This is a genomic window from Apilactobacillus intestinapis (genome assembly GCF_049166695.1).
In the GTDB taxonomy this organism is placed as follows: domain Bacteria; phylum Bacillota; class Bacilli; order Lactobacillales; family Lactobacillaceae; genus Apilactobacillus; species Apilactobacillus kunkeei_C.
Genome location: NZ_JBMHFD010000001.1, coordinates 287,553 through 402,895, shown reverse-complemented (window position 1 = coordinate 402,895; position 115,343 = coordinate 287,553). Strand labels below are relative to the sequence as shown.

The window sequence follows — 115,343 nt, the reverse complement described above, 5'->3', positions numbered from 1 at the left end:
TTGCTGACTTAAGAAAAGATGGTACAATTTCATACTTAAGACCTGACGCAAAGGCCGAAGTAACTGTTGAATACGATGACAACAACAAACCTGTTGCTGTTGAAACTGTTGTTTTAAGTACTCAACATGATCCAGATGTTACTTTAGAACAAATTAGAAAAGATGTTATCGAACAAGTAATTAAGGCTGTTATTCCAGCCGAATTACTAAATGACAACACCAAATTCTTCATTAATCCTACTGGACGTTTCGTAATTGGTGGACCTCAAGGTGATGCCGGTTTAACTGGTAGAAAGATTATTGTTGATACTTACGGTGGAGCTGCTCACCACGGTGGTGGTGCATTCTCTGGTAAGGATGCTACTAAGGTTGATAGATCAGCAAGTTATGCTGCTAGATATATCGCTAAGAACATCATTGCTGCTAAGTTAGCTACTCGTATTGAAGTACAAGTTGCTTACGCTATCGGTGTTGCAAAGCCTGTTTCAATTTCTGTAAATACTTTTGGTACAGCTACCGTTTCAGAAAATGATCTAATTAAAGCAATTAGAGAAATTTTTGACTTAAGACCAGCTGGTATCATTAAGATGCTTGACTTAAAGCGTCCTATTTACAAGAAAACAGCCGCTTACGGTCACTTTGGTAGAACCGATATCGATTTACCTTGGGAACATACTGACAAGGTTGAAGAACTACAAAATTTCTTTAAATAATATATCTTAAAACGATAAAGACGATTTATTTGTAGAAAATTACTTATAAATCGTTTTTATTTTGATGGAGGAACAATGAGTATTAATACGCAAAAGAACAATGTTTTATTAGTTACCATATCATTGTTTATCGCTACATTTATGAGTGCCGTTGAAGGAACGATTGTATCAACTGCTATGCCCACAATTGTAGGGGATTTACATGGTGTCTCAATTATGAACTGGGTATTCTCAGTTTACTTACTTACCAACGCAATATCGACACCAATCTATGGGAAATTATCAGATCAATTTGGTAGAAAGAAGATATTTATCTTTGGAATTGGAATCTTCCTAATTGGATCAATTTTCTCTGGAATGTCTAATTCAATGACAACATTGATAATTTGGCGAGCAATTCAAGGTGTCGGTGCAGGGGTAATTATGCCATTATCCTACACAATTGTTGCTGATATCTATTCTGATGAGAATAGGGGTAAAATCTTAGGACTAAACGGTGCTATTTGGGGGATTGCATCAATCTTAGCTCCCTTAATTGGTGGATTTTTGGTTGATAGCCTTAGTTGGCACTGGATTTTCTTCTTAAACTTGCCACTTGGAGTCATCGCATTGATTATTTTTATCGTTAGTTTTCATGAAAAACACGTCGTGGTTAAACAATCAATTGATTACCTAGGAATGGTTTATCTATCACTATTATTATTGTCATTGATGTACATCATCCAATTGATCAGTGATTTATCAGATAACTGGCAACCCATCTCATATTGTATTTTCTTCTCAATATTATTGTTAATCTTATTCGTAAGAAAAGAACATTGTGCTGAAAATCCAATTATTCCAATGAAGTTATTGAAAAACAGAACGTTTGTTATTCAAAACATTATTGCCTTTCTAATCAGTGGTTTCTTGATGGGACTAGAAGTATATCTTCCAGTTTGGACACAAGGAATCTTTGGATACCCAGCAACACTTTCTGGATTAGCCATCACACCAACTTCAATCCTTTGGATCTTTGGTGCATTTGTATCCGGATGGTTATTATCTAGAATGAAGGCATTCTACGCTACAATGTTTGGTTTATTCTTTATTTTAGTTGCTGCCATTTGGGTTGTATTACTACCATTTACAGTTTCATTCGCCTGGTTCTTTGCCATCGCAGCAATTTGCGGAATTGGTTTTGGAATCACAATTACCAATGGAACAGTAATCTCACAAAACAGTGTTGAAAAATCAGACGTTGGTGTTGCGACATCATTCAATACACTATGTAGAATTTTTGGTCAAACATTGATTGTGGCCGTTTTAGGTATCGTGATGAATAGACAACTAACCATTGGAATTCTTCATACTGATGGTGCCAAAATGGATATGATTAATAAAATTGTTAATGTTAAAACTGCTCATTTAGTTCCTGCTAAATTAATGGAACCATTAAGAAACGTGATTTATGATTCACTACACAAAGTATTTTGGGTATGCTTGTTTATCGTTATCTTTGCGGTAATTGTAAACTTATATGATCGTATTTTAGCTAAAAAGTAAAATAAAAAATTCCAACTTTAATTAGTTGGAATTTTTTTGTATTGCCAATAGGATAGGTGGGCAATGAACCTGATTAATGAATTGATATTGCATGACTGAAAATGCTTTTTGGTCTAAACTTTGAGCATATTGAATTACGGCATCTTTTTCTTGTGGACCGCCATCATGGCCATAGTATAGAACTAAGACGACAATGCCATTTACTTCAAGTTTGTCTAGACATGACTTAATCGCTGTCAGGGTGGTATCTGGTTTTGTGATAATATCCTTGTTACTTCCTGGTAGATATCCAAGGTTAAAGATGGCAGCATTAATTGATCCATCGACTAGTTTTGCAATATTTTCATGACCGGTATTAAAAAGGGTGACGTTACTACTTAAATTTTTGTCATCTAATCTTTGTTTAGTGTAGTTAATTGCTTCTGCTTGCACATCGAAGCCATAAACTTTTCCGTTTTCACCAACTAACTGTGATAAAAACTCAGTATCATTTCCTTTTCCAACGGTTGCATCAACGACAGTGTCGCCGCTTTGCACCAATTGAGATAGTAGGGTATGACTGTATCTAACTGATGGTTGAATTTTCATTATTTAATTACTCCTTGATTAATAACTATCAATAATTCTAACACATTTGATAATTGTCCTTGATTTTAATTCTGTAGACTGGTATATTTAAAATAATTAAATTACCGAATAGAAATTGTTGATACGAGGTAGTAGATTGGCGTTGCTTTTCAGAAACTAAATGGCCGCTGTGAATTTAGACCAATGCTAATTGAACTAGTCGTAGAGATCTTGACTGAATCTCAGTAGGTTAAGACGTTTTCCGCGTTAAGGACTTGAGATGTATCTATATTTTATAGATAAACTTAGGTGGTACCGCGGAATTTTCGTCCTATAGGCTTTATAGCTTATAGGACTTTTTTATTCGATAACTGATTAAAGGAGGAATTTTTTATGGCTTATAATCACAAAGATGTTGAAAAGAAATGGCAAAAATATTGGGAAACCAATGAAACTTTTAAAACAACAAATGATGAAAACAAAGAAAATTACTATGCTCTAGATATGTTCCCATATCCTTCTGGTCAAGGACTTCACGTAGGACATCCTGAAGGATACACTGCAACTGATATCATGGCTAGATTTAAGAGAATGCAAGGAAAGAATGTATTACATCCAATTGGATTTGATGCATTCGGTTTACCTGCTGAACAATACGCATTAAAGACAGGTAACCATCCTGGTTCATTTACTCAAAAGAACATCGAACACTTTAGAGAACAAATTAAGTCATTAGGTTTCTCATACGACTGGGACAGAGAAGTTGATACTACTGATCCTAAGTACTACAAGTGGACTCAATGGATTTTTGAACAATTATACAAAAAAGGTTTAGCTTACGAAGACGAAATCGAAGTTAACTGGGCTCCCGACTTTATGGGTGGAACCGTTGTTGCTAACGAAGAAGTTATCGATGGTAAGACTGAACGTGGTGGATACCCAGTATACCGTGTTCCAATGAAGCAATGGGTATTAAAGATTACTGCATATGCTGATCGTTTAATCGATGACTTAGACGACTTAGACTGGCCAGAAAGCATTAAAGAAATGCAAAGAAACTGGATTGGTCGTTCAAAGGGTGCCAGCGTATTCTTTGGTGTTAAAGACCATGATGAAAAGATTGAAGTCTTCACAACTAGACCAGATACTTTATTCGGTGCTGGATACATCGTGTTAGCACCTGATCATGATTTAGTAGACAAGATTGCTACTGATGACAAGAAAGAAGCAATTGAAGCTTACCGTAAGGAAGTTGCTACTAAGTCTGATTTAGAACGTACTGATTTAAACAAAGACAAGTCTGGTGTATTTACCGGAGCTTACGGAATTAACCCAGTTAATGGTGAACAAATTCCAATTTGGATTGGTGACTACGTTCTTTCATCATACGGAACTGGTGCAATTATGGCTGTTCCAGCACATGATGACCGTGATTATGAATTTGCCAAGAAATTTGACCTTCCTATCAAACCAGTTATCGAAGGCGGCGACATTGAAAAAGAAGCTTACACTGGCGACGGTGTTCACATTAACTCAGACTTCTTAGATGGTATGAACAAAAAAGATGCCATTGACGCTATCGTAAAATGGTTGGAAGACAACAATGCAGGTCATGCTAAGACTAACTACCGTTTGAGAGACTGGATTTTCTCACGTCAAAGATACTGGGGTGAACCAATCCCAGTTATTCATTGGGAAGACGGTGAAACTGGTTTAGTACCAGAAGATGAACTTCCATTGGTATTACCAGAAACTGATAACATTGAACCATCAGGTACTGGTGAATCTCCATTAGCTAACATTGACGAATGGGTAAATGTTGTTGATGAAAATGGTCGTAAGGGTAAACGTGAAACTAACACCATGCCACAATGGGCTGGTAGTTCATGGTACTACTTAAGATACATTGATCCACACAACGATAAGATGATTGCTGACCCTGAATTATTAAAGAAATGGTTACCAGTTGACCTATACATTGGTGGTGCAGAACATGCCGTTCTTCACTTACTATATGCTCGTTTCTGGCATAAAGTTCTTTATGATTTAGGTGTTGTTCCTACCAAGGAACCATTCCACAAGTTAGTTAACCAAGGAATGATTTTAGGTACTAACCACGAAAAGATGTCTAAATCAAAGGGTAACGTTGTTAACCCTGACGATATCGTTGAAGAATACGGTGCAGATACATTGAGATTATACGAAATGTTCATGGGCCCATTAACTGAATCGAAGCCTTGGAGTACTGAAGGTATTAATGGTGCCAACAGATGGGTTAACCGTGTTTGGAGATTAATGATCGATGATGAAGACAGACTTCGTGACCGTATCACTACTGTAAACGATCATAAATTAGATAAGATTTACAACCAAACTGTTAAGAAGGTAACTGATGATTACGAAAACCTTCGTTTCAACGTTGCAATTTCAAGCATGATGGTATTTGTAAATGAATGCTACAAGCAAGATAGTTTATTCCTAGACTACATGGAAGGCTTCGTGAAGTTAGTTTCACCAATCATTCCACATATGGCTGAAGAACTATGGAGCAAGTTTGGTTATGACGACAGCATTACTTATGCTAAATGGCCAGAATACGATGAAAGTAAACTAGTTGATGATGAAGTACAAATCGTAGTTCAAGTTAACGGTAAGGTTAGAGCTCATATTAAGGTTGCCGCTGATGCATCTAAGGATGCTACTCAAGAAGCAGCTATGAGTGACGACAAGATTAAGGCAGATATTGAAGGAAAGACAGTTAGAAAGGTAATTGTTGTTCCTGGTAAGATTGTAAATATCGTTGCTAACTAAAGAAAAAGAGTGATAATTTAACGATTATCACTCTTTTTTTGTGTCTAATAGTGGTATCATGTTGATTACGAGTAAAATATTGATTAAAATGAACAAGTTAGAGAAATTTGAAAGTGGGAATGCGATATGCATGAACAAGATAAAAATATGAAAGACAATTTAGCTCAGGATAAGATGATTGAGGGATCCGCATGGATGACTGCGGGAAGCATCTTATCAAGAATATTAGGAGCAGTATACATAATTCCTTGGAGTATGATGCTTGGAACTTTGTATTTACAAGCAAATGCTTTATACGTTCAAGGATACAACGTTTATAGTTTGATTTTAATTATTTCAATTGCCGGAATCCCATCCGCAATTGCCAAACAGGTTGCTCATTATAATGCCTTAAATGAGTACGGTGTCAGTGTCAGGTTGTACAAACGAGGATTATTATTATCACTAATCACAGGGATTGTTTGTGCATTAATCCTATATATCGGAGCACCTGCATTTGATAACGGAAATCCTGATTTAATTCCGGTTATGAGATCATTATCATGGGCCGTATTAATCATTCCAACCATGAGTTTAACCCGTGGTTACTTCCAAGGATTCCAAGATATGGCACCTTCAGCTATTTCACAATTTGCCGAACAATTATTCCGTGTTATTTACATGTTGGTGGCTGTATTTTTCATTATTAAGGTGCTACACGGTAATTGGGTAACTGCTGTCTCTCAATCTACATTTGCTGCCTTTGTTGGATCAGTTGCCGGATTATTAGTTTTAGCCTGGTATTACTTAAAACGTCGTCGTTACTACCGTTCTTTGGTTAAAAATAGTAACAATGAAATTCATGTAAATGCCAATAAGTTGTACGTTGAAATCATCCAACAAGCCGTACCATTCGTTATTTTAGGTGCTGGAATTTCAATCTTCCAACTAATTGATCAATTTACATTCTTTAAGATTATGCATGTTGCCACAAATGCTTCCAATCAAGTTCTTAACCAGTTGTACGCAATTTTTGCTGGTAACGCCAACAAGCTAATCATGATTACCATCTCACTTGCTTCTGCAATGGCAATCACTGTTGTTCCTTTACTATCCGAAGCATACACAAAGGGTGATAAGAAGGAAATCAGCCACCAAATTTCAAGTGGTTTTGTATTGTTCTCATTCGTAATGATTCCAGCAGCGTTAGGGATGACCGCTGTTGCTGGTCCTTTGAACCGTTTGTTCTACGGAACTGGTAATGGGGCACTATCAGCTAATGTATTAGCATTCTCATCCATTATTTCAATCTTCTTTGGATTGTTCACCGTTGTGACTGCGATGATGCAAGGAATTTCTCAAAATAAGGTTGCCGTAAGATACTTTATTTACGGAATCATTGCTAAAGTTGTATCACAATTCCCAATGGTATTCTTCTTCAAGGAATTCGGTCCTTTAATTTCTTCCGCAATTGGATTTATGGTTGTAAACGGATTGATTATCAATTCATTGGATCGTCAGTTTAAGATTAGAAGTGATAAGATTCTAAACCAGATTAACTGGATTGTACTATTCTCACTTGTAACTTACCTTGTTGCGTTAGCATCTGTATATGCAGGCAACATGATTGTCGGCTTATTGATGAATCCATTCACTCGTGTTGGTAGTTTCATCGTTGTTTCAATTTCAACTTTATTAGGTGGAGTGGTATATGTTTACCTTGCACTTAAGAGTAGAATTGCCGATACAGTTATTGGTATCAAGGCCACATCAATTCGAAACAAATTGAATATTAAATAAAGCTGAAAGCATGGGTAATGAAGATGAAAAATAAAGATATATTTACGCATCCATTAATTGCAATCCTATTGGCAATAACCAGTGGTGGAATTGACGCCTATACCTTCATCGAACAAGGCGGGGTATTTGCCGGATTACAAACAGGTAACTCAATTTTGTTTGGGATTAGTTTAGCTAATCATGACTTTGATCAATCTTTGAAGTATATTTTCTCAATTATTTTCTTTGCGTTAGGAATTGTGATTATCAAGGTAATGCAAAGAAAACTGGACTCCATCAATACACGAAAAGTGATAATCATGTTTTATGAAATAGTGGTTATTATGATTGTTGGTTTACTAGTCAAGGATACCTCATCAGTTTTAATCGTGGGACTGTTATCGTTAGTATCAGCTGCCCAATTACAAGAATTCAAACTGCTAAATGGAAATCCATTTAATCCATTAATGATGACTGGAAACATTAGTAAAATCGCTAATAATGCATATTTAGCATTGGCTGATCATGATAAAAAGGCTAAATCACTATTGATTGATACCATCATGGTAATTACAAGTTTCATTTTAGGAACCTTCATCATGGGGATTGTCGATCATTACCTAAATGCTTACTCAGTACTAGTATTGATTATTCCATTATCATTGGTAATAATTTTTAACTTTATAAATCGCAAATAAAAAAAGACGGAATCGATTATGATTCTGTCTTTTTTTCGCTTGCTTTCATGAATTCGGGGATGTGTTCAATGATTTGGGTAGGAAGAACAACATATTGGTTCTCAGCTAATTTATCAGCGATTGCGCTGTGAGCATATACGGCAGATAAAACTGCATCAGTTGTATCTGAGAATTGTGCTACGAACCCGGCAACCATTCCGGCTAAAGTATCCCCCATACCACCAGTTGCTTGAGCAGGGGTACCACCAGGATTAATCCAGATATCATCATTATGATATATCTTGGTATGGTGTGACTTAACAACAACTGTAGCATTTAATTTCTTGACGGCTTTTTGATTGTTTTCATCGGTTTGGTCACTGATTTTAATGCCAGATAATCGTTGCCATTCCATTTGATGTGGTGTGAAAATAAGTTTTGCATCAGGAAGGTCAAGATTATGATTGGCAATAAGTGTGATGGCTGAACCATCAATAATTAATTTTTGTGTTGGCTGGATGTTATTAAAAACAGTTTTTAAGATAGTTAGACTGTTTTCATCAGTTCCTAGTCCTGGACCGATTAGGACAACATCGAATCCGTTAAGCATCGACTTAATACTGTCTAAATCATTAAAGTCTACAAACATTGCTTCAGGAATGTTGGTATGAAGACTAGAAAGATTGACTGGGTCCGTAAAAGTAGTTGTTAATCCTGCACCAGAATAGACACAGGCCTTTGAGGCCATGATAATAGCACCGCCAAAGTTATTGGTACCACCAATAATACCAACTCGTCCAAAAGTGCCTTTATGGCTATTATTTGGACGTTTAATAATAGTGTTATTAACGATGTCAGTTGAAATTTCTGTCATATTAATTCCTCCTAACGTTTTATCTTCAGTATATCACTAAAAAATTGGTACTTCATTGATGTGTTTTTATTAGATTATGCTAAAATATATGGAAAGGTAAAGGAGGATTTCAAAATGATTAATTGGGATAAATTAGCTCAAGACTACAAGGAAGATTATCTAAAGGATTTAGCTGACTTAATTTCTATCGATAGTGAAAGAAATGATAACGAGGCTACTGATGAATTTCCTTTAGGACCTGGTCCAGCTAAAGCATTAGTAAAGTACTTAGAAATTGGTAAACGCGACGGTTTCACTGTCAAGAACTTAGATAACCTAGTTGGTTACATAGAATACGGTAGTGGAGATAAGACATTTGCTATTTTAGCCCATGCTGATGTTATGCCAGCCGGTGAAGGATGGGACAGCAATCCATTTGAAATGATGATCAAAGACGGAAAAGTATTTGGTCGTGGTGCCTCCGACGACAAGGGACCTGGTTTGGCTGCATACTATGGTCTAAAGATGATGAAGGACCAAGGAATTGAACCTAACTGCAAGCTTCGATTCATTATTGGTACCGATGAAGAAAGTAACTGGACTGGAATGAAGCATTACTTCAAGTTAGAACCAGAACCTGACTTTGGATTCTCTCCAGATGCTCAATTCCCAGTTATTAATGGTGAAAAAGGTAATACAACATTTGAAACTACTTTTGGTACCAACCAAGAAGATTCAGCTGATTACTACTTAGCTAACTTCGATGCCGGTTTAAGAGAAAACATGGTACCAAGGGATGCTTTTGCTGATGTTAAGACTGCATTTAAAGATCAAATGGCAGAAGAATTCTCAACATTTATGCAAGATCGCAAACTAGACGGTGGTTCTGAAATCACTGAAGATGGAATCAAGTTACATTTAATTGGTAAGTCAGCACACGGAATGGAACCAAGAAACGGTGTTAATGGTGGAACATTCCTAGCTAACTTCTTACGTGGCTACGATTTCTCTGGTGATGCTAAGAACTTTATTAAGTTTGTTGCAGAATTCCTACACGGTGATTCTCGAGCAAACAGAATCGGTGCTAACTACACTGATGAAATCATGGGTGACTTAACAATGAACGTTGGTATCTTAAAGTTCAACCCAACTGATGGAGGTTTTGTTAACACTAACTTTAGATATCCTAAGGGCATTAGTGTTGAAACCATTGGAAAACACTTAAGCCAAGCTGCTAAGGTAATGGATGGAACTGTTAACAACACAGACGACATGGTTCCTCACTATGTTGATCCAAAAGACCCAATCGTAAACAAACTAATCAATGTTTACCGTGAACGCACTGGTAAGACTGAAGCCCAACCACAAGTAGTTGGTGGTGGTACTTACGGTCGTATGATGAAGAGAGGGGTAGCATTCGGTGCTGAATTCCCTTGGACTGTAAACACAATGCACCAAGCCAACGAATACCAAGTTGTAGACGACTTGATGTTAGCGATGGCAATTTATGGTCAATCAATCTTTGAACTAGGTACATTAGAAGATAACTAAACACAAAAAATCCCAAATCATTATGATTTGGGATTTTTTATTATCTGATTTTTTTAAGTTCTTCATCAATCATGTTTAAAACGATGTCGACGTTAGCATCTTCTGATAGGTCGTATTTTTGAAGGTCAATCTTCATCTTAGGACTCTTATCATATTCTTCATACCATTGTTTGTATGCTGACCACATGTGATAGTAATATTCTTTTAACTTAGGATCGTTATCGAATTGTTCGTAGTCACGGCCGCGCATTTTAATTCTGTGTAGAATGGTTTCAAAATCGGTTTCAGCATATACCATTAGGTCTGGAGCTTTTTTAGGAAGTTGATCTAATTCGCCCATCATTTTGTCCAGCAATTCTAGGTAAATTTTCAATTCCATGTCTGAAATGTTACCTTCAGCATTATTTTGTTTTGTGAAAAGGGCATCTTCATAGATTGATCTATCTAAGATGTTGTTATCGTCTGATAGCGCCTTCTTAATCATTGAAAAACGTTTGTTTAAAAAGTAAATTTGCAATAAGAATCCATATTGTTCTGGATTGTTATAGTACAAAGGCAAAACAGGATTTTCACCAACTGGTTCATAGAAGGCCTTAGTGCCTAAATGTTTTGCGATTTTACCGGTCAAAGTTGTCTTACCAACACCAATCATCCCTGCTGTAATTATCACCATATTAACTCCTCATTTTTTGAAATAGTAATAATATTTTATCATATTTTAAAACCGAACTTAATATCAAAAGAAAAAACCCGGGCATAAAAATACCTGGGTTTGTTGTTATTTGTTATTTTTTTGTTCTGAAAGTAAATCACGGATTTGACCTAATAGGATGTCAGTCTTGGTATCCTTAGGAGTAGTATCGCGTTTTGAAACTTTGTTGTAAGTTCTTACAATCAAGAATACAACGAAGGCAACAATCAAGAAGTTAATAACATCGTTGATGAAACTACCGACTCTGAAGTGAGCTGAACCCACTGAGAAGACGATTGATGATAAGTTCATTTGACCCATGAAAATTCCAATTAAAGGATTAATCAAGTTGGAAGTAAATGACTTAACGATGGTTGTGAATGCTGAACCAATGATTACACCAACGGCTAAATCTAAGACATTACCTTTAGAGATGAATGCTTTGAATTCTTTAAACAAATTGCAAACCTCCTTTCACTATGTAACTATATTTAATACTAACATAAAAAATTATAAAGAATTGCTTAAATCTGTATACTTGAGATATTTTTAGGAATATTATGAAATTACATAAGGGGTGATACGAGTGAATTATAGAAAAACAATTTTTGCGACACTAAGTGCCTCTGTTTTATTGGGAACAGCATTTAATTACAACTTTGATGCTCAAGCTAAAAAAACGGTACATAAGGTTAAGATTCATAAAAAGTCCAAAGCTAAATCTAGTTCAGCGACCTCAAACTTCGCGATTATTCTAAAAACAAGGAGTAGTAGTAAACTAGAAAATTATGTTTTGACCAAGCATAAGAAGTTCTTATCTACCAAACAGTTTGCCAATAGTTATGGACAAACCAATAGAACTGTCGCTGCAATTCAAAAGTATTTCAAAAAGTATCATATTAATACTACTAAGTACGCGGGTAACCTTGTTTTAAGAGGTTATGGTAGCAAGACTAACATTCAAAAAGCGCTTAAGTATAAGCAAGTGAGAGTGAAGGTCAACGGTAAGTTCGTCTACCGTCCAAACCATGAACCAAAGATGATGGGTAATCTTCAAAAGCATGTTAATGGATTCATGGGGCTAAGTAACTATGATCACGTTAATAGCAATGTGGCTAAGAAAACTAAGAGTAGCTCAATGAAGCGCAGCCCTAAGGACTTCATCAGTCGTTATGGTGCAACCTCATTAAAACAAGCTAATCGTGGTAGTAAACATGGAATTGGGATTATCTCATTCGGTGGCTTTAAGAATTCCGACATTACCAGATTTTGGAAGAAGGTAGGGATTCCTTCAAGCATTAAACGAGTTCACGTTTACAAGGATGCCTATGCCTCAATCAAGTCGCAAAGTGATGAAACTACAATGGATATCCAACAAGCTGGTGCAATTGCGCCTAAATCAAACATCAATGTTTATATTTCTCAACCAACCATCTCTGGAATGGTAGAGAGCTTCGCTAAAGCAATCAGTGCTAACAAGTCCGACAGTTTATCATTGAGTTGGGGAATTAGTGAAGCCGAACTACAACAAATGATGAATGAAGGGTTCATTTCTAAGAACTACAATTCAATTATGAATAGCTTGTTACTACAAGGTGCTGCGCAAGGGATTAGTATTTTTAATTCAACCGGTGACAATGGTGCCTATGATGGGATTGAAGGGGGAGTAACTGGATTAACAGTTGAATCTCCAGCTTCATCTCCATTCATTACAGCCGTTGGAGCAACCAGTGTGCCAATCAATTATACTGTCAACGGTCACAAGGTTAAGGTTGATAAGGAACGTGCATGGTCAAATGATTTCTTATATCCATACTTTAACCAATTGAAGCTATATAACAGTGATCAAAATAGTTTCCTAAGTACTTACTTTGCTGGAACCGGTGGTGGTTTCAGTAAGTTCAACCAAACACCTGCATACCAAAGTAATGTCAGTGGTGTAAATAGTTACAATGCTATTCAATACTGGAACATGGATAGTGGTTATGCAAAACAATACGCAAAGCCAACCCAAACTTCTGGAACTGCATCTGGTAGAAACCTACCGGACATTGTTGCTAACGGTGATCCTCAAACCGGATACACTGTGTTATATAACAACCAATGGTTTACCGATGGCGGGACAAGTATTGTAGCTCCTCAAGTTGCTGCGGTAAATTCTTTATACGCTACTAGAGCAAATCATCGTTTCGGATTATGGAATCCACAGTTGTATGCACTTGCTAACAATGGTAACTCACCATTTAATACATTAGATTCTGACAAAGATAATAGTAACTTGTACTATACCGGCCAACCCGGAAAGAAGTACAACCAATCTACTGGTTTGGGAACCGTTAACTACGGTAAGTTATATCAATTAATGAAATAGAAAAAGCCATCCTGATTAAGGATGGCTTTTTTAGTTAGTTATTAGTCTAGTGGTTCGTTGATTCTTTCTAACATTTCCTTAGCAATTAAGGCATGCTTTGAATACTTCTTTAATTGATGGGTAGTAATTTTAGTAGCTGTCATCTTTTCGAATGCGGCACTGTAATCAATAGCGACAGTGTCAGCTGGAATCTTAATTGGTTCTAAGATACGCTTTTTGAAAGCATCACAAGAATCTTCATAAGCCTTTTGTAATCTTTCAACAGTTTCATCATAGCTGTGAGAGATTAAAGACTTCGCGAAACGAAAATCCTTACGATTATATTTGTTACAAATGAACATTACTAAACCAATCATTTTATCTCTTTTTTCTTCTGCCATAATTTCATCTTCTTTCGATTAGATATCGTATCCATACTTTCATTATAGTATCAAAAAATTATTTTTCTCAAGAAAACAGATTATCTTTATAAAATCTTAATTATTAAACAAGATAAATGAAATTGAATCTTATAACTACTATAATTGTTACTACAAAGTGAATTCAGGAGGATTGAAATGCCAAATCAAGATTATATCGAGGTTCATAATGCTTTTCAAAACAACTTAAAGCACTTGGATATCAGCATCAAAAAGCATGCGATTACAGTTTTTACCGGATTATCTGGTGCCGGAAAGTCATCACTTGTTTTTGATACGATTGCTGCTAACTCTAGAAGAGAGTTAAACGAAACATTTCCTAGTTTCACCCAGCAATACCTACCAAAGTATGGAGCTCCACATGTAGGAAGAATCGACAATCTACCTGTTGCGATTGTGATTCAACAAAAGAAGGTCGGGAAAAATCCACGTTCAACACTTGCTACCTACACTGGAATCTATTCATTATTGAGATTATTATTTTCTAGAATTGGTAAACCTTGGGTTGGATACTCTGATACATTTTCATTCAACTTACCTCAAGGGATGTGTGATAAGTGTCAGGGGCTAGGTTACATTGATCACATCAATCCGGACAAGGTGATTGATTACGATAAGTCATTAAACGAAGGGGCAATTACATTCGTTAGTTTTGGTCCTGGAACATGGCGTTGGAAACGTTATGCTTACACCGGCTTATTCGATAACGACAAGAAGATTAAAGATTACTCTGAAAAGGAATTAAATGATTTATTATATGCACCGCAACATCATTTAACTGATGCGCCCAAAGAATGGAAAAAGTCCATTTTGTATGAAGGTGTCATTCCAAGAATTAAACGTTCAATTATTGAAAGTAAAGAAGGAGAACACCACAAGGAAGCCATTCAAGAAATCGTTACTAGAACGGCTTGTGATAAGTGTCATGGTACTAAGTTAAGACCAGAAGTTCTTACTTGTAAGATTAATGGATATAACATTGCCGATGTCTTACAAATGGACTTAAACCACGTTATTGAATTTCTAGATTCAATTGATGAAAAACTAACTGTCGATTTATTGAGAGAACTAACTACCAAGATTCAATCATTAATTGATTTAGGTCTAGGTTATTTAACATTGGACAGAAGTACTGACACATTATCCGGTGGGGAAACTCAAAGAATTAAGATTGCTAAGTACATGAATAGTTCGTTATCTGACATGGTTTACATCTTAGATGAACCAAGTGTTGGATTACATCCAGCGGATATTAAACTAATCAGTCATGCATTGAGAAAATTAAAGGATAAGGGAAACACTGTTTTAGTCGTTGAACATAATCCTGAACTAATTCCAATTGCCGACTACGTTGTCGAAATTGGACCTAAACCAGGTAAAGATGGTGGAAAGATTATGTTTAACGGTAAGTATTCCGACTTACTTAAGAGTGACACCATCACTGGTAAGTTATTACAAGAACCACTGGTATTTAAGCAGGCCAAGAATTTCAACGACACCTTAGATTTAAAGGATGTTAACATCCATAATCTAAAGCATGCCAATGTATCAATTCCATTAAACGCTCAAACCGTTATTTCAGGGGTTGCCGGATCTGGTAAGAGTTCATTAATCCAAGCGGTTAAGGATAAACTAAAAACTGGCTACATTGACTTAACTCAAGATGCAGTTGGAGTAAACATTCGATCAACACCAGCTACCTATCTATATATCCTAGATGATATTAGAAAACTATTTGGGGATGCTAACAAGGTTTCAAGACAACTATTTAGTTATAATGGAAAAGGTAAATGTCCATTATGTAAAGGTCGTGGAGTTCAAATTACTAACATGGCATTTATGGATCCAGTTGTTCAAACTTGTGAAAAATGTCATGGAAAACGTTACAGTGATGAGGCACTACAATACAAATTAAATGGTTTAGACATTGCCGAAGTATTGAATTTATCAATTAAAGAAGCGATTAAGTTCTTCAGTGACGTTGCAGAAATCCACGATAAGTTAGTTAATATGCAAAAGGTTGGTTTGGATTATCTTTCACTTGGCCAATCACTTGATACATTATCAGGTGGAGAAGTCCAAAGATTAAAACTAGCATTGCAACTAAACAAGACCGGTACCGTTTACTTGTTAGACGAACCAACTGCCGGTTTGCATATGAAAGATGTATCCATAATGACTAATTTATTCGATGAATTAGTCGCAAAGGGCAACACTCTAATCATTGTTGAACACAACTTATCTGTAATTAGTAAGTCAGATTGGATGATTGATGTAGGTCCTAAGGCTGGTCGTTACGGTGGTGAAATCCTATATTCAGGAACACCAAAAGACGCATTAAATGACGCTAAATCAGTCACAGGAAATGCAATGAAAGAGTATAACAATGCTCGTAAATAAAAGACGCGTATCAGCGTCTTTTTGTTTTATACAAATTTATAGCGGTTTTTAGACGATTTCACTGGACAGAAGTGTAGATATGATTATACTTAATAATATTAGTTTGTGTACTATATAAATTTGTATCATTGATTAAATTGCTATTTTTATGGCCTAAAATCTAAATATTTTGTTACAATAAAATAAGTACGATTAAAAAGTAACTAAAAATTATTAATACATTAAAAAAACAAAGGGGAATAAAACTTATGTGTGGATTTTGTGGATATGTAAATCATAAAGATGTGCCTAACGACACCATTGAAAAGATGGCTAATCGAATTAAGCATCGTGGCCCTGATGATGAAAAGTATTTCCAAGACGATAAGGTATCAATGGGATTCCGTCGTCTATCAATTATTGACTTAGCTCATGGTGGCCAACCACTATACAGTAAAGATAAGAAGAAAGTATTAACCTTTAACGGTGAAATTTACAACTACCAAGAAATTAGAGATGAATTAATTTCTGAAGGTTGGGAATTTGAAACTGATGTTGACTCAGAAGTTCTAATTCGTGGTTACGAAGCATGGGGTCCAAAACTATTGGATAAACTTCGTGGTATGTACGCATTCGTTATCTATGACAGTGCTAACAACGAAATCTTCGGTGCTCGTGATCATTTCGGAATCAAGCCACTATACTACTACGACGATGGCGACGCATTTATGTACGGTTCTGAATTAAAAGCATTCTTATCAAACCCTGCATTCAAGAAGGAATTAAACCTAAAGCTTCTACCAATTCACTTAAGTTTTGAATTTATTCCATCAGCAGAAACAATGTTCAAGAACGTTTACAAAGTAATGCCTGGTACTTACTTCATTCACCACATTGATGAAAAGAAGACTGAAACACACAGATATTACAAGTTCAACTACGATCACATTGATGAATCACAAACTGTTGAAGAAGATGCCAAGAAGATTGAAGCAATCGTTAAGGATTCTGTAAAGGCCCACATGATTGCTGACGTTGAAGTTGGTAGTTTCTTATCAAGTGGTGTTGACTCAAGTTACGTTTTAAACGAAGCTTCAAAATTAAAACCAATTAAGTCATTCTCACTTGGATTCAACGATTCTAAGTTTAGTGAATTATCATGGTCAACTGACTTTGCTCAACAAATCGGTCAAAAGAACACACCAATCAAGATTACTGGTGATGACTACTTTGATTTCTTACCAACTATGATGTACTACATGGATGAACCACTTTCAAATCCATCAGCTATTCAATTATTCTACTTAGCTCAAGGTACTAGTAAAGAAGTTAAGGTTGCTTTATCTGGTGAAGGTGCTGATGAATTCTTCGGTGGTTACAATACTTACCTAGAAGCAATTCCATTTGAAAGATACCAAAAATACGTTCCTGGATTTATCCGTAGTGCATTAGCTAAGATGGCTACTAAGATGCCTCGTTTCCACGGTCGTCGTTTCTTAATTCGTGGTGCTCAACCATTGAGTGAAAGATACTACCGTGTTAACTACGTATACAACTACGATGACAGAAACAAGTTATTAAAGGATCCATCATTGAACGTTGATTCAGGTGCTTACTCAAAATACATTTTTGATGAAGTAGCTGACAAAGACGAAATGACTCAAATGCAATACTTTGACATCAATGCTTGGTTACCATTTGATATTTTACAAAAGGCTGACCGTATGAGTATGGCTAACTCTCTTGAAGTTAGAACTCCATTGGTTGATAAGAAGGTTGCTGAGTTTGCTGCAACTATGCCAATTAAGACTCGTATCAACAAAGAAGGTACTAAGATTTCACTTCGTAAAGCAGCTGAACGTGCATTACCTGACAAGGTTGCTATGAAGGAAAAACTTGGTTTCCCATCACCAATCGCATCATGGATCAGAGAACCTAAGTTCCATGAAAGAATTGTGAGAGCATTTACTTCTGACGTTGCTGAAAAGTTCTTTAACACCGATGAATTGTTAAGAATTCTAAAGGAACATGATGAAGGTAAATCAAGCATGCAAAAGATTATGACACCTTACCTATTTATTCTATGGTATGAAGTATACTTCCCAGAAGATACAAACGCTGATACTATTAACAAGGTACAACTACAAGCATAATTTTTAAATCTTGATATAAGGAAGTAAAAACAATGGCTCTTGGAATTGATGAAATAAAAACAATATTAACTGAACATGGACTAATACAAGAAATTGTATCAGGTGAGGATGTTTCATTTGATGAAGTAACTTACGATTCCAGAAATGTTAAACCAAATACATTGTTCTTTTGTAAGGGTAATTTCAAGCCCGAATACTTAGCGATGGCTAAGGAAATGGGTGCGACTGGTTACGTTGCTGAACAAAAGTATGATGAAGGTAATGGCTTAACTCAAATCATTGTGAATAACGTGCAAAAGGCAATGTCTCTAGTAGGCGCTGCCTTTTACTGCTATCCTCAAAATGATTTGTTTGTTATTGCTTATACCGGGACTAAGGGGAAGACAACATCTTCTTACTTTGCTAAAAGTATTTTAGATAACACCAATAACAACAAAACAGCATTGATTTCTACAATTGATACTGTTGTTGGAAACGAACCATCACAACGCTTCAAGTCACATTTAACCACCCCTGAGTCATTAGATATTTTTAACTACATGAGACAAGCAGTGGATAATGGAATGACTAGTCTAGTGATGGAAGTTTCATCACAAGCATACAAAAAGTTAAGAGTCTACGGACTTCATTTTGATGTGGGTATTTTCTTAAATATTTCACCGGATCATATTGGTCCAAACGAACATCCAACATTTGCCGACTATCTACACTGCAAGGAACAATTAATGGTTAATTCCACACATTGTATTATTGATGCAGACACAGATTACATGTTAGATGTCTACGAAGCAGCTAAATCAACTACTGATCCAGACAAAATTTATCTATTCAGTAGGGATAAAAAAGAATTTGAAGACGTACAAATTGATTTCAATTTCTCAAGCATCTCAGACACAATCGACAGCAATGAAATTAGAGTAGTTGCTAATAGTGAAAAAGCTAAGAAAATGAATGTCGAAGATGACTACAAAATTGGAGTTGTGGGAGACTATAACGAAGCTAATGCAATGTCTGCGATTATCGCTTCTGCATTGGATAATGCTAGTGCACAAGACGCCAAAAAGGGATTGAAAGATGTGTTTGTTCCAGGGAGAATGGAATCATACAAATCTAAGCACAATGGTACAATTTACGTTGATTATGCCCATAACTACGCTAGCATGCATGCACTATTAGGATTTTTGAAGAGTAATAATCCTGATGGCAAGGTAATTGTTGTAGTGGGAAGTCCTGGTAATAAGGGACTAGATCGTAGAGAAGGTTTTGGAAAAGCATTAACTGAAAGTGCAGATATTGTATTTTTAACTTCTGATGACCCAGCCTTTGAAGATCCAAAAGACATTATTAACGAAATAGATTCTTACATTAATCATGATAAAGTTGACGTTCATATTGAACTAGACAGAAAAATGGCTATTAAAAAGGCTATTCACGCCGGTGATAATAATGCTATGATAGTAGTTGCTGGTAAAGGAAGAGATCCTTACCAAAAAATCAACGGCGTAGATACTCCATACGAAACAGATCCCGTCGTGGTACAAAATGTTTTGAGAGGGATAGATAATGAGTAATTTAGAATCTAATTTTACAGTTGTTCTATTAGGTAGTGATTTCAATGCTTATGGAATGGCTCGTTCATTATATGAAAAATACAGAAAACCCGTGAAGGCATACGCTGAACAAGCACTTGCACCTACACGTTTTACAAAAATTGTTGATTTAACTTTGATTGATGGCTTTAGCGAAGATCCAAAATGGATTGAATCAATGAAAGAACTTAAGAAGGAATATGCGTCACATGAAGAACCAGTTATCTTAATTGGTTGTGGCGATGGTTATGCTGAATTGATTTCAAAACATAAGGATGAATTAGAAGACGTCTTCGTTTGTCCATACGTTGATTATGACTTAATCAAGAAATTAAACAGTAAAGAAAACTTCTATAAGTTATGTGAAGAATATGATTTACCATATCCAAAGACAAAGATTATTTCTAAAAATGATTTTGAAAGTGATGAAAAGATTGAACAACCATTTGGTTATCCAGTCGCATTAAAGCCAACCAACAGTGTTGAATGGTTGGATGTTCACTTTGAAGGCAGAAAAAAAGCATTCATTATTGAATCACAAGATGAATTTGAAGATATAATTGAAAAGATTTATACCAATGGATATACTTCTGATTTGATTCTTCAAGACTTTATCCCCGGTGATGACAGTAACATGCGTACTTTAAATGCCTACGTCGACAAGAATCACAAAGTTAAGATGATGTGTTTAGGTCATCCATTATTGGAAGACCCATCACCAGCAGCTATTGGTAACTATGTAGCTATCTTGCCAGAATATAACGAAAAGCTATATTCAATGGTCCAAGGATTCCTAGAAAAGATTAACTATGTTGGTTACGCTAACTTTGATATGAAATACGATACTCGAGACAATACTTTCAAACTATTTGAAATTAACTTGAGACAAGGTAGAAGTAGTTTCTTCGTAAGTTTAAATGGTTACAATTTAGCTGATTGGGTTGTTAGAGATTACGCATTTGATGACTTATCAGATAAAGAAACTGTATACGCTAACGAAAACAAAGACAATCGTTACCTATGGTTAGGTGTTGGCGAACAAGTCTTCAAGAAATATGCTAAGGACAACGCAGACAAGGAATTCGCTCTTCAATTAATCAAGAAGGGCCAATACGGTACTACTTTCTGGTATAACCGTGACAAGAGCTTTAAGCGTTGGTTATTAGACGTTTGGATTAAGCATAACTACGCTAAGAATTTCAAACGTTACTTTAGCGAAAAATAGGGATGATAAAATGAGACATTTCTTTTCAATTATTGGTGGAATGGGAACAGAAGCTACCGAAAGTTACATTCATTTATTGAATCAACGAACACCAGCTAGTAATGATCAGGAATATTTAAATTATATCCTTGTAAATCATGCGACTGTCCCAGACAGAACCAATTACATTTTAGACAATACTAAACCAAACCCATTGATTCCATTAAAGGAAGATATTAAGCAACAATCACAATTAAATCCGGATTTCTTTGTGATTCCTTGTAACACTGCTCATTTCTTCTTTGATGAATTACAGTCAGCAACAAGCGTGCCAATTTTGCATATGCCAAAGGAAGCAGTTGCTGAAATTAGTAATGTGTATCCTAATGCTAAAAGAATTGGTTTGATTGCTACCAAGGGAACCATTTTTGATGGTATTTACGATACTGAAGTGCAAAACGCTGGTTATGAAATTATAAAACCAACTGAGCATATTCAAGAAGAAACAATGGATTTGATATACAAATATGTCAAAGAACAAAATAAAGTTAACAAAGAACTATATCATCACATCTTAGATGAAATGAAGAACGAGATGAATTGTGACGTAATCATCTTAGGTTGTACAGAATTATCTGTTGCCGAAGAACGTGCCTCAGATCATGACTACCCAGTGATTGATGCCCAATCAGTCTTAGTTGATCGTTCAATTGAATTAGCTTTAAAGAACAGAGAAAAAGACATCGAATAATTCGATGTCTTTTTTATATTACATTATAGATAGTGATGCCAATCAAAGCGATGATTACTATGATTAGGCCAATCACATTGAAATTAATAAGGTGATTTTGTTGTTTGTTTGTATAGTTTAATTCTGTTAGACCACCAAGTAGGACAGCTAACACATCAGCAATTATTGCGGTGTAGAAACGATGATCCGAAACTCGAATGGTGATAACGATTTGCGTAATCAGTATTAATATATATATTACTCGACTAGCAATTAACCATTGGATGACTCTCTTAACGGAGACCCTGGTGATACCAATTATGGTTACTGCTATATAAATAAATAACATTATTAGTGTTAAGCTAGCCCACATAATATCTCCTCCTGATAGGTATTTTATCATAAATAATCATAATAAAACTTGAATTAAAATATTAGAGTGATAGAATAACTACAACATTAAAGGAGGTATGCTTTATGACAAGAAAAATTGGTATTATTGGAGACGGTAGTGTGGGAGCTGCAGTAGCGCACCACATTGTTGTTTCTGGAATTGCAGATGATTTAGTCATAATTGATCACGATGAAGCAAAAGTTGAAGCTGATGCTTTAGACTTTAGGGATGCAATGTCTAACATTAAGGACCATACAAATATTGAAGTTAATAACTATGACAGTTTAGCCGATGCAGATGTTATTATTTCAGCAGTTGGACACATTGAATTAATTAGAGAAAATAAGGATAAAAATGATCGTTTTGCCGAATTAAACGCTAACGTAAAAGAAGTTAAAGATGTTGCAAAACACATTAAAGATTCTGGTTTTCATGGAATCATTATTGTAATTACTAATCCAAACGATGTTATTACTTCCTTATATCAACGTGAAACTGGACTTGCTAAAGAACGTGTTATCGGAACAGGGACACTTCTAGATTCAGCTCGAATGAAGAGGGCAGTTGCAGCAAAACTTAACATTGATCCTCGTTCAGTAATTGGTTACAACCTTGGTGAACACGGTAACTCTCAATTTACTGCATGGTCAACAGTCCAAGTTTTCGATAAAAGTATTTTTGATTACGCAAAGAAGTATAATATTGACTTAGATGAAATCGATAACGATGCTCGAGTCGGTGGATTTACAGTTTTCAACGGTAAGGGATACACTAACTTTGCTATTTCAGCATCAGCTGTTAAGTTAGCTGAGATTGTTTTACAAGATGCTAAAACAGAATTAGCTGTTTCAAACTACCGCGAAGAATATGGTACATACCTATCTTATCCAGCAATTGTCGGACGAAATGGAATTGAAAAACAAATTGATTTAGATCTTACTGAAAAGGAACAAAAACAACTTCAAGCATCAGCAGATTATATTAATCAAAAAACTCGCGAAATTACTGATTAATCAGTAATTAGGAGATATTAATATTTTCTCAAAAAATACCTTGATATTAATAACGCGTTTTGATATTATCAATATCGCGTTATTTTTTATTAAGGAGGCAAAAAGATGGCTGAACCAAAAGAATTACAAATTGGCGACCACGTTTCTGCACCTAGATTCGGTTATTTAAAACATGACTTTGCTGGAACAATTGAAAAAGTATACGAAAATTCAGTAATGGTCTTTATCGACGAACACCATGAAGAAGATGGCATCGTCGTTAATGAATATAATAAGCGTGCGGTTGTTAGCAAGAAAGTTGCTAAACCATCAAAGAAAAAAACAGCTTAACAAACTTACCAAAAATTGTAACGTGTGATATAATATTTTTTGTATCTGCGGGTATAGTTTAGTGGTAAAATATGAGCTTCCCAAGCTCAGGTCGCGGGTCCGATTCCCGTTACCCGCTTTGTCGTATAAACCGACAGATACTGTTCGATAATAAAAGACTAGTAGACATATTCCATTAACAAGCGACATCGGATTTGGTGAGAGCCGATGATTAGGGTATGTTGAATTCGCACTTTTTAGAATTATGATTAATTAAATAATAAAGCGGATATTTTATATCAAATAGAGTGGTACCGCGGGTTATTCCGTCTCTTACAATTACTAATATTGTAAGAGACTTTTTATATATTTATGGAGGTTTTGGATAATGGAAAACAAAGAATTAGTTGCTAATGCTCTATCTAAAGCATTGGACAACGAACTATCTGTAGAAGACATTCTACCAAAAATTGAGAGACCTAAAGATTCAAAAATGGGTGATTTAGCTTTCCCTACATTTATTTTAGCTAAAAAGTTTAGAAAGGCACCTCAACAAATCGCTGCTGACGTAGCAGAAAAGATTGATCAAAGTTCATTTGACCATGTTGAAGCTGCTGGACCATACGTTAACTTCTTCCTAGACAAGTCTAACTTCAGTGAAGACGTTCTATCAGCTGTTTTAGACCAAAAGGAAAACTATGGTCAAAACGAAGATGGTAAGGGTGGTAACGTAACCATCGATATGTCTTCACCAAATATTGCAAAGCCTATTTCAATGGGACACTTAAGATCTACTGTTATTGGTAATTCTGTTGCCGAAATCCTACGTAAAAATGGTTACAACCCAATTAAGGATAACCACTTGGGTGACTGGGGAACTCAATTTGGTAAGCTAATCACTGCATACCTAATGTGGGGTAACGAAGAAGACGTTAAAAAAGATCCTATCAATAACTTAGTTAAATACTACGTTAAGTTCCACAAGATTGATAAGGAACAACCTGAACTAGACGATGTTGCTAGAGACTGGTTCAGAAAACTTGAAAATGGTGACGAACAAGCTACTAAACTATGGAAATGGTTCAGAGAAGTTTCACTTGAAGCCTTTGGTGAAATCTATGACAAATTAGGTATTACTTTTGATACCTACAATGGTGAAGCTTTCTACAATGACAAGCTACAAGATGTTGTTGATTCACTACAAGAAAAGGGTCTATTAAGCAAGTCACAAGGTGCCACAATCGTTGATTTACAAAAATACGATTTAAACCCTGCATTAATCTTGAAGAGTGATGGTGCTTCACTATACATCACCAGAGATATCGCAACTGCTATTTACCGTGACCAAACTTACCACCCAGCTATGAACCTATACGTTGTTGGTTCAGAACAAACTTACTACTTCAAGCAATTGAAGGCTGTATTAATGGAAATGGGTGTTCCTTCAGCTAAGAACCTACACCACATCCCATTCGGGCTAATTACTGTAAATGGTAAGAAGCTATCAACTCGTTCAGGTCGTATCATCCTATTGGACGAAGTATTGAACGAATCAATCGCAATTGCCAAGAAGCAAATTGCTGAAAAGAACCCAGATCTTCCTAACAAGGAAGAAGTTGCTAAAGAAGTTGGTGTTGGTGCCATCGTCTTTGGTGATTTGAAGAATGAAAAGATTAACAACATTGACTTTAACTTAGAAGATCAATTACGTTTTGAAGGTGAAACTGGACCATACGTACAATACGCTCGTGCACGTGCCGAAAGTATTTTACGTAAAGCCGGTGACATTGACTTCTCAAGCGTTGACAAGAAGCTTAACGATGCAGAATCATGGAACGTTATTAAGTTACTAAATGACTTCCCAGCAAGAGTTAAGATGGCTTGTGACGAATTTGAACCTTCAGTTATTGCTAAGTACTCATTAAGACTTGCTAAGTCATTTAACAAGTACTATGCTCACACTAAGATTTTGGATGATGACGAACAAAGAGATGCTCGTTTAGCATTAGTTAAATCAGTATCAATCGTTCTTAAAGAATCACTAAGATTACTTGGTGTTAAGGCTCCAGACGAAATGTAATTAAAGAAAACAGGTTTAACAATTAGTTAAATCTGTTTTTTATTTTACCAATTAGGGTTAATTTGGGTTAAAATGGTATTAATATCATCATCAGTGAAGGAGTAATCATACTAGATGAAAAATGATAAAAAACCAAAAAGTGCTTTTAAAAAAATCTGGCACCGATACCAACTAACTCGTTGGATTATCGTCATATTTTTATTACTATTCCTTGTAATGAGTGCTTATTGCACATTTGTTGCGAAGACTACGCACGTTCAGGACTTGCAGTCATCTTTGGAACAATCTACAGTAATTTACGATGGTAATAATAAAAAGGCCGGTAAAATCTATTCACAAAAAGGAACCTACGTTGGATTTAAGGATATTTCACCAAATATTCCAAACGCAATCCTATCAACTGAAGATAGAAACTTCTACAATGAACACGGTTTTTCCGTTAAAGGATTTGGCCGTGCAATGCTATTAATGATTAAGAACAAGATTATGCGTCGTGACTACATTAGTGGTGGTGGAAGCACTCTTACTCAACAATTGGTAAAGAATGCATACTTAACCCAACAACAAACTTTCAGTCGAAAGTTAAAGGAATTATTCCTATCCATTCAAGTTGAAAATGTATACAGCAAGAATCAAATTTTAACGATGTACATGAACAACTCATATTTTGGCAATGGTGTCTACGGTGTTGAAGATGCATCAAGACGTTATTTTGGAATGAATGCTAAGGATTTACCCGTTCAAGATGCTGCTGTGATAGCAGGAATGCTAACTAATCCAAGTGCATATAATCCTGTTGATCATCCTAAGTTAGCCTTGGATAGAAGAAATGTTGTGTTACAATTGATGGCTGATAACAATAAGATTAGTCAATCAGAAGCAAACAAGTTAAAGAAGACACCAATCCAAGTCAAGAATACCTACCAATACAAGGATGGTTATAAGTACCCATATTACTTCGATGCTGTAATTGATGAAGCAATTAATAAGTATGGTTTATCCGAATCAGACATCATGAATAGAGGATACAAGATTTATACAACGCTAAATCAAGATCAACAAAACAGTATGCAAGATGATTTTGCTAACGATAGTAACTTCCCAAGCAACGCTTCTGATGGTACTAAGGTTCAAGCAGCCTCAATTGCTTTAGACCCAAGTACTGGTGGAGTTACTGCTGTGGTTGGTGGACGTGGCCAACACGTATTCCGTGGGTACAACCGTGCAACCCAAATTAAACGTCAACCGGGTTCAACCATTAAACCACTAGCTGTTTACACCCCTGCTTTGGAAAACGGTTATAACTACAATGACATGCTTCAAAATAAGAAGACATCATATGGTTCTAACAAGTACACACCGGAAAACTACAACAACGTATATACAGGAACTGTACCTATGTACACTGCGTTAGCGCAAAGTATGAATGCACCAGCTGTATGGTTACTTCATAAGATTGGTGTCGACAAGGGTTACGAATCAGTTAAGTCATTTGGTTTGCCTGTCCAAAAGAAGGATAAGAACCTTGCTTTAGCTTTAGGTGGATTATCATCAGGTGTATCTCCTCAACAAATGGCAGGAGCTTATACAGCGTTTGCCAATGAAGGTAACATGACTACACCTCATTACATTAGAAAGATTGTTGATTCTTCAGGTAATGTGATCGTTAATAATGAATCAGTAACTTCTAAGAAGGTAATGTCAAAAGATGTTGCTAATAAGATGACTAGTATGATGCTAGGTGTCTTTGATAACGGTACTGGTGCATCTGCTAAACCAAGTGGATACTCAATTGCCGGAAAGACTGGTAGTACTGAGGCTGATAATACAGGTGACTCAGATGCTACAAGAGATAAATGGATTATTGGATATACACCAAAAGTTGTTGTCGCAACTTGGGAAGGTTTCGATAATACCAATGCTGGACATCATTTGGAAAACCTAAGTGGAACCGGTGTAGGACCATTATTTAAGACCGAGTTACAACAAATTTTACCAACTACTGGTAATAACAACTTTAGTGTCAAAGATGCTGCTTACTTGGATTCACAAGAAAAGAAGGCCAATAGCTCTTCTGGTTCTAGTTTCTGGGACAGTGTTTCTGATGGTGCTAATCAAGTATCAAAGAGCCTTGGAAAAGGCTGGGACAATTTAAAGAAGAATGCAAGTAATTGGTGGAATGATGCCAAAAAATTTGTTGGAGACTAAATTGACCAATTAATATAAAACGTCGTATCATTATTATTAAGTGATACGACGTTTTTAGTTAAAGGAGTAGTTAATTTGAAATTTATTCATGCCGCTGATTTACATTTGGAGAGCCCATTTAAGGGTTTGAAGAATGATGAAACTCCAAATGGATTATGGAAACAAATATATGATTCTACCTTCAAATCTTTTGAAAGAATCGTAAACGATGCCATCGAATACGATGTCGATTTCGTATTATTGGCGGGTGACTTGTTTGATCGAGACAATCAAACCCCTAAGACTTATGATTTCTTTCAATCACAAATGCAAAAACTAAACGAACATAATATTGATGTATACATGATTTATGGAAATCATGATTATTTTGATATGCAAAAAGAATCAGTATCATTCCCAGATAACGTTCATGTGTTTGGTAATGATGTTGAAACTAAAACATTTACACTGGATGGTAAGAAAATTGCCATTACCGGTTTTAGTTATGCCAATAAATGGATTACAGATAAGAAAATTGATGAATATCCAGTGAAAAATGATGTAGACGTGCAAATAGGGATGCTACACGGTGGTTTGGAACAAACGGGGGATCATTATGCTCCATTCTCATTAGAAGACCTTATAAGCAAGAAATATGACTATTGGGCATTAGGCCATATTCATAAACGCCAACAATTAAACGAAAGCCCACTAGTATTTTATTCTGGTAACATTCAGGGAAGACATAAGAATGAACCGGGTGATAAAGGATACCTATTGGTTAATGATGAAAGTGGCAAACTGGAAGCAACATTCCATGCTACATCGTTAATCGATTGGTTGACACTTGATTTGAATATGGACTTTGTTGATGTTGAAAGTGCCAAAAATCACATCCTACAAGTTTTAATGGGCAATAAGTATGAAAATATGCAATTGATTAGTTTGAACCTTATCTTGAATAATCCAATTTCTGATGGTCAAAGACAGGACTTAGAATATCGAGTTACCAATGCGTTAAGTAAGGACTATGAACAATTAAATGCATGGATTTACGAAATTAATGTCAGATTGAGTGATGACCAAAAGATGTCATCAATCGACCAAGAAATTTGGGATGAAGCACAGGAAAAGGTGTTCTCTGAAGATGAAATCAGTTCCGTTTCTAAGTCCTTACGTAAGTACGATTTTATTGCACAACATTTGGATGAATCCAAAGAGGACTTAATGGAACAAACAAGAATGAAGCTACTAGGTGGAAAGGAGGATACGAATGAAGATTAATAAATTGGAAGTGCTAGGTTACGGTAAATGGCACGACGTATCCTTTGATTTTAATGATGACAACCTACAAATCATATTTGGTAACAATGAAGCAGGAAAAACCACTTTACTAAGCTTGATTGAAGGAATTTTATTTGGTTATGTTGACGGACGTGGAAGTGCATATGAACAATATATTCCACGTGATACTAAATCATATGGTGGGAAACTAACAATCACCACCGATGACAATCGTCATTTTATTCTAACTAGAATTGCCGGAACCCATGGTGGAGAGTTATCAATTTACGATATTGATAATGATATGCAAACCTCAAATGACATTTTAGAAAAAATCTTAGGACCAATTGATCGAGATACCTTTGAACAACTATTTTATTTTGGTGATTTAGATATTAAGCAAATTTCTAAGTTGAGTAAAAATGAATTAGTTAGTCGCATTCAAAAGGTTGGCTTTGTTGGAAGTGACCAATGGTTAGAATTAAGAGACAAGTTCGACAAAGAAGCAAAGGACTTATACGCACCAACCGGACGTAAGCCACCTTTGAATCAAAAGTTGAAAGAATACGATGATTTATTGGACAAGATTGCTGAAAGCAAGAATAGTTTAAATGATTACAACCAATTGATTAGTCAAAAGAATGCTTTAGAAGCATCCATGAATCAATCTAAGCAAAAGGTTAGTGAGTTGGAAAAGAAACTAAGTCAGTTAAATCATTTCAAACAAGTTTGGCCAGTCTATCAACAACTTTCATCTTTAAAGCAAGACAAATTTGAATTCAAAGATGGATTCTCCGATGACGATGTTAAACAGTTTAATGAATTAACCAATCAACTATTCTTAATCAATCAGCAAATCGATAGTATCGAAAAATCAATTAACCAATTAAACGCTTCAATGAACAATGATGATGATTTGAAGAAGTTCAATGATTACAAGACTGAAATTGATAAACTGGTTCAATCATTCTCCAAAGTGAATGAACAAATCAATCAATTAAGCGTTAGCCAATCAATGATAAACGAAATTAATCGCCAAGATAGTCAACAAGTTGTTGCTAGCAGGAATGACATCGTTGCAATTGAAGGCATTAAAAAACAATTAGAGGAACTTCAAACAAGAAAGCAAAAATCATCTAATAGTTTTTCTATCATGGGTTTAATTGGTGTAGTTATTGGAATCGCAATGCTTACCGTATTACCAGGAACATTAAAACTGGTCGGAATTATCGTTCTACTCTTGAGTGGTATTTATACCGGTTCCGTGAAGTTTAAGAAAAACGAGGATAGTAATTCCAATCAAAAACGGGACGCATTAAATAATCAATTAGTAGATTATGGTAATAAGTATTCCTTTAATGCCGAACATGTTGATGATTGGTTATCCGAACAAAAGTACTTAGCTCGTAAGTCTCAAGATACTAGTCAAAAGGCTAAGTATGAAGAAGAAATGAAACAATTAAAGGAAGGCCTAAAGGCATACTTTGCTGAATGGCAACGAGTATTTAGTGGCCTTAACGTTAATGATTCATTTGATAATCAACTTTCACAAATTCGTACTTATCTAAATAAGATGAATGAAGAAAATGCGATTAATTTAAGAAATAATAATCAATTGCAAAACTACCTACAACAAAAATCATCATTAATCGATAAACAAATCCAGTATAAGAAGGACTACTCTGAATTCTTAAATACTAGAAAAGTCGATGACGGTGACGAATTTAAAGAGATTGTAGAACAACAAAGAAATCATTCAATTAAATCGGCTCAACTACAAAACGTTAAGGATCAAATTACCGATGATGACGTAAAGGTTTTAGATACTTTTAATGACATAACTGAATTGGATAATCAATTGAATGCAGCGGATGCAGAAATGACTACTGAAAAGCAATCATTACTAAATGCATCCCAACAACTAGAAAGTATAAACATTCAGTTGAAACATGTTATTGCTGACGGAACCTACAACGAACTAGTGCAAAAACAAAGTAACCTAGAAGCAGAAATTAATGATATGGTTGATCAATGGATGAGCATGAAGTTAGCTAATTCATGGATTGATGAATCATTGAACATTGCGACTGCTGATAGAATTCCGTTGTTCGAATCTAAAGCAAAAGAATTCTTTGCAATCCTGACCGATAATAGATACACAGGAATTACTTACTACAAGAGCAAGTTAAAGGTAACTAGGGATGATAAGGTTCAATTTGATGCTGGAGAACTATCTAGAGGAACAATTGAACAACTATACCTAGCATTGATTCTGTCACTTTCTGTGGTATTCGGTAGGGACTATCGTTTACCATTAATCATCGATGATGGATTAACTGAGTTCGATCAACAACGAACAGGTAATGCAATCAAGCTATTAGATAATATCAGCGAATCAATGCAGGTGATTTATGTTACTTGTGATTCTGATATTTTAAAACTAGTTGATGATAAATCAGTACTAAACTTAAATGATTACTAAAAAAAGACTCCGGAAAATTCCGGAGTCTTTTTTATTTAACTATTATTTGCTGCTTGATGAGCTAGTTAAGTATGATGATAGGATGTTTTGTAAGTCCTTATCCTTAATTTCAACTCCACCATTCTTAAGAACCTTAGTTACAACGCTCTTTAGAGTAGTGCTGTCGCTTAACTTAGAAGTAGCAATTTGATCTTTTAGATCATTGATGTGGTCATTGTATGAACCCTTCTTAGGGTGGTTAACCATTTGGATGATTTGGTATCCGTATTGAGTCTTAACAGGTGTCTTAGTGTATTCACCGTTTGATAGCTTGTAAGCAGCTTTTCTAAATGCTGAATCGATGCTTGAGTCTGTGTTATCAAATGGAGTTACACGACCTGATTTATTCTTGTTTGAAGTGTCTTTTGAGTACTTCTTAGCAAGATCTGAGAACTTCTTACCATCCTTAAGTTCTGAGATAACTTTTTCAGCAGTCTTCTTGTCAGATACTAAAATTTCGTTAACAGTAACCTTTGGTTGGTAGCTCTTGAATTGTTTCTTTAGGTCAGCAGTTGAGTATGAAATGTTAGCTCTAACAGCCGCCTTTAGAAGTAGGTTAGATTTTAGTTGGTTCTTGAAACTAGTAGTAGTTAAACCTTGTTGTTCAAGTAAAGTTTCAAATTCTGAACCGTATTGACTCTTGTATTGGTTGTATTGAGCGTTTACTTCTGATGAAGAAACCTTGCTACCATATTCCTTGTTCAATACCTTGTCTAAAATCATTTGTTGTAGAACTTGTTTACCGTTTGAAGTGTTCTTCATGCTGCTGTAGTATTCGCTTTGGGTAATCTTACCACCGTTAGTAACGGCAACAGTCTTATCACCACAGGCAACTAATGAAACACTTAGTAATGCACCGGCAAGTCCAACTAGAACTTTTTTATTCATAATGTAATACACATCCATTTCTTTATTTTATCTATCATTAACTGATAGTTTTACGTTAACACATAGTAAATTCTATCACAAAAAAACTTAAGAAATTTTTAAATTTATTTGGTGATATTATTAATTCTTTGGTTAATTAAATCTACGTGTGGATTGATTTTGAATTGATATTCATCAATATCTCTTTGCATAGCTTCAATAGTGGGCTTTGACTTGCTAACTTCATCCTGTAACTTTGAGATGTTAGCAGTTAGCTTATTTTTTTGATCTAAAACGTTTGAAACGCCATTGATTTTATCCTTAGTAGATGAATAAACACTGTTGGCAAATTCTTTTGGATCACGTTTAGTAACAACAAGATAAGCGGCCAAACCAGCTGCAGATAATCCTAGTAGCTTTAGCATTGATTTAATCATGCTTATTCCTCCAATGAACTAATAATATTTGCTTTAATTTGTTCAAAAGCTTCTTCATTGTACTTATCTGAGTTGTCTTGAAAGCTCATAGAGAAGCCATCGTTTTCACTATATCTAGGAATAAGGTGGAAATGTGAATGGAACACAGATTGATATGCCAATTCACCGTTGTTATTTACGATGTTCATTCCTAAAATATCTGGAGCTGATTTTTGAATCGCTCTAGCAATCTTAGGAATTCTTGAAAATACTTGTTCAGCAAGTTTTTCATCATATTCGTAGATATTAGCAACATGTTTTTTTGGCACAACTAAAGTGTGACCAGGTGTAGCTTGTGAAATATCCAAGAATGCTTTCACATATTCATCTTCGTAAATAGTGTAGCTAGGAATTTCACCATCAATTATTTTGCAGAATACACAATCACTCATATTATTCTTCCTTTCTTTGATATTACTGTGATTATATACATATTAACATAAATTAAGCTTAAAGGAACTTGTGATATAATTGACGTTAATAAATTTCATAGGGGTGATATTCCGTGTCATTAAAAGTGGATAATTTAGTGGGTGGATACTCACGAATTCCAGTACTAAAAGATGTATCATTTGACGTAAAAGACGGCGAATTAGTCGGCTTAATCGGTCTAAATGGTGCAGGGAAGTCAACCACAATCAACCATGTCATTGGATTGTTAAGACCATTTTCTGGATCAATTAAGATTAATGGAATCGCAATGCAAGATGATATCGAAGAATATAAGAAACAAATTGCATATATTCCGGAATTTCCGGTTTTATATAAAGAACTAACTTTAAAAGAACATATTGAAACTACCATTAAGGCTTACGATCTAGACGAACAAGCTGCATGGGAAGATGCTAATAAGATGCTAAAGATGTTTAGACTAGAAAATAAACTTGAATGGTTCCCGGTCAATTTCTCAAAGGGGATGCGTCAAAAGGTGATGATTCTTTGTGCGTTTATCACAAATGCCAAATTATTTGTTATTGATGAACCGTTCTTAGGCTTGGACCCGGTTGCAGTAAATGACTTGCTTAACCTAATTGAAGAACAAAAGAAAAAGGGTAGCAGCATTTTAATGTCTACCCACGTATTAGATACAGCCGAAAGATTCTGTGATCGTTTTGTTTTGATTCACAATGGGCAAATCAGAACAGAAGGAAACATTCAAAAGCTACAGGATGAATTTGGTAGCAAAGATAGTTCCTTAAATGATATTTACTTGAAGCTTGCAAAGGAAGAAGCTAATGAATAGTCTTTTTAATCAGCGTTTGCAATCCCATTTCACGCAAATGTCTAAGTATTTAAGATATGTATTTAATGATTTCTTTGTGATTGCATTAATGTTTATCATCGGTGGAATTGGCTATCAATATGCGATGTTTATTAAACACCTTCAAGCAGGCCAATGGTGGGAAAAACTAGTCTTAGTAGTTCTTATATTAGTTGTTATTCAACTAAATAATTTGGTCACTTTTGTAAAAAGAGCCGACTTCGTCTTCTGGTTGCCAAAGGAAAAAGAATTTTTTGCTTTCCTACGTAGTGGCTTAAGATACTCGAAGTCACTGGCAGTCGTCGTCCAAATTGTGGCATGGTTTGTCATGATTCCATTTATTGAAAAATCAATGGTAAATACTAACATCGCTATAATTTCGATGTTTTTAGTAGTCATGGTCTTTTTAAAGATGATGATTTTAAACTTTCAAATGATCGATAACTACCATCACAATCGTAATATTTTGAATAAAAAAATATTCTACCGCGTGATTATTCCTTTGGTTATTGTTGCCTTAGCCGCTTATATTAATGTTTATGTAGGTGTGATAATTGGTATTGCGGTGTTGATTTTGTCGCATTTATTGGTTGCCAAATTAAAGCAACAAAGCATCGATTGGCAAGTAGTGATTGAAAAGACGGAAAGCCATGAAAACAGTCTTAATCGCTTCTTCAACATGTTTACCGATGTTGAAAACATGCAAGGCGCAGTTAAGAGACGCAGCTATCTCGATTCATTGTTCAAAATGTTCAATGATGACGTTTATTCAGTTCTATATTCAAGAGGAATAGTTAGAGATAAGGAAATCAGTGGTCTATTAACACGGGTTTCTGTCCTGGGAGCAATCATCATTGGGGCAATTAAACTAGACTGGATGGCTATTTTAATCGCATTGCTATTTATGTATTTGATTGTGTTTCAACTAATTCCATACTTTACTAACTTCGATGATAATGTTTTTACATCGTTGTACCCAATTACCTTTGATCAACAAGTAAAATCATTTACCAACGTGATTGGCAAGATAATGATTTTAGTGGTTATCGTATTGATGATTGGTTCCATCTTCATGTTTAATTTATTAGGGTCAATAATGTTATTATTGGCGTTAGTTATTGAATGGATTTTATTAATTAAAATATATGTACCAAAAAAAATAAAAAAAGCCAGTTCAAATTATTGATGTTGCTTGACGTAGCTATTAAAAAGCCAGTAAAATAGGTAGCAGAATAAAAATAGAACATTTGGCAGATTTAATTAGTCAAAACCTTGGTTTTGGCTATTTTTTATGAGGAGGATAATTCGTGAGAGTTAGAAATAAGCCATGGGCAGACGGTTATATCAAAGATAACCAAAAATATATTGTGACTGATCCTGAAAACTGGATTGGCAAATGGTCACAACGTTTTGAAAAAGAACAACCAATTCATATTGAAATTGGAACAGGGAAGGGTCAATTCATCGTTGAAATGGCCAAAAAACATCCTGAAGTTAACTTTTTAGGTATCGAAATCCAAAAGACAGTTATCGCAATTGCTTTGAAAAAAGTTGTTGAAGCTGATTTACCAAACCTACAATTGGTTCATACCGATGGTGCAGGTGTAGATACTTTCTTTGGTAAACATGAAATTGATACAGTTTACCTAAACTTCTCAGATCCATGGCCAAAGAAGCGTCATGCTAAGAGAAGACTTACTTCACCAACATTTTTAGATAGTTACAAGACAATTTTAAAGGAAGACGCTCCTGTCGTTTTCAAGACTGATAACCGTGGCTTATTTGAATACTCTGTAATTACTTTCAATAATTACGGAATGTACTTCGATTTATTATCACTTGATTTACACAATAGTGAATACATGGAAGATAATGTTGAAACTGAATATGAACATAAGTTTAGTAGTAAGGGTCCAATCTACAAGATTGTTGCTTACTTCAACAAAAAAGAAGACTAATTAATAGTCTTCTTGAAGTTCGTTAATCCATTTGAATTGATAGTTAGAATTAATTTCAAAGTATCGTTCAATTATTTCATCGTTTTCTAAAACGTTGATAGCACCAACGTAATCTTTATTGTTATTCTTTTTCATAACCCAGCTACCGTAAACTTTGCTTTTGTTTAAAGTATTTTTTGCATGAGTTATTTGTAGGTTAATTTTTTTAATATGTTTTTCTTGCTTAATCTTTTTAGCAACTAAAACACTAGTGCCGATAACTCCAATGGCAAGGGTTGAAACGATTGCATTTTTAGACTTAATGATATATCACATCCTTTTGTATAGGATACATTATATTACATTCAAATTTATAATCAAACTGCATCGAAAATAGCAAGAAATAAGTTATAATAAAGAAAAAATAATTGGAGTGAATAAACATGGAACAATTACCAACAATGAACTTAGATGAATTAAAGAAGACTGTTAGCGATGGCAAGTACATGCTATTCTTCTCAGCTGACTGGTGCCCAGATTGCTCATTTATCAAGCCAGCAATGCCAGAAATTGAAGCAGAATACCCAGATTACAAATTTATCGCAGTTGATCGTGACCAAAACATTGATTTAGCTGCTGATTTAGCAATCTTTGGTATTCCAAGCTTTGTTGCATTCGAAAACGGTGAAGAAATTGGCCGTTACGTAAACAAAGACAGAAAAACAAAGAAACAAGTAGAAGAATTTATCGATTCTCTATAATAATTAATATGTGGAAGGTAAGATTTAATGTTAATTGCAAGTTATAACTCAAAACAAACTGGTGACATTTTAGTTGTCATCTTGGATGAAGATGCGAAAGAACAAAAGGTAGAACAAATTGGTAATGTTGTCAGAATTTCTGATGCATCAAACGACCACGTTACTGGTTTTAACTTTACTAACGCTTCAGAAGTATTACCACGTCTAAAGGAAGTAAACGGTGAAGTTACCTTAACTCAAGAAGATTTAGACGCCCTAAACAATTCATTATCTGATAATGGAATTGAGGACACTATTGAATTGGATACTGATCCAAAGTTTGTTGTGGGATATGTAAAATCTGTTAAAGAACATCCTAAGTCTGACCACCTAAAGATTACTGAAACTGAAATTAATGATGGTAAGACACTACAAATCGTTAGTGGTTCTCCAAACATGCAAGAAGACATCAAGGTTGTTGTTGCCAAAGTTGGTGCAATGATGCCTGATGGTCTAATCATTTGGCCTGGTGAATTGAAGGGTGAAGAAAGTAACGGAATGATTTGTTCAGGTCGTGAACTATTAATTCCAAATGCACCACAAAGACCAGGTGCTTTGATTCTACCTAACGATTACCAAGAAGTTGGAGAAGCTTTTGATTTTGATAAAGCTGACACATTATTTTCAAAATAAGTAAGAAAAAGGGGATTTAAAATCCCCGCTATACATAAATTTTTAGATTAAGGATGACGCTTGAATGGAACACTATGACGGACCTGCTTTTTACCGTAAATATAACGTTTTAGGTGAAAACAATGAATTAAAACATAATAATAAGTCTAATAAAAGTGAATCCCGAACTAATAGAGATGCAACTGTAAGACAAAATGATGATTCTGAAGATTATCTTCTACTTAACAGAGATAATCCAATTGCTAAAAGAGCAGCAGCTTTTAAACCTAGTCATAATTCAACTAGTGGCTCAAAAGTTCAATTCTACCAAAACGAAACTTCTAGTAAATTCAGAAAAATTATGAATCAACTTGATCGTCACAATGAAGAATTAATTGGTATGACAAGTGATGATACTGGAGCTATTGATTTGGATCGAGAAGAAATTAGCACTTCTGAAGACGAATCAATTGCAACTAGTCAAGCTGATGCAGTTGATAAACAATCAATCGAACAATTTAATGACATAGAAGCAGAACCATACTCAACACCTTATATCGATAGAAGTAAGGCTGCTGAAAGCGAAGCGAAAGCTCAAGAAGCAGTTGTGGCTGATAGTGAATCTGTTTCGGTAAGTGATACTGTTGATGATGATACTGAGACTTCAAGTAATGAAGTCCCACAAAGTGCCGAACAAAGCAGTTCATCTAATCAATCTTCATTTGATAAGTTTATGGGGATGGTAAACCACGATGCTGATAATCAACTGGATTCAGAATCAGAAAACGATAATGAAGATGACACGCAAACTCATGACTATTACGATGATGAATCTGATGGTGATAGTTACGCTAATTCAGATAGTGATGTCATTATCTCTTCACATGCTGAAGTAAATAATTCATCAGTTGATGAAGATACTACTCAATATGTTTCATCTGATTATGATGTTTCATACAATGAAGCAGAGAGTGACGAAATTGATGAAACAGCAACGAAAACAAGTGGTAATGACGATAATGAACATATCGAAGAACCACATGAAGAAAAGAGAAATATTGAAAATCATGGATTAGGACACTCTTTAGCATCAATCTTGAATCAAGAACAAAACGTGCAAAAAGACTTGTCTATCTTTAATGATCGTCCAGTATCGGAATCAGACGTTTCTGAAGAAGATGATATACCTGAGGAAGAATATCACCATGATGAAAGTGTGTCTGCTGACTACGACGATAAGGGCTATCAATTCCCATCTATGAATTTGTTGGAACCATCAGATGAATTTGAAGATGATTCAATGGATGATTGGATTGAAAATCAAGCTGAAATCTTGGATGAAACACTCCGTGCTTTTAATGTGGATGCAAACGTTGTTGATTGGACCAATGGACCAACAGTTACACAATTCCAAATTAAACTTCAACTAGGGGTGAAGGTAAGTAAGATTACTAACCTGACAGATGACTTGAAACTAGCGTTGGCTGCAAAGGACATCAGAATTGAAGCACCAATTCCTGGAAAGACAACTGTAGGTATTGAAATTCCAAATCCAAAACCAAGACCGGTTAGATTATCCGAAGTATTGGACACGCCACAGTTTGAAAAGACTGATAAACCACTTACTGTTGCTTTAGGGGTCGACCTAACAGGTAAACCTCAAATGACAGACTTGAGCAAGATGCCTCATGGTTTGATTGCCGGGGCAACTGGTTCAGGGAAGAGTGTGTTCTTAAATAGTTTGTTAATTTCACTACTATACAAGGCAACTCCTGCACAATTAAAGATGATTTTAATTGATCCAAAGGCCGTTGAAATGGCTCCTTACGATAAATTGCCACACTTACTTTCACCAGTTATTTCAGATCCAAAACAAGCATCTGCTGCTTTGAAATGGTCTGTTAAGGAAATGGACGAAAGATATGAAAAACTTGCTGCAGCAGGGGCAAGAAACATCGAACAATTCAATCAAATGGCTGAACAAGCTGGTGAATACACCAAGAAGATGCCATACATCTTGATTGTAATCGATGAGTTGGCCGACTTGATGATGGTCGCTTCTAACGAAGTTCAAGACTACATCGTTAGAATTACCCAAAAGGCCAGAGCGGCAGGTATTCATTTGATTGTTGCTACTCAAAGACCTAGTGTTGATATTATTACCGGTACAATCAAGAATAATATTCCAACTCGTGTTGCCTTCATGGTATCCAGTCAAGTTGATTCGAGAACCATTATCGATACCGCTGGTGCCGAAAGGTTACTTGGAAAAGGTGATATGTTGTACTTAGGAAATGGGGCAAGTCAATCTGCTCGTTTACAAGGTACATTTGTCACTAACGATGAAATCGAAAGAGTAACCGATGAAGTTAGAAAACAAGGTGAACCTAAGTATGCCTTCCAACCTGATTCATTGTTGAAGAGCGTAAACCAAGTTGAACAGCAAGACGAATTAATGCCAGATGTTTTGGAATACATTTCCAATGAAGAAACAGTATCTACATCAAAACTACAAAGAGTCTTCTCAATTGGATACAATCGAGCGGCCAGTTTGATTGATGAATTAGAGAAGCATAATTATGTATCAGGTCAACATGGCTCTAAACCGAGAGATGTATATTTAACCGAAAGTGATTACAAAAAGTTAAATATTTAAAAAAGGGGCGCCATATCAGCTCAAATCTGATATTATAAGATTAATGAGAGATAAAAGGAGCATTTAATTATGGATGCAAAGAAAATATATCACTTTGTCGGTGTTAAAGGTACAGGAATGTCGGCAATGGCAAGAATCCTTAAAGATAGAGGATACGAAGTACAAGGTTCAGACATTGATAAATACACATTTACTCAAGTGGGTCTAGAACAAGCAGGAATTAAAGTACTTCCTTTTAACGTAGATAACATTAAAGAAGGTTTAACTGTAATTGCAGGTAACTCATTTACAGATGATCAACCAGAAATCAAAAAAGCAAGAGAAATGGGATTACCAGTATTTAGATACCACGAATTCCTAGGTGAAATGATTAAAGGACACACTAGTATTGGTGTTTGTGGTGCCCATGGTAAGACAAGTACTACTGGTTTATTAGCCCACGTATTGTCAGGAATTGCACCTACTGATTACCTTATCGGTGATGGTACTGGTAAAGGTGTTCCGAATGCTAGATTCTTTGCATACGAAGCTGACGAATACCGTCGTCATTTCTTGGCAACTAGTCCAGACTATGCAATCATGACTAACATTGACTTCGATCACCCTGATTACTACACAGGAATCGAAGATGTTAAGAGTGCATTCCAAACATTTGCTAACCAAACAAAGAAAGGTATCTTTGCTTGGGGTGACGATGAAAACCTAAGAGACATTAGAGCTGATGTTCCAATCTATTACTACGGAACTAGAGAAGACGATGACTTTAGAGCTGTTAACGTTGTTAAGAGCACTTCTGGTTCAGAATTTGATGTTGAATACAAGGGTAAGAAATTAGGTCATTTCCAAATTCACTTATATGGTGAACACAACGTGTTGAACGCATTAGCAGTTATCGCTGTTTCATACTTCGAACACGACAACCTAGACGAAGTTCAACGTGAATTAGAAACTTTCAAGGGTGTTAAGAGACGTTTTGCACAAAGAAAAGTTGCTGACATGACTATTATTGATGACTATGCTCATCATCCATCAGAAATTGACGCAACCATTGATGCTGCAAGACAAGAATACCCAAACAAGAAGATTATTGCGGTATTCCAACCACACACATTCAGTCGTACAATCGCTTACCTAGATGATTTCGCTAAGAGTCTAAACAAGGCTGATGACGTATACATCACCAAGATTTACAGCTCACCACGTGAAAAATCTGGTAAGATTTCAAGTGCTGACTTAGCAAACAAGATTACTAAGAATGGTGGATTGATTGAAGCCGAAAACATGTCACCGTTACTTGAATATCATGACGCTGTTGTCGTATTCATGGGTGCTGGAGATATTCAAAAGTACGAAAGAATCTACGAAAACTTGTTGAATGATGTAACAAATAACATGAATTAAACACTTGTAGTTTCTTACGATTCTGGTAGAATACTTCTAACACATCGTAAACAAGGAGGTTTATGGATTTTATGAATAACTATGATCAAGCTGGACGTCGTTTAGTAAACGATGCTTTCGGTATGAACAGATTTTTAACTAAAACATACGGATGGATGACTCTTTCAGTATTAATTTCTGGAATTGTTGCATATCTAATGGGTGGAATGTACCACGCTAGTTTTAGCTCTGGAGCAACTATCGTAGGTTTCATTCTATGGTTTGTGTTAGCTTTTGCTACTCAATCAGTTGCTATGCGTAATGCATTTGCTGGATTTATTATGTTAGTGATTTTTTCAGCATTAACAGGTGGACTATTCTCATATGTATTTATGATATACAGCTCAACTGCAATTGCTGAAGCATTCTTCACTACTACCATTGATTTCGCTATTATGGCCATCATTGGGGTCACTACTAAGAAGAGCTTAGATAAGATTGGAACACAAGCAATGGCAGCTTTTATTGCATTGCTTGTTGTAAGTATCATTAATTTGTTCTTACACAATCCATTATTTGACCTATTCATTTCATTTATTGCTGTGATTATCTTTACAGCATTTACTGCTTATGACAGTCAAAAGATTAAAGAAGCATTTAACGAATATGGTTCTGAAGTATCAGAAAATGGTTTAGCCATTAATGGTGCGATGATTTTATACATGGACTTTATTAACTTATTCTTAAACTTACTAAGAATTTTTGGTCTTGGTGATGATAACAGATAATAAAAAAGATGGTGTTTATACAACACCATCTTTTTTATTTTTTATATAATATACTATGCGTGCATGTTAAAATTAAATTATCGAAGAAAACGGTAAGGAGAATTATATGTCTGATAAGAGATTATTATTAATCGATGGAAATAGTATTACTTATAAAGCTTTCTTTGCTTTAATTAAATTAGTAGATCGTTTTACTAATAACGAAGGAGTACATACTAACGCAATTTATGGTTTCAACAACATGCTAAATATCATGTTAGATAAAGTGAAACCAACTCACGTTCTGGTGGCCTTTGATGCCGGAAAAACTACATTTAGAACAGAAATGTACTCTGATTACAAGGCTGGTAGAGACAAGACTCCTGAAGAATTAGTTGAACAATTCGACTACGTAAAAGAACTATTAAAAAATCGTGGTATTAAATATTACCAACTAAAAAATTATGAAGCAGATGACATTATCGGTACACTTTCAAAACAAGCCGATGGTTTAGGATTCGATACAACCATTGTTACTGGAGATAATGATTTAACTCAACTATGTTCAGATAAGACAACTGTATCAATTTCTAACCGTGGTGTTTCTGGTGTTGTAAGATACGATACTGACTATGTTAAAGAAACAATGGGAATTACTCCTGAACAAATTATTGATTGGAAAGCCTTGAAAGGTGATTCATCTGATAACTATTCTGGTGTTACCGGTGTCGGTGACAAGACATCCCTAAAACTAGTTAAACAATTTGGCAGCGTGGAAAACCTATATGACCATCTTGATGAGGTTTCGGGTAAGAAACTAAAGGAACACCTAATTGAAGATAAGGATGAAGCTTTCCTAGCGAAGAAGTTAGCTAGAATTAATCGAGAAGCTCCTATCGAAATTTCAATTGATGATACAGTATATCAAGGAGATCATCTAGATGATTTGATCGCGTTTTATCGTCAAATGAACTTTAGAAAATTTCTTAGCGAAATGAACACCACTCAAAATGCCAATATGAAGGATATTGAATACGCTGAAGTTAGTGATGATACATTATCTGAAATCGCTAAACAAGACAGCGATAGGGTGACATTTTACCTTGGCATGGATGGTGATAACTATCATGACGCTCCATTCATTGGATTTGCTCTAAAGATTAACGAAAAGATTTACGTATCAAACGATGTTGATTATTTAAAGAGTGATCAGATTAAACAAATCATTGAAAGCAATGATGTTAAAAAAGATGTATTTGATGCTAAGAGAACCTATGTTGGTTTAAATCGTTTAGGCATTACATTAAACAACGTTGATTTTGATTTATTGCTATCTTCATACCTATTGGACACAAACGACAATAGCAATGATTTAGGTAAGGTCGCTAATCGTCATGATTATTTTGATGTTCAATCAGATGATGATGTATATGGTAAGGGCGCTAAACGTGAAATTCCTGAAGGCGACAAGTTATTCAACCATTTTGCTAGAAAGTTAAATGCCATTGACGCACTTAAAGATAAGCTATTTGATGGTTTAAAGGAAAATAACCAATGGGACCTATATACCGATGTTGAATTACCATTAACATTTGTACTAGCTAGAATGGAAATTGCTGGTGTGGTAGTTGATAAAGATGTTCTAAACGAAATGCAAAGCAAACTTTCAGAACGTTTGGAAGAAATCAAACAAACTATCTACAACGATGCCGGTGAAGAATTCAATATTGCATCCCCTAAACAACTAGGTGTAATTTTATTTGAAAAATTACAGTTACCAGTCATTAAGAAGACTAAGACCGGTTACTCAACTGCAGTAGGTGTCTTGGAACAACTTGCTCCTGACTATCCAATCGTTGAAGCAATCCTTGAATATCGTCAACTATCCAAGATTCTATCAACCTATGTTGAAGGATTATTATCTGATATTCATGGGGATGGTAAGGTTCATACTAGATACCTACAAACTCTTACCCAAACTGGAAGATTATCTTCTGTAGATCCTAATCTACAAAACATCCCGGTAAGAACTGAAGAAGGACGTAAAATCAGACAAGCATTCGTGCCTAGTCATGATAACTACCAAATCTTCTCATCCGATTATTCTCAAATTGAATTGAGAGTTCTTGCTTCTATCTCTGGTGACAAGAACATGCAAGATGAATTCATTCATAACGATGATATTCATGCATCAACCGCCAGAAGAATCTTTGGATTGAAGGATAACAGTGAAGTTACTCCTGAACTTCGTCGTCAAGCTAAGGCCGTTAACTTCGGAATTGTTTATGGTATTTCCGATTTTGGTTTAGCAAAGAATACTGGAATCAGTCGTAAAGATGCTAAGGAGTTCATCGAAAAGTACTTTGCTGAATATCCTGGTGTTAAGAAATACATGGATGAAAGTGTTGAAAGCGCAAAGAAAAATGGTTATGTTGAAACCATCCTTCACCGTCGACGCTATCTACCTGACATCAATTCAAAGAACTTTAACCTAAGATCTTTTGCAGAAAGAACAGCAATGAACTCACCAATCCAAGGTAGTGCTGCTGATATCATCAAGATTGCAATGATTAAGATGGAAAACGAATTAAACAAACGTGGCATGAAAGCCAAGATGTTATTACAAGTGCATGATGAATTGATTTTTGAAGCACCTGATGAAGAAATTGAAGTACTAAGCGAATTAGTACCAAAGGTAATGGACTCAGCTGTTGAACTTAACGTTCCGCTAAATGTTAAAAGCCATTACGGTAAAAACTGGTACAGTTTGAAATAAATTAAGTGAGGTTTAATGATATGCCTGAATTACCTGAAGTAGAAACTGTTAGAAGAGGTCTTACTAACTTAGTGGAAAGTGCTAAGGTTAAGACAATTGATGTATTATATCCAAAAATGATTAATGTTAGTGCAAAGGAATTCAAGGATACTCTAGAAGACCACACTATTAATCGTATTGATCGCCGTGGTAAATACCTATTATTTAGATTTGATAACGAAATGACTTTGGTCTCACATCTAAGAATGGAAGGTAAGTATGACGTTGAACCAGATGGAACTGAACCAACTAAACATACTCATATTATTTTTCATTTGGATGACGACCGTGAACTAAGATACAAAGATAGTCGTAAGTTTGGTCGAATGTACTTAGTTAAAAATGGTGACGAAAAGACGCTTTCTGGTTTAGGAACAATTGGTCCTGAACCAACAGATGAAACTCTAACATTTGATTACATGAAATCAATCATGAACAAGGCTAGAGGAAAGATTAAGCCATTTTTACTAAACCAAAGTAATATTGCTGGATTAGGTAATATTTACTGTGACGAAGTTTTATGGTTGACCAAGATTCATCCTGAAACTCAAACAAACTTAATTACTGATGAAGAAATTGAAGAATTAAGAAAGAACATTATTGCAGAAATAAAAATGGCAATTAAGGGACATGGAACTACTGTTCACTCTTATTCAAATGCATATGGAGAAGCTGGATCATTCCAAAACCATCTACATGTGTATGGTAGAAAAGGTGAACCTTGCGAACGTTGCGATACCTTATTAGAAAAGATTAAGGTGGCTCAACGAGGCACAACATTCTGTCCTAACTGTCAAAGAAAAGTGGTTGAATAATATGACAAGAGTAATTGGTTTGACCGGTGGAATTGCCACTGGAAAATCAACAGTGGCTGAGTATCTAGCAAGTGTTGGATACGAAATCATCGACGCTGATAAAATTACTCACCAGGTTCAATCAAAAGGCAGCAAAGGTCTAGAGGCTATTGCTGCCTTTTTTGGTAAAGATATTATCAAAGAAGATGGTGAGTTAAATCGACAAAAATTAGGTTCAATCGTGTTTAATAACAAATCTAAACTAATTGAATTAACCAGAATCATTGATCCATTCATTCGCAGCGAAGTGATTAGAAGAATTAATGAAACTACAAATGACGTTGTCATCTTAGATGCACCGACATTGTTTGAGAATGGTTATCACTTTATGTGTGATGATATTGTCAGTGTTGTCTGTGATTTTGATGAACAGGAAAAGCGCTTAATGGAACGTGATTCTCTATCCAAGGATGATGCAGAAGCAAGAATTAAGAGCCAATGGCCTTTAAAAATTAAGGCAGAATTGTCCACTTATGTGATTGATAGTAATGGAAGCATTATGCAAACACGCAATCAAGTGGTAAAATTGTTTAATAACATAGATTAATTGAGGTGAAACATATGCAATGTCCTCATTGCCATAAAAACTCTTCGAGAGTAGTTGACAGTCGTCCTGCCGAAAATGGCCAGGTAATCAGACGTCGACGTGAATGTGAAAATTGTAATTACAGATATACAACATTTGAAAGAATCGAACAAACACCATTATTAGTTATTAAGAACAACGGCAATCGTGAAGAATTTGATCACGAAAAGATTCTTCGCGGAATTATTCGTTCTGCCGAAAAACGTCCAGTGCCAATGGACGCAATGACATCTATCGCAGATAAGGTTGAAAACCGTATCCGTTCTTTAGGCGAAAACGAAGTATCAAGCCAACTAATTGGTGAATATGTGATGAAAGAACTAGTGAATGTCGATGAAATTGCTTATATTCGATTTGCTAGTGTTTATCGTCAATTTAAAGATATGACGGTCTTTTATAATGAATTAAAAGAGGTATTAGATAAGGACCAAAAAAATAAGAAATAGCGGGGAATTAATATGACAGATCAATGGCGAGAGGTAGATCCTCTATCCAAGTTTATATTGTTGGCAGATGATGATTTATCTGACTTACAAAGAACTTCTTTGGATGTTTTATATCAGCCAATCATTGGTGTCTTGCCATATGCTTTGATTAACAATTTTTGGCGTATGAGTCATGAAAGAAAGACACATCAAGCACATAGTCATTTTGAAACCTTGTCTTATTTGAGTGTCGATATGAAATCATTTTACGAGGCCCGCTTAAGATTAGAAGCGGCTGGTTTGATGAAGACATACATCAAGACTAGTGATAAGGGCGAAAAACAATATGTCTATCGTCTGGTTAGTCCACTATCCGTTAATGATTTCTTTATTGATGATTTACTAAGCGTTTCACTTTTACAAGTAATTGGTGAAGATAGATACGTTGACTTATACAATGAATTTATCCGACCTGGATTTGATTTGTCCGAATATAAAGACGTTTCAAGAAACTTCCTTCAAGTGTTTAATATTCGTGATAGCGAAGTTACCAACACACCAAAGGCTGTTCAACAAGTTAAAAATAGTATTAATGATAATAGTAGTCACGTTAAAGCCGGTCCAGTCATCGAAAAAAGTGATGACTTTGACTTTAATTTACTATTAGACATGCTAAACCAGTCTTACGTTAATACATCCGATGTTAAGAAGAATATCAATTTGATTAATTCAGAACATCAATTGTACGGTATCGATGAGATTGAAATGGCTAAATTGATTGAAAAGGCAACTAATGTTACCAATAACGTCTTTGATCCAAACAACTTTAAGATTTTAGTATCTAGACAATTTCAATCAAATGCGGATAACATATCACGTGAAGCCACCAATGCTGATAAATCTACCGAGGCAGATAGCAACGATTTAAACGCCCAGGAAAGACAATTGATTAAATCGGCCAGTGAATATGCACCAATCGAATTTTTAAACTATTTGAAGAATGCTAAGGGTGGTTATGTTCATAGCAATGAGGAACGCATGATTTCTGACTTGGTTTCTAGACAAATTCTAAAACCAGAAGTAATCAATATGATTGTTTATCATCTACTAATTGATCAAGAAAAGTCCGGTTTAAATAAGAACCTCTTTGAAGCAATTGCTGATAACTGGTCACAAAACAATGTTACCGATGCAAGTAAGGCAATTACTTTCATCAAGAACAGACAAAAAGAATTAAACAAACCTAGAAAACCACGTTTCAATAACAATCGTAAGATGACGGTTAAAGAAACCCTTCCTGATTGGGCAAAAGATAACGAAAAGCCAAAGGAATATGGTAAGGTTAACGAAGATAAGAAAAAAGAACTAGAAGCAAGAATTCAAAAGCTTCGTAACAGTAGAAAAGAGGGTAGAGAATGAAAAACTTAAGTGATGAATTTGCAAAGACTTTAAGCAAACCAAAATACAACGAACGTTACCAACAATCAGTCAATGCTGTTTTAAATAATGAAGACGTTAAGTCGTTTTTAAACAAGCACAAAGACGAATTGGAAGACGATGTTGTAAAACGCTCAATGTCAAAACTATATGAATTCGTGCAAGAAAATAACAAACTAAAGAACAATCAACCCACAACAATTCCTGGATATACGCCAGTATTAGTTGTTAATAAGGGATTGGTTGATATTTCATACGTTCCTACACAAGAAACTAAGGACAACATGAAGAAGGCCAAAGTGCTTAAACGAATCCACGCGGTTGCAATGCCTAAGAACATTAAAAACGTCACATTGGATCAATTTGATTTAAGTGAAAATGATTACCGTATGAATGCGATGGGGATGGTCACTGATTTTATCGAGGAATATACCAATGCACCTAAGAAGTGGCACCAAGGGATGTATCTATACGGTGAATTCGGTGTTGGAAAAACTTTCCTAATGGCTGCAATGGCCAATGAGTTAGCTAAGAATGGATTTGAAGTAACATTGGTTCACTTCCCAAGCTTTGCAGTGGAAATGAAAAGTGCGATTTCCAGTAACTTGGTTGCTGACAAATTAGATACAATTAAGAAGACACCAGTCCTAATCCTAGATGATATTGGTGCTGATTCTATGTCTTCATGGGTAAGGGATGATATCTTGGGTGTTATTCTTGAATACAGAATGCAAAACTCGCTAAGTACATTCTTTACTTCAAACTTCTCAATGCAACAATTTGAAGAAGAACACCTAGCTGTTAACAATAAGGGTGACGTAGAACCACTAAAGGCTAAACGAATCATGCAACGTGTTCACTACTTGGCAAAAGAAGTAGGGATGTTTGGTCAAAATCGTCGCCCACAATAATTAATGCTTGACAATTTAAGCGTGACTGTCGATAATAAAGACAGTTAATAAAAGACATGATTTTAAATCTCGACTTACAGGGAGAGGATACATTTGCTGGAAGTATCTTCATGTTCAGGTTTGAAGTTACCACTTTTATTTTAAATCAGAGGAAAATTCTGAATCGGGTTGTTTCGTTATAGACTATTATGAGGCCTATTTGTTTGTGCAGGTAGGTAGAATTCGGGTGGAACCACGTTTATAACGTCCTTAGTGTCTATTTATTTAGATGCTAGGGACTTTTTTGTTTCTATTCGAAAATTACACAAGGGAGTGCTCTATTATGGCAAAGATTTCATTTGAATTTCCTGACGGTAGCGTAAAAGAATTCGATCAGGGAGTAACTACTGAAGATATCGCTAAATCAATCTCAATTAGTTTAGCTAAGAAATCAGTAGCTGGTAAGATTGACGGAAAAATGGTTGAAATTGATTTACCACTTGAAAAAGGTGGCAAGATTGAAATCGTTACAAAAGATACAGAAGATGGTCTAAAGGTTCTACGTCAAACAGCTTCACAATTGTTAAAAGCTGCCCTTGCTGACCAATTTAACAACATCCAATTTGGTGAAAGTACTTCTGACGAAGATGGTTTCTTCGTTGATACTGATAAACGTGATTCACAAGTTAGTGCCGATGAACTACCACAAGTAGAAGAACGTATTAATAAAATGGTTTCAGACAATGTAAAAATTGAAAGAAAAGTATTATCTCTAGAAGATGCTTTAAAGCAAGTTGATGGAGATCCATACCAAGCTAAGTTAGTTAACGAATTAGCTGAAGACGGTCAAGTTGTCTTTTACCAAATCGGTGATTACCTAGGTTTAGGTGAAGGTGTTGTATTACCAGAAGCTAAGGCTGTTAAGGAATACAAATTACTTTCAGTTGCCGGTGCATACTGGGAAGGTAAATCATCAAACCCAATGCTACAAAGAATCTTCGCTACAGCATTCTACAAGAAAGCTGATTTAGAAGAAGATCTAAAGAGAAGACAAGAAGCTAAAGAAAGAGACCACAGAGTTATCGGAAACAAGTTAGACTTATTCTTCGTTGACCCTAAGGTTGGTGCTGGTTTAGCTTACTGGATGCCAAATGGTGCTACTATCCGTCGTGTTGTTGAAAGATACATCATTGATAAGGAATTAGCTAACGGTTACCAACACGTTATCACACCAGTTCTAATGAACCTAGATGCTTACAAGACATCTGGTCACTGGCAACACTACCGTGAAGACATGTTCCCACCAATGGACATGGGTGATGGTGAAGAACTAGAACTACGTCCTATGAACTGCCCTAGTCACATCCAAATCTTCAAGCACCACATTCGTTCATACCGTGAACTACCAATGAGAATTGCTGAACTTGGTATGATGCACAGATACGAAAAATCAGGTGCTTTATCAGGTCTACAACGTGTTCGTGAAATGACTCTAAATGATGGTCACACATTCTTAAGACTAGACCAAATCCAAGACGAATTTAAGAAGGTTCTTGGTTTAATGGTTGAAGTATACAAAGACTTCGATATTAAGAACTATCACTTCAGATTAAGTTACAGAGATCCTAAGAACACTGAAAAGTACTTCGATGATGAAGAAATGTGGAGCAAGTCACAATCAATGCTTAAGGGTGCCATGGATGACCTTGGCCTAGACTACGTTGAAGCCGAAGGTGAAGCAGCATTCTACGGTCCTAAGCTTGATGTTCAAACTTACACTGCAATGGGTAATGAAGAAACTCTATCAACTATTCAATTAGACTTCATGTTACCTGAAAGATTTGATCTACACTATGTTGGTGAAGATGGTGAAGAACACCGTCCAGTTATGATGCACCGTGGTTTAGTTTCAACTATGGAAAGATTTATTGCTTACCTAATCGAAGTATACAAGGGTGCATTCCCAACTTGGTTAGCTCCAAAGCAAGTTAAAGTTATTCCAGTAAGTATGGAAAAATACGGTGACTACGCTAAGGAAGTTAACAGCAAATTAGCTGCATTAGGTATCCGTACAAGTGTTGATGACAGAAACGAAAAGATGGGTTACTTAATTCGTGATGCTCAAACTAACAAGATTCCATACACAATCGTCGTTGGTGAAAGTGAAATGAACTCAAACCAAGTTTCTGTACGTAAGTACGGTGAACAAGATAGTGAAAGTCTAAGTCTTGATGACTTCATCAAAGAAATTCAAGAAGATATTAGTAACTATTCAAGAGAAAAATAATAAATGTTATTGACATGTACCACTCATGTGGTATTATATAAGTAACGAAAAAGCAGAAGCATCCCGCTTCTCGCCTGAGTGATCGAAAGAGATGGCTAGGCATGATATCGGATTAACCTTTGATTTAATGTTCAAAGGACCAAAAGCGGGTGCTCAACTGTGGGCATCCGCTTTTTTCTGCTTTTTAATATACTTGGAGGTGAATTACCATAGCAAACGATATGATGGTTAATGATGGAATTCGAGCTCGCGAAGTTCGTTTAATTGGTGCTGATGGTGATCAATTAGGTATTAAGTCAAAGGACGAAGCAATGCAAATTGCTGAAGCTGCTGGATTAGATTTAGTAGTTGTTGCTCCAAAGGCTAAGCCAATGGTTGCTAAAGTTATTGATTACGGAAAATACCGTTTCGAACAACAAAAGAAAGCTCGTCTATCTCGTAAGAAGCAAAAGGTAGTTAGTGTTAAGGAAATTAGATTAAGTCCAACTATTGATACTAATGATTTTAATACTAAGTTGAAGAGAGCTAAGACATTCATCGCAAAAGGTGAAAAAGTTCGAGTTTCAATTCGCTTTAAGGGACGTGCCATCACACATAAGGAAATTGGTCGTGATGTTTTAAACAGAATGGCAGATTCTACATCAGATGTTGCTAGCGTTACTCAACGAGCAAAAATGGATGGAAGAAGTATGTTCCTAATGCTCGCACCTAAGTCAAGCGATAAAAATTAGATAGTATTTTTATAATACTTAAGTTAAATTAAGGGAGGATTTTTTCAATGCCAAAGACTAAATCAAATCGTGCAATTGCAAAGCGTTTCAAGAAAACTGCTAAGGGTGGTTTAAAGAGTGCTAACGCATTCACAAGTCACCGTTTCCACGGTAAGACAAAGAAACAACGTCGTAACCTACGTGGTACAAGCATGGTAAACGATACATTAGCAAGCAAATACACAAAGATGTTTTAATTAATACTTTTAAGTAAGACATAATTTAGGAGGATTTAAATATGCCAAGAGTTAAGGGTGGAACAGTTACTCATGCACGTCGTAAGCGTGTTTTAAAAGAAGCTAAAGGTTACCGTGAAGGTAAGCACAGTCTATTCAAGACTGCTAAAGATCAAGTTATGAAGTCACGTGAATACGCATTCCGTGATCGTCGAGCAAACAAAGGAAACTTCAGAAGATTATGGATTGCTCGTATCAATGCTGCTGCTCGTATGAACGGCTTAAGCTACAGCAAGTTAATGCACGGTTTGAAACTTTCAAACATTGAAATGAACCGTAAGATGCTAGCTGACTTAGCAGTTAACGATGAAAAAGCATTTGCTTCATTAGCAGAAACTGCAAAGAAAGCTATTAAATAATCTATAAAAACTTTCACCACTTAAGGTAAGTAGGTGGGAGTTTTTTTCTTATTATGGGCACCGCTAATTTTGGTGCTCATATAATACATAATATTATTGAGGAGAATTAAAATGATTTCTAAGTTTAAACCAACATGGATGATTCCAGTCGTATATAATATTTCACCATCAAAACTAAAAGACATGGGGATTAAGGCCGTTTTTAGTGATCTAGATAATACCTTGATTCCTTGGAATAATCCTGATGGAACTCCTCAATTAAGAGAATGGATATCTGAGCTCAAGAAAAACAATATTGAATTAATTGTTATTTCAAATAATAAACATAGCCGAGTTCAAAGAGCGTTAAGAAGTTTGAAATTAAACTTCATCTCACGCTCCTTAAAGCCATTACCTAGAGGTATTAATAAGGCTTTGAGAGATTACCATTTACACCACAAAGAAGTAATTATGTGTGGAGATCAATTATTAACTGATGTTTGGGCTTCAAACAATGCAAACGTTAGAAGTGTGTTAGTTAAGCCATTAATTGAATCCGATGCTTGGAATACTAAGCCTAATCGCTTCTTAGAAAAATTAATATGGAAAAAATTAAGAAACAAATATGATGATTTAGACTGGCAGGAGGATATAAATGACAGAAATTAATCAATTACAAGATGAAGAAATTAGATGTATTGGTTGTGGTGCGTTAATTCAAACCACAAATCCTGATGAACTAGGATACACTCCTAACTCTGCTCTTGAAAAGGGAAAAGAAAGTGGCGAAATCTACTGCCAACGTTGTTTTAGATTACGTCACTATAATGAAATTTCACCAGTTAGCTTAACTGATGATGATTTCTTGAAACTATTAAACCAAATTAGAGATGCTAATGCGCTTATCGTATACTTGGTTGATGTCTTTGACTTTAACGGAAGCTTGATTCCTGGATTACACCGTTTCGTAGGTGATAACCCAATCATGTTGGTTGGTAACAAGTCTGACTTGCTACCAAACTCACTAAAACGTTCTAAACTAAAGGATTGGATTAGACAACGTGCTAATGAAGCCGGAATTCGTCCAATTGATGTTGAACTAGTTTCTGCTAAAACTAATGAATCAGTTGATGATTTATTGAAGAACATCGATAAGTACAGAAATGATCGTGACGTCTATGTTGTAGGTGTTACTAACGTTGGTAAGTCAACATTGATTAACCAAATCATTAGACAAAACACTGGAATTAAGGAACTAATCACTACTTCAAGATTCCCTGGAACTACATTAGATAGAATCTCAATTGATTTGGAAGATGGACATGAATTAGTAGATACACCAGGTATCATTCATAAAGAACAAATGGCACATTACCTAAACGGTAAGGATCTAAAGATTGTTCAACCACAAAAGCCAATCAAGCCAAAAGTTTATCAATTGAACCCAGAACAAACACTATTCTTTGGTGGTGTTGCCCGTTTTGATTACGTTCAAGGTGACAAGAAGCATGGTTTTACTGTTTATGTTGAAAACAACTTACTAATTCACCGTACTAAGTTAGCAAATGCTGACAGCTTCTACGACAAGCATTTTGGTGAATTATTAACTCCACCAAGTAGTGAATCAATTGATGATTTTCCAGAATTGGTTCGTTTCGAATTCAAGACCGATCAAAAGAGCGATTTAGTATTCGAAGGACTTGGATGGATTACCGTTCCAGCTGGTGTAGTTGTAGCTGGATGGGCACCTAAGGGTGTAGACGTATTAGTTAGAAGAGCAATGATATAAAAAGCGAGGTACAAAATTGAAATTACGCGGAAAACAAAAAAGATATTTAAGATCACAAGCTAACAGAATGAAACCTTTATTCTCTGTTGGAAAGAATGGTTTAAACGAAACTTGGTTAGAACAAGTATTGGATGCTTTACACAGACGTGAACTAATCAAGGTTAACATTCAACAAAATTCTGATTTAGAAGTTAGTGATGTTCAAGAATACATTGAAGCAAACAGTGACATCAATGTTGTTCAAACAATTGGAAAGACATTACTATTATTCTTACCTGCAAGTAAGGAAAAGTTCCAAATTTACTCTGTAGAAGTTAGAAATATTTAGAGGAGTTCTTATCAATGCATAGTGAAAAGGTGCAAACTTTACCTAAGTTAAAATCTTTAAACAAGCGCAAAAAAATCGGGATTATTGGTGGAACCTTTAATCCGATTCATAATGGTCATCTATTTATTGCGGATCAAGTAAGGAGTCAATTAGGACTAGAAAAGGTATACTTCATGCCTGATTTCATCCCACCTCACGTTGATCATAAAGATGCAATTGATGCTGATGACCGCGTCAATATGGTTAATCTAGCAATCAACGATAATGATAAGTTTGATATTGAAATGCTAGAAATCATCAATCGTGGTAAAAGTTACACTTACAACACTATGGTAGAATTAAAGAGAAGACATCCCGACTATGAATACTACTTTATTATTGGTGGTGACATGGTTGAATACCTACCTAAATGGTATCGTGTTGATGATTTATTTAAACTAACTCATTTTGTAGGTGTTAGAAGGGAAAATTATCCAATGTCGACTAACTATCCAGTGATATGGGTAGATGTCGCCAAGCTGGACATATCTTCAACCTTAATTCGTAAACTGGTATCTAACCATCAATCAATTCGATACTTGGTTCCAGATGCAGTTTTAAAATATATAAAGGAGCATCATCTTTATGAATAATGTTGAATTAACATATACAAATAAGTACATCCCTTTATCCAGAGAAGAACTAATCGAAAAACTAAACAATGCTTTAACCCAATCAAGATTTGAACACGTTTTACGTGTTGAACAAATGGCGATTGAACTAGCAAAGAAAAATAATGTAGATGTTGAAAAAGCAAGTGTTGCAGGACTTTGCCACGATTATGCTAAGCAAAGACCTGATGACGATTTCATCCAACTAATTAAGAAATATCGTTTGGATGACTTATTGTTGCAATACGGTAATGCAATTTGGCATGGTGAAGTTGGTTACTTAATGGTTCAAAACGAATTAGGTGTTACTGATATCGATATCTTGAATTCCATTAAGCATCACACCACCGGTGCAAAGTACATGTCAAAGCTAGAACAAATTGTATACATGGCCGACTATATCGAAATGGGACGCGACTTCCCAGGTGTAGAAGAAGCACGTGAGATTACATTTAATAATCTAGCTGACGGGGTGGCATATCAAACTAAGCACACTCTACAATATTTAATTAGTGCCAATAAACCCGTTTATCCAAAGACCATTGATACCTATAACGAATGGGTAAATGGATCAAACATCAAATAACGAGGAGATTTCAAATGAATAGTAAAGAAAAATTAGAAGTAATTGTTAAAGCAGCGGACAGTAAGAGAGCTCACAACATCGTTGCTTTAAACGTCCACGAAGTTAGTTTAATGGCTGACTACTTCGTAATCATGGATGCAGCATCAAACAGACAAGTTAAGTCTATTGCTGATGAAGTTGCTGACCAAGCTGAAGAAGCTGGTATCAGTGTTAAAGAAGTAGAAGGTAAAGACACTGCTAAATGGATTTTATTGGACTTAGGTGACGTTATTGTGCACGTATTCCAAGAAGATGAAAGAGAATACTACAACCTAGAAAAACTATGGTCAGATGCTGATTCAGTAGACGTTTCAGAATGGGTTAAGGACTAGTCAAATGATTTATCAAGAATTCGCAAAATTCTATGATGAATTATTTGATGAAACTATGTATGATCAATGGCTTTCTTTTGTAAAAGCAAATGTATCAAAGAATGATTCAATTATGGACATGGCTTGTGGAACCGGACGCTTATTAGCGCTGCTTGCCGCTCAAAACTATAATGTTTGTGGTATGGACTTATCTGAAGACATGCTTACACTAGCAGAAGAACATTTAAGAGATATTAAACCAGATATGCCATTAATTCAAGGTGACATGACTGAAATGGAAGGAATTCCTAACTTTGATGTGATTACCTGTTTTGATGATTCATTATGTTACTTGCCAGATCAAAACGTACTACAGACTGCTTTTGAAAAGGTACATGAACATCTAAATGATGATGGACAATTCTTATTTGATGTAATTACGCCATATCAAACAGATGTCGTATATCCGGGATACATGTATAATTACCATGATGATAGCAATGCTTTCATGTGGCAATCATACTTAGGTGATGAAGATCACTCAGTAGAACATGACTTAGTATTTTTTAAGTACAACGAGTCAATCAATGCATATGATCAATTTAGTGAAATTCATTTGGAAAGAACTTATAAAGTTGATATTTACATTGATTTATTGAAGAACGCAGGATTCAAAGATATCAAGGTTAGTGCTAACTTTGGTAAAGACGAAATCACTGATACTACAACTAGATGGTTCTTTGTATGTAAGAAGGGATGATTCGATGAAAGCTGTTGGTATAATTGCTGAATATAACCCGTTTCATAATGGGCATAAGTACCAAATTGAGCAGGCAAGACAAGCAACCAATGCTGACGCAGTCATCGTAATTATGTCAGGAAATTGGGTACAAAGAGGCCAACCTGCTATATTAGATAAATGGACTAGGGCACAAATGGCAATGGAAAATGGTGCTGATATGGTAATTGAGTTACCAGTGCAATGTGCCGTGCAGCCTGCTGATATATTTGCTAGGCACGCAGTGAACATTTTAGCTAGTCTTAAGTGTGAGTGGCTATCATTTGGTAGTGAACATCCAAACATTAACTTTAATGAGCTGGCTAATGTTGATTTAAAGGAAACTAAAATAGATCATGATTACACCAAAAGCTATGCTGAGTTAATCAGGGATGCATTAACTAATGCGACTGGAGAAGATGTCAGTGCACCAAATGATGTATTGGCGTTAAACTATGCAATTGCTAACCAAAAAAATAATCACCAAATGAAGCTAGTTCCGATTAAGAGAAACGGTGCTAACCATCATGATTGTGATTTAAATAACGATGGGGTAATTGCTAGTGCTTCTGCAATAAGAGCTGCTATCTTAAATAATAGTAAGAAATTGGTCCAATATCTTCCCGATAGCATTGATATCGAAGCTTTAAAGAATCATGTTGATTGGGAAGATTTCTGGCCATTATTAAAATATAAGATTGAAACATCAAGTATTGATGAATTAAATCATATCTATCAAATGACTGAGGGATTAGAATATAGACTAAAGAAGTATATCTATGAATCACATTCTTTTGATGAGTTTCTACACTTGGTTAAATCTAAACGCTACACATACGCAAGACTTCAACGTTTATTCGTTTATACGCTCTTAAATTGGCGTAAAAGCGATGATTTGAGTCAAGAGTATGTCAGAGTATTAGGCTTTAATAAAAGCGGTAGAGCGTATTTGAATGACATTAAGAAGCAAGTAGAACTACCTGTAATTACTAAGATTAATAAGGAACTATCTGAATCAGAATTAAATTTTGATGTAGTATCTGGTAGGATTTATGAAAATATAAATCATATTCCTCAAGATGCAGGAAAAATTCCATTAATTTATTAATTTTTAGGCCGGGTATCAAGGATATGACCTTGACAAACTAACTTCTTAATATGTATAATTAACGCTGTTGCATTAGGAGGAATAGACATGAAATGGTTCTTAAAGGAACTATCCGAATACAAAAACAAGCCACTTTCAGTATCAGAAGATATGAACTTATCTGATGATATTATGAGTAGATATAGCAAATATGTTATTTCTGCTGATGACGATATTCACGTTGCTGCTAACGTTTTCTCTGAAAACGGTGATGCAATTGTGACTGCTCGTGTAACAGGTAAGATTGTGGTTCCTTCATCAAGATCATTAACTCCGGTTGAGTTACCATTGGATTTCTCAATTAACGAAGTTTATGTTGAAACTAATTTGCGCTTGAAAGAACGTGAAGATGAAGGTGAAATTGCTTTCCTAGTAGATGACGAAGGCGAAATTGATTTTGATAAATCAGTTGCCGACAACATCATCCTACAAATTCCAATGCACATTTTGTCTCCTGAGGAAATCGAAACTGGTAAAATGCCAGAAGGAAATGACTGGGAAGTTATTTCCGAAGATGATTTAGCCGAAAAAGAGGCAAATGATAAAAAAGTAGATCCACGTCTTGCTAAGTTAAAGAACTTCTTTGACGATAGTGATAATTAAGCAAGACTTAAAAATTTTTCACTAGTGGATATTTTAATATAAAGGGGGTTTTTGCATTGGCTGTACCAGCAAGAAGAACTTCAAAAGCTAAGAAGGGTATGCGTCGTGGTCACATTAAGTTGGCTAACCCAGGTTTGAGTGCTTGCCCAAACTGTGGTGAATTACGTAAACCTCACATGGTATGTCCTAGTTGTGGATACTATGATGGAAAACAAGTTGTTAATGAAAACAACTAATTAAATAAAAAAGCTACCAGAACACCATGGGTCCTGGTAGCTTTTTTTGTTATGTAAGTATAATTATTTTATTTATTTAAACATTTATATTAAACTTAAATCGAGAGAATGGTTCGTTTTCTAATTTAAAATAGTAAATTGGTGAAAAAATTTAAGATTTTAATAATAATATTCGGATTAAGCTCTTCTATTATGAGAAAAAACGTGATAAAATGTACAAAGTAAGTTAAGATTTTCTAAAATAAATGGAGAGGTGTAATTTAATGAGCCGTATTTTGATAATTGAAGATGAAAAAAGCTTAGCTAGATTTGTAGAGTTAGAGTTGAAGCATGAAGGTTACGAAACTCAAGTAGCCTTAGACGGTCGCGAAGGACTAGAAGAAGCACTAAACAACGACTATGATGTTATTCTTTTAGATCTTATGTTACCAAAGCTTAATGGTATGGAAGTTGCTAGAAGACTTCGTGAAAAGAAGACAACTCCAATCATTATGATGACAGCAAGAGATTCTGTTATTGATAGAGTTTCAGGATTCGATCATGGTGCAGATGACTACATCGTTAAGCCATTTGCTATCGAAGAATTATTAGCTCGTGTTAGAGCATTACTTCGTCGTATTGATATCGAAGGTGACGAAAACGCTGAAGATCAAAAGGTTGTTTACTTTAAGGACATTACTGTCGAAAAAGAAAGTAGAATCGTAAAACGTGGAGACGATATTATCGACTTAACTAAGCGTGAATACGAATTACTACTTACTTTAATGGAAAACGTAAACGTTGTATTAGCTAGAGACGTTCTTTTAACTAAGGTTTGGGGATACGATTCAAGTGCTGAAACAAACGTTGTTGATGTTTACATCCGTTACCTAAGAAACAAAATTGATAGACCTGATCAAAAGAGCTACATCCAAACTGTTAGAGGAACCGGTTACGTGATGAGATCATGATTTCCAACCATGATGATAAAGTTTCAAAGACAGTAAGCAGCAATCGAAGATGGTTTTCTCTTAAATGGAAATGGTCAATTGGATCAGCAATTATAATTTTTGTAATTCTATCAATTTTTTCTTTTTTGATTTACAACCGTTTTTCTGATGTCTTATTACACCAGGAGAACTCACGTACTATTGAATCGGATGTAACGATATCAAATCGATTAAGAACGATTAATCGATCATTGGATGAAAAGACAGTTAGTTCTGCTTTAAATCCAAACAGTGGTTTTAGGGACGGCAACCCTAATAATGGAATGTCGACAGACGTTTATTCTGATTCTATTTATACTAACTTATTTAGTAAGGATATCGTGGTTAGTGTATACAATAAGAATTCAGACCAAATCTTCTCATCGAAGAAGTCGCCAAAAAAGATTTACAATTTCAAACCGGTAGATAGCCGCAAAACGGTTATTACCAAGAACTCAGGTAAGACAATCTTAGTTTTAGATTCACCAATCTATTCTGCCAAGACGCATGAATTAATTGGTTATCTAAGAGTAGTTGATTCAATGTCTGACTACAATTTGTACATTAACAAATTAGCCGGAATTTTATTTGTAATTTTAATTATTGGTATCTTCTTCTCTGCTGCATTGTCGTACTTCCTATCATCATACATGCTTCGTCCAATCAAGATTATCTCTAACACCATTCACAGTGTTAAAGAATCTCCTGAAACGGACAGTCGTGTGCCTAAGTTGACTCAAAATGATGAGTTGACTGACTTAGGGGACTTATTCAATGATATGATTGATACAATGCAAAGATACATTGATCAACAACAACAATTCGTTGAAGATGTTTCCCATGAATTAAGAACTCCGGTCGCTGTAATTCAGGGACACTTAGACATGCTTTCTCGTTGGGGAAAGGATGACCCTGAAGTCCTAGATGAATCAATTAAATCTTCAATCTACGAAATTAATCGTATGAAGAGTTTAGTTCAAGAAATGTTAGATCTTTCTCGTGCTGAACAAGTTGAAATCAACTATGGAAACAAGACAACGGATGTTCAAGATGTTGTTCATCAACAATACAATGATTTCCAAATGATTCACCCTGATTACAAGTTCATCTTAGATGATGATATTGGGGAAGAAACAATCATTCAAATTTACCGTAATCACTTGGAACAAATCTTGATTATCTTGTTAGACAATGCTGTTAAGTATTCTAAACAAAGAAAGGAAATTCATATTTCACTTTCTCGTAAGTATCGTTATGTCGATATTGCGGTTCAAGATTTTGGTGAAGGATTAAGCCAAGAAAGCATTGATAAAATCTTTAACAGATTCTATCGTGTTGATAAGGCTAGAAGTCGTAACCAAGGTGGTAATGGTTTAGGACTATCAATCGCTAAGCGTTTGGTAGAGGCCTATAACGGTAAGATTAATGTTGAAAGTTCATCGGGATATGGATCAATCTTTACAATTTCATTCCCAATCCTTTCAAAGGATAAGATTGAACATTTGAAACAACTAGATATGAATACTAAGCAATAAGCGCAATAAAAAAGCACTGCAATTAAGCAGTGCTTTTTTTGTGTTTATTTATTGTTTTGATGTTTGTATACCAAACCAAATGGAACTAAGTTTTCGTTACCTTCTTTAATACGTTGAATGTTACTTCTGTGCTTAATGAAAATAAAGATTGTTAGAATAATACCAATAACGCCAAGTACGTAATCATGATCCAATAAAATCAAGATTGTGATTAATGGAAATGAAATCATACTTGCTACACTAACCATACTAGTTAGGTAAGTAAATGAAATTTCAAAGATAAAAGCACATAAGAATAAGATTGGATGAATTGCTAGTAACATTCCGGCACTAGTAGCAACGGCTTTACCACCCTTAAACTTAGCAAAGATTGATAATGTATGTCCCAATACAGCGAATAAACCAAATACGATTGGTGATACGTTAGAGATATGGAAGAATGTTGGTAGCAATGTTGCAATGGTACCTTTTAAAATATCTAATACCATAACAACAGCACCGGCAGTCTTACCAAGTTCTCTAAATGTATTGGTGGTTCCCATATTTCCAGAACCTAACTTGGTAATATCTTTATTGAAAAAGACCTTACCAATCCAGATTCCATTAGGAATTGCCCCTAACAAGTAAGCGACAATTAATAAAATTGTGATTTTCAAAAATGGTTCCTCCCAAAAATTAACTATCTATTAATTTTACCATTTTTAAGCATTATGACAACATCTTCTCTATATAGGACGTTTAATATTCCCTTTTAAAAGCGTTTTAAATAAGGTAATATATTATATTGTATGAAAGGGAGTGCGTTACGATGGCTAAGAAGTCAGAAAATTATAATGATGACTCCATCCAGGTCCTAAAGGGTCTGGAGGCAGTTAGAAAGCGCCCTGGTATGTATATCGGTTCTACTGATAGCAAGGGTCTTCATCATTTGGTATACGAAATTGTAGATAATGCAGTCGATGAAGCATTAGCAGGATACGGTGACGAAATTGACGTTACTATCCATAACGATAATAGTATAACTGTGGTGGACCACGGACGTGGGATGCCAGTGGGAATGCATTCATCAGGTAAGCCAACTCCCGAAGTTATCTTAACCGTGCTACATGCCGGTGGTAAGTTCACCGAAAATGGTGGATACAAGACTTCAGGGGGACTACACGGGGTTGGATCAAGTGTTGTTAATGCACTATCAACTCACTTAAGCGTGACAATCGTAAGAGATGGCTACAAATATGAAGAAGATTTTGAAAATGGTGGTCAACCAATTGGAACTTTGAAAAAAATTGGTAAGACAAGTGAACACAGTGGAACAACTGTAACATTTAAACCAGATTCAGCAATCTTTACTACAACAATTTATAATTATGAAATACTAAAACAACGTTTAAGAGAATCTGCCTTCTTGTTAAACGGAATTAAAATTACTTTGACTGACGAACGTGAAGGACAAGAACGAAGCGATGAATTCTACTTCAAAGATGGAATCAAGGAATTCGTTCAATACTTAAACGAAGACAAACACACATTAGGTAACATTATGTACTTTGACGGATCAAAAGATGGTGTTGAAGTAGAAGTTGCTGCTCAATACAACGATGGTTATACAGAAAACACATTATCATTCGTTAATAATGTTCGTACCAAAGATGGTGGTACGCATGAATCAGGATTTAGAAGTGCCTGGACTAAATCATTCAATGACTTTGCTAGAAGAGTGAAGTTACTTAAAGATAAAGAAAAGAACCTAGATGGTAGCGATGTGCGTGAAGGACTATCAGCAATCATCTCTATTAAGGTGCCCGAAGAAATGCTTCAATTCGAAGGACAAACCAAGGAAAAGCTAGGAAGCCCAGAAGTGCGTTCTATCGTCGACAACATCGTTTCCGAACAATTAGGTTACTACCTAATGGAAAACGGTGAATTCGCCCATGAATTGGTTCATAAGTCCCTTCGTGCCCGTAAGGCCAGAGAAGCTGCGCGTAAGGCCAGAGATGAAAGTAGAAATGGTAAGAAGAAACACAAGAAGGAACGTTTACTATCAGGTAAGCTAACACCAGCTCAATCTAAGGATGTTTCTAAAAATGAATTGTTCCTAGTCGAAGGGGACTCTGCCGGAGGCTCTGCTAAGCAAGGCCGTGACAGAAAACATCAAGCTATCTTGCCACTTAGAGGTAAGGTTTTAAATACCGAAAGAGCTAAGTTAGACGATATTCTCAAAAATGAAGAAATTAGTACCATGATTTACACAATTGGTGCCGGAGTGGGTCCAGAATTCAACATTTCTGATGCCAACTACGACAAGGTTATTATCATGACCGATGCCGATGATGATGGTGCTCATATTCAAATTCTACTATTAACATTCTTCTACAAGTACATGCGCCCGATGGTTGAACAAGGTCGTGTCTACATTGCACTACCACCGCTATACAAGATTCAACAAAAAGCCGGTAAGAAGAATCATGTTGATTACGCATGGACCAATGACGAATTAACCGATAAGTTAAAGGAATTCGGTCAACACCCAGCTCTTCAAAGATTTAAGGGTCTAGGTGAAATGAATGCTGATCAATTATGGGAAACTACTATGGATCCTGAAAACAGAACATTAATTCAAGTTCAAATCGACGATGCTGCATTAGCCGAAAAACGTGTTACTACATTAATGGGTGACAAGGTTGAACCAAGACGTGAATGGATTGAAGAAAACGTTAAATTCACACTTGAAGAAGACGGCAGCATCTTAGATACCACCAAAGAAACAGAAAATGAGTAGATAGGAGGAACTATAGTGGTTAATCATTCAGTTATTGAAAAACTAACGCTTGAACAAATCATGAGTGAAAGATTTAGTAGATACTCTAAGTCAATTATTCAAGAAAGAGCGTTACCAGACGTTCGTGACGGATTAAAACCGGTGCAACGTCGTATTCTATACGCCATGAATAAAGACGGAAATACTTATGATAAGGGATTTAGAAAGTCAGCTAAGTCCGTTGGTAATGTTATGGGTAACTTCCATCCCCATGGTGATAGTTCAATCTATGAAGCATTAGTACGTATGAGTCAAGAATGGAAAATCAGAGAACCATTAATCGAAATGCATGGTAACAATGGTTCAATGGATGGAGATCCAGCTGCGGCTATGCGTTATACAGAAGCACGTCTAAGTAAGATTGCTTCTGAAATGCTAAGAGATATTGATAAGGATACTGTTGACTGGGTGCCTAACTTTGATGACACCGAAAATGAACCAACAGTATTACCATCTCGTTTCCCTAATCTATTAGTTAATGGTGCAACCGGGATTTCATCAGGTTATGCAACCGAAATTCCTCCTCACAACCTATCTGAAGTATTAGATGCTTTGATTTACCTACAAAAGCATTCAGACGCTACCTTAGACGACTTAATGCAATTCATTAAGGGACCAGACTTTCCAACTGGTGGAATCGTACAAGGCCTAGACGGTATTAAGAAAGCATATGAAACTGGACGCGGTAAGATTATCATCCGTTCTAAGACAGATGTTGAAGAATTACGTGGTAACAAGACACTTATTCGTGTAAGTGAATTACCATACGAAGTTAATAAGCTACAACTAGTTAAGCAAATCGATGAAATCAGAATTAACAAGAAGATTGATGGAATTGCTGAAGTTAGGGATGAAAGTGATAGAAACGGTCTATCAATTGCAATTGAATTAAAACGTGATGTTGATGCAACTGGTATTCTTAACTACCTATTTAAGAACACTGATCTACAAATCAACTATCACTTTAACGTCGTTGCAATTAATAAGATGAGACCAGAACGTCTATCATTAAAGGAAATTCTAGAATCATACCTAGATTACCAACGCTTGATTGTTGCTAAACGTACTAAGTACGACTTAGACAAAGCAATGGCAAGACAACACATTGTAGACGGTTTAATTAAGGCCTTATCAATTTTAGACCAAGTTATTAAGACCATTCGTGCAAGTGATAACAGAAAAGATGCATGTAATAACTTAATCTCTGAATTCGACTTCTCTGAAAAACAAGCAGATGCGATTGTTAAGTTACAACTATATCGTTTAACTAATACTGATGTAGTCGAACTACAAGCCGAAAAAGATAAGTTAAGTGCAGACATTCTAGAATACAACACCATCTTAAATGACAAGAACGAACTAAATAAGGTATTAACCGAAGAGTTCAAAGACATTAAGAAGGCTTATGGTAACGATCGTCTTACTAAGATTGAAACAGAAGTTGAAGAACTTAAGATTAGTAAAACTATCACTGTGCCAGAAGAAGACGTTGTTGTACTAGTCAGTCATGATGGATATCTAAAACGTAGTAGTGTTCGTTCATACAAAGCTTCAGAAGTTGAAGAAAATGGTCTAAAGGAAGACGATTATCCAATCTTCTTAGAACAAATGACTACACTACAACACTTATTCATGTTTACTAATAAAGGTAATCTTATCTATCGTCCAGTTCATGAAATTACAGATGCTCGTTGGAAAGAAACCGGTGAACATATTTCTCAAACTATCGGTCTAGCCGATGACGAAGAAATCATGAAGGTTATGTCATTTAAGACATTGAAAGAAACTGGTAAGTTTGTAATCTCTACTAGTGACGGATACATCAAACAAACTGAGTTTGATAAGTTAACTCCTGGTAGAAATTACCGTTCAAGACCTGCTGTATTTGAAAAACTAAAAGATGATAGTGCAAATGTAGTTAATGTTGATTACCTAGCAGATGCAAATGCTAATCCAAATGTCTTTATTGCATCTAACGTTGGACTAGCTACTTGTTTTGAATTAGATGAAGTATCATACTCTGGTGCAAGATCTACTGGTGTTCGTTCAATGGACATTAGGGATGAAGAACAAGTTGTTGATGTGCAACTAGTAGAACAAGACGATAAGGTAGGGATGATTACCCAACGCGGATTCTACAAGAACATGAAGGTAGATGAAGTACCTCTTGCTAGTCGTGCAAGAAGAGGGGTTCAAGTTCTAAAATCATTGAAGAAGAACCCACATGAATTGGTTGACTTTGTAAAACTAGAAAAGGCAACTGATAGCTTTAACCCAATTAGAGTATTTACTAATAGACGCCGTGTCCATGATATTATGCCAGGTGACCATCCAGTAAATGATCGTCAATCAAACGGTTCTGCTGTGATGGATGTCGATGCTGAAGGTACACCAACCAGCATGGCGGTATTACATCCTGAAGTAGTGGCAAATATTAAGTAATATAACTCCAATAGAAATTTATTATTATTATCATAAAATATATTGTTATTTTATGATGAATAGGTTATTATATTTTAATGAACTATTAATAGATAATAATATGTAATAAATGATATAGGGGTATAAGCATGAAAAAAACTAAGCAAGAAAATATTTTCTCTTCTAAGACACTTTCATACTTTTTGCAATTAGCAGAAACTATGAATTACACCCAGGCTGCGCAAATTTTGGGAATTACGCAACCTGCATTAACTCAACAAATTAAAAAACTAGAAAAGACAGTTGGCGCTCCGTTGTTTTACTCAATTGGTAAAAAGCTAAAGTTATCATCTGCCGGTAACATTATGCTTAAGTCAACTAAAGATATTTATGAAATTCTAAACCAAACTGCTGATGAAATTGAACAATCAAACAGTGCATCAACTGGTGACATCAACATTGGTGTTCTATCATCAATCCAAGTTAAAGTTTTTGAAAAGTTCATTGCTCAACTTTACAAGAAGAATCCTGAACTAAAGGTTAACCTAAGAATGTTAACTCGTAAGGAAATTTGGGAAAGTTTGGAAAACAACCGTATTGATTTAGCAATTATGTACTTACCAGATTCATCAATTAAGAACTGGAAGCCATACGAAGCTCAAAAAATTATGAGCGATGACTTAATGTACATTCATCACAACGAAAAATTAGCTGGTAAGGATAAGATTAAGTTCAAGGACACATTGGATCGTCCTTGGGTTACTTACCCAGAAGATTACTTCTTAGATTCAATCCTAAAGACTGAATACAAAGATCAACTTCTAGATAATCCTAAGAGTGGCGCTTGCTTCTCAACTCCTGACCAAATTTTACGTTTTGCTGTTAATACTGGATTAAATACTGCTCTTCCAAGTTCATTTATGATTGACAAAGATGTCAAAACATTGGAAGATAATAATACATGGGTTGCCCGTTTAAATCCAAATATCAATTTTGATTTAGCATTCGTTTACAGAACTAACAAGAAGATGATTCCTCGTGTTGGTTCATTCCTAGACGAATTCGATGCCTTCTTAGATGAAGAAGACTACCTATCAAGATTAAAGGACAACTACTAAAAATACGAAGGAAGTTTTATTATGGCTAAAGAATTAGTTTTCGGACACCAAAGTCCAGATACTGATGCAATTTGTGCAGCTATCGAATATGCATATTTACAAAATAAACTAGGATACGACGTTGAAGCCGTTGCTCTAGGTACTCCAAACGAAGAAACTAAATTTGTTTTAGATTACTTCGGTCAAGAAGCACCTCGTGTTATTACTGAAGCTTCATCAGAAGTAGACTCAGTTATGCTAGTAGATCATAATGAACCTCAACAAAGTGTTTCAGATATTGATAAATTAACAGTTACTCACGTAGTTGATCACCACAGAATTGCAGATTTCAACACTGAAAAGCCTGTATTCTACCGTGCTGAACCAGTTGGTTGTGTAAGTACTGTATTATTTGAAATGTTCAACGAAAAAAATGTTGAAATTCCTGAAAAATTAGCTGGTCTAATGCTTTCAGCAATCATTTCAGATACTTTATTACTAAAATCACCAACAACTACTGATGTTGATAAAAAGGCCGTTGCTGAATTAGCTAAGATTGCTAAGGTTGATGCTGAAGAATACGGTATCAAGATGCTAAAAGCTGGTACTAACGTTGATGCTAGATCTGACAAGGACCTAATCGACGGTGACGCTAAGTCATTCACTATGGGTGGCAAAGCAGTACGTATTGACCAAATCAACACTGTTGATTTAAATGACGTATTAAAACGTAAAGAAGACTTATTAAAGGCAATGGAAGAAGAAGCCAAAGCAGAAGGCTACGACTTATTCTTAGTAATTGCTACTAACGTATTAGACAGTAACTCTGAAGCCATCGTTTATGGTGAACCAAAGGATGCTGTAGAAAAAGCATTTAACCAAAAAGTTTCAGAAGATACAATTGCACTTCCTGGTGTAGTATCAAGAAAGAAACAAGTTGTTCCTCAATTAACTGATGTTTTAGACTAATACTAGGACGTATTGAAAGGACACATCCTAATGGGTGTGTTCTTTCTTTATATATAAAAATATCTGACAGCGTTGCTTCCGGAATACGGCTGTCTCAAATAAAAACAATAGGAGATCTTCAAAATGGTAAAGGTATTTAGAAATTTAGCTACTTCAAAGACAATGGATTTATTAGGAATCGCAATCATCTTCTTATCAGCGTTTCTTTCAGGTTATTTATTCGAATCACTAAACGATGTGACTCATTGGGGCCATTGGGCAATATTTATTCCGTTTGGATTAATCAGTGCCTTTGACGCTTGTATGTCAATCATGTCTACTAGATTGGTCGGCCGTTTTAGTAACCTAGGTAACTGGATTGGTGTTCCAGAAATCATTCTTGGATGTGCAATTGATTATTTATTGGGAAACCATGGGGCAATCTTAACTTATCCAATTAGTTTTATTATCCAAATTTGGGCAATTAGAACATGGACTAACTCTGATAAATTCAAGAAATCTGATTTTATGAATACCAAAAAGGGACAAATTGTTTTTGTACTATTGTCATTATTATCATTAGCATTCAGTTTTGGTATTAATTACATTGGATACGGTAGTTTAAATTCATCTGATTCAGTTTTATATGTATTAACTAGTTTTGTATTTGGAATTTCATTGATTGCAAATATCATGAATGCAATGAAGATATCAACACAATGGAAATTCTGGCTATTATACGACTTTATTCAACTAGCTAAGGCAATTAGCCAATTCAACTTTGCAAACGTCGGTAAGTACATTTATTACATCCTAATGGCACTTGCTGGAAATGCATATTGGAAGGATTAATTACTATATTTTTCTGTGCTAATAATTTGCATTATTTTTTATAATCGTTATCATTATAGTTATGTCGTGTACGATATATCTCCACCAGATATATCAGATCAAGCAAAAGGAGCTGTTACGATTATGAAGAAATACAGTGAAGAAGAATTAAGAAGTAGATTAACTGACGAACAATACGAAGTTACTCAAAATGCCGGTACAGAAATGCCATTTTCAAACGAATATGATAACTTTTTTGAAGATGGTTTATACGTAGATATTGTATCAGGTGAACCTTTATTCACTTCAAAAGATAAATACAACTCTGGATGTGGTTGGCCAGCATTTACTAAGCCAATTCAACAAAGCAGCATTAAGAGTAATTTAGATACCTCACATGGTATGGTTAGAAACGAAGTAAGAAGTAGCGAAGCTAACTCACACTTAGGTCACGTCTTTCCTGATGGACCTAAAGACAAGGGCGGATTGAGATACTGCATTAACTCAGCATCATTAAGATTCATCCCAGTTGATAAGTTAGAAGAAGAAGGCTACGGCCAATACGCTGCAGAATTTAAATAGGAAGGGAGATTTGTTTTATGAGTAAAGATACAGCTATTTTCGCAGGAGGATGTTTCTGGTGCATGGTTGAACCATTCGATCAACAACCAGGAATTGAAAGTGTTATCTCAGGTTACACAGGAGGACACGTTGCAAACCCAACATATGAACAAGTATGTAGCCATACAACAGGTCATACTGAAGCCGTTGAAATTACATTTGATCCTGAAGTAATTTCATACAAGGATTTAGTCGAAATTTACTGGAGACAAACAGATCCAACTGACGCTTCTGGTCAATTCCAAGACAGAGGTGACAGTTACCGTCCTGTTATCTTCGTTAACAGTGAAGAACAAAGAAAAGTTGCTGAAGAATCAAAGAAGCAACTAGCTGAAAGTGGCATGTTCGATGAACCAATCGTTACATCAATCGAAGATGCTAAACCATTCTATCCAGCTGAAGACTATCACCAAGATTTCTACAAGAAGAACCCATTACGAGCTCAAATTGAAGAATTAGGTGGCCGTCAACAATTCAAGGATACAAAGTGGGCTAAATAATAATAAAAAGGTTCCTAGCATAAGCTAGGAACCTTTTTTTAATACTTATGTCTATAATAGTGACGACGTGAATGGTATTGGTAATGTTTAGTATTTTTCTTATATTCTTTTCGATACTTTCTTTCGTAGTGCTTTTTAATTTCGTGATGAACGACACCTGCTACAACAGCATCTCTTACGTAATGATGTTTCTTGTATGAGTTACGGTGATTATTGAACGATGGCGCGTTTGCAGGTGTAGGCACCTTAATCTCGTTATTTATCTTGGATCTACCGGTTGCATAGTCGAATTCAACACCAGGTTGAACATTGAAGATGTAAACGTTAAAGTTCAGACTTCCATCAATTGAAATGGCTTGCATATGAACACCGCGAGCCATTAATTCATTTCCTCTAAAAATAGGGGTGACTTGGAAAATAACCTTTTTATCTTTTCTAAGTGCTTCTCTGACTTGTGATTCGTAAATTGTTTGTAGTTTTTGATTACTGAATGCAGTTTGCGTAAATAGGTTCTTCAAATTATTTTGATCACCAGATTGTACCGATGGTTCGTATTTACCATTTACGCTGATTCCCTTAGATAAACTGTAGGCAATTTCATGACCACGATTGATAATAGCGTCGTTGTTAACGAATTTTTGGTGCCATCCTGTTGGTTGAACCACTTGTCTGGTTCTTAGGCTGTCATTGGCAATATTACGCTTTTCTAAGTATGCAGTATTACCTTCAGATGTTCTGTTTAAGGAATCAAGATTGGTGTATTCTACGTGGTTATATTTCCAATCAGATGTTTTTAAATTAGACGCATCATTATTCACGGTCATGATTGCTGACGTATTATTTTGATAGTTAAGTGATGCTAAATCACTTGTATTAGTATTGGGCAAATCTTTGGTAACGTCTGATGACTTGCTGCTCTTGGTAGCAGTGCTTTCATTACTATTATTTGCACAGCCACTGAGGACTAATGAAAGTCCAATAGTAATAGTAGCCATTAGTTTAGTATATTTCAATTAAAAATCCTCCTAATAAACCTATGTATGATAAAATAGTTGTCTAATGTTAAATACGTAAGGAATGTTATTTTTGGCGCTAAGAAAAACGCATATTGCTTCAGCAGAAGCAGTAATGATGGGTTATGCCATTTCGACTAGTCAACCATTACCAATTATCATAACTGAGGCAATTGGTGTATGGATTGGTAGTCAACTTCCTGATATTGATCAAAGACAAACTAGAATAAATAAGAAAACCGGTGTAGAAACATCCTTTCTGACCTTATGGGGTCATCGAACCTGGTCACACAGTATTTGGATACCAGCTTTCCTATTTATTTTAGCACGCTACAGCTCTAATAGCCCAATCCTAAATGGAATAAGTGTCTATGGATATAAAGTGATGGGATACTTTTATTTTACGTTGGTTTTGGGATACTTTCTGCATGAACTATTAGATGCTTTTTCGGTTGAAGGAATTAGATGGCTATATCCATTAGGAAATCGTAAAATCATACGTAAGAAGGGCATATTTAGATATAAAGTTCATAGTATGAAAGAAATCATGATTAGATATGTTTCCGTTACGATAGTAGTGATTGAATTGATTTTCTATTTATATAAAAACTTAAAATAAAAAGGGGTGCATCAAAGATGCATCCCTTTATTTATTTTCTCTTAATTGATCAACGAATTCTTTACTTGGCGTTACAAAGATAGTCTTTTGACCTTCGTAAATAACAAATCCAGGCTTAGAACCATTTGGCTTTCTGATTTTTTTAACTTGAACATAGTCAACGGGAACGGTTGCTGAATCTCTTGCTTTAGAGAAGTAGGCAGCCAGCATTGCGGCAGTTTCGATGGTTTCATCATCTGGATTGAAGTCCTTGATGATAACGTGAGAACCGTGAATCTTTTGCGTATGCAACCAAGTATCTCTCTTATCAGCATCCTTCATTGTTAACTTATCGTTTTGAAGGTTATTCTTACCTACAAGAATATGAATACCTTTGTCAGTAATAAATTCTTCGGGTTTACTAATCTTGGTATTCTTATTCTTGCTCTTAGTATTACGGTTGTTATGATGCTTTAAATATCCTTCGTTTTTTAGTTCGACTTTGATGTCGTCTAAATCAGATGGGTTAGCAATCTCAATTTGTGAAAGGATGTTTTCAAAGTAGTCAATTTCATCATTGGTCTTCTTTAATTGTTCAGTCACAAATGAGACAGCATTCTTTTCCTTTTGATAACGTTTAAAGTATTTTTGCGCGTTTTCTGAAGGAGTCAACTGATTAGAAATACTGATGTCGATCTCATTTCCATTATCATAGAAATTAGGAAGGGCAATCTTAGTCATTCCTTTTTGAATCTTGTATAGGTATGTGGTTAGAATTTCACCCTTAATACGATATTCATCAGCATACTTAGTGTTATCCAAAGTCTTTTCAAGTTTCTTCTTCTTGTTTTTATTCTTCTTTAATTCGCTTTTAGCAACCTTAATTAATTGGCCACCTTGTTCACGGACACGATCCAATCTAGCCTTTGTTTCGTAGAAGTTGTCTAGTAATTCACTTAATGTATCATATTGAATGTTATTGTCTTCAAATGGATAGACATTAAAACTATTACTCTTACCATGTTCAATCATGGTTGGGATTGGATTGTCAAAGTGATCGAAGAACTTATCAAACTTATCTTTGACGGTACCATCTTGATGCATTGCTTGAGCAAGGTATAATGATGTGTCTTTACCTAGTCCTTGGATTCTCTTACGTAGTTCAGAAGAAAGCACTTCTTGGTTAGGGAATTCCTTGGTTAAGTCTTCAATTTGGTGATAGTCAACGTTTTCATCAAATGGATTAACCATGTCTTGGTTTGGTGGGGTGATGTATGTGTCACCAGGTAAGATGGTTCTGTATCTATTCTTATCTGCGCCAATTCGTTTGATTGCATCGATGATTCGCATATCATCTTGTGTATCTACTAAAATAATGTTACTGTGTCTAGCCATGATTTCTACGACTAAACGCATTTCCTTTAAATCACCAATTTCGTTTCTAGTTGTGAAATGAAAAATCATTACACGGTCATTATCAATTTGGGATACTTTCTTTAAAACTGAACCACTAAGATGTTTTCTCAATGTCATTGTGAAAGTAGTTGGTGTGTGCGGATTCACGTATGGAATTCTTGAGACTTGCACACGTGCATAATTAGGGTTGGCTGAAATTAAAATTGGGTAGTTTTCATGGTTGGAACGAACTGTTAACACAATTTCATTATCATATGGTTGATTGATTTTGGATACTCGACCACCTGAAACTAATCGATTTAATTCACCAGTCATTGCATGAGTAAATGATCCATCAAATGACATTATCTCATCTCTCTTTCGTACAAAGTATTACATTCTAGTATAACTGATATGAAGGCAAATTAGCAAAAATAACAGAGTTCTCATGATATAAATATGTTTTAATGTTATAATTTTATTTATAAATAATCGTATGTATTATGAAAAAGGATGAAAGATAATGAAAATTGCAATCGTAACAGATAGTACTTCTTATTTATCAAAAGAAGAACAAGAAAAATATGGAATTCATATTGTTCATATGCCTGTAATGATTGATGGTAAAAGCTATGAAGAAGGCAGCAACATCTCAACAGATGAATTCTATGAAAAACTAAAAAACTCACAATCATTCCCAAGTACATCACAACCACCAATGGGTGAGTTGATTAACTTGTATGATTCGTTGGCAGATGAAGGTTACGACACTGTAATCAGCATTCATTTAGCAAGTACCATTTCTGGTTTTTACAATTCATTGTCAGCACTTGCACCAACCATTGAAAACATTAAGGTAATTCCTTATAACTCAAAGATTACTGTAAAACTAATGGGTAACTTGGCAATCGAAGCTGCAAAGAAGGTACAATCGGGGGCTAGCGTCGATGAAATCATTGAACATTTAGATCACGTTAGAGACACAATTGATGAAGTATTCGTTGTTGATGACCTACAAAACCTTGTAAGGGGTGGAAGACTATCAAATGCTTCAGCATTTTTAGGAAGTTTACTTAAGATTAAGCCATTACTAACTTTCGATAAGAAGAGTAATGAAATTGTGGCTTTTGAAAAGGTAAGATCTCGTAAGAAGGCACTTAAACGTACTGAAGAAATCTTCAAAGAAGCTGCTTCTAAGGTTGATTATCCATTAAAGGCAATCGTGATTAATGGTAATGATCCAGAAGCTGGACATGAATGGAAAGAAAATATTCAACAATTATATCCAGATATGAGTATTGAAGAAAGTTACTTTGGACCTGTTATTGGTACCCATTTAGGTAACAAATCTCTTGCTCTAGCTTGGATGATTGATACTGACAAAAAGGACTAGTTTTTACTAGTTCTTTTTTATTATTAAAAAACAATTAGAAAATGCATTGCTTTTTCTAATAATTAGTTCTATACTCATAACAACTTATAAAGATATGAGGTGTTGTTTATGAAATACGGAATTATTGGAGCAGGAGCAATGGGATACAGGTATGGTGTTTTATTGCAAGAGAATGCCGGCGTGGAAGTAGATTTCATCGAAACCTGGGAACCTAATGTTGAAAAGGTAAAGGAACAAGGTGGTGTTTACGTTTCACGTGACCATGAAAATAAACATTTAGTGCCGATTAATATCTATTACCCAGAAGACTATAAGGGACATCCTGATGTTTGGATTTTCTTCAAAAAACAAATGCAATTGGAAGAAGAACTTAAACGAGATAGTGCCGCTGGAATCTTCCATGACGATCAATATGCTTTTGCAGCGATGAATGGTATGGGCCATTTTGATAAGATTGAAAAGTATTTTGATAAAGATAAAATTGTTTGTGGTACAGCAATGATTGCCACAGTTTTAAACGGACCTGGTGATGTTGATTTCATGGGACCAGTAAATGGTGAATCAATGCACTTAGCACCATACAATGATAAAGAACCTGATGAAACTGTTAAGGCTCTATTTAATGACTTGAAAGACGCGAAATTAGGACCAATCATGGCCAATAACTGGATTAACATGTGTATGACTAAAGTTGTGTTCAACGCTGTTGTTAACACTCTTTGTACAATGTTTGAAGTCCAAATGGGACAATTCATTCAATATCCAAAAGCCCCAGAAATGGCAAGACAACTGTTTAATGAATCATTTGATGCTTGTGAAAGAGCAGGAATCTATATGGATCAAACCAGAGATGAACAAGTACAAACAGTTATCGATAACTGTCATCAACTAAAATTCCATTATCCTTCAATGTATCAAGACTTCTCAAAAGGTAGGGAAACGGAAGTTGACTACATCAATGGATACATTGCTAAATTAGGTAGAGATAACGACTACGTATGTCGTACTCATGAATTTGTTGTAAATCAAGTTCATTTGGTTGAACAAATGAGACAATTCAAATAATTAGACACCAAATATAATTGTTTTGTAATTATAAAAATGATAATATTAAGTTGCAACAAAAAATTTGGGAGTAGGTAGTTATGCGTAAAGTGCAGACGGAACGGAATGTGAACGTCTGACGAAAACTTAGGTTGCGATGTAACTGCCGCATTCGCCACAACTTTTTTATAATATCAACTTTTTATAATTATATGAGTGGCAGCTCCACTAGGAGATGTCTTTTGATGAATGTTTCAACTTTATTCAGGGTTCCACGTATTAACGTAAGGGACGCCGCTACAATTGCTATTTTAATGGCAATGACTTATGTTTTAGGAAGAGTCGGTATACATACACCAATCGTTGTATTTACTTTCTCATTTTTAGCTACTGCTGTATTGGCTTCAATGTACGGACCAATCGTAGCGGGAATCGTAGGTGGGGTATATGACGTATTCGTTACAATCCTAAGCGGTCAAATGTATTTGCCTGGATTTACTGTATCAGCCGTTCTATCAGCTTTCATTTTTGGTTTATTCTTATACAAAAATGAAAAGTTCAGTCCATGGAAAGCCATTTTAGCTCAATTGGTCATCACATTATTAGTAAATACTTTCTTGAATACTCTATGGTTATCAATGTCAACATTGACAGCTGGATACAGTTTCAAGGTATTCTTAATGACTAGATTGATCAAACAACTTATTACAACACCAATCCAAATGGTGCTACTAGTAGTTGTGCTAGGTAATCCAATTATGCAAAAGTTGATAAAATCTCGTTGGAAATAATTTAGATTTGGAGTGTAAATATGAGTACTATCTATGATTACCAGTTAACTGAAATGAATGGTCAATCCATCAATTTCGGTGATTTAAAGGGTAAGGTTATCTTAATAGTTAATACAGCTAGCAAGTGTGGTCTTGCTGGACAATTAAAAGATTTACAATACTTATATGATAAGTACAAAGATCAAGGACTTGTCTTAGTTGGTGTACCATCCAATCAATTCCACATGGAATTAAATAGTGATGAAAAGACCAGCGAATACTGTCAATTACATTATGGGGTTACATTCCCAATGGCTAAACAAGCAAAGGTAAATGGCAAAGATGAATTACCATTATTTACATACTTGAAGTCAGCATCTGGTAAGGGTCGTATTAAATTTAATTACACCAAATTCTTGATTAATAAAAATGGTGAATTCGTAAAACGTTACTCGCCATTAAAGAATCCACGTAAAATTGAACAAGATATTATCAATGAACTAGATTAATAACTAAAAGCATCCGTTTCGGGTGCTTTTGTTGTATAAAGGGGGAACTTGGCAATGTTTAATCAGGAAACACTAAAAGAAACAAGATTAAGAACAATTGAATCGTTAAAGGATTTATATGGTTTGTTAGTTTCATCCGCAATTGCATGGTTAGTAGCGTTAATTGGTGTTGCACTAGAGACATTTCAAAACTCGTTAGAACGTGCATATTACTTTTTACCAAGTATGACACCTAAACATTTTGATGAAATCTATCATAATGATTTATCAAACACGTTCAAATATGGCTTTTTAATAATAATCAGCGCGATAGTATTATTTATTATTCTAATGTGGTTACAACGTAAGCACGCATCTGTGATCCGTCGTATGGGTTGGTCAATCATTATTATTGTTCTTGGTGGTTTGGTAATGGCACAAACACTTACTAATGTTTACATGAATCATGATAAAGGTATCAATTATTATCATCCAGAACGCATGTATGAACACCATAAAGGAGGAAAATAACTATGATTGATTATGGATCCAGCTATGTAATACAAGGTTTTATTGCATTAATTGCTAAAGCAATATATTTATGGTTTATAACAACAGCCGTGGTATTGATCATAGTTATAGCAATGTTATTTGTCATAAATTACTGGCGCGTAATAAAAGGAAAATATTAAATATAATAAAAGCATCCAATTCGGATGCTTTTTTAATACATATATTGATGGGGAATACAGAGAACACTTCTCAGTTTACTTAAAATTATCTACTTTACATAATATATATTATGCGAAGTAGACTTAAAAAGAAGAAGTAGCAATGATTTTCAATTTTACATTTATTTATAACTTAATTTGATTTATATATTCCCGTAATATGTTTATGATATGATTTGTATAAATTCTTTGGAGGTTTTATTTATATATGATTACCTTTAGCAATCTATCTGATAATAATGATTCAAGTTATTGGTTAGATCTTTATTCAGATTCGTTTCCAATTAACCAACGAATTGATTTCAATGATTTAACTAATATTGCTAATTCTAATGACTACGTTCAAATGCTGTTAATTCAGTTAAATGCTCAAAATATCGGCATTATTTATCTTGTTGATTTTAACGATCAAGCATTCATATTATATCTTGCTATTGATGCTAATATGCGTGGTAACGGTTTAGGAAAATCTACCATAAACGCCTTGAAATCAAGGTTTAAAGATGGTTTTATCCTTGAATCTGAGTCTGTTTTAGTCGATTCTGCTAATCCTAAACAACGAAATGCTAGATATCGTTTCTATACCAGTAACGGTATGATTGATACTGACTTAGCAAGCAAGGATTCTGATGACGAATTCCACCTACTTACTTCAAATAAGGATGCTGGTGTTGATTTATACAAAAAAGCTAACCAAATCCTTGGTTTAGATGTAGATGTAATTAAATACAATAAATAGCAAAAAATAGGACGCTCTCTGCTGCACGTTTAAATGTTTATATGTATAGTTATACATTTGCGTGCAGTGTGAGACGCCCTAAATACATAAGATAATATTTAAAAATTAAAGTGACTTAATAAAATTCTTTTGATCTTTAATATGAATAAATCCAATGTGCTCATAAAAAGAATGAGCATTTGTTCGGTTCATTCCAGAATTCAATCTAATAGATTTAAAGCCTTTCTCAGTACCTAATGCTTCTAACCACTGAATAAGTTGGGTACCAATTCCCAAATGCTGTGCTTCACTGGATACAGCCAATGCTAAGACATTTAGAGTGGGTTCGCTGTAGATTTCGTCATAAACTTCTGCATGAATATAACCTAGAACTTTACGCTCGTCATCACTTTCATATGCTGCTAAATAATGATGATTTGTATCTTGTAAAATTTTACGAAGTTGGATTAGTGATTTATCTAATGGATATTCATATCCCAATTCTTTATGGTTAATTTCGCATAAATCTTCTATATCACTTATAGCAACAGGTCTTATCATTGATATTCTCCAATCTATTTCAGTTAAAATTGTTATAGATATATTACCATAATATAAATGATTTTATGGTAATTTATATTTTTAAATATTCTAAATATATCAGATTATTTTGATAAGACTTATAATGTCAGTTTTTAAGCTTCATATGATAGAATGCATTCATACTTAAATTTTAAGGAAAAGCAAAATGAATGTTTTAAAGTTAAAAAGATCTACATATTTAATTATTGGGATAATAATTATATTGGTTGTTTTTGGGATTAGAAACACCATTGATAATGGTAAATTTTATCAATTTACAAATAACAATGCTGGATTGCTTGTAAAAGCTGATGAAAACAAAAAAGTTATTTGGAAAATGATAAACCAAGACTCAGATGTTACATATCTATATTTCAACAAGAATAACCAAGTATTAATTGCTGAAGACAAATCTGATCTAAATGGAATCTATAAGAATCCAAACAATTATAGTGATAATATCGGAACATTTAAAAATAACGGTGGCGAAATTACTTTCAACATCAAGTACGACGAAGAACAAGTTAACATCAAAATTTACAATTTAAAGAAGGTTAACGACAATAAATTTGTTGGTATTAGTGAAACTGACTCTGGTAGTACTTCATTTAAGAAGAACATCACAATTACCAAAGATGGTTATATTAAGTAAAAAAGGGCGTCTGCGTCTATTAAAAAAAGCATTCCAAAATGGAATGCTTTTTATTTGTCATCGACTAATCTAAATTTGATTTTAGCCCCTACTTCTTGGGAACTATTAGCGTGATCAACTTTGACATTTAATTGTTTGAATGGGAAGGTTGCTTGCATATGAGTAACTCTGTTAGACATATCAGGCATATTCTTCATTAATTCGTTAATATCCAATCTCTTGGTGTAGAAACGAACAAGTGCCCTAACCCAATTAATTCCAGTTGCTCTGCTTAAGAATATTGTTTCAGTTAAACGTAGTGGCCTAATACCAACATACTCTGATTCGCCCTTCTTATTTTGGTTAAACAAAATTTGGACTAATCCAATCCAATTGGAACTTTGAATATGAGATTTAGATTCTTCGATATCTCTTTGTAATGCTTCATCATCTAATACATATGGTGTCTCGTATGCAGTTACATAATCTAAGTCACTCTTATTATTGCTAATTAACTTTTCTGTTGAGATAAAGTAACTTTCATCTTGAGTCACAAAGAAGTTCAATGCATAAGTAACATCCTTAGGTAAAACAACCCCTGTTTCTTGATCAGGTGGCAATACTTGAACGTTTAAATCAGTGTATTTCTTCAATTGTTTTAGTAGGAAATGTCTGTTTCCTGGAATAAATACTCTAACTGGTTTTTCCAGTTCAATAATGTTTAGAATTGCCCCTAATTGAATTGGTTCAATATATTGTTTATCACTAATTTGTGGACTTAGTGATAATGCGTTTGGATTGTTATTCATGACAATTGTCTTGTAACCGATTCTGTGTAGTTGGATTAACATTTCAGCTGTGTAGTAATCAGCAGCCGTATTAGGACCTAACTTGTTTCCACCACGACCGATTACTAAAGCGGTCTTTTCTGATTCTTGACTAGATTCGTTTTCTATTTCATAACTACTATAGAATGAACGAATGTTTTGATCAAATTCACCAGCTGAAGGTTCAATTGCCTTATATGTTGGGTATTCACCAGCAGCATGGTATAACTCTCTTACTTTTTCGATTGGTTGGTGCCAAGTTTCAGCCATCATACCATCACCAAAGCCATGATCATGAGCAACTTCAATGGTGCTTAGTTTCATTGGTTCTTTAATAATTAGTTCTTCTACATCCAACAATTCCTTTAACTTGTAGAAATAGAATTGATTAATCTTGGTTAATTCTTCTAATTCATCAACTTGGTAACCACGTCTTAGAGCTTCAATTAGCACTAATAAACGATCTGACTTAGGATGAATCAATTGACTGATTAATTCATCACTACTGATTTCATACATGCTGGGTAGAACATCACGAGGTGAGAATTGCGAGCTACGCAAAGCTTTCAACATTGCTTCTTCAACGGTTCTACCTACCCCAATCGTTGAACCAACAGACTTCATAGTAGTATTTAGATGTTGATTAGCTTCTGGGACATTATCAAATGGCCAAACCGGCATCTTAATTACAACGTGGTCTAATGTTGGTTCCATGATTGGTGTCAAACGGTGGTAATTAGCGTGTAATTGAATTTCTGGTAATGAATTACCTAACAAAAGATTTGTACATACGTAAACCAATGGATAGCCTGTAGATCTAGCAGCTAAGGCTGAACTACTATTAATCATTGGATTAATCTTTGTGATGTAGTAATTGCTACCATCATTGGGATCTAGCGCAAATTGAATGTGGCATAAACCAACGATGTTTAATAAGTCCATCATCTTAAATGTTGCAGTTCTTAAACTTTGGTACTCAATATCACCCAGTGTTTGAACCGGTGAAATTACGATTGAATCACCAGAATGGACACCAACAGCATCGATATTTTCCAAACCACTAATTAGAATCTTGGTGTTGGTTTGATCTCTTACGGCAACAGTTTCGATTTGTTTGTAACCAACAATGCTCTTTTCAATGATACATACGCTGTCGTCTTGAAATTCGTCTTCTAGCATGTCAGAAAGTTCTTCAGCATTATTACAGATGATTCTTTCAGTGCTTTCCTTATGGTTAACTTTTTTAATGTTAACTGGGAAACCAATTTCTCGAACTACTTCAAATGCTTCGGATTCACTTCTAACGATTTTAGAAGGTACTGCAGGTTCATCAATGCTATTAATAGCAATCTTCATCTTATCTGGATTATTAATAACCTTTAAGGACTCTTTAGAGATCCCTAAAACACGGACTCCTAAATCACTTAGAATTCCTTGGTTTAATAGTTCCTGTGTAACGTGAATTGCTCTTAATCCCCCTGCGATTGGAATAATTGCATCAGGAGATTCCTTCTTAATTACATCAAGAACATTTTTTAAATTAATTTCTTTTATAAAGACATTAGCCGGTTGAACTTCTGAAAGTGTAAGTGAAAAAGGATTATTATCAATCACTAAAACTTGAACGCCATTTTTCTTTAAGGCTGTCATCATTTGAAATGCAGCAGCATCAAGCTCAGTTTCACTACCAATTTTAGAAGGTCCACCACCTAAAATTAATACCTTCTTGATTTTATTATCTATCATTAGTTATCTCCTTTGTGAGCTAACGTTTTCTAGAAATTCTTCAAACAAGTCTGCACTATCTTGTGGACCAGGTCCACCATCCGGTGAGAATTGAACAGAAAAAGCAGGATAATCACGATGTCTGATACCTTGGACAGTACCATTAACTAAATCAACATATGTAATCAACAACTGATCATGGATGATTGATTTAGGATCAACAGCATATCCTTCGCTTTGTGATGCATAAATGATTTGATTGGTAATAACTTGTCTAATTGGATGATTACTACCGTGATGTTCACCGTCTAATTTGTAAACGTTGGCATCATTTGCTAATGCAAACAATTCATGTCCTAATCCCATCGCAAACATTGGGATTTCTTTTTGGACCTCTCTAATCATCTGTAGGACAGAATCTGGTAAATCTCTTGGAGAACCAGGTCCGGTTGATAAAACAACACCATCAGGGTCTAAATCAAAGATTTCCTGACTAGTTGTTTCAAATGGCATCACAATAACATTACAATCAAGGTCAGCCAACTTACGTAAAATACCGTATTTAAGACCGAAATCAATCAATACAATATTGTATCCATCACCAGTATTTGGAAATGGCGCTTTGGTAGAAACTTGATTTACTTGTTGGTTAGTAAGCACCGTTGCATGAAGTTGATCAAAAGCATGTTCATCATCCATATCAACAATACTTGCCTTCATTGTTTGTTTTCGATTTAAGCGACGTGTTAATTCTCTAGTATCAATTCCAGCAATACCAGGAATGTTGTGTTGCTTTAAAAATAAATCTAAGTTTAAGTTTCCTAATCTATTGGTGGAAATATTGGAGTATTCTTTAACAACTACCCCTTTTGAATTAGTTACAATCGCTTCAAAACTTTTGTGGTTAATTCCAGTATTACCAATAGATGGCTGTGTAAACACAATGATTTGATTATGGTAAATTTGATTTGTTATAACTTCTTGATAGCCTAACATATTAGAATTTACAATAATTTCTCCAGTTGTGGTTGCTTCAGCCCCGAAGGCTTTACCTTTATATGAAGTTCCATCTTCTAATATTAAATATCTAGTGGTCATAACAACAATCTCCTTAAATATTTTATTTAAGAGTTACTTTTCATCAATTTCAACAGAATCTTGATCATCGATTTCATCAACTTGAACATTGATGATTTCTTGTTTTGAAGTTGGAATGTTCTTACCAACAAAGTCAGCTCTAATTGGTAATTCACGGTGTCCACGATCAACTAATACAGCTAATCTGATGTTCTTAGGACGACCTAACTCAGCAATTGCTGATAAGGCAGCGTTAATAGTTCTACCAGTGAATAAAACGTCATCAACTAAGATGATGTTTTTGTCCTTTAATGAAACAGCTTCATCAGAAAGGACTGCTGGTTCGTTGTCAGTGTGTTGAATATCATCACGATACTTTGTAACGTCGATTCCAACAACAGGAACTTCTTTGTTTTCAAGTTTTTGTAAACGGTTAGCAATGCGTTTAGCAAGATAAATACCACGAGTCTTAATTCCAACCAATACTAGGTTATTTACCCCTTTGTTTTTTTCGATAATTTCGTAAGTAATACGAGTTAACGCTCTTTGCATGGCCATTTTATCAACAACGACTTTACTCATTACAAATCCTCCTATTTTTGATTGTACTTATTTCTTAATTTAGTAATTGTTTGTTCAAAAATCTCTGGCAATGGTGTTTCAAAAATCATTTGTTCGTTGGTTTTTGGATGAACGAAGCCTAATTTCTTAGCATGTAAGAATTGCCCATTACCCTTTAAAGTGTTCTTTGGTCCGTATAGAGGATCTCCAGCAAGTGGATGACCAATATACTTCATATGAACTCTAATTTGGTGCGTACGACCTGTTTCTAAGACACATGAAACAAGTGTATATTCTCCACCGAATCGTTCTAGGACTTTAAAATGAGTAACGGCATTCTTTCCATCATCTACGATTGCCTGTTTTTTACGGTCTTTTTTAGATCTACCAATTGGTGCGTTAATAACGCCACTATTTTCCTTGATATTTCCATGTACTAACGCAATATATTCACGAATGTTTGATTTATCCTTTAATTGGTTGGATAAAGATTCATGAGCATAATTATTCTTGGCAACCATTAATAGACCAGATGTATCTTTATCAATTCTATGAACAATTCCTGGTCTATAGGTTCCATTAATTGTTGAAAGTGGTGAATGATAAAGTAATGCATTCACTAACGTATGATCAGGATGCCCTGGAGAAGGATGAACAACCATTCCTTGCGGCTTATTGACGACAATTACATCATCATCCTCATATACAATATCAATGTTGATGTTTTCAGGTTCAACGTTCATTGTTTCTGGTTCAGGAATGGTTACCTGAATTACTTCACCGTCTTTAACATCGTATTTTGCCTTTTTCTTTTGCCCATCCACCAAAACTAATCCGTCTTCAATCAAACTTTTGGCTCTTGAACGACTTAAATCTTCAACGTTATCAGTTAATGATTTGTCTAGTCGAACATTTCCTTTTGTGACTGTATAAGTTACTGTATCTTTAATCTAAATCACCATCTCTTAATATTGCAAAAAATAACAAGATAATTCCAAATGTAATGCAGATATCTGCGAAGTTAAACACTGGGAAATTAATAAAATCAACTTGGAACATATCAACTACATAACCTTGTAAGAAACGGTTAATGAAGTTCCCTAAAATTCCAGCTAATAAAATTGTTGTACTCGTTAAATAAAGCTTTCTACCCTTTAATTTTATCATAAAATAAACAATCGCTACGACTGCTACTAAGGTAATAATGGAAAATAACCATTGTTGGCCTTCCAAGATACTCCAAGCAGCACCACTATTATGCAGATTGGTAATTGATAATACTCCAGGGATGATTGTTGTACTTGATGTTTCTGAAATGTTTGCAGAAATCCAAATTTTGATTGCTTGATCAATTCCAACAAGAGCACATAGGCTAATTAAAATATATACAATTGGCATTGAAAAACTCCTTTAGAATAGTCCGGTAATCTTACCATCATTATCAATATCCATGTCTAAAGCGGCTGGATGTGAAGGTAAACCAGGCATTGTTAGAATCTTACCAGTTAATACAACGATGAAACCAGCACCTAGTTTAGGTTGGATGTCAGAAACATTAATTGAGAAGTCAACAGGTGCACCTAATTCTTTAGCATTATCAGTGAATGAGTATTGAGTTTTAGCCACACAGATTGGTAATTTGTCCCAACCGTTTTTAACTAATTTCTTTAGTTGTGTCTTAGCTTTATTACTTAATACAACACCATTTCCGCCATAGATTTTAGTAACGATGGCGTTTAGCTTATCCATAAAGTCATCATCGTTGTTGTATAGTGGTTTAAATTCTTGATTGTTGTCACATACATCAACTAATTCTTCAGCTAATTCAGTGGCACCTGCTCCACCATTTTCCCATACAGTTGTATTGAATGGCTTTACACCTTGTTCTTTGATGTAATCGTTTAGTGCGTTAATTTCTTTTTCAGTATCGCTGGTAAATTCATTTACAGCAACTACAACCGGTTTGTTGTATTGCTTCATGTTAGCAATGTGTCTACCTAAGTTCTTAGCACCCTTTAGTAATGCATCTACGTTTTCTTGATCTAGGTCGTTCTTGTTAACACCACCATTTAGCTTTAATGCTCTAACAGTGGCAACAATAACAATCGCATCTGGACATTGACCTAACTTTTCAGATGTAATGTCTAGGAACTTTTCTCCACCTAAATCAGCACCGAAACCAGCTTCGGTAATTGCGTAATCCGCATGTTGAATGGCTGCTTTAGTAGCTAAAATACTGTTACAACCATGAGCGATATTAGCAAAAGGTCCACCATGAATGAATGCTGGGGTGTGTTCTAGTGTTTGCACTAAGTTGGGCTTGATTGCATCCTTTAATAGTAATGCCAATGCACCAGTAACACCCAAATCACTAACAGTAACTGGTTGTCTATCGTAGTTGTAACCAATTAGGATTTTACCTAATTTTTCTTTTAAGTCGTTTAAATCTTCACTTAAACATAAAACTGCCATGATTTCACTTGCAACAGTAATGTCAAAGCCATCTTCACGAGGGACACCAGACGTACGTCCACCCAATCCAACGATTACGTTTCTTAATTCTCTGTCGTTAATATCAACGACTCTCTTCCAGGTAATTGTTCTAGGATCAATGTTTAACTTGTTACCATGATGAATGTGATTATCAATTAATGCTGATAAGGTGTCATGTGCTTCAGTAATAGCAGGAAAATCACCAGTAAAGAATAGGTTAATATCTTCCATTGGAGCTACTTGAGCATATCCACCACCAGTAGCACCACCCTTAATTCCCATAACAGGTCCAAGTGATGGTTCCCTTAGTGCGATTGCAACAGACTTATTAATTCTGTGGAATGCGTCACCTAAACCGATGGTTAAAGTTGTTTTACCTTCACCAGCAGCGGTTGGATTAATTGATGTTACTAAAATCAGTTTACCGTTTTTTGAACCAGCAAATGGTAAGTTGATTTTCGCTTTATATTTACCATAAGGATCCATTTGATCGTCACTTATATTTAAACTTGATGCAATTTCGCTAATGTTTTTTAACTCAGCTGATTGTGAAATTTCAATATCTGTTTTCATGGTAAGAACATCTCCTAGAATTATGTAATTTATTTTTTAAGTAAGTTGCTTAGCTCAATTATTGAATTGACAGGTAATAACAATCTGTAGTGCTTTTTGTTAACTTCAATGTCAGCAGTATGCTTAGTGAAACTAACGTTATCAATATCGCTAATATTTGCTTCCAACCATTTTGGATTCATTAGCTTACTTACTGTTATTTTATCATTTTCAATGGTGATTCTTCTAAAAATAATTTGAAAAATCGCAAATAAGAAGAATACTAAAAAGAAAAAGATTGTAATCCATTGAATCACTGTTACTTCAAGCCAGAAAATAATTCCAATAAATAGAAGAGCAAAGGTCCAAGCCCAGGTGATTACTGTATACAAAGGTTCTGGCTGGTATAAAAATGTTCGTTTTTGGGTTATCATTAAGTAAAACCTTCCTTTGGAGAATTAGATTATGTTTAAATTATACACTGATGCGGCCACAATGAACAATTCTGGGAACAGTTCTTGTGGAATTTTAATTGTTCATGATAGTGAACAATACCAAGAAAAACTTAAATTAACTTCAAAAGACAATCATGAAGCAGAGTTTGAAGCTTGTCTCCTCGGCTTTAAAGCGATTTCACCTTTAACCAATAAGGACTCAATCATTGTTTATTATACAGACAGTAAAATTGTTCATGAAAGTTTGGAAAAACAATACGCTAAACATTATCAAGAATATGTTGATCAAATTCTAGAAGAACAAGCTAAGTACAGCATGGTAATCAATAATTGGATTCCGGATACAAAAAATGAAGGTGCCCATAATCTTGCGACACAGGCCCTTCACTTATTTTACTAATTTAATATAATTTTCAATTGGTTTGCGATACTCATCGAGATCGTAATCGACTTTATCAGCAATCATTTCTGCTAAAATCTTACCTACTAAAGGTCCAGTTGTTAAACCAGATGATCCTAGTCCACTGCCGACTAGGATTTTTTCGTATCCAGGGATGCGTCCAAAGAATGGAGCAAAATCGGATGTATAAGCTCTGGTTCCAATTTTTACCCTAATTAAGTTTTCAGCATTAATTTGATTAGACATACTGTGAGCACTATTTAATAGTTCATCAATAATATCCGCATCGGCAGATAAATCAAACCCCTTATCATTTTCATGACTAGCTCCCACAATTAAACGTCCATTACCTAATGGGATGAAATCTGATTCACCTTCAGGCATCAAAACCGGCATATCAACGTTAGCACCAAGGATTTGAGTGGTAGATAATTCGATTAATTGTCCCTTTTGTGGTCTAACATCAACATCTAAAGGAAGTTCTTTTAAAATATTCTTTGTCCAAGCACCAGTTGCTAAGATGATATTATCGAATTCTAGGACTTGTCCATCTAATTCAACATTACCATCTTTATTAATTGATACAGGTTGTTTGATTATTGTTAAATTCTTTTTCTTAGCGATCTTAGTCAAATGACTGGCGTATTTATCACCATTCAATCTAGCACCACCTGAGACAAATACTCCAGGATATGAACTATCAATAATCGGAACAAATCTCATTACTTCATCTGAAGTGAGTTCTTTAATTTCACCAATTGTATCAGTTTCTGCGCGACGTTCTTCAGCTAATTGATAAAGTTCCTTTAACTTTTCAGAATCTTCACGCGTAATGATGGTACCGCATTGGTTGTAAATACTTCCAGGCATTTTGGATTGCTTAGATATTTGTTTTAACAATGTTGCGCCATCACGGGCTAAGTTATACCATTTTTTGTTTCTTCTCTTTGATAACCATGGTGAAATGATACCTGCAGCTGCCTTTGTGGCTTGTCCATTACCATCATCAAACATGGTTACTTCAAAATCATTACCAGAATCTAGTTGGCTTAGGAAATAAGCAGCCGTTGATCCGACAATTCCGCCACCAATAATTGCTATTTTCTTGGTCAATATATACACCCTTTATTTTCTAATCTTTTTACCCCAGAATTGGAAATAATCGGTTCTTAAGTAACCATTGTATAGTTTACGAGTCTTAGTTGGAGCTTGTCCGTAGAACTTATCAAATTCCAAATCTGATGTAAGGAAGTACTTAGACCAACTAGTCATTGGTTTAAATACGCGTCCTAAGCCCTTGTATAGCTTACGAACTTCTTGTTTATCACTTAGTCGTTCACCGTATGGTGGGTTTGAAACAACTACGCCATTAATCTTGTCAGTCTTGAAATCTAGAACAGATAATTGCTTAAATTGAATATCATGAAGTAATCCAACTTCTTGAGCATTAACTTTAGCAATATCAATCATGTTTCCATCTACATCAGAAGCCATGATATCTAATTCTTTATCGTAGTCAGCTTTTTCATCAGCTTTGTTTCGAACATCTTCAACGACGTCTTCATCTACCCAATCCCATTTTTCACATGAGAATTCACGGTTAAAACCAGGTGCAATGTTTCTTGCAATCATAGCTGCTTCAATTGGAATAGTTCCAGAACCACACATTGGATCTAAGAAAGGCATGTCTGGGTACCAACTGGTTAACATGATTAGTGCTGCAGCCATGTTTTCCTTGATGGGTGCAGGACCTTTGGCAACACGGTATCCACGTTTGAATAAACTTTCACCAGTTGTATCTAGAGTGACCATAACGTGATCTTTATTAATTCTAGTTTCAAGCTTGTAAAGTTGACCGGTTTCTGGAAGTCTTGTACGACGGTGATAAGTTTCATTTAACTTATTTACTACAGCCTTTTTAGCGATTGCTTGAACGTCTGGAACACTGTGTAATGCAGAGTTGTGAGAACGTCCATTCATCGGAAATTGAGCATCCATTGGTAACAATTCGTCCCAAGGAAGTGCTTTAACATTTTGGAATAGGTCTTCAAAAGTCTTGGCTTCGAATTCACCAACAATAATTTCAACACGATCGGCGGTTCTTAACCAAAGGTTAGTATTGATAATGTCTTCAATTGTTCCTTCGAATCTAACTCTTCCGTTTTCGACCTGCACTTCATAACCCAAGTCACGAAGTTCTCTATCAACTAAAGCTTCAATTCCGGCGGCACAAGTTGCCATTAATTTAAAAGTTTTCATTTAATTCATCCTTTTTATGAATTATTTATTTTCAATAAAAAAAGGGAGGAAGAAAACTTCCACCCTTTTCCTGAATGGTGTACATTCCTGTAAGCCATGTTTTGTGCTTTATATTTAAGTCAGGCCTTTAAATATAAAGTAGTAATCATCTATCTGAGAAATAAATTTCTCCCCCACACTTGGTTCAATTTCCGTGTGTGAAGCTCCCCTACCAAAGTTTGGGTTTCCCGCTCGCGGGGTTTACCGCGTTCCACCAGTATCGTTTCCGATCCTGTATCGTCACTGTGGCACTTTCAGAAGTACTAAAGCATAGCAAAACCTTAGCTCGTTTCTTCGCCATTACTACAAATTGTAGTCCCCCGGCTTATTTTTTCACCGAGCACGAACACTACAAGCATCGCAGCTTGTGCGAGAGTGGACTTTCCTCAGCCAACATAAGTTGACCGCGATTACTCAGAACATACACCAGTTATTAACGATTAATATCTGTCGATGCTACTTGGTCCTTCAGTAGAACCAAATACACGTTGTTCTAGGTTAGATACACGTTTTAGAAGTTCATTTTCAATACGTGTTCTACCTAAAGTATCATGATTTGATGGTGCTGAATTTGAATCATTGAAATAACCAGATGGAGAAACGCTTGGTTCTGGTGTAACAGTACCAGCAGATTGCTTTAATCTTTGTACTTCCATTCTTAGTTGATTGTTTTCGTTTTCTAGACTATTGATTCGGTTATCGAATGCTTGGTAGTCCTTGATAATACCGTCCAAGAAAGTATCTACTTCATTTGGATCGTACCCTCTCATCTTTTGAGAAAATGTCTTTTCTAAGATGTCCTTAGGGGTAAATTGTATATTGTTCATTATTCACACCTCATATCATAAATAATCACGAACAAGTATTATTGTACCAGAAATTTAAACATTTTCAATTTATTCCTCAAAATTATTTAAATTATTTTGGTACTCATTCGCGGCTTCTTGTAGTTCGTCAAAGTCAATTAAATGATAATCATAGTCATGTATTTCTGAAAATCTTTTAATCTGCTCATAATCATATTGTGTTTTACCAGGATTGTCAACATCATAGATTAGTAGCGCTTTATCCGTGTGGTTGAGCATAAAATCCTGATATGCTCTTAACTGCATTGGTGATTTATATGGATCATTAGAAACACTGGCAGAGAAGTCTACTTTATTAATACTTTGTGATAATTTCATTTGATTTTGTTCGTTCCATTGGTTACCAAACTCCTTGAATGGTAGCATCATAGAAATTTGAAATTCATCTGGATATTCCTCTTTTAGCTGGTCTGCCACCTCGACTGTCCATTGTTCGACACCCATTTGACCACCAGTTATTATCCAATCAACCCCATCTTCAATTGCTTGTTTTAAATTATTTTCGATTACATTTTTGATAACTAGTTCTTTTGGATCCTTATCACCAAACACGCCTAGTTCATAGCTTCGATATCCGGTTACCCAAAGTCTTGAGATAGTAACGCCCCCTACCTTATTATTAACTTTTCAATACTAATGGTATAATATCATTAATAAACTTACAGTAATAATTTATTATTTTTTGAAAGGTGGTACACATGGCTATCCGTTATCCAAATGGTAAGTCTTATAATACCGGCTTGGATAAAAAGAGTTCATCACCCAAGAGTAGATACGTAAAACCAACATTATATGGTGGTCGTGGAATGACTCTTGAAGAAGAATTGAATCGAAGCAATGAGTATTATTTAAGTAAAGATATTGCCGTAATACACAAAAAACCAACCCCTATTCAAATCGTTAAAGTTGATTATCCTAAAAGAAGTGCTGCTACGATAAAAGAAGCGTATTTTCGTAAAGCATCTACTACCGATTACAATGGTGTATATAAAGGAAGATACATAGATTTCGATGCAAAAGAAACCAAAAATAAGACATCGTTTCCACTATCTAACTTTCATGAACATCAGGTAGAACATATGAGAAAATGCATTGATAATGGTGGAATTTGTTTTGCAATTATCAAATTCGTAGTGTTGGATGAAGTTTATTTATTTAAGGCTTCCGACCTCTTTTATTTTTGGGATAAACAAAATAATGGTGGAAAAAAATCCATAAAAAAGGATATAATTGAGGAACTTGGTTATAAAATTAATTATTCATTAAATCCCACGATACCTTATTTGGATGCCGTGGATGAATTAATATAGACCGTAAAGGAGAATAGTAATGTCTCAAAACAATCCTAACTTGGGCAGTCGTGTCCAAAGAAACCAAAAGCAACATAAATCGTCTAAACACGCTACATGGATCAAAAAGGTCATTGTAGGTGGATTAGGATTTATTTCATTGCTAATTGTGCTAGGAAGCATTGTCTTCATGATTTTTGCCTCTAGCGCACCTGAAATTAGTTATCAATCACTATCAAGTGATAACTCAACCAAGATTTACGACAATTCTGGCCATGTTATTTCACGACTAGGAGTTCAAGATCGAGATTATATTAAGTCCGATAAGATTCCTAGCCAACTAAAGAATGCGATTGTCTCAATTGAAGACCGTCGTTTCTACAAGCATCATGGTGTTGACCCAATCAGAATTATGGGAGCTTCATTATCAAACATAACTTCTGGTTCTTTAAATCTTCAAGGTGGTTCTACACTAACTCAACAATTAGTTAAGTTATCAGTGTTCTCCACTGCTGCTTCTGATAGAACTTTCAAGAGAAAGGCTCAAGAAGCATGGTTAGCACTTAAGATTGAACGCACATATTCAAAGCAACAAATTCTAGAATTCTACATTAATAAGGTATACATGGGTAACAATGTATACGGTATGGAAACTGCTTCAGAATACTACTTCGGTAAATCATTAAGTAAACTATCTATAGCACAAACTGCTTTATTAGCTGGTATGCCTCAATCACCAAGTTACTACAACCCTTATGTATATCCTCAATATGCAAAAGAAAGAAGAAACGAAGTATTGAACGCAATGGCATCATATGGTGCTATTACCCAAAAGCAAGCTGCAGATGCTAAAAAGACAAGTATCAAGTCTGGTTTAGTTAAGAATCCTAAGAGCAGTTCATTTGAATCTGTTAAAGAAAAATATATTGATTCATATCTAAAACAAGTGATTCAAGAACTTAAAGCCAAGGGTTACAACACTCAATCTGGTTTGAAGGTTTACACTAACTTAGATTTATCTGCGCAAAAGAAACTTTATGATTTAGCTAATAACGATGCATCCGTTGGATTCCCTAACAACACTATGCAAGTTGGTGCAACATTAGTAAATCCAAAGACTGGTGCTGTTAACGCCATGATTGGTAATAGAAAAACTGATATTCAATTAGGTTTAAATAGAGCCGTACAAACTGATAGATCAAGTGGTTCTACTGCAAAGCCATTAATGGATTACGGTCCAGCAATTGAATACCTAAACTACCCTACTTATCAATTAGTTCACGATACTCCTTACACTTATGCTGGAACAAGCACAACTCTAAAGGATTTTGATGGTAGATATGAAGGTACAATTTCAATGCACAAGGCATTGGTTGAATCAAGAAATATTCCAGCCATCAGAACACTTGAAAACGTTGGTGTAAGTAAGGCAACCGACTTCTTAAGTTCATTAGGTATGTCATTCAGTGATCCATTATCACTACAAAATGGTATCGGTTTATACATTTCAACCGAACAAGAAGCTGCAGCTTACTCAGCATTCGCTAACAATGGTGTATACCACAAACCATACTTAATTAGTAAGGTTGTTACTCCTGATAACGAATCACATGACTTCAGTTCTGAAGGTTCTCAAGTAATGAGTCCTGCTACTGCATTCATGATGACATCAATGCTAAAAGGTGTTATGAACCAATCAAATGGTTCTGGTACTGCCGCTTACATTCCTGGTTTATACCAAGCTGGTAAGACGGGTACTACTCAATACCCTGACAACACTTACAATGGTTACCTACCTGCATATGCAGCTATGGATTCATGGTTCACTGGTTATACTCAAAACTATGCCCTATCTGTTTGGACAGGATATGATCACCCATATCAAACCGGTAATTATCTAACGGCGGCTCAAACTGATATTGCTCAAAGAATTTACAAATACGAAATGCAATACATTTCTCAAAACCAAACTAATAGCGATTGGGTAAAACCAAGCAACGTAACTGCTGTTAAGTCTGGTGGTCAAACTGAATACTACAAAGACGGTTACTCATCTATTCAAGGTGATAAGACAACCGGTTATGCTGGTGGATCACTTTCATCAGTACTAGATAGTACCAAGAAGCAAACAAAGGATACTAAGTCAAACAAATCATCAGATGATGATGACGACAAGGATTCTCAAAAAGATAAAAACGAAGCTAAGAAGAGTGCTGGTTCAAACGGTAACAATAATAATGATTCAAACAAGAATCAACAAAATAACCAAAACCAGAACAACAATAATGGTAATAACACAAATAATGCCAATAACAATAATCAACAAAATAACAACAATGGCAATAACAACAACCATTAATTTATAGATACGAAAAAAGCACCTAGAAAAATTCTAGGTGCTTTTTTATTTATCAATTTTAAATAAAGGAATGTCTGGTTTGTTTTGTGTTCCCTTATCGCTAAATTTAGCGCTCTTGTTAAATTTTTGTTCATGGTTGCGACGATTACGTTCAACATCAGCTGGCGTCTTGATATTGGCTTTTTCCCAGTTGACTAGAATTCTATCCATATACTTCAAACTATATACCTGATTTAAAACAGACTCTCTAAGTGCCAACTTAATCATTTGAGGATTGTATTCATCATCATTAATCCATTGATTGATTGTTTCAATTTCAATCGGTGATAATGGTCGACCGAATTCTGATTCAATAGAATTAAATATCTTTTTACGATCAGATTCTGTAATCTCATTGGAAGCCATGTTACCTTCCAAAACTTCGCTGGAAGTTTCGTCTTCTGAGGTTTCTTGATCTAATTCTGATAACTTTTCGTACATTAAAGAGAAATCATAGACATCAAACGCTTGTCCCTTTGTATTTGATATTGTCTTAATTCTCATTAACTTTTTCTCTACCAGTTCATGCAAGACTTGATAAGCCTTTGCACTTGAAAAACCAGTTGAATTTGTAATGTCGTTGATATCAGGGAAATAATTACCTATATCGATGTTTCTTTTAATTTGAAGATAAATCACCAGTTGGTCACTAGTCATTCCTAATTTAGGATAATTCTTTAATAGATAATTAGAAATAGTAGTTTGACCTGATTGAAGTATCGTCTTTGCAAATTTATCCATTAAAACATACCCCTTTATCTATACGTTAGCAATAAATCTAAGTACTTTACCCGACTTAAAGTCAATAACAGCATAGTTTAATTCATTTTTTGAATTAAAGTAACTAACTGCCCAGGCAGGTTTTTCGTTAAAGATTGTTGGAGCAACACTAATCAATTTTGCAATTCTTTGCTTTTGATTAGCGACGCTTTTAGCTTCATTTGCTGAAATCCCATCTTTAACGTTGGCAACATTAATGCTACCAGTCTTCTTTTCAATTATTACGTATTGTTTTTGGTTGTCTTTATTAGGACCTTCAATAGTGTAATAAGTTCTATTTAAATCAGACATGTAGAAATGATCGACTGATTTAATACCAACCTTCTTTTCCGCCAATGTAGTCGCTTGGTGCTTAGCAGATGAAAGTGGCTGTCTAGCCCATAGGAACAGACCCATGATTATTAAAAATAAAACGATTATGATTCCGATTAACCATTTAAAAATTCTGAAATAGTTAATCTTCTTTAAAAACGAAACGTTCATCTTCTGACTCCCTTACACCTTTTTTAGTTTTTCGATAATCTTTCTTTTATCAAGTAGTTGTGGCTTAATATGACTCGGAATTAAGTCAATTAGATTACTACCATATGGTCCTTCAATGACTTCCTTATCTCTTAGATAAATTAATCCCTTTGAACCAGATAATTCTATCACATCTTTAATCGCATCTTTGATATTTAGAATGCTCAATGGGATAGACAATCCATCATTTGGATTACCATGCTCACTGTTGATTAAATCATATTGCGCTTGTAAGTAGATATCATCAAAAGAATCGATAGCCATTGAATCAATGATTAATGTATTGATTGGTTTATTCTTGTTGCGTAACGATTTTAATAAATCATTATTTCCAACAATTATGTTCTGTGAATCAACCACAATCTTCTTGACGATTTTGTCGTCATTTCCGCTGAAATCCTGACTTAAGATGACGTTGTGTTCGTTGACGTCAGACTCATATAAGGACTTAGCAATTTCTTTTACTCGTTGTTTTGAACGTGTAAGAATAAATGAATTGCTCTTATTATACTTCATCACTTTTTCAAGTGGCATCGGAATTTGTAAGGATTCATCCAAGATCAAATTAACCTGTCCGTTTAAATCATTTTCATCTTCGAACTTAATCATTCGTGTATTTTGACGTTTTAATTCCAATTTATCGTAGAAATATTGAGAACGTTTTGACGAATAGATAGCACTATCTAAGAAGATAATCCCTTTGAAGTATTTGTATAGCTCATTTGGTAGAATGTTTTCATTTCTAACTAATCCACCATACAACAGTCCATTTTCAACATCCTTATCTTCATTAACGTTAAAAGCAAAGACTAGTTGTTTACCAAGCTTATTTAGCTTAAATAAACGGACTAGGTTATTCTCGATAAATGAACAATATTCTTCTAACTTATCGAAGAACGCATATAAGATAGCTTTGTCGTGACCATTGAAATGATTAATTGATCTCTTCATGTCATCAACAATGTCCAAAATAGTTTGTTGGTTTCTAGAGATTGAGTTAAATAATGATTTCTTGTTCAAGACAAATGTATTAAATCTTTCAACATCCGGTTTAACAATGTATCCATCAACAGTTCGATTAAGCTTGCTCTTGGAATAAAATGCATTAAGGAAGTCATCCTTAATCGTTTCGAACTGATCACTATTCTTTGCTAATAGGTTTTCAATCTTTTTAGCCATGCCAGCAAGCTTTTTAGCTTTACTAAAGATATCAAACACGTTTCTGTTATGAGTTTGATACATCAAGTTAGTAATGTGATTACAAATAATCTTGTTTTCACTTAGCTTAAATTGGATTCGGTAGTTATCTAGTGCATTATCACTTAGCCTTCTAGAATCCTTAATCACTAAGAATGGGTCGTTTTGGTGCAACTTTTGAACGTTTTGTAATAAATAATCATGAGATACCAAGATAACGTTAGCGTTTTGGTAATCATGAGCTAACTTCTTAATGTAGTATCCTCTATTTTGTTCATCACTAACAACGTTTAAGAAGTAGTTCTGGTTATTATCCTTATCCAATTTGAGTTCGTTAATATCACCGGTTTTGGTAAATGTTAACCAAACCAAAATCTTACACTTTAGAAATTCGGTATTCTTAGAGTTGCTAACCACATTTAAACTATCTGAAAACTTATCCAAATCGATATAATCAGTTACTGGTCGAACAATCAAACATCTAAGACGGTCAGAAGTGATTTTATTGATGTTCTTCACTTGAGTAACCAATGATGATTCTGAGCTAAAATCTTCATCGCCAGCAATAACAATCTTTTGATCCTTCTTAAGTAGATAACTAAGTGGGAATAAATAACTAAAGTCATAGTTAAACTCCCTATTTTCCTCAATTAATAAATTATTACTATCTGAAGCCGAATGATAGTTTCCATAAATCGAATTCATCAGCTTATTTTCGGTATTATTAAACTGAGTAACCCCTTTAAACATTTTTGATTTCTTTCTTTTATTATTAGGGTATTTCAACTCTACAAAGTCATTATCAGTATGATATTTAATTTTTCTAACCTTAAGATTCTTAATGTTCATAATCTTAGGATTATCATCTTTGTGTTTTAAATGGTAAGCACGTGTAAACATGATTAAAGTATCCATCGGAAGGGAAGGATTAATGTCTAAAATCTGTTTAACGGTCTTCTTTGGTAAATTATCCAACTGATGTAATAGGATAATTAAGATTTTAGCAGTTGCTAATGCGTCACTGCTTGATGAATGTGGATGATCATGAACAATATTTAAGTTTTTACTTAAATCTGTAAGTTTGTAGCTAGGTTCTGTTGGTAATAGCAATTGACTTAATGTAACAGTATCAATCGCCTTATTAGTTAGTTCTTTATGATTCACCCTTTTAAATTCAAAATTTAAAAATGGGAAATCAAAATTGACGTTATGCGCAACAAAAATTGTCTTATCTAGTAACTGATAAATCTTATCTGCTACTTCGGCAAATGTTGGTGCATTAACGACTGTTTGGTTTGATATTCCAGTTAATTTTGTAATTTCAGTTGGAATACTAATTTCAGGATTAATAAATGAATTAAATGATCCAATAATCTTGTTGTTTTGTACAAAAGTACAACTAAATTGGATGATTCGATTAGTATAGTTGGACTGACTACTACCAGTAGTCTCAATGTCCACCACTGAAAAAATGGTATTACTCATGATTTCGTTCACCAATCTTTCAAAAAATACTTAACTTAATAATACTACATTTATTAGGTGTTTATCTATTATTTCAGGACACAAATATAAATATTTAAGTTATTTTTATTATGATGATTTTATGATAATATTAACATTAAGAGAAAGTGAGCGATAACATTGACAAATCAAGCAATTGGACATAGTCATGCCAAAATAATACTTATGGGCGAGCACAGTGTTGTATATGGTCAACCAGCCATTGCACTACCCGTTCCTAAAATTGACTTAAACGTTAGAATAATGGAAAAACAAAATGGTATTTACATTAATAGTAAGTACTTCATTGGTAACTTAAATAACGTCCCCAATGACCTATTAGGAATTAAAAACTTAATTGATAGCACCCTTGCTAAACTGCACAAAGAGGAAGCCTCTTTTGAAATGATTATTGATAGTTCAATTCCATCTGAACGTGGAATGGGTTCTTCAGCAGCAACATCAGTTGCCATCGTCAAAGCATTATTTCACTACTTTAACGTCAGTTTTGATAAGGATTTATTGCTTGATTTAAGTAATGTTGAAGAAACAATCACACACGGTAACCCTTCTGGTTTAGATACAGCGACCGCTGGATCAGATAATCCCGTATGGTTTATCAGAAATGAAACTTTAAACGAAATTAATTTCAACTTAAATGCCGTACTAGTAATTGCCGATTCCGGTATCAAAGGAAGAACCGACATTGCGATTAACTACGTTAAACAACAACTAAATAACAATAAAGAAGATACCATGAAGTCAATTAAACATATTGGTGAACTTGTTACACGTGCTAAGTTTGATATCGAAAATGATAATCCAATTGAACTTGGTAAACTAATGACTGAAAATCAAAAAGAATTAAAGAAATTAAAAGTAAGTAACGATAAGATTGATGAACTAGTTGAAATTGCAAATCGAAATGGCTCATTAGGTACCAAGCTAACAGGTAGCGGACTTGGGGGATGTATCATTGCTTTAGCAAGAAACATTCATGAAGCCCAAAGTATTGAAAATGCGCTATTAAAAGCCGGTGCTTTAGATACCTGGATTCAACCTTTTAACTAAAACTCGGAGGAATTATACAAAATGTTAGGTGAAAAAATTACCGCAAGAGCACACACAAATATTGCCTTAGTTAAATATTGGGGAAAAGAAAATGAAGAGTTAATTATCCCTGCTAATAGTAGCCTATCGCTAACACTTGATGAATTTTATACTGACACAAGTGTTCAATTTGATGAGTCTCTTAGTTCCGATGAGGTTACCTTAAACGGGAACGTTGTTGATGATGAAAAAATCACCAAATTTATGGATATCATTCGTCAAAAAACAAACATCAATACATTTGCGCGCATTGAATCAACCAATCATGTCCCTACTTCAGCCGGACTGGCATCTTCTGCTTCTGCATATGCTGCTTTAGCTGCAGCTGGTAGTAAGGCTTACGGAATTAATCTAAGTCAAAAAGATTTATCCCGTTTAGCAAGACGTGGTTCCGGTTCGGCAACCCGTTCAATATTTGGTGGTTTTGCAGCATGGCATAAAGGAACTGATGATGAATCCTCATATGGTTACAGTATTGAAGATCCAGTAAAAATGGACGTTAATATGATTGCAATCATTCTTGATAATCAACCTAAGAAAATTAGTAGTAGAAAAGGAATGAAGATTTCTATTGAAACTTCTCCCTACTATCAAAGTTGGATTCAACAAACTACCGCTGATTTTCAAACAATCGAAGAAGCAATTAAGGAAAATGACTTTACCACTTTAGGTAAAACAGCAGAACTAAATGCGATGAGAATGCACTCACTAACATTAAGCTCTGATCCTTCATACTTATACATAAATGCCGATAGTCTTGAAGTCATTAACATGGTTAAAGAACTAAGAGAAAACGGCGTTGAATGCTATTACACAATGGATGCAGGTCCCAATGTCAAAATAATCTGTCAAAGTGATAAAATCAGTGCAATTACTGATAAGTTGTCTGATAAATTTTCTAATGACCAACTCAAAGTATCTGGACCTGGCGAAGGAATAAAGTATCTATAAATTGAAAGGACTAATTTAAAATGATTTCTGTAAAAGCACCCGGAAAGCTATATATTGCTGGTGAATATGCTGTGGTTGAAAACGGATATCCAGCTATCATTGTTGCAATTGATCAATATATTACAGCTAATATTAGTGAATCCGAAAATAATGTTGGTGTTATTCATTCAAAACAGTATGAAAACGACAAAATTGAATGGGTTTACGATAATAATCAAATCAAACCTCTAAACGATAACAGTTCTTTCAACTACGTAATTTCAGCAATGAAAACATTCGAGAAATATGTCGAAGAATTAAATATAAAACATAAATTATATAACATTGATATTGATAGTAATTTAAACAGTGAAGACGGTAAGAAATATGGATTAGGTTCCTCAGCAGCTGTCACTGTCGCAACAATCAAAGCTCTAAACGAACTATATGGTTTAAACTTAAGCAAACTACAAATATTCAAGCTAGCTGCCATTGCTCATTTAAGCATTCAAGGTAACGGTTCATTGGGCGACGTCGCTGCTAGTAGTTTTGGTGGTTGGATTGCTTATAGTTCATTCGATAAGAAATGGTTAGCAAACCAAACCAATTTAAAAGACGTGATGGAACAAAGTTGGCCTCATCTAATGATCGAACCACTTACCCCACCTTCTGACCTCGAATTACTTATTGGCTGGACAGGAACTCCTGCTTCAACTTCCAATTTACTTAAGAGCGTTGAATCATCATCAAATGTTGATAAATACAAGCAATTCTTAGTTAAGAGCAAGCGCTGTATCGATAAGATGATCAATGGCTTTAAAAATAAAGATATCGCTGTTATTAAGAATCAAATTAAAGAAAACAGAAATATCATCGTCGAATTGGCCAGTTTCACTGGTATCGACATCGAAACAAGTAAACTAAAACGACTATGTGAAATCGCTGAAGAATATAACGGTTCGGGAAAATCCTCTGGTGCCGGAGGTGGAGATTGTGGAATTGCCATTGTTGAAAAACAATCCCCCATTAAAGATATCGAATCAAAATGGACAGAAAATGGCATTATCCCACTTCATCTAAATATCTACTCAGAACAGGAGGCATAATCAATGGTTAGTATCCAATCTCATCGAAAAGATGAACACGTTTCATTAGCTATTAAGTTCTACGATAAAACCAGTCATGCAAGTTTTGATCAACTAAGATTTGTCCATCAAGGGATTCCAGAAATCAGTTTGGATGATATCGATACATCAACAACTGTCGAAAATATCAAAATGGACTTTCCAATCTATATCGAAGCCATGACCGGTGGAAGCGAATATACAAAGAAGTTAAATCAAAAGCTAGCTAGAATCGCAAAGATTACTGGGATTGCTATGGCCACTGGTTCTCAAAGTGTCGCTTTAAAAGACAATTCAGTTGCTTCTTCATTTGAGATTGTTAGAGAAACCAATCCAAATGGAATTGTATTTTCCAATTTAGGCGCTTCAGCTGATGTTTCAAGAGCTAAGGCAGCGGTAAAAATGATGAATTCCGATGCAATTGAAATTCATATTAATACTCCGCAAGAAATGATTATGCCTGAAGGTGATCGTGAATTTAACTGGATTGAAAATATTAAATCCATTCAAGAAGAACTAGCTTGCCCCGTTATCGTAAAAGAAGTCGGTTTCGGTATGTCTAAAGAAACCATTCAACAACTAGTTGATGCTGGTATTAAAAATATTAATATCAGCGGTAAAGGTGGCACTAGTTTCAGTATGATTGAAAACTACCGTAGAAAGAAACAAGAAATGGACTACCTAGAAGATTGGGGACAAACAACCGTTGAATCCCTTCTAGAAGCTCAACTATTTAAAAACAAGGTTAATATCATTGCTTCCGGCGGTATCAGAACACCACTTGATGCTATTAAGGCAATCGCACTTGGTGCTAATTCCGTTGGAATTGCAGCCCCTATTCTATATTCACTAATCAAAGACGGTGAAGAAGAAACCATTGAATTCATTAATGACTTTATTTATGGAATGAAATCAATAATGACTATACTTGGTGCCAAAAACTTATCTGATTTACAAAGTAAAAAATTAATATTGAGTTCGGATCTTCTATCTTACGTTTCCCAACGAGGACTTCCCTACTAATTTAAGCAAGCGATTTTTGCTTGCTTTTTTCTTTTATTTTTATAAGTTAAAGTAAATTTATACTTATAACCAAAATAGATTAATTTAACTAATTTTACAAATAAAAAAAGACCTCTACATTTAAGTAGAAGCCTTATTTTTTTATGATTTAGTCATCATCGTCATCGCTTTTATCATAATCTTTAAGTTTATCTGGCGCCTTAAGTGTTTGTAGCTTAAGTGAACCATCTACCTTCTTCATGTTAGAAGTAAACTTGAAGATTTGAATGTGATCGTGCTCGTCACCGTCGTCGTCAGGAACATCGAAGGTATACTTCAAAGTACCAGAAACAACTGAGTGGTCCCCTGCAGGAACAACAGAATCCACTGATGAATCAATGCTTACGCTATCATATTTGTTATCGTTAACTTGATCAGCTTGTTGTTTTGCCCAAGTAATGAAACCTTGTGCATCACTGTTATTTGAACCATCAACGAAGTAATCACTTGGATCAAAATCGTTGTTGTCATTAACAGCAGAACTAAGGTCATTTGAGAAATTACTGATTAGATTCGAGGCATCGTCTTTATCAACTGCCCCTGGATAGTTTAGACTTACTTCTTGTCCATAGTCACTTTCACTCAAATGATACTTGTCTGAGGTAACTGACTTACCATCTGAATGCATTACACCATAGATGTAAATTGCAGATGAGAATGGCATGTCTGAAACCTTGTAGTCACCATCGCCGTTACTTGTACCAACTTTCTTATCATTGATGTAAATATCAGCATTGGGACCAGCCTTAACAGTGAACTTAATAGTCTTTAATGGCATGTAGATGTTGTCATTGTTATCAAGGTAAGTAGTTTGTGCATTAGTAACTTTTTTACCTGATAATGTCTTTGAAACAGTAATGTCATAGTCACCTGGTAGGATGCGACCTAAACTAAATTCTGAATCTGAGTCAGATGTTTGACCAATCTTATTATTGTTCAAGGTAACATCTGCAGACTTTTCACTAGTTGTAATTGTTGGAACAACTGCTTTTACCTTAACTTGGTAGTTAGGGAATAATAACCATTTGCGTCCGTCTTGAACATATTCAAAATTACCATCCTTTGAAGTACCTGAATCACTTAGTTGGCCCTTCAATGATTGTAATTCGTCATTATTCTTGTTCATGTGTTTAGATAATGGTGCCATTGTGCTGTCATTTAAAGTAACGCGACTATCAGTTGATTCAAAGTATGAATCGGTATTCTTGTCACTAGTTAATGAAGTCATCGCACGATCTAAGACTGCACTCTTTGAGTAGTAGTGGTTTCCGAAAAGGTATCCGATAAAACCGAATACAACAACAACTGAAACCACGATTCCAATAATTAGGTTTCTAGTTTGATGTTTTTTACTCTTCTTAAAACCGTTCCTTGATGCCCTAACGTTCCCATTGTTTGCTGGTTGTTGAGAAACGTTATTACCGTTATTAAATTGTGGTTGTTGGGCAGCATTATTGTTATTACTTTGAGGTTGTTGGTAATCATTAACTGTATTATCAACACTTGCTTGACTAGATTGATTTGTTTGATCAGTTACTTCGTTGTCTAATTGTGCACCACAGTTGTGACAGAATTGTTCGTCAGCATCAACTTTAGCACCACAATTTTGACAGAATCTTGATTCCCCCATAATTTAACCCCCTAATTTAAATTAAGCTGTTAGTGACTTAATGAAAACAATAAAGAATACAATAACTAATGATAAGTGAGCTAATAATAGAACATACAACTTATCAAATTTGTTTGAGTTTTGACCATCGATAATTGCGTAAGTAAAACCAATTAGGTCGTTAATTACAACAAATAGGAAGATAAACATGTTTAATGGTAATGCGATAAGACCACCAATTAGTAGGAATAAGAACATGATAGCTGATAGCATAACTGAAATGTTAGTGTATGCAGCTAATTTGTTAATGAATTCGAAGAAATCAGTCTTTTCACCAGTACCAGCAACTGCAAAAGCTCTAAAACCATATGCTAATGCAACGAAAACAACGATCATTAATACTGAGAATAATTCAACTTTACCTGCACCATCACTTACTAAGTTTTGGAATACAACAGCGAGTGATGAAGCTGTATCGCCACCAAGACCGCTTGAAGCTAGGTCAATTGCGCCGTTAATCTTTGAAGTGATCAACATAATAGATAAAATAGCAAATACTGCGCTGGCAACAAATGAAGTTAGACCAAAGTATTTGTTTGAAGCCTTTCCACTTAGTGAAGGATGTTTAACGCTACTCCAGAACCACTTAAAGAAATCCTTAGCATAGTTCTTAGCTTGTTCTGCGCTTTGGTTAGGAACAACGTTTTGATTTTGTGCACCGTTGGTGTTAGCACCATTTGGTTGTAGGTTTTGTACGATTTGAGCTCCACACTTAGGGCAGAACTTTGCTCCTTCCTTTAATTCGTTACCACATTTTGGGCAAAATTTAGCACTCATATAAAATACCTCCAGAAATATGTAATAAAAAATATTATACCAGTATTAATCATAACACATTTTTATTTAATTATCTTATCATTCAATAAATTATTTTATATACAAACGTATAAAAAAGAGCTGCAATTTAGTGCAGCTCTTTTGATTTATTAATCTACGTTAAATCTTAGTCCCTTAGGGAAGAAGTTTTTAATCGTACCATTTACAACCTTACCAAAACCAACGGGTTGATTCTTACAGATTAGTTGGTACCATCCCTTCTTAACATCCTTATCACAGTTGATAACATCCCCATGGACGTATTGTTTCCAATCATCCTCAGATATTTCTAAACGATTAACAACCTCATCACTATGCAAAGCCAATGCTAATGCATAACTTGGTTCAAAACGTTTCTTCTTAATTGTTCCTAGATGTAGTCCTGGACGCATTACCTTTAATCCCTTCAAGTCAGGAAGAGTATTATCAAAGGTGTATAATTGATCCCCAAATAAAATTAAATGTTTTGGATCAAAGTTATTTAGATTAGCCTCCTTGAATTCATTCCATAGTTTCTTATCATCAATCGATAGGTTACTTTGTAGACGATGTTTAATCTTCTTAGCATTGCCTTCATCATTACTAGATAATTTTGAAACAAAGTGGCCTTCTCCTTTGAAATGATTAGGGAATAATCTAACGGTATTAGCTAATTCTTCATTACCGTCTGCCCATTGTGGTTTACCACTTAACATCCCTTCGTATTTCTTAATTGGCTCGATGGAGAAGTCATAAGTGTCTTTCATCCATTCAACAATTTGTTCATCCTCTTCTGGAGCAAACGTACATGTTGAGTAGATAATCTTTCCACCTGGTTTTAACATCTTAACTGCTTGTTCGATGATCTCCTTTTGACGAGTAGCACATTGACTTGGATAGTCTGCGTTCCAGTATTGGATAGCATCGTTATTCTTTCTAAACATCCCTTCACCAGAACATGGAGCATCGATTAGAATCTTGTCGAAGAAACGTGGGAAGTGCTTGGCTAGGTTATTTGGATTTTCATTTAAAATTAGTGCGTTTCTAATCCCAAATCTTTCGACGTTTTCTACAAGGACTTTTGCACGCTTATGATCGATTTCATTGGTTACTAGTAGCCCTTGGTTATCCATGTAACTAGCAACATGGGTTGTCTTCCCACCGGGAGCAGCACATAAGTCCAAAACGTAATCTCCTGGTTTAATATCTGCTACTTCACCTACATACATCGCACTAGGTTCTTGTGAGTAAATCGCACCACTTTGATGTTCAACACTCTTACCGTTTACATCACCATAGTATCCGTATTGGCAGTATTCGATTGATTCATTATTGGGTTCTGAAGGCATATGTTCCTTTAATGGATTAATTCTAAATCCAGGATTGGTCTCTTTATCTAGACTGGCAAAGAATGATTCTGCATCATTCCCCATTAGTTTTTGATATTTAGTTTTAAAATCGTTTGGTAATTGCACGAGATTACTCCTTTTGCATTGACTTACATTTTTTAATTAGTTAACATATTACTATTATATTTTTTTAAAAGAGGTGAAACAACTACATGGATAAGAAACTTATCGCAATTGACCTTGATGGAACTACACTGAATAGTGAGTCAAAGGTTTCACAAAAAACTATTAATACTTTAAATAAAGTAATTGATTTAGGTCATGTTGTCAATATTGTATCAGGTCGTCCACCACGTTTGATTACAGACATCTATAACCAAATTGGTTTAGACAATCCATTAATTAGTTTTAACGGTAGTCTGGGATACAATCCACTAACTAATTGGAATAAGGCCTACGAATACAATATCAATCGAGATATCGTCTTTGATGTCTTAAAACAAGATAAAGACTTAGGCATTAACCTAATGGCCGTTGAAGGTAAAGAACTATTCTTGGCTAACCGTGAAGCAAACGATGAAGTTGGTTTCTTCCCAACTAGTCTTGAACCTTCTGAATTCATTACTAAAGAGAACTTAAACGAAAACCCAATTTGTCTAACCCTACAAATTCAACACAATAAGATGGATAAATTCATTAACTATGTAGATCGCAACTATGGTGATACCCTACAAATCTCACCATGGGGAGGTCCTGATTCAATCGTTGAATTAGCATCTAAGAACGTTAGTAAGGAAACTGGTCTAGAAGTACTATCTGACTACTACAATATTGACCAATCTAACATCATTGCTTTTGGTGATGAATTTAACGATGAAACCATGTTGAAGTACGCTGGCTTAGGTGTTGCTATGAAGAATGGTCAACCTAAGATTACACAACTAGCCGATGACGTTACTAAATACGATAACGATAATGACGGTTTAGCTCGTTACCTAGACGAATACTTTGAACTATAAAAAGACTTGAGATTAACTCAAGTCTTTTTTCTTTTGCTTATTTATTTGGATGAAACATTTGCGTACTCTTAACCGCTAATTGCCAACCTTCATAGTAGTGATTACGTTTGTCTTCATCCATCTTTGGATAAAACTCGTCTTGTTTGGGTTTTATTTGCTTAATCTCATCGATATCTTTCCAAAATCCAACTGCTAATCCCGCTAAGTAAGCAGCACCTAATGCAGTTGTTTCAGATATGGATGATCTTTCAATTGGTGTATTTAAGATGTCTGATTGGAATTGCATCAAATAATCATTTTGCGCAGCCCCACCATCAACCTTTAAATGTTTCAAATCCAATTGAGTATCATCAACCATGGTATTAACAACATCCTTGGTTTGATATGCTAGTGAGTCTAAAGTAGCCTTAACAAAGTCTTCCTTGGAAGTAGCTCTAGTTAACCCGAAGATTGCTCCTCGACTGTCTTGGTCCCAATATGGGGCACCTAGACCAGTAAATGCTGGAACAACGTAAACATCGTGATCATTGGCAGAATTAAATGCTAATTCCTGGGTTTCCTTAGCATCATTAATCATTCTAAGGCCATCTCTTAACCATTGAATGGCGGAACCTGCGACAAAGACACTTCCTTCAAGGGCATAGTTAACCTTGCCGTCAATTCCATATGCAATGGTTGTTAGTAACCCACGATCAGACAATACTGGTTTATTACCCGTATTCATCACAATGAATGAACCAGTTCCGTATGTATTCTTAATACTTCCGGCTTCTAGTCCTAATTGACCAAATAACGCAGCTTGTTGGTCACCGGCAATTCCTGAAACAGGAATTTGCACACCATAAAAAGCATAACCGGCAGTGTAACCATAAATCTTAGATGATGATCTAACACTTGGCAATATTTGTTTTGGAATATCCAACTCCGCTAGGATTTCATCATCCCAACTTAGCGTGTGAATGTTATACAGCATTGTTCTACTTGCATTGGAATAATCAGTCGCATGAACATGACCACCGGTTAGTTTCCATAGAATCCAGGTATCAATGGTTCCAAATAAGACGTCACCATTTTCAGCCTTTTCTCTAATCCCATCGACGTTATCTAACAACCACTTAATCTTAGTGGCTGAGAAGTATGAGTCGATAACTAATCCGGTCTTTTCATGGATCATCTCGGTATAACCAGCAGCTTTTAAATCATTCGCAATATCACTGGTTTGTTTTGATTGCCATACAATTGCATTATGAACTGGTTCACCCGTAATTCTATCCCACATGACTGTGGTTTCTCTTTGGTTGGTAATCCCAATTCCACGAACCTTATAAGGCGGTATCTTGGAGTGAATTAATGCTTCTGAGATAACGGTCTGCACAGCGTCCCATATTTCATTTGCATCATGTTCAACCCATCCTGATTGAGGGAAAAACTGCGTAATTTCCTTTTGTGACTTACTTACCACTTCGCCACTATGGTTAAAAATCATGGCGCGAACACTGGTAGTTCCCTCATCAATTGACATTATATACTGTTCGTTTTGCATGTTATTTCCTCAGTTATTATTTTTCGTCGCTCTTTAGTTTACCTGCAACACTGTAGTTACTCTTCTTCATTTCGTTTAAAACGATGTGAACGTGTTCAGCTGGTGCACCAGTGTTCTTCACGATTGCGCTGGTAACATCAGCAACTAGTCCCTTTAATTGTTCTTCGTTTCTTCCTTCGATTAAATCAATATGTACTAATGGCATAATCATTCTCCTAATCTATAATTTTATTCTGATTATACTTTAGATACTTATATATTTCAATTTTTTAAAAGTTTAATGTACAATTATAGAAATGAAACTAACGAGGGAGTGTTTAACATGCCAAAGTTTCCAGAATACGATGCATGTACTAGTATCTTAATCGGTAAGAAAGCATCTGTTGATGGTTCTACCATGATTGGTCGTAACGAAGATTGCAAAGCAACCTGGCCAAAACATTTTGTTGTTCATCCTCATAAGGAGTATAAGGAAAAACCAGTGTTTAAAGCTCAAGAAAACGCCTTTACAATGGAATTACCTACTGTTAGGGGTAAATACACCGCTACTCCAGAATGGACTAATAAAGAGGGATTATTTGAAGAAGAAGGTATTAATGAATACGGTGTCGCTATGAGTGCTACCGAAAGTGCCTACTCAAATAGTTATGTATTAGGATTTGATCCACTAGTTGAAGACGGTATTAGCGAAGCTTCTGTTGTCACTGTTGTTCTACCATACGTTAAAACAGCACGTGAGGGTGTTAAACGCCTAGGTGAAATCGTCTCAAAATATGGTTCCAGCGAAAGTAACGGAATCTTATTCTCAGACCAAGATGAAGTTTGGTATTTTGAAATTGGTTCCGGTCATCAATGGGTTGCGATGAGAATCCCTGATGATTGCTACGCAGTCGTATCAAATCGCTTAGCCATTCAAAACATCGATTTCGATGACCCTGATAACTTTATGTGGTCAGAAGATATCATTGATTTCGTGAGAAAGAACCACTTAAATAACTCTAATAATGGTAGTTTTAACTTTAGAGAAATCTTTGGAACTAGAAATGAGTCTGACCTATACTACAACAACCCACGTGTTTGGTACGGTCAACGCATGTTTAACCCAGAAATTAAACAAGATCCGGAATCATATGACCTACCATTTGTCAGAAAGCCAAGTCGCTTAATCTCAGTTCAAGATGCTAAGGACTTCCTATCATCACACTACCAAGGCACTCAATTTGACCCAGTTGGTAAAGGTAGTCACGAGGACAAGACCAGATACCGTCCAATCAGTTTGGCAAAGGCACAAGAATCTCATGTCTTACAAATTCGTCCTAACCTACCAATCGAAGTTGGTGGTATTCACTGGTTATCAATGGGTGTTGCTGCACAAAGCGTCTTTGTTCCATTCTTTGCCGGCATCAAGGATACCCCACTTGAATACAAGATTGGTAAGTTAACCTATGAACCAAAGTCAGCTTATTGGATTTTCAAACTGGCCGGAGTGTTATTAGATCCACACTACAATACATTTGTTGACGTTGTCGGTGATGTCCAAGAAAAACTTAATATCTACTTCCAACAAAAGATTAACGAAGCTGATATCAAGGCCAATGATTTAGCACCACAAGAAGTTTCTGATTTTGTCACAAAGATCAGTAATGAATGTGCTGAATATGCAATGGACAGTTACAGACATCTATCATACGAAATGATCTCCAAATCAACCGACTTTTCGAAGTTAAACTATAATACTGACGAAAACCTATAAAATAAAAGGATGGCTTAATTGCCATCCTTTTTTTGTACAAAAAAAGAGCAACGCATAAGCGTTACTCTTCATTTTAGATATAAATTTTATCTTAACGACGACGTGCTTCTTTAATACGAGCAGCCTTACCATGACGTTCGCGTAAGTAGTATAGCTTAGCACGACGTACGGCACCACGACGAGTTACTTCTAACTTAGCAACACGTGGTGAGTGTAGTGGGAAGATACGTTCAACACCTACACCTGAAGTAATCTTACGAACAGTGTAAGTAGCTTGGATACCTGTACCGTGGCGTTTGATAACAACACCTTCGAATACTTGGATACGTTCGTTGCTACCTTCAACAACCTTTACAGATACCTTTACAGTATCTCCGGCTCTAAATTCTGGAACATCACTCTTTAGTTGTTCCGCGTTAATCTTTGAGATTAATTCGTTTTGACGCATAATATAACATCCTCCAACTAGCATTCTTGTCTTTACTTGTTGCAACAGCGGAATACCGTTTTTATTTAACTATAAAAATAGTCAATTAGAATACTAACATAACCACAATTACTTGTAAAGATTATTTTATTCTTCTTCTATTTTTACTTCCGCTAATAGTTTCTTTTGTAAATCAGTTAATTGACTATAATCAATTAGATCTGGGCGTCTAAGGTAAGTCTTTCTTAGCGCCTCTTTTTCGCGCCATTCTTCAATCTTTTGGTGATTACCACTAGTCAACACATCGGGTACTGTCATGCCCCTAAAATCTGCTGGTCTAGTGTATTGAGGATATTCTAGTAATCCACTTGAGAATGAATCACCAGGTGCAGATTCATCGTTACCCAAAACGTCAGATAATAATCGAGCAGTTGCATCAATCATTACCATTGCTGGTAATTCTCCACCGGTTAAGACAAAGTCACCTAATGAGTATTCATCGGTAACCAATGTCTTAATTCTTTCGTCATATCCTTCATAGTGACCACAAATGAAAGTTAAATGGTCTTCCTTAGATAACTTTTCGGCCTCTTTTTGATCAAACTTCTTTCCTGCTGGATCCAACAGAATTACACGTCCCTTAGAAATGCCTTCCTTAGCAGCCTCTTCTTGGGTATGAGAAAGCGCATCAAAAATTGGTTGAGCTTGTAGTAGCATTCCTGCACCACCACCAAATGGGTAGTCATCAACGTTACCATGCTTATTGGTCGAATAGTCTCTAAAGTTAGTAATATTAATATCTAGTAATCCTTTATCCTTTGCTTTTCCAAGGATTGAATCACCCAAAGGGCCATCAAACATATCTGGAAATAAGCTTAAGATATCAATCTTCATCGTCGAGCCCCCTAGGAACATCCACAGTAATTACTTCATCGTCTAAATTAACATCTAAGATGACTGAATCAATCTTAGGTAATAATAAATCGGACTTGTTATCACGTGAGACAACCCAAACATCATTGGCACCTGGTGAAAGAATTTCCTTAACGGAACCAATCTTTTGTCCGTCAGTATCTAAAACATCTAAACCAATGATTTGGTGATAGTAGTATTCGCCAGGTTGTAAGTCATCACTATCAAGTTGATCTTCAGCAATCTTTAATTCTGAAGGTTTTAAGTATTCAACGTCATTGATAGTTGGCTTGTCTTTAAAGTGTAGTAAGATGAAGTTCTTATGAGTTCTAACACCATCGATCACTAGCTTTTCACTCTTAGTATCATTTAAAAACGCATAAACTTCATTACCAACTTTAAAACGTTTTTCAGGGAAATCGGTAATAGACATTACACGAACTTCACCACGAAGTCCCTGAGTATTTACAATCTTTCCAATATTATAAAAGTTCATTATTCATTTCCCCTTTTATGTTAAAAAACTCTTAAACAAAACACCAAGGTTTCATTTAAGAGTTTTTATTCTTACTATCATCAATAATCAGTCTTACGCGCTTATCACCAGAAACACGAGCACTGTAAACAATCGTACGAATTGTTTGCGCTACATGGCCCTTTTTACCAATAATTCTACCGACATCGGCAGGATTAGTAACAAGATGATATTCATAGAAACGATCCGATTCACTATGATCGATAGCAACATCCTCTGGGTATTCCACCAGTGGTTTTACGATTTTTTTAATCAGCTCATCAAAATTAGTCATAACTCGATATCACTTATTTCTTAGAGTATTTAGCTTCATGATATTTCTTCATGATACCAGCATCAGATAGTAAGTTACGTACAGTATCTGAAGGTTGTGCACCCTTGTTTAACCATTCGAAGATATCTTCTTCTTCAAGTTTAACAGTACTTGGTTGAGTTAATGGGTTGTAAGTACCAACAGTTTGGATGAAACGACCATCACGAGGGCTACGTGAATCAGCAACTACAACACGGTAGAAAGGACGCTTCTTTGAACCCATTCTCTTCAAACGAATTTTAACAGACATTAATAAACACCTCCTGTATTTCTTTTAACGATATTAAATATAACAGTTATTTAGATGCTTGTAAAGGTTTTTTTCTTTACACCATGATTTTTTTATTGAAAATCAGCTAAAAGAGCACTTTTTGCCAGTTCATCCATGTATTTTTCGTTATTAATAACAAAATTATGGACGTTTTTATAATCATCGAAATCGATTTTAACATTCTTAAATACCTGATTTCTATCTAACTCTTTAGCCAAATTAACATCATTAACTGACATCTTTGCCACAAATGGTGAGTCTTCATAAATCTCATCCCAAGAATTAGATAGTAATGCCTTTGCTCTTTTAATATTTACGTTATTATTAATCGCCATTTTTAATATATCCGATTTTAACATTTTATCACATCCTAATTTGGTCTAAATATAAGACGTTGGCCTTTTGATTACGTACTGATAACTCGTTCTCGTATCCCAATAATACCCATGTGATATTGAAGTTTGGTTGGTTCAAATATTCTTCACCCTTACCATCGGTGAAAACGATGCATCCCTGACTAGCTAATTTATGTTCATGCACATAGTCAACGATACTTTGATACTTGGTACCACCTTGCAATAAACGCTGATTAGAAATGAGTCTATCGCTAATCGCATGAACTTCAGCATCAAACGTATAGCAATTAACCTCAATATTTGGGATCGATTGAATTGCCTTAACAACACTAACCATGTTGGCATATTGATCATCACTGATTGAACCCGAACTATCGATAAAGACGTTCACATTTTCACTCTGACCTCTAATTCTCCCTGGAAGATCCATACGATATGGCTGCCTGCGATTAAATCGAGTATAGTTTTTC

The 115,343-nt window shown here is 35.1% G+C and carries 113 protein-coding genes, 1 tRNA gene, 1 other RNA gene, 1 riboswitch and 2 other annotated features (2 of these 118 cut by a window edge); of the genes, 74 read left to right on the top strand and 41 right to left on the bottom strand.

All coding sequences use genetic code 11. The annotated features are described in order from the left end of the window. Both metK and ACOMA7_RS02170 read left to right on the top strand, forming a co-directional pair. Nucleotides 1-713, top strand: the 3' portion of a protein-coding gene (gene metK, locus ACOMA7_RS02175) for a methionine adenosyltransferase (protein WP_421391646.1). 475 nt of this gene lie to the left of the window's left edge; 713 of the gene's 1,188 nt are visible here — the last part of the coding sequence; its start codon lies off the left edge, out of view; its stop codon occupies nt 711-713. Between the two features lie 75 nt (nt 714-788). Further along, nucleotides 789-2,258, top strand: coding sequence for an MDR family MFS transporter (locus ACOMA7_RS02170; protein WP_414827412.1), 1,470 nt, complete (start codon nt 789-791; stop codon nt 2,256-2,258). Between the two features lie 21 nt (nt 2,259-2,279). Here the strand turns inward: ACOMA7_RS02170 and mnmM are convergent, their stop codons facing one another. After that, nucleotides 2,280-2,846 carry a tRNA 5-(aminomethyl)-2-thiouridylate-methyltransferase MnmM gene (gene mnmM / locus ACOMA7_RS02165; RefSeq protein WP_301945706.1) on the bottom strand — a complete coding sequence of 189 codons (567 nt, stop codon included), beginning with the start codon at nt 2,844-2,846 and terminating at the stop codon, nt 2,280-2,282. A 109-nt stretch (nt 2,847-2,955) separates the two neighbouring features. Next, nucleotides 2,956-3,162 (top strand) — a binding site (T-box leader). A 56-nt stretch (nt 3,163-3,218) separates the two neighbouring features. Between mnmM and leuS the strand changes: the two genes are divergently transcribed. From leuS to ACOMA7_RS02150, 3 genes are all read left to right on the top strand, one after another. Continuing rightward, nucleotides 3,219-5,636, top strand: coding sequence for a leucine--tRNA ligase (leuS, locus tag ACOMA7_RS02160; RefSeq protein WP_421391643.1), 2,418 nt, complete (start codon nt 3,219-3,221; stop codon nt 5,634-5,636). 126 nt (nt 5,637-5,762) lie between these two features. Further along, nucleotides 5,763-7,415 (top strand): putative polysaccharide biosynthesis protein, encoded by a 1,653-nt coding sequence (locus ACOMA7_RS02155; RefSeq protein ID WP_421391641.1) that lies wholly within the window; start codon nt 5,763-5,765, stop codon nt 7,413-7,415. Nucleotides 7,416-7,438: 23 nt separating this feature from the next. Further along, nucleotides 7,439-8,092, top strand: a complete 654-nt coding sequence (locus tag ACOMA7_RS02150; RefSeq protein WP_421391639.1) for a YoaK family protein — start codon at nt 7,439-7,441, stop codon at nt 8,090-8,092. Between the two features lie 16 nt (nt 8,093-8,108). On the opposite strand, the gene ACOMA7_RS02145 is transcribed toward ACOMA7_RS02150, so the two are convergent. Then, nucleotides 8,109-8,945, bottom strand: a complete 837-nt coding sequence (locus ACOMA7_RS02145; RefSeq protein ID WP_421391638.1) for an NAD(P)H-hydrate dehydratase — start codon at nt 8,943-8,945, stop codon at nt 8,109-8,111. A gap of 114 nt (nt 8,946-9,059) precedes the next feature. On the opposite strand from ACOMA7_RS02145, the gene pepV reads away from it, so the two are divergent. Further along, nucleotides 9,060-10,475, top strand: coding sequence for a dipeptidase PepV (gene pepV, locus ACOMA7_RS02140; RefSeq protein ID WP_421391636.1), 1,416 nt, complete (start codon nt 9,060-9,062; stop codon nt 10,473-10,475). Nucleotides 10,476-10,515: 40 nt separating this feature from the next. Here the strand turns inward: pepV and ACOMA7_RS02135 are convergent, their stop codons facing one another. After that, nucleotides 10,516-11,148: a deoxynucleoside kinase gene (locus tag ACOMA7_RS02135; protein WP_053791689.1), complete on the bottom strand. Its 633-nt coding sequence runs from the start codon at nt 11,146-11,148 to the stop codon at nt 10,516-10,518. Nucleotides 11,149-11,253: 105 nt separating this feature from the next. Continuing rightward, entirely contained in the window at nt 11,254-11,625 is a 372-nt protein-coding gene (gene mscL, locus ACOMA7_RS02130) for a large-conductance mechanosensitive channel protein MscL (protein WP_054608091.1), read from the bottom strand. Between the two features lie 127 nt (nt 11,626-11,752). On the opposite strand from mscL, the gene ACOMA7_RS02125 reads away from it, so the two are divergent. Continuing rightward, nucleotides 11,753-13,537: a S53 family peptidase gene (locus tag ACOMA7_RS02125; protein ID WP_421391633.1), complete on the top strand. Its 1,785-nt coding sequence runs from the start codon at nt 11,753-11,755 to the stop codon at nt 13,535-13,537. Nucleotides 13,538-13,578: 41 nt separating this feature from the next. On the opposite strand, the gene ACOMA7_RS02120 is transcribed toward ACOMA7_RS02125, so the two are convergent. After that, a complete protein-coding gene (locus ACOMA7_RS02120; protein WP_054608093.1) occupies nt 13,579-13,917 on the bottom strand; it encodes a hypothetical protein in 339 nt (112 codons plus the stop codon). A 177-nt stretch (nt 13,918-14,094) separates the two neighbouring features. Between ACOMA7_RS02120 and ACOMA7_RS02115 the strand changes: the two genes are divergently transcribed. The 5 genes from ACOMA7_RS02115 to ACOMA7_RS02095 all read left to right on the top strand — a co-directional run bounded on the left by ACOMA7_RS02115 (nt 14,095) and on the right by ACOMA7_RS02095 (nt 22,032). Continuing rightward, on the top strand, nt 14,095-16,356 hold the full coding sequence (locus tag ACOMA7_RS02115) for an ATP-binding cassette domain-containing protein (RefSeq protein ID WP_421391631.1): 2,262 nt from the start codon (nt 14,095-14,097) through the stop codon (nt 16,354-16,356). 248 nt (nt 16,357-16,604) lie between these two features. After that, complete coding sequence (asnB, locus tag ACOMA7_RS02110; RefSeq protein WP_041152206.1) at nt 16,605-18,488, top strand: asparagine synthase (glutamine-hydrolyzing); 1,884 nt, start codon at nt 16,605-16,607, stop codon at nt 18,486-18,488. 32 nt (nt 18,489-18,520) lie between these two features. Then, nucleotides 18,521-20,059: a UDP-N-acetylmuramoyl-L-alanyl-D-glutamate--2,6-diaminopimelate ligase gene (locus ACOMA7_RS02105; RefSeq protein WP_421391628.1), complete on the top strand. Its 1,539-nt coding sequence runs from the start codon at nt 18,521-18,523 to the stop codon at nt 20,057-20,059. Further along, on the top strand, nt 20,052-21,302 hold the full coding sequence (locus ACOMA7_RS02100; protein ID WP_053791693.1) for a carboxylate--amine ligase: 1,251 nt from the start codon (nt 20,052-20,054) through the stop codon (nt 21,300-21,302). Before ACOMA7_RS02105 ends, ACOMA7_RS02100 begins: the two co-directional genes overlap by 8 nt. A gap of 10 nt (nt 21,303-21,312) precedes the next feature. Continuing rightward, entirely contained in the window at nt 21,313-22,032 is a 720-nt protein-coding gene (locus ACOMA7_RS02095) for an aspartate/glutamate racemase family protein (protein ID WP_054608097.1), read from the top strand. A 13-nt stretch (nt 22,033-22,045) separates the two neighbouring features. Here the strand turns inward: ACOMA7_RS02095 and ACOMA7_RS02090 are convergent, their stop codons facing one another. Continuing rightward, entirely contained in the window at nt 22,046-22,384 is a 339-nt protein-coding gene (locus tag ACOMA7_RS02090) for a DUF1516 family protein (protein WP_301945713.1), read from the bottom strand. 104 nt (nt 22,385-22,488) lie between these two features. Here ACOMA7_RS02090 and ACOMA7_RS02085 point away from each other — a divergent pair, with 104 nt between their 5' ends. The 7 genes from ACOMA7_RS02085 (at nt 22,489) to ACOMA7_RS02055 (ending at nt 31,760) form a co-directional block, all read left to right on the top strand. Beyond that, nucleotides 22,489-23,418 (top strand): L-lactate dehydrogenase, encoded by a 930-nt coding sequence (locus tag ACOMA7_RS02085; protein WP_421391625.1) that lies wholly within the window; start codon nt 22,489-22,491, stop codon nt 23,416-23,418. Between the two features lie 105 nt (nt 23,419-23,523). Next, nucleotides 23,524-23,748: a hypothetical protein gene (locus ACOMA7_RS02080; protein ID WP_034531232.1), complete on the top strand. Its 225-nt coding sequence runs from the start codon at nt 23,524-23,526 to the stop codon at nt 23,746-23,748. 47 nt (nt 23,749-23,795) lie between these two features. Further along, a tRNA-Gly gene (locus tag ACOMA7_RS02075) sits at nt 23,796-23,866 on the top strand. A 249-nt stretch (nt 23,867-24,115) separates the two neighbouring features. Then, nucleotides 24,116-25,807: an arginine--tRNA ligase gene (gene argS, locus ACOMA7_RS02070; protein ID WP_054608100.1), complete on the top strand. Its 1,692-nt coding sequence runs from the start codon at nt 24,116-24,118 to the stop codon at nt 25,805-25,807. Nucleotides 25,808-25,921: 114 nt separating this feature from the next. Next, the gene (locus tag ACOMA7_RS02065; protein ID WP_421391622.1) at nt 25,922-28,015 is read left to right on the top strand and encodes a transglycosylase domain-containing protein; all 2,094 of its coding nucleotides are present in this window, start codon (nt 25,922-25,924) and stop codon (nt 28,013-28,015) included. Nucleotides 28,016-28,090: 75 nt separating this feature from the next. Continuing rightward, nucleotides 28,091-29,278: a metallophosphoesterase family protein gene (locus tag ACOMA7_RS02060; RefSeq protein ID WP_054608102.1), complete on the top strand. Its 1,188-nt coding sequence runs from the start codon at nt 28,091-28,093 to the stop codon at nt 29,276-29,278. Then, nucleotides 29,268-31,760, top strand: a complete 2,493-nt coding sequence (locus tag ACOMA7_RS02055) for an ATP-binding protein (RefSeq protein ID WP_421391619.1) — start codon at nt 29,268-29,270, stop codon at nt 31,758-31,760. Before ACOMA7_RS02060 ends, ACOMA7_RS02055 begins: the two co-directional genes overlap by 11 nt. A gap of 42 nt (nt 31,761-31,802) precedes the next feature. Here ACOMA7_RS02055 and ACOMA7_RS02050 read toward each other — a convergent pair whose 3' ends face one another. From ACOMA7_RS02050 to ACOMA7_RS02040, 3 genes are all read right to left on the bottom strand, one after another. Then, complete coding sequence (locus ACOMA7_RS02050) at nt 31,803-32,687, bottom strand: peptidylprolyl isomerase (RefSeq protein ID WP_237756977.1); 885 nt, start codon at nt 32,685-32,687, stop codon at nt 31,803-31,805. A gap of 104 nt (nt 32,688-32,791) precedes the next feature. Then, complete coding sequence (locus ACOMA7_RS02045; RefSeq protein ID WP_034531224.1) at nt 32,792-33,103, bottom strand: hypothetical protein; 312 nt, start codon at nt 33,101-33,103, stop codon at nt 32,792-32,794. A 2-nt stretch (nt 33,104-33,105) separates the two neighbouring features. After that, entirely contained in the window at nt 33,106-33,534 is a 429-nt protein-coding gene (locus ACOMA7_RS02040) for an HIT family protein (protein WP_034531222.1), read from the bottom strand. Nucleotides 33,535-33,647: 113 nt separating this feature from the next. Between ACOMA7_RS02040 and ACOMA7_RS02035 the strand changes: the two genes are divergently transcribed. The 3 genes from ACOMA7_RS02035 to trmB all read left to right on the top strand — a co-directional run bounded on the left by ACOMA7_RS02035 (nt 33,648) and on the right by trmB (nt 36,361). Then, entirely contained in the window at nt 33,648-34,385 is a 738-nt protein-coding gene (locus tag ACOMA7_RS02035; protein WP_054483294.1) for an ABC transporter ATP-binding protein, read from the top strand. Next, nucleotides 34,378-35,589, top strand: a complete 1,212-nt coding sequence (locus ACOMA7_RS02030) for an ABC transporter permease (RefSeq protein WP_414827424.1) — start codon at nt 34,378-34,380, stop codon at nt 35,587-35,589. Before ACOMA7_RS02035 ends, ACOMA7_RS02030 begins: the two co-directional genes overlap by 8 nt. A 121-nt stretch (nt 35,590-35,710) precedes the next feature. Further along, nucleotides 35,711-36,361: a tRNA (guanosine(46)-N7)-methyltransferase TrmB gene (trmB, locus tag ACOMA7_RS02025; protein ID WP_034531218.1), complete on the top strand. Its 651-nt coding sequence runs from the start codon at nt 35,711-35,713 to the stop codon at nt 36,359-36,361. Here trmB and ACOMA7_RS02020 read toward each other — a convergent pair whose 3' ends face one another. Further along, nucleotides 36,362-36,496: a hypothetical protein gene (locus tag ACOMA7_RS02020; protein ID WP_257719911.1), complete on the bottom strand. Its 135-nt coding sequence runs from the start codon at nt 36,494-36,496 to the stop codon at nt 36,362-36,364. A gap of 287 nt (nt 36,497-36,783) precedes the next feature. Here ACOMA7_RS02020 and ACOMA7_RS02015 point away from each other — a divergent pair, with 287 nt between their 5' ends. From ACOMA7_RS02015 to ACOMA7_RS01885, 27 genes are all read left to right on the top strand, one after another. Then, a complete protein-coding gene (locus ACOMA7_RS02015) occupies nt 36,784-37,101 on the top strand; it encodes a thioredoxin family protein (RefSeq protein WP_034531217.1) in 318 nt (105 codons plus the stop codon). Between the two features lie 27 nt (nt 37,102-37,128). Further along, on the top strand, nt 37,129-37,773 hold the full coding sequence (gene ytpR / locus ACOMA7_RS02010; protein ID WP_421391614.1) for a YtpR family tRNA-binding protein: 645 nt from the start codon (nt 37,129-37,131) through the stop codon (nt 37,771-37,773). Between the two features lie 64 nt (nt 37,774-37,837). Then, entirely contained in the window at nt 37,838-40,408 is a 2,571-nt protein-coding gene (locus ACOMA7_RS02005) for a DNA translocase FtsK (protein WP_421391612.1), read from the top strand. 69 nt (nt 40,409-40,477) lie between these two features. Continuing rightward, a complete protein-coding gene (gene murC / locus ACOMA7_RS02000) occupies nt 40,478-41,809 on the top strand; it encodes a UDP-N-acetylmuramate--L-alanine ligase (protein ID WP_421391610.1) in 1,332 nt (443 codons plus the stop codon). Nucleotides 41,810-41,880: 71 nt separating this feature from the next. Then, entirely contained in the window at nt 41,881-42,576 is a 696-nt protein-coding gene (locus tag ACOMA7_RS01995; protein ID WP_421391608.1) for a Bax inhibitor-1/YccA family protein, read from the top strand. 106 nt (nt 42,577-42,682) lie between these two features. Beyond that, a complete protein-coding gene (polA, locus tag ACOMA7_RS01990) occupies nt 42,683-45,331 on the top strand; it encodes a DNA polymerase I (protein ID WP_421391606.1) in 2,649 nt (882 codons plus the stop codon). Between the two features lie 20 nt (nt 45,332-45,351). Beyond that, on the top strand, nt 45,352-46,185 hold the full coding sequence (mutM, locus tag ACOMA7_RS01985; protein ID WP_301945723.1) for a bifunctional DNA-formamidopyrimidine glycosylase/DNA-(apurinic or apyrimidinic site) lyase: 834 nt from the start codon (nt 45,352-45,354) through the stop codon (nt 46,183-46,185). Between the two features lies 1 nt (nt 46,186). Then, nucleotides 46,187-46,771 (top strand): dephospho-CoA kinase, encoded by a 585-nt coding sequence (coaE, locus tag ACOMA7_RS01980; RefSeq protein ID WP_421391604.1) that lies wholly within the window; start codon nt 46,187-46,189, stop codon nt 46,769-46,771. A 14-nt stretch (nt 46,772-46,785) separates the two neighbouring features. After that, nucleotides 46,786-47,256 carry a transcriptional regulator NrdR gene (nrdR, locus tag ACOMA7_RS01975; protein ID WP_034531205.1) on the top strand — a complete coding sequence of 157 codons (471 nt, stop codon included), beginning with the start codon at nt 46,786-46,788 and terminating at the stop codon, nt 47,254-47,256. A gap of 12 nt (nt 47,257-47,268) precedes the next feature. Beyond that, nucleotides 47,269-48,654: a replication initiation and membrane attachment family protein gene (locus tag ACOMA7_RS01970; protein ID WP_421391601.1), complete on the top strand. Its 1,386-nt coding sequence runs from the start codon at nt 47,269-47,271 to the stop codon at nt 48,652-48,654. Continuing rightward, nucleotides 48,651-49,583, top strand: a complete 933-nt coding sequence (dnaI, locus tag ACOMA7_RS01965; RefSeq protein WP_421391599.1) for a primosomal protein DnaI — start codon at nt 48,651-48,653, stop codon at nt 49,581-49,583. The genes ACOMA7_RS01970 and dnaI overlap by 4 nt, the downstream gene beginning before the upstream one ends. Before the next feature lie 322 nt (nt 49,584-49,905). Then, nucleotides 49,906-51,849, top strand: coding sequence for a threonine--tRNA ligase (gene thrS, locus ACOMA7_RS01960; RefSeq protein ID WP_034533642.1), 1,944 nt, complete (start codon nt 49,906-49,908; stop codon nt 51,847-51,849). Nucleotides 51,850-51,893: 44 nt separating this feature from the next. Next, nucleotides 51,894-52,034 (top strand) — a sequence feature (ribosomal protein L20 leader region). Between the two features lie 36 nt (nt 52,035-52,070). Next, nucleotides 52,071-52,580: a translation initiation factor IF-3 gene (gene infC / locus ACOMA7_RS01955; RefSeq protein ID WP_034533640.1), complete on the top strand. Its 510-nt coding sequence runs from the start codon at nt 52,071-52,073 to the stop codon at nt 52,578-52,580. Between the two features lie 47 nt (nt 52,581-52,627). Beyond that, nucleotides 52,628-52,816, top strand: a complete 189-nt coding sequence (gene rpmI / locus ACOMA7_RS01950) for a 50S ribosomal protein L35 (RefSeq protein WP_034531197.1) — start codon at nt 52,628-52,630, stop codon at nt 52,814-52,816. Between the two features lie 41 nt (nt 52,817-52,857). Then, complete coding sequence (gene rplT, locus ACOMA7_RS01945; RefSeq protein WP_034531196.1) at nt 52,858-53,214, top strand: 50S ribosomal protein L20; 357 nt, start codon at nt 52,858-52,860, stop codon at nt 53,212-53,214. A gap of 111 nt (nt 53,215-53,325) precedes the next feature. Further along, a complete protein-coding gene (locus ACOMA7_RS01940) occupies nt 53,326-53,862 on the top strand; it encodes a YqeG family HAD IIIA-type phosphatase (protein ID WP_034531194.1) in 537 nt (178 codons plus the stop codon). Further along, nucleotides 53,849-54,982, top strand: a complete 1,134-nt coding sequence (gene yqeH, locus ACOMA7_RS01935; RefSeq protein ID WP_034533638.1) for a ribosome biogenesis GTPase YqeH — start codon at nt 53,849-53,851, stop codon at nt 54,980-54,982. Before ACOMA7_RS01940 ends, yqeH begins: the two co-directional genes overlap by 14 nt. Nucleotides 54,983-54,998: 16 nt before the next feature. Continuing rightward, nucleotides 54,999-55,310 carry a ribosome assembly RNA-binding protein YhbY gene (yhbY, locus tag ACOMA7_RS01930; protein ID WP_034533636.1) on the top strand — a complete coding sequence of 104 codons (312 nt, stop codon included), beginning with the start codon at nt 54,999-55,001 and terminating at the stop codon, nt 55,308-55,310. A gap of 14 nt (nt 55,311-55,324) precedes the next feature. Continuing rightward, nucleotides 55,325-55,942, top strand: a complete 618-nt coding sequence (locus ACOMA7_RS01925; protein WP_034531188.1) for a nicotinate-nucleotide adenylyltransferase — start codon at nt 55,325-55,327, stop codon at nt 55,940-55,942. Next, entirely contained in the window at nt 55,935-56,546 is a 612-nt protein-coding gene (yqeK, locus tag ACOMA7_RS01920) for a bis(5'-nucleosyl)-tetraphosphatase (symmetrical) YqeK (RefSeq protein WP_054608114.1), read from the top strand. The genes ACOMA7_RS01925 and yqeK overlap by 8 nt, the downstream gene beginning before the upstream one ends. 14 nt (nt 56,547-56,560) lie before the next feature. Beyond that, nucleotides 56,561-56,917 (top strand): ribosome silencing factor, encoded by a 357-nt coding sequence (gene rsfS / locus ACOMA7_RS01915; protein WP_034531185.1) that lies wholly within the window; start codon nt 56,561-56,563, stop codon nt 56,915-56,917. Between the two features lie 4 nt (nt 56,918-56,921). Next, a complete protein-coding gene (locus ACOMA7_RS01910) occupies nt 56,922-57,656 on the top strand; it encodes a class I SAM-dependent DNA methyltransferase (protein ID WP_054483313.1) in 735 nt (244 codons plus the stop codon). Between the two features lie 4 nt (nt 57,657-57,660). Further along, nucleotides 57,661-58,782 (top strand): nucleotidyltransferase, encoded by a 1,122-nt coding sequence (locus tag ACOMA7_RS01905; RefSeq protein ID WP_421391592.1) that lies wholly within the window; start codon nt 57,661-57,663, stop codon nt 58,780-58,782. An 87-nt stretch (nt 58,783-58,869) separates the two neighbouring features. Then, nucleotides 58,870-59,424 (top strand): DUF177 domain-containing protein, encoded by a 555-nt coding sequence (locus ACOMA7_RS01900; RefSeq protein WP_034533630.1) that lies wholly within the window; start codon nt 58,870-58,872, stop codon nt 59,422-59,424. 56 nt (nt 59,425-59,480) lie between these two features. After that, on the top strand, nt 59,481-59,660 hold the full coding sequence (gene rpmF / locus ACOMA7_RS01895; RefSeq protein ID WP_034531177.1) for a 50S ribosomal protein L32: 180 nt from the start codon (nt 59,481-59,483) through the stop codon (nt 59,658-59,660). Between the two features lie 263 nt (nt 59,661-59,923). Next, the gene (locus ACOMA7_RS01890) at nt 59,924-60,610 is read left to right on the top strand and encodes a response regulator transcription factor (protein ID WP_034531176.1); all 687 of its coding nucleotides are present in this window, start codon (nt 59,924-59,926) and stop codon (nt 60,608-60,610) included. After that, complete coding sequence (locus ACOMA7_RS01885) at nt 60,607-62,163, top strand: HAMP domain-containing sensor histidine kinase (RefSeq protein WP_051592164.1); 1,557 nt, start codon at nt 60,607-60,609, stop codon at nt 62,161-62,163. Before ACOMA7_RS01890 ends, ACOMA7_RS01885 begins: the two co-directional genes overlap by 4 nt. 44 nt (nt 62,164-62,207) lie before the next feature. Here the strand turns inward: ACOMA7_RS01885 and plsY are convergent, their stop codons facing one another. Next, complete coding sequence (gene plsY / locus ACOMA7_RS01880; RefSeq protein WP_053791718.1) at nt 62,208-62,819, bottom strand: glycerol-3-phosphate 1-O-acyltransferase PlsY; 612 nt, start codon at nt 62,817-62,819, stop codon at nt 62,208-62,210. 152 nt (nt 62,820-62,971) lie between these two features. On the opposite strand from plsY, the gene parE reads away from it, so the two are divergent. The 7 genes from parE (at nt 62,972) to msrA (ending at nt 71,399) form a co-directional block, all read left to right on the top strand. After that, entirely contained in the window at nt 62,972-64,942 is a 1,971-nt protein-coding gene (parE, locus tag ACOMA7_RS01875) for a DNA topoisomerase IV subunit B (protein ID WP_053791719.1), read from the top strand. A gap of 12 nt (nt 64,943-64,954) precedes the next feature. Then, nucleotides 64,955-67,423, top strand: coding sequence for a DNA topoisomerase IV subunit A (parC, locus tag ACOMA7_RS01870; RefSeq protein WP_421391661.1), 2,469 nt, complete (start codon nt 64,955-64,957; stop codon nt 67,421-67,423). A 128-nt stretch (nt 67,424-67,551) separates the two neighbouring features. After that, a complete protein-coding gene (locus tag ACOMA7_RS01865; RefSeq protein ID WP_054608119.1) occupies nt 67,552-68,520 on the top strand; it encodes a LysR family transcriptional regulator in 969 nt (322 codons plus the stop codon). Between the two features lie 21 nt (nt 68,521-68,541). Further along, complete coding sequence (locus tag ACOMA7_RS01860; protein ID WP_034531169.1) at nt 68,542-69,468, top strand: manganese-dependent inorganic pyrophosphatase; 927 nt, start codon at nt 68,542-68,544, stop codon at nt 69,466-69,468. Between the two features lie 123 nt (nt 69,469-69,591). Beyond that, nucleotides 69,592-70,299, top strand: coding sequence for a nicotinamide mononucleotide transporter (locus ACOMA7_RS01855; protein WP_054605546.1), 708 nt, complete (start codon nt 69,592-69,594; stop codon nt 70,297-70,299). Nucleotides 70,300-70,422: 123 nt separating this feature from the next. Further along, on the top strand, nt 70,423-70,860 hold the full coding sequence (gene msrB / locus ACOMA7_RS01850) for a peptide-methionine (R)-S-oxide reductase MsrB (protein ID WP_054608121.1): 438 nt from the start codon (nt 70,423-70,425) through the stop codon (nt 70,858-70,860). A gap of 17 nt (nt 70,861-70,877) precedes the next feature. Then, on the top strand, nt 70,878-71,399 hold the full coding sequence (msrA, locus tag ACOMA7_RS01845) for a peptide-methionine (S)-S-oxide reductase MsrA (protein ID WP_034531164.1): 522 nt from the start codon (nt 70,878-70,880) through the stop codon (nt 71,397-71,399). Nucleotides 71,400-71,437: 38 nt separating this feature from the next. Here msrA and ACOMA7_RS01840 read toward each other — a convergent pair whose 3' ends face one another. Beyond that, nucleotides 71,438-72,412 (bottom strand): DNA/RNA non-specific endonuclease, encoded by a 975-nt coding sequence (locus ACOMA7_RS01840; protein WP_421391585.1) that lies wholly within the window; start codon nt 72,410-72,412, stop codon nt 71,438-71,440. A 73-nt stretch (nt 72,413-72,485) separates the two neighbouring features. Here ACOMA7_RS01840 and ACOMA7_RS01835 point away from each other — a divergent pair, with 73 nt between their 5' ends. Further along, nucleotides 72,486-73,031 (top strand): metal-dependent hydrolase, encoded by a 546-nt coding sequence (locus ACOMA7_RS01835; RefSeq protein ID WP_054608123.1) that lies wholly within the window; start codon nt 72,486-72,488, stop codon nt 73,029-73,031. Nucleotides 73,032-73,058: 27 nt separating this feature from the next. Here ACOMA7_RS01835 and ACOMA7_RS01830 read toward each other — a convergent pair whose 3' ends face one another. Further along, nucleotides 73,059-74,771 carry an NFACT RNA binding domain-containing protein gene (locus ACOMA7_RS01830; protein ID WP_301945732.1) on the bottom strand — a complete coding sequence of 571 codons (1,713 nt, stop codon included), beginning with the start codon at nt 74,769-74,771 and terminating at the stop codon, nt 73,059-73,061. A 157-nt stretch (nt 74,772-74,928) separates the two neighbouring features. Between ACOMA7_RS01830 and ACOMA7_RS01825 the strand changes: the two genes are divergently transcribed. The 7 genes from ACOMA7_RS01825 (at nt 74,929) to ACOMA7_RS01795 (ending at nt 79,570) form a co-directional block, all read left to right on the top strand. Continuing rightward, a complete protein-coding gene (locus tag ACOMA7_RS01825) occupies nt 74,929-75,798 on the top strand; it encodes a DegV family protein (RefSeq protein WP_053792674.1) in 870 nt (289 codons plus the stop codon). A gap of 108 nt (nt 75,799-75,906) precedes the next feature. Continuing rightward, a complete protein-coding gene (locus ACOMA7_RS01820; protein ID WP_053791725.1) occupies nt 75,907-76,863 on the top strand; it encodes a ketopantoate reductase family protein in 957 nt (318 codons plus the stop codon). Between the two features lie 64 nt (nt 76,864-76,927). Continuing rightward, nucleotides 76,928-77,022, top strand: a riboswitch (THF riboswitch). A gap of 65 nt (nt 77,023-77,087) precedes the next feature. Next, nucleotides 77,088-77,633, top strand: a complete 546-nt coding sequence (locus ACOMA7_RS01815; RefSeq protein WP_054608126.1) for a folate family ECF transporter S component — start codon at nt 77,088-77,090, stop codon at nt 77,631-77,633. A gap of 20 nt (nt 77,634-77,653) precedes the next feature. Continuing rightward, nucleotides 77,654-78,121 carry a glutathione peroxidase gene (locus ACOMA7_RS01810; RefSeq protein ID WP_054608127.1) on the top strand — a complete coding sequence of 156 codons (468 nt, stop codon included), beginning with the start codon at nt 77,654-77,656 and terminating at the stop codon, nt 78,119-78,121. 54 nt (nt 78,122-78,175) lie between these two features. Then, nucleotides 78,176-78,631 (top strand): hypothetical protein, encoded by a 456-nt coding sequence (locus ACOMA7_RS01805; RefSeq protein WP_054608128.1) that lies wholly within the window; start codon nt 78,176-78,178, stop codon nt 78,629-78,631. A 2-nt stretch (nt 78,632-78,633) separates the two neighbouring features. Further along, nucleotides 78,634-78,792: a hypothetical protein gene (locus ACOMA7_RS01800; RefSeq protein WP_421391580.1), complete on the top strand. Its 159-nt coding sequence runs from the start codon at nt 78,634-78,636 to the stop codon at nt 78,790-78,792. Nucleotides 78,793-79,039: 247 nt separating this feature from the next. Beyond that, entirely contained in the window at nt 79,040-79,570 is a 531-nt protein-coding gene (locus tag ACOMA7_RS01795; protein ID WP_054608129.1) for a GNAT family N-acetyltransferase, read from the top strand. Nucleotides 79,571-79,675: 105 nt separating this feature from the next. Here the strand turns inward: ACOMA7_RS01795 and ACOMA7_RS01790 are convergent, their stop codons facing one another. Then, nucleotides 79,676-80,110 (bottom strand): GNAT family N-acetyltransferase, encoded by a 435-nt coding sequence (locus tag ACOMA7_RS01790; protein ID WP_414826891.1) that lies wholly within the window; start codon nt 80,108-80,110, stop codon nt 79,676-79,678. Between the two features lie 244 nt (nt 80,111-80,354). On the opposite strand from ACOMA7_RS01790, the gene ACOMA7_RS01785 reads away from it, so the two are divergent. After that, a complete protein-coding gene (locus ACOMA7_RS01785; protein WP_421391577.1) occupies nt 80,355-80,783 on the top strand; it encodes a hypothetical protein in 429 nt (142 codons plus the stop codon). 50 nt (nt 80,784-80,833) lie between these two features. On the opposite strand, the gene ACOMA7_RS01780 is transcribed toward ACOMA7_RS01785, so the two are convergent. Genes ACOMA7_RS01780 through ACOMA7_RS01750 form a run of 7 tightly spaced genes read right to left on the bottom strand, consistent with a single transcriptional unit; the run spans nt 80,834 to nt 88,431 of the window. After that, nucleotides 80,834-83,335, bottom strand: a complete 2,502-nt coding sequence (locus ACOMA7_RS01780) for a carbamoyl phosphate synthase preATP-grasp domain-containing protein (RefSeq protein ID WP_421391575.1) — start codon at nt 83,333-83,335, stop codon at nt 80,834-80,836. A 3-nt stretch (nt 83,336-83,338) separates the two neighbouring features. Then, nucleotides 83,339-84,412, bottom strand: coding sequence for a carbamoyl phosphate synthase small subunit (locus tag ACOMA7_RS01775; protein ID WP_041152254.1), 1,074 nt, complete (start codon nt 84,410-84,412; stop codon nt 83,339-83,341). Between the two features lie 33 nt (nt 84,413-84,445). Continuing rightward, on the bottom strand, nt 84,446-84,973 hold the full coding sequence (gene pyrR, locus ACOMA7_RS01770; protein ID WP_034531143.1) for a bifunctional pyr operon transcriptional regulator/uracil phosphoribosyltransferase PyrR: 528 nt from the start codon (nt 84,971-84,973) through the stop codon (nt 84,446-84,448). Between the two features lie 11 nt (nt 84,974-84,984). Then, nucleotides 84,985-85,902 (bottom strand): RluA family pseudouridine synthase, encoded by a 918-nt coding sequence (locus tag ACOMA7_RS01765; protein ID WP_301945550.1) that lies wholly within the window; start codon nt 85,900-85,902, stop codon nt 84,985-84,987. Next, on the bottom strand, nt 85,898-86,350 hold the full coding sequence (gene lspA, locus ACOMA7_RS01760; RefSeq protein ID WP_034533602.1) for a signal peptidase II: 453 nt from the start codon (nt 86,348-86,350) through the stop codon (nt 85,898-85,900). Before lspA ends, ACOMA7_RS01765 begins: the two co-directional genes overlap by 5 nt. 12 nt (nt 86,351-86,362) lie before the next feature. After that, nucleotides 86,363-88,018 (bottom strand): formate--tetrahydrofolate ligase, encoded by a 1,656-nt coding sequence (locus tag ACOMA7_RS01755; protein WP_414826894.1) that lies wholly within the window; start codon nt 88,016-88,018, stop codon nt 86,363-86,365. Nucleotides 88,019-88,047: 29 nt separating this feature from the next. Then, on the bottom strand, nt 88,048-88,431 hold the full coding sequence (locus ACOMA7_RS01750; protein ID WP_054605557.1) for an EbsA family protein: 384 nt from the start codon (nt 88,429-88,431) through the stop codon (nt 88,048-88,050). 31 nt (nt 88,432-88,462) lie between these two features. Here ACOMA7_RS01750 and ACOMA7_RS01745 point away from each other — a divergent pair, with 31 nt between their 5' ends. Next, nucleotides 88,463-88,852 (top strand): ribonuclease HI family protein, encoded by a 390-nt coding sequence (locus ACOMA7_RS01745; protein WP_034533593.1) that lies wholly within the window; start codon nt 88,463-88,465, stop codon nt 88,850-88,852. Here the strand turns inward: ACOMA7_RS01745 and ACOMA7_RS01740 are convergent. The 5 genes from ACOMA7_RS01740 to ACOMA7_RS01720 all read right to left on the bottom strand — a co-directional run bounded on the left by ACOMA7_RS01740 (nt 88,841) and on the right by ACOMA7_RS01720 (nt 92,613). Beyond that, nucleotides 88,841-89,965 carry an NAD(P)/FAD-dependent oxidoreductase gene (locus ACOMA7_RS01740; RefSeq protein ID WP_421391570.1) on the bottom strand — a complete coding sequence of 375 codons (1,125 nt, stop codon included), beginning with the start codon at nt 89,963-89,965 and terminating at the stop codon, nt 88,841-88,843. The two genes, ACOMA7_RS01745 and ACOMA7_RS01740, sit on opposite strands and share 12 nt — an antisense overlap. A 12-nt stretch (nt 89,966-89,977) precedes the next feature. Continuing rightward, a complete protein-coding gene (locus ACOMA7_RS01735) occupies nt 89,978-91,111 on the bottom strand; it encodes a THUMP domain-containing class I SAM-dependent RNA methyltransferase (RefSeq protein ID WP_421391568.1) in 1,134 nt (377 codons plus the stop codon). A gap of 85 nt (nt 91,112-91,196) precedes the next feature. Further along, nucleotides 91,197-91,572: RNase P RNA component class B (gene rnpB / locus ACOMA7_RS01730), an RNA gene on the bottom strand. A gap of 18 nt (nt 91,573-91,590) precedes the next feature. Further along, nucleotides 91,591-91,977: a cell division regulator GpsB gene (gene gpsB / locus ACOMA7_RS01725; RefSeq protein ID WP_034531132.1), complete on the bottom strand. Its 387-nt coding sequence runs from the start codon at nt 91,975-91,977 to the stop codon at nt 91,591-91,593. Between the two features lie 69 nt (nt 91,978-92,046). Further along, the gene (locus ACOMA7_RS01720; protein WP_301945551.1) at nt 92,047-92,613 is read right to left on the bottom strand and encodes an SLOG family protein; all 567 of its coding nucleotides are present in this window, start codon (nt 92,611-92,613) and stop codon (nt 92,047-92,049) included. A 101-nt stretch (nt 92,614-92,714) separates the two neighbouring features. Here ACOMA7_RS01720 and recU point away from each other — a divergent pair, with 101 nt between their 5' ends. Further along, the gene (gene recU / locus ACOMA7_RS01715; protein ID WP_054608139.1) at nt 92,715-93,326 is read left to right on the top strand and encodes a Holliday junction resolvase RecU; all 612 of its coding nucleotides are present in this window, start codon (nt 92,715-92,717) and stop codon (nt 93,324-93,326) included. Between the two features lie 19 nt (nt 93,327-93,345). After that, on the top strand, nt 93,346-95,664 hold the full coding sequence (locus ACOMA7_RS01710) for a PBP1A family penicillin-binding protein (protein WP_301945460.1): 2,319 nt from the start codon (nt 93,346-93,348) through the stop codon (nt 95,662-95,664). Nucleotides 95,665-95,709: 45 nt separating this feature from the next. On the opposite strand, the gene ACOMA7_RS01705 is transcribed toward ACOMA7_RS01710, so the two are convergent. The 3 genes from ACOMA7_RS01705 to ACOMA7_RS01695 are packed head-to-tail and all read right to left on the bottom strand — an operon-like array spanning nt 95,710 to nt 99,687. Further along, nucleotides 95,710-96,444 carry a DnaD domain-containing protein gene (locus tag ACOMA7_RS01705; RefSeq protein WP_421391564.1) on the bottom strand — a complete coding sequence of 245 codons (735 nt, stop codon included), beginning with the start codon at nt 96,442-96,444 and terminating at the stop codon, nt 95,710-95,712. 18 nt (nt 96,445-96,462) lie between these two features. Further along, nucleotides 96,463-96,966 (bottom strand): cell wall elongation regulator TseB-like domain-containing protein, encoded by a 504-nt coding sequence (locus ACOMA7_RS01700; RefSeq protein ID WP_263501104.1) that lies wholly within the window; start codon nt 96,964-96,966, stop codon nt 96,463-96,465. 12 nt (nt 96,967-96,978) lie between these two features. Further along, nucleotides 96,979-99,687, bottom strand: a complete 2,709-nt coding sequence (locus ACOMA7_RS01695) for an exonuclease domain-containing protein (protein ID WP_421391562.1) — start codon at nt 99,685-99,687, stop codon at nt 96,979-96,981. Between the two features lie 159 nt (nt 99,688-99,846). Here ACOMA7_RS01695 and mvk point away from each other — a divergent pair, with 159 nt between their 5' ends. The 4 genes from mvk to fni are packed head-to-tail and all read left to right on the top strand — an operon-like array spanning nt 99,847 to nt 103,892. Then, nucleotides 99,847-100,776, top strand: coding sequence for a mevalonate kinase (gene mvk, locus ACOMA7_RS01690; protein WP_237756978.1), 930 nt, complete (start codon nt 99,847-99,849; stop codon nt 100,774-100,776). Nucleotides 100,777-100,797: 21 nt separating this feature from the next. Continuing rightward, nucleotides 100,798-101,766, top strand: a complete 969-nt coding sequence (gene mvaD, locus ACOMA7_RS01685; RefSeq protein WP_421391559.1) for a diphosphomevalonate decarboxylase — start codon at nt 100,798-100,800, stop codon at nt 101,764-101,766. Between the two features lie 20 nt (nt 101,767-101,786). Then, nucleotides 101,787-102,851 carry a phosphomevalonate kinase gene (locus tag ACOMA7_RS01680; RefSeq protein WP_421391557.1) on the top strand — a complete coding sequence of 355 codons (1,065 nt, stop codon included), beginning with the start codon at nt 101,787-101,789 and terminating at the stop codon, nt 102,849-102,851. A 3-nt stretch (nt 102,852-102,854) separates the two neighbouring features. Then, nucleotides 102,855-103,892: a type 2 isopentenyl-diphosphate Delta-isomerase gene (gene fni, locus ACOMA7_RS01675; protein ID WP_421391555.1), complete on the top strand. Its 1,038-nt coding sequence runs from the start codon at nt 102,855-102,857 to the stop codon at nt 103,890-103,892. 148 nt (nt 103,893-104,040) lie between these two features. On the opposite strand, the gene ACOMA7_RS01670 is transcribed toward fni, so the two are convergent. The 3 genes from ACOMA7_RS01670 to ACOMA7_RS01660 form a co-directional block, all read right to left on the bottom strand. Continuing rightward, a complete protein-coding gene (locus ACOMA7_RS01670; protein WP_414826903.1) occupies nt 104,041-105,561 on the bottom strand; it encodes a TcaA 3rd/4th domain-containing protein in 1,521 nt (506 codons plus the stop codon). Nucleotides 105,562-105,582: 21 nt separating this feature from the next. Continuing rightward, nucleotides 105,583-106,377 carry a zinc ribbon domain-containing protein gene (locus tag ACOMA7_RS01665; protein WP_248597263.1) on the bottom strand — a complete coding sequence of 265 codons (795 nt, stop codon included), beginning with the start codon at nt 106,375-106,377 and terminating at the stop codon, nt 105,583-105,585. A gap of 149 nt (nt 106,378-106,526) precedes the next feature. After that, nucleotides 106,527-107,870 (bottom strand): RsmF rRNA methyltransferase first C-terminal domain-containing protein, encoded by a 1,344-nt coding sequence (locus tag ACOMA7_RS01660; protein WP_421391552.1) that lies wholly within the window; start codon nt 107,868-107,870, stop codon nt 106,527-106,529. Nucleotides 107,871-107,956: 86 nt separating this feature from the next. On the opposite strand from ACOMA7_RS01660, the gene ACOMA7_RS01655 reads away from it, so the two are divergent. Next, nucleotides 107,957-108,763, top strand: coding sequence for a Cof-type HAD-IIB family hydrolase (locus ACOMA7_RS01655; RefSeq protein WP_421391550.1), 807 nt, complete (start codon nt 107,957-107,959; stop codon nt 108,761-108,763). A 37-nt stretch (nt 108,764-108,800) separates the two neighbouring features. On the opposite strand, the gene glpK is transcribed toward ACOMA7_RS01655, so the two are convergent. After that, nucleotides 108,801-110,306: a glycerol kinase GlpK gene (glpK, locus tag ACOMA7_RS01650; protein ID WP_421391548.1), complete on the bottom strand. Its 1,506-nt coding sequence runs from the start codon at nt 110,304-110,306 to the stop codon at nt 108,801-108,803. 16 nt (nt 110,307-110,322) lie between these two features. Further along, nucleotides 110,323-110,511, bottom strand: coding sequence for a 2-hydroxymuconate tautomerase (locus ACOMA7_RS01645; protein ID WP_034531102.1), 189 nt, complete (start codon nt 110,509-110,511; stop codon nt 110,323-110,325). Nucleotides 110,512-110,628: 117 nt separating this feature from the next. Here ACOMA7_RS01645 and ACOMA7_RS01640 point away from each other — a divergent pair, with 117 nt between their 5' ends. Then, nucleotides 110,629-112,059 carry a C69 family dipeptidase gene (locus ACOMA7_RS01640; RefSeq protein WP_414826905.1) on the top strand — a complete coding sequence of 477 codons (1,431 nt, stop codon included), beginning with the start codon at nt 110,629-110,631 and terminating at the stop codon, nt 112,057-112,059. 91 nt (nt 112,060-112,150) lie between these two features. On the opposite strand, the gene rplS is transcribed toward ACOMA7_RS01640, so the two are convergent. The 7 genes from rplS to ACOMA7_RS01605 all read right to left on the bottom strand — a co-directional run. Beyond that, nucleotides 112,151-112,507 carry a 50S ribosomal protein L19 gene (gene rplS / locus ACOMA7_RS01635; RefSeq protein ID WP_034531098.1) on the bottom strand — a complete coding sequence of 119 codons (357 nt, stop codon included), beginning with the start codon at nt 112,505-112,507 and terminating at the stop codon, nt 112,151-112,153. 126 nt (nt 112,508-112,633) lie between these two features. Further along, on the bottom strand, nt 112,634-113,380 hold the full coding sequence (gene trmD, locus ACOMA7_RS01630) for a tRNA (guanosine(37)-N1)-methyltransferase TrmD (RefSeq protein WP_054608153.1): 747 nt from the start codon (nt 113,378-113,380) through the stop codon (nt 112,634-112,636). Beyond that, nucleotides 113,370-113,894, bottom strand: a complete 525-nt coding sequence (gene rimM, locus ACOMA7_RS01625) for a ribosome maturation factor RimM (protein WP_034533544.1) — start codon at nt 113,892-113,894, stop codon at nt 113,370-113,372. The genes trmD and rimM overlap by 11 nt, the downstream gene beginning before the upstream one ends. A 55-nt stretch (nt 113,895-113,949) precedes the next feature. Continuing rightward, entirely contained in the window at nt 113,950-114,207 is a 258-nt protein-coding gene (locus ACOMA7_RS01620; RefSeq protein ID WP_034531095.1) for a KH domain-containing protein, read from the bottom strand. Between the two features lie 13 nt (nt 114,208-114,220). Beyond that, complete coding sequence (rpsP, locus tag ACOMA7_RS01615; RefSeq protein WP_034531094.1) at nt 114,221-114,496, bottom strand: 30S ribosomal protein S16; 276 nt, start codon at nt 114,494-114,496, stop codon at nt 114,221-114,223. Between the two features lie 92 nt (nt 114,497-114,588). Beyond that, nucleotides 114,589-114,876 carry a hypothetical protein gene (locus ACOMA7_RS01610; protein WP_421391543.1) on the bottom strand — a complete coding sequence of 96 codons (288 nt, stop codon included), beginning with the start codon at nt 114,874-114,876 and terminating at the stop codon, nt 114,589-114,591. Nucleotides 114,877-114,880: 4 nt separating this feature from the next. Beyond that, nucleotides 114,881-115,343 carry the end of a vWA domain-containing protein gene (locus tag ACOMA7_RS01605; RefSeq protein ID WP_421391541.1) on the bottom strand. It continues 767 nt past the right edge of the window, so 463 of the gene's 1,230 nt are visible here — the last part of the coding sequence; the start codon falls outside the window, past its right edge — the gene reads right to left on this strand; its stop codon occupies nt 114,881-114,883.

Excerpts from the sequence above, each read along its gene's own strand:
- ACOMA7_RS02170 (WP_414827412.1), top strand. The coding sequence starts at position 789 with ATGAGTATTAATACGCAAAAGAACAATGTTTTATTAGTTACCATATCA.
- mnmM (WP_301945706.1), bottom strand. The coding sequence starts at position 2,846 with ATGAAAATTCAACCATCAGTTAGATACAGTCATACCCTACTATCTCAA.
- leuS (WP_421391643.1), top strand. The coding sequence starts at position 3,219 with ATGGCTTATAATCACAAAGATGTTGAAAAGAAATGGCAAAAATATTGG.
- ACOMA7_RS02155 (WP_421391641.1), top strand. The coding sequence starts at position 5,763 with ATGCATGAACAAGATAAAAATATGAAAGACAATTTAGCTCAGGATAAG.
- ACOMA7_RS02150 (WP_421391639.1), top strand. The coding sequence starts at position 7,439 with ATGAAAAATAAAGATATATTTACGCATCCATTAATTGCAATCCTATTG.
- ACOMA7_RS02145 (WP_421391638.1), bottom strand. The coding sequence starts at position 8,945 with ATGACAGAAATTTCAACTGACATCGTTAATAACACTATTATTAAACGT.
- pepV (WP_421391636.1), top strand. The coding sequence starts at position 9,060 with ATGATTAATTGGGATAAATTAGCTCAAGACTACAAGGAAGATTATCTA.
- ACOMA7_RS02135 (WP_053791689.1), bottom strand. The coding sequence starts at position 11,148 with ATGGTGATAATTACAGCAGGGATGATTGGTGTTGGTAAGACAACTTTG.
- ACOMA7_RS02120 (WP_054608093.1), bottom strand. The coding sequence starts at position 13,917 with ATGGCAGAAGAAAAAAGAGATAAAATGATTGGTTTAGTAATGTTCATT.
- ACOMA7_RS02115 (WP_421391631.1), top strand. The coding sequence starts at position 14,095 with ATGCCAAATCAAGATTATATCGAGGTTCATAATGCTTTTCAAAACAAC.
- asnB (WP_041152206.1), top strand. The coding sequence starts at position 16,605 with ATGTGTGGATTTTGTGGATATGTAAATCATAAAGATGTGCCTAACGAC.
- ACOMA7_RS02105 (WP_421391628.1), top strand. The coding sequence starts at position 18,521 with ATGGCTCTTGGAATTGATGAAATAAAAACAATATTAACTGAACATGGA.
- ACOMA7_RS02100 (WP_053791693.1), top strand. The coding sequence starts at position 20,052 with ATGAGTAATTTAGAATCTAATTTTACAGTTGTTCTATTAGGTAGTGAT.
- ACOMA7_RS02095 (WP_054608097.1), top strand. The coding sequence starts at position 21,313 with ATGAGACATTTCTTTTCAATTATTGGTGGAATGGGAACAGAAGCTACC.
- ACOMA7_RS02090 (WP_301945713.1), bottom strand. The coding sequence starts at position 22,384 with ATGTGGGCTAGCTTAACACTAATAATGTTATTTATTTATATAGCAGTA.
- ACOMA7_RS02085 (WP_421391625.1), top strand. The coding sequence starts at position 22,489 with ATGACAAGAAAAATTGGTATTATTGGAGACGGTAGTGTGGGAGCTGCA.
- ACOMA7_RS02080 (WP_034531232.1), top strand. The coding sequence starts at position 23,524 with ATGGCTGAACCAAAAGAATTACAAATTGGCGACCACGTTTCTGCACCT.
- argS (WP_054608100.1), top strand. The coding sequence starts at position 24,116 with ATGGAAAACAAAGAATTAGTTGCTAATGCTCTATCTAAAGCATTGGAC.
- ACOMA7_RS02065 (WP_421391622.1), top strand. The coding sequence starts at position 25,922 with ATGAAAAATGATAAAAAACCAAAAAGTGCTTTTAAAAAAATCTGGCAC.
- ACOMA7_RS02055 (WP_421391619.1), top strand. The coding sequence starts at position 29,268 with ATGAAGATTAATAAATTGGAAGTGCTAGGTTACGGTAAATGGCACGAC.
- ACOMA7_RS02050 (WP_237756977.1), bottom strand. The coding sequence starts at position 32,687 with ATGAATAAAAAAGTTCTAGTTGGACTTGCCGGTGCATTACTAAGTGTT.
- ACOMA7_RS02045 (WP_034531224.1), bottom strand. The coding sequence starts at position 33,103 with ATGATTAAATCAATGCTAAAGCTACTAGGATTATCTGCAGCTGGTTTG.
- ACOMA7_RS02040 (WP_034531222.1), bottom strand. The coding sequence starts at position 33,534 with ATGAGTGATTGTGTATTCTGCAAAATAATTGATGGTGAAATTCCTAGC.
- ACOMA7_RS02030 (WP_414827424.1), top strand. The coding sequence starts at position 34,378 with ATGAATAGTCTTTTTAATCAGCGTTTGCAATCCCATTTCACGCAAATG.
- ACOMA7_RS02020 (WP_257719911.1), bottom strand. The coding sequence starts at position 36,496 with ATGAAAAAGAATAACAATAAAGATTACGTTGGTGCTATCAACGTTTTA.
- ACOMA7_RS02015 (WP_034531217.1), top strand. The coding sequence starts at position 36,784 with ATGGAACAATTACCAACAATGAACTTAGATGAATTAAAGAAGACTGTT.
- ytpR (WP_421391614.1), top strand. The coding sequence starts at position 37,129 with ATGTTAATTGCAAGTTATAACTCAAAACAAACTGGTGACATTTTAGTT.
- ACOMA7_RS02005 (WP_421391612.1), top strand. The coding sequence starts at position 37,838 with ATGGAACACTATGACGGACCTGCTTTTTACCGTAAATATAACGTTTTA.
- murC (WP_421391610.1), top strand. The coding sequence starts at position 40,478 with ATGGATGCAAAGAAAATATATCACTTTGTCGGTGTTAAAGGTACAGGA.
- ACOMA7_RS01995 (WP_421391608.1), top strand. The coding sequence starts at position 41,881 with ATGAATAACTATGATCAAGCTGGACGTCGTTTAGTAAACGATGCTTTC.
- polA (WP_421391606.1), top strand. The coding sequence starts at position 42,683 with ATGTCTGATAAGAGATTATTATTAATCGATGGAAATAGTATTACTTAT.
- mutM (WP_301945723.1), top strand. The coding sequence starts at position 45,352 with ATGCCTGAATTACCTGAAGTAGAAACTGTTAGAAGAGGTCTTACTAAC.
- coaE (WP_421391604.1), top strand. The coding sequence starts at position 46,187 with ATGACAAGAGTAATTGGTTTGACCGGTGGAATTGCCACTGGAAAATCA.
- nrdR (WP_034531205.1), top strand. The coding sequence starts at position 46,786 with ATGCAATGTCCTCATTGCCATAAAAACTCTTCGAGAGTAGTTGACAGT.
- ACOMA7_RS01970 (WP_421391601.1), top strand. The coding sequence starts at position 47,269 with ATGACAGATCAATGGCGAGAGGTAGATCCTCTATCCAAGTTTATATTG.
- dnaI (WP_421391599.1), top strand. The coding sequence starts at position 48,651 with ATGAAAAACTTAAGTGATGAATTTGCAAAGACTTTAAGCAAACCAAAA.
- thrS (WP_034533642.1), top strand. The coding sequence starts at position 49,906 with ATGGCAAAGATTTCATTTGAATTTCCTGACGGTAGCGTAAAAGAATTC.
- infC (WP_034533640.1), top strand. The coding sequence starts at position 52,071 with ATGATGGTTAATGATGGAATTCGAGCTCGCGAAGTTCGTTTAATTGGT.
- rpmI (WP_034531197.1), top strand. The coding sequence starts at position 52,628 with ATGCCAAAGACTAAATCAAATCGTGCAATTGCAAAGCGTTTCAAGAAA.
- rplT (WP_034531196.1), top strand. The coding sequence starts at position 52,858 with ATGCCAAGAGTTAAGGGTGGAACAGTTACTCATGCACGTCGTAAGCGT.
- ACOMA7_RS01940 (WP_034531194.1), top strand. The coding sequence starts at position 53,326 with ATGATTTCTAAGTTTAAACCAACATGGATGATTCCAGTCGTATATAAT.
- yqeH (WP_034533638.1), top strand. The coding sequence starts at position 53,849 with ATGACAGAAATTAATCAATTACAAGATGAAGAAATTAGATGTATTGGT.
- ACOMA7_RS01925 (WP_034531188.1), top strand. The coding sequence starts at position 55,325 with ATGCATAGTGAAAAGGTGCAAACTTTACCTAAGTTAAAATCTTTAAAC.
- yqeK (WP_054608114.1), top strand. The coding sequence starts at position 55,935 with ATGAATAATGTTGAATTAACATATACAAATAAGTACATCCCTTTATCC.
- rsfS (WP_034531185.1), top strand. The coding sequence starts at position 56,561 with ATGAATAGTAAAGAAAAATTAGAAGTAATTGTTAAAGCAGCGGACAGT.
- ACOMA7_RS01910 (WP_054483313.1), top strand. The coding sequence starts at position 56,922 with ATGATTTATCAAGAATTCGCAAAATTCTATGATGAATTATTTGATGAA.
- ACOMA7_RS01905 (WP_421391592.1), top strand. The coding sequence starts at position 57,661 with ATGAAAGCTGTTGGTATAATTGCTGAATATAACCCGTTTCATAATGGG.
- ACOMA7_RS01900 (WP_034533630.1), top strand. The coding sequence starts at position 58,870 with ATGAAATGGTTCTTAAAGGAACTATCCGAATACAAAAACAAGCCACTT.
- ACOMA7_RS01890 (WP_034531176.1), top strand. The coding sequence starts at position 59,924 with ATGAGCCGTATTTTGATAATTGAAGATGAAAAAAGCTTAGCTAGATTT.
- ACOMA7_RS01885 (WP_051592164.1), top strand. The coding sequence starts at position 60,607 with ATGATTTCCAACCATGATGATAAAGTTTCAAAGACAGTAAGCAGCAAT.
- parE (WP_053791719.1), top strand. The coding sequence starts at position 62,972 with ATGGCTAAGAAGTCAGAAAATTATAATGATGACTCCATCCAGGTCCTA.
- ACOMA7_RS01865 (WP_054608119.1), top strand. The coding sequence starts at position 67,552 with ATGAAAAAAACTAAGCAAGAAAATATTTTCTCTTCTAAGACACTTTCA.
- ACOMA7_RS01860 (WP_034531169.1), top strand. The coding sequence starts at position 68,542 with ATGGCTAAAGAATTAGTTTTCGGACACCAAAGTCCAGATACTGATGCA.
- ACOMA7_RS01855 (WP_054605546.1), top strand. The coding sequence starts at position 69,592 with ATGGTAAAGGTATTTAGAAATTTAGCTACTTCAAAGACAATGGATTTA.
- msrB (WP_054608121.1), top strand. The coding sequence starts at position 70,423 with ATGAAGAAATACAGTGAAGAAGAATTAAGAAGTAGATTAACTGACGAA.
- msrA (WP_034531164.1), top strand. The coding sequence starts at position 70,878 with ATGAGTAAAGATACAGCTATTTTCGCAGGAGGATGTTTCTGGTGCATG.
- ACOMA7_RS01830 (WP_301945732.1), bottom strand. The coding sequence starts at position 74,771 with ATGTCATTTGATGGATCATTTACTCATGCAATGACTGGTGAATTAAAT.
- ACOMA7_RS01825 (WP_053792674.1), top strand. The coding sequence starts at position 74,929 with ATGAAAATTGCAATCGTAACAGATAGTACTTCTTATTTATCAAAAGAA.
- ACOMA7_RS01820 (WP_053791725.1), top strand. The coding sequence starts at position 75,907 with ATGAAATACGGAATTATTGGAGCAGGAGCAATGGGATACAGGTATGGT.
- ACOMA7_RS01815 (WP_054608126.1), top strand. The coding sequence starts at position 77,088 with ATGAATGTTTCAACTTTATTCAGGGTTCCACGTATTAACGTAAGGGAC.
- ACOMA7_RS01810 (WP_054608127.1), top strand. The coding sequence starts at position 77,654 with ATGAGTACTATCTATGATTACCAGTTAACTGAAATGAATGGTCAATCC.
- ACOMA7_RS01805 (WP_054608128.1), top strand. The coding sequence starts at position 78,176 with ATGTTTAATCAGGAAACACTAAAAGAAACAAGATTAAGAACAATTGAA.
- ACOMA7_RS01800 (WP_421391580.1), top strand. The coding sequence starts at position 78,634 with ATGATTGATTATGGATCCAGCTATGTAATACAAGGTTTTATTGCATTA.
- ACOMA7_RS01795 (WP_054608129.1), top strand. The coding sequence starts at position 79,040 with ATGATTACCTTTAGCAATCTATCTGATAATAATGATTCAAGTTATTGG.
- ACOMA7_RS01790 (WP_414826891.1), bottom strand. The coding sequence starts at position 80,110 with ATGATAAGACCTGTTGCTATAAGTGATATAGAAGATTTATGCGAAATT.
- ACOMA7_RS01780 (WP_421391575.1), bottom strand. The coding sequence starts at position 83,335 with ATGATAGATAATAAAATCAAGAAGGTATTAATTTTAGGTGGTGGACCT.
- ACOMA7_RS01775 (WP_041152254.1), bottom strand. The coding sequence starts at position 84,412 with ATGACCACTAGATATTTAATATTAGAAGATGGAACTTCATATAAAGGT.
- pyrR (WP_034531143.1), bottom strand. The coding sequence starts at position 84,973 with ATGAGTAAAGTCGTTGTTGATAAAATGGCCATGCAAAGAGCGTTAACT.
- lspA (WP_034533602.1), bottom strand. The coding sequence starts at position 86,350 with ATGCCAATTGTATATATTTTAATTAGCCTATGTGCTCTTGTTGGAATT.
- ACOMA7_RS01755 (WP_414826894.1), bottom strand. The coding sequence starts at position 88,018 with ATGAAAACAGATATTGAAATTTCACAATCAGCTGAGTTAAAAAACATT.
- ACOMA7_RS01750 (WP_054605557.1), bottom strand. The coding sequence starts at position 88,431 with ATGATAACCCAAAAACGAACATTTTTATACCAGCCAGAACCTTTGTAT.
- ACOMA7_RS01745 (WP_034533593.1), top strand. The coding sequence starts at position 88,463 with ATGTTTAAATTATACACTGATGCGGCCACAATGAACAATTCTGGGAAC.
- ACOMA7_RS01735 (WP_421391568.1), bottom strand. The coding sequence starts at position 91,111 with ATGAAAACTTTTAAATTAATGGCAACTTGTGCCGCCGGAATTGAAGCT.
- gpsB (WP_034531132.1), bottom strand. The coding sequence starts at position 91,977 with ATGAACAATATACAATTTACCCCTAAGGACATCTTAGAAAAGACATTT.
- recU (WP_054608139.1), top strand. The coding sequence starts at position 92,715 with ATGGCTATCCGTTATCCAAATGGTAAGTCTTATAATACCGGCTTGGAT.
- ACOMA7_RS01710 (WP_301945460.1), top strand. The coding sequence starts at position 93,346 with ATGTCTCAAAACAATCCTAACTTGGGCAGTCGTGTCCAAAGAAACCAA.
- ACOMA7_RS01705 (WP_421391564.1), bottom strand. The coding sequence starts at position 96,444 with ATGGATAAATTTGCAAAGACGATACTTCAATCAGGTCAAACTACTATT.
- ACOMA7_RS01700 (WP_263501104.1), bottom strand. The coding sequence starts at position 96,966 with ATGAACGTTTCGTTTTTAAAGAAGATTAACTATTTCAGAATTTTTAAA.
- ACOMA7_RS01695 (WP_421391562.1), bottom strand. The coding sequence starts at position 99,687 with ATGAGTAATACCATTTTTTCAGTGGTGGACATTGAGACTACTGGTAGT.
- mvaD (WP_421391559.1), top strand. The coding sequence starts at position 100,798 with ATGTTAGGTGAAAAAATTACCGCAAGAGCACACACAAATATTGCCTTA.
- ACOMA7_RS01680 (WP_421391557.1), top strand. The coding sequence starts at position 101,787 with ATGATTTCTGTAAAAGCACCCGGAAAGCTATATATTGCTGGTGAATAT.
- fni (WP_421391555.1), top strand. The coding sequence starts at position 102,855 with ATGGTTAGTATCCAATCTCATCGAAAAGATGAACACGTTTCATTAGCT.
- ACOMA7_RS01670 (WP_414826903.1), bottom strand. The coding sequence starts at position 105,561 with ATGGGGGAATCAAGATTCTGTCAAAATTGTGGTGCTAAAGTTGATGCT.
- ACOMA7_RS01665 (WP_248597263.1), bottom strand. The coding sequence starts at position 106,377 with ATGAGTGCTAAATTTTGCCCAAAATGTGGTAACGAATTAAAGGAAGGA.
- ACOMA7_RS01655 (WP_421391550.1), top strand. The coding sequence starts at position 107,957 with ATGGATAAGAAACTTATCGCAATTGACCTTGATGGAACTACACTGAAT.
- glpK (WP_421391548.1), bottom strand. The coding sequence starts at position 110,306 with ATGCAAAACGAACAGTATATAATGTCAATTGATGAGGGAACTACCAGT.
- ACOMA7_RS01645 (WP_034531102.1), bottom strand. The coding sequence starts at position 110,511 with ATGCCATTAGTACATATTGATTTAATCGAAGGAAGAAACGAAGAACAA.
- ACOMA7_RS01640 (WP_414826905.1), top strand. The coding sequence starts at position 110,629 with ATGCCAAAGTTTCCAGAATACGATGCATGTACTAGTATCTTAATCGGT.
- rplS (WP_034531098.1), bottom strand. The coding sequence starts at position 112,507 with ATGCGTCAAAACGAATTAATCTCAAAGATTAACGCGGAACAACTAAAG.
- trmD (WP_054608153.1), bottom strand. The coding sequence starts at position 113,380 with ATGAAGATTGATATCTTAAGCTTATTTCCAGATATGTTTGATGGCCCT.
- rimM (WP_034533544.1), bottom strand. The coding sequence starts at position 113,894 with ATGAACTTTTATAATATTGGAAAGATTGTAAATACTCAGGGACTTCGT.
- ACOMA7_RS01620 (WP_034531095.1), bottom strand. The coding sequence starts at position 114,207 with ATGACTAATTTTGATGAGCTGATTAAAAAAATCGTAAAACCACTGGTG.
- rpsP (WP_034531094.1), bottom strand. The coding sequence starts at position 114,496 with ATGTCTGTTAAAATTCGTTTGAAGAGAATGGGTTCAAAGAAGCGTCCT.
- ACOMA7_RS01610 (WP_421391543.1), bottom strand. The coding sequence starts at position 114,876 with ATGTTAAAATCGGATATATTAAAAATGGCGATTAATAATAACGTAAAT.